The following is a 115,343-nucleotide window of genomic DNA, read 5'->3' as shown; positions in this document are numbered from 1 at the left end:
AACGGCAAGATTCTCGTCCTCACCGCGCTCGAAAGCGAGCTCGACAAATCGCGCGCGCCTGCCGAGATCGAGGTGATTTTCACCGGCGTCGGCAAGATCAACACCACGATCGCGACGCTTCAGGCGGTGCAGGCCATGCAGCCCAAGCTCGTCGTGAACTACGGCACCGCCGGCAAGCTAAACACCAAACTCAACGGCCTCGTCGAGGTCAGCGACGTGATCCAGCGCGACATGAATGCTGAGCCGTTGGCGCCGCGCGGCCGCACGCCCTTTGCGCCCGATCTCGACCGCCTGGTCTCGGGCCAGCGCGGCGTGATCTGCGGCAGTGGTGACAGTTTCGTCACCTCCACCGATCCTTGGCTGGTGACGAACAATGTCGATATCGTCGATATGGAACTGTTTGCCATCGCACAGGTCTGCCTGCGCCACGGCATTCCCTGGCGCGCCTTCAAGTTCATCACCGACGACGCCAATGATTTTGCGCACGAGCATTGGACGGCGAATGTCGCGAATGGACAGGATCTGTTCTGGGACGCGATGAAGGGCGTGAAGGTCTAGTAATCGACCTTTACCAGATACAGCCCATCCGGCGGCGCCACGATGCCGCAGGCGCTGCGGTCCTTCGCGGCAAGCGCCGCAGCCAGGTCGTCCGGCGCCCAGCGGCCGTTGCCGACCCAGACCAGTGAGCCAACCATCGAACGCACCTGGCTGTGCAGGAACGAACGTGCGGAGGTCGTGATGGTGATCGCCTCACCGTTCTGCACCACATCGAGCTGATCGAGCGTGCGGATCGGCGACTTGGCCTGGCATTCGGTATCGCGAAAGGTCGTGAAGTCGTGTCGCCCGAGCAAGTGCTTCGCGGCCTCGCTCATGGCAGCGACATCGAGCGGACGCGGCACGCGCCAGACCCGGCCGGCATCGACGGTGAGGTTCGCGCGGCGATTGGTGATGCGATAGACGTAGTGGCGTTTGACGGCTGAGAACCGCGCCTCGAAATCATCCGGCACGATGTCAGCGGACAGCACGCCGACCGGATGCGGCCGCAGATGGGCATTCATGCCATCGCGAAAACGACCGGGCACCAGCACTTTCGGCACATCGCAATGGGCGACCTGACCGAGCGCATGGACGCCGGCATCGGTACGCCCTGCGCCGTGAACGCGGATCGGCTCGCCGCAAATGGCTTCCGCGGCTGCTTCCAAAGCGCCCTGCACGGTCAGCGTCGCGTTGGCCTGCACCTGCCAGCCGGAGAATGGCGCGCCGTCATACTCGATGATCATCTTGTAGCGCGGCATCAGAGCATGATCCCGAAAAGTGGCCACCGGTTTTCGGACAAGATCATGCTCATGAAAGGCGCAGCGGCGGTTTCAGCGGCGTGCCACGCAGAAATTCACTGGCCTTCATTGGCTGCTTGCCGGCGCGCTGCAGATCGATGATCCGGATCGCGCCCTCGCCGCAGGCGATGGCGAGCTGATCGTCGATAATCTCGCCAGGCGCGCCCGCGCCCTTTGCGAGCTCGCAGCGCAGAACCTTCACGCGCACCGCTTCGCCCTCGATCGGCATCTCGCACCAGGCGCCGGGGAAAGGCGACAGACCGTGGATATGCCGCAGCACGTCGCGCGCCGGCTTCGACCAGTCGATCTTGGCCTCGGCCTTGTCGATCTTGGCAGCGTAGGTGACGCCGTCTGCACTCTGCGGGGTCAGGCTCAGCCGTCCCCTTTCTAGCGCACCCATGGCACGCACCATCAGGTCGGCGCCGAGCGGCGCCAGCGCATCATGGAGGTCCAGCGCCGTCATCGCATCGGTGATTGCCAGACGCTCGGCCATGGCGACATCGCCGGTGTCGAGGCCGACGTCCATCTTCATCACCATGACGCCGCTCTCGGCGTCGCCTTCCATGATGGCGCGATTGATCGGCGCGGCACCGCGCCAGCGCGGCAGCAGCGAGCCGTGCAGGTTGAAGCAGCCTAGGGGCGGCACATTGAGAATGTTCTGCGGCAGGATCATGCCATAGGCGACGACGACCGCAGCCTCAGCCTCATGTGCACGAAATTCGGCTTCGGCTTCCGGCGTGCGCAGCGTCTTCGGCGTGAACACGGGAATGCCGAGTCGCTCGGCCTCGCGGGCCACCGGCGTCGGCTGCAACTTCATGCCACGGCCGGCCGGCTTAGCCTCGCGGGTATAGACGGCGACGATCTCATGGCCATGGGCCACGAGTTCGAGCAACGTCGGCACAGCGAAATCCGGCGTGCCCATGAAGATCAAACGAAGCGACATGTGGAACTTCCAGCAAAGAGCACCAGCCTATCCGTCATGGCCGGGCAGCGCGAAGCGAACTTCGCTAGATGTCCCGGCCATCCACGTCTTTCGGTTGCTCGCTTCAAGACATGGATACCCGGCATTCGCCGGGCATAACGAAGGAAACGTCGGAGAATTTACTCAGCCCGCTTCGCCAACTTGGTGAACTTCTTCAGCACGCGGTCGCGCTTCAGCTTGGAGAGGTAGTCGACGAACAGCACGCCATTGAGATGGTCGATCTCGTGCTGAATGCAGGTCGCGAACAGGCCAGAAGCCTCTTCCTCGATGGTCTTGCCGTCGAGGTCCATGTAACGGATCCGCACTGTCGCCGGGCGTTCCACTTCCTCGTAATATTCCGGAATCGACAGGCAGCCTTCCTCATAGACTGAAAGCTCTTCCGAAGCCGAGATGACCTCCGGATTGATGAAGACGCGCGGCTTCTTGCCGTCCTCCTCATCGTCCTTCTTGGCGATGTCCATGGTGATCAGCCGCAGCGGAACCGCGATCTGGATCGCCGCCAGCCCGATCCCGGGTGCGTCATACATCGTCTCGAACATGTCGTCGGCGAGCTTGCGCACCTCCGACGTCACCTTCTCGACAGGTTTGGAGATCAGCCGCAACTGTTTGTCGGGCAGGATAATGATTTCACGAATGGCCATGGCGGCGATTTAATCTGCGCGCCGGTCCGGGTCAATCCGCTGGAAAAGCTGGACTTTGAAGGACGTTAACTCCTCGCTAACCATGAAAATTAAGGCGAGGTTAACCACGCCGGTTAAGGTCCGCTTGACCACATTTCTTAGGCTTGGAAATTCATCTTTCATTAACCATAAATGTTCCCTCTTCGTTCGCGCGACCGACCGAATCGGCTACAAGGTTGGGATGAACGAGATTCTTTTCATGATCGGCGACATGCCGGTCACCGCCGGCGTGGCATTGATGGGCTTCTGTGCTCTGGCGCTGGGTTTGCTGCTCACCATCGCCATCATCATCGCTCGCTCCGGTAGCCGCGGCGCCGCCATGGCCATGGCCCAGGCGATCCGCGCCGACGAACTGGAAGAACGCCTCAGCGAAGTGCTGAAGGCGCAGAACGAGGCCAACGGCCGCGTCGACGCCATGGGCCAGGCGCTGGCGGGCCGTCAGGCCGACATGGCACGCGCGGTGTCCGAGCGGCTGGACTCGGTGACCCATCGCGTGGGCCAGTCGATGGAACAGACCACTCGCAACACCATGGAAAGCCTGAGCGCGCTGCATGAGCGGCTGGGCATCATCGACAACGCCCACAAGAATCTCACCGACCTCACCTCGCAGGTGACGACCTTGCGTGACGTGCTCGCCAACAAGCAGTCGCGTGGCGCCTTCGGTCAGGCGCGGATGGAAAGCATCGTCAAGGACGGCATGCCGAACGGTGCCTATGCGTTCCAGCACACGCTGTCGTCGGGCAAGCGGCCGGATTGCGTGATCTTCCTGCCGGACCAGCGCCCACTGTGCATCGACGCAAAATTCCCGCTGGAGGCCGTCACAGCGCTGCATGACGCACGCAGCGACGACGAGAAGAAATACGCGGCGCAGCGCCTGCGCGCCGACGTGATGAAGCATGTCACCGATATCGCCGAGAAATATCTGGTCGCCGGCGAGACGCAGGATACGGCGCTGATGTTCGTGCCGTCGGAATCCGTCTATGCTGAAATCCACGACGGTTTCGATGACATCATCCAGAAAGCCTATCGCGCCCGCGTCGTGCTGGTGTCGCCGTCGCTGCTGATGCTGGCGATTCAGGTGATGCAGCAGATCCTGAAGGACGCGCGGATGCGCGACGCCGCCGACCAGATCCGCACCGAGGTACTGAATCTGGGCGACGACCTCACCCGCTTGCGCGATCGCGTGATGAAGCTGCAGACCCATTTTGGGCAGGCCAATGAGGACGTCCGCCAGATCCTGATTTCCGCCGACAAGATCGAGAAGCGCGCCGGCCGCATCGAGGAACTGGATTTCAGCAAGAGTGAACCCGCAACGGAAGTGACCCCGGCGATCGCCAAGACCGCCGCCCCCGACATGTTCGCGCCGCTGCCGCGCAAGATTCAGGCGGGGGAATAGGCCACAGGCCGCTTCCCCCCGAATCTGCTAACCCTTCCCCATGACCAGCGCGCCTGACTCGTCCGAAGCCGCCCTCGCCTTGAAGCCCCGTGCCACCTGGCGCGAGAGCATGGTGGTGTATCTGCAGCCACGGGTGCTGATCGTGCTGCTGCTTGGCCTGTCGTCGGGTCTGCCGCTTGCATTGTCCGGTTCCACGCTGCTGGTGTGGATGCGCGAATCCGGCGTCGATCTCGGCACCATCGGGCTGTTCGCTCTTGTTGGCACGCCCTACACGCTGAAATTCCTCTGGGCGCCTTTGGTCGATGCGCTGCATGTGCCGTTCTTCACGCGACAGTTCGGCCGCCGCCGCGGCTGGCTGGTATTTTCACAGCTGCTGCTGATCGGCGCGATCCTGCTGCTGGCGCTGACCGATCCGGCGCGCTCGCCGCTGTTCGTAGCCCTTGGCGCCCTGCTGGTCGCTGCCATGTCATCGACGCAAGACATTGTCGTCGATGCGTTTCGTGTGGAGAGCCTGCCGGAGAGCGAACAGGCGGCCGGCATGGCGTCCTATGTCGCGGCCTATCGCATCGGCATGCTGATCTCCACCGCCGGCGTGCTGTTTCTGGTCAGCGCCTTCGAGAGCACGGGCATCGCGCGCTCCACCGCATGGATGTGGGGCTATGTGGCGATGGCTGCGATGGTGCTGATCGGCACGGTCACAGCGCTTGCGGCCACCGAGCCCGAGCAATCCGCACAGGCCGAAGCGGCCACGCGCGGCGAAAGCACCTTCACGCGCGTGTTGCAGGCCGCAATCGGCGCGTTCTCCGAATTCCTGGCGCGCAAGGACGCCTGGGCGGCGCTGGCGTTCGTGGTGCTGTTCAAATTTACCGATGCGTTTTCTGGCACCATGACCGCGCCCTTCGTGATCGATCTCGGTTTCACGCGGAATGACTATGCGGCCATCGTCAAAGGCGTCGGCCTTGCCGCGACGCTGATTGGCGGTTTCGCTGGAGGTTTTGTCGCGCGGCGCTATTCGCTTGCGGCGAGTTTGTGGATCGGCGCCGTGTTGCAGGCGGTGTCCAATCTCGCCTTCTCGTGGCTCGCCATCGTCGGCGTCAATCAATGGGCGCTGGCACTGGCCATCTCGGTCGAGAATTTCACCAGCGCCATCGGCACGGTGATCTTCGTCGCCTATCTCTCCGCGCTCTGCAAGAATCCGCTGCACACGGCCACGCAATATGCGCTACTCACAGCGCTCGCTGCGGTCGGGCGGACCTATCTGTCAGCAGGCGCAGGTTACGTTGCGCAAGCGATGGGATGGCCGATGTTCTTCGTCATCAGCGTGGTGGTCGCGGTACCGAGCCTGATCCTGCTGATCCGGCTGCAGCGCCGCGCGCATTTCGAGATGCTGGGGCCGGTGCGGGTTTAACCGAAGCGAACTCAGTTCGGCTTCGTCACCACGCTCCATTTCGTCACGAGCGCTTCACTCATCTGCCCGGCCTGCTCGGCGCAGGTGACTTCAGCAACCTTGAGCGCCACTTCCTTGCCGACAAGTTTCTTCAGCTGCGTGGCTTGCGCGTCATTGGCGACGACGATCTCGAAGGTCTCGGGGCCGGTCTCGAGGTTGCACAGACCGGCGGGGGCCGGCAGCCGGCGGGGCTCACTGACCACTTGATACACATTGGTGCGCTTGCCCTTGGCGTCACGGCTGCGCATGGCATTGAGTTGCCCGGTCAGCACATCGCCGATCTTCATCGTCTTCGGTGCCACCGGTGTCGTTGGCGCAGCCGGCGTTTCCGTCGCGCCGCTGGCAGCCGTCGCAAACAGGCCGGCCGCGCAAATCGCCGCCGCCCAGATCGGCAAAGCCTTCAAGTCATATCGTGTCATCAATGCTCTTCCAGTCTTAAAACAGCGTCCGCTGTCGCATCGCCGCCGACAACGTGCCTTCGTCGAGATAATCGAGTTCACCACCAACCGGCACGCCATGGGCCAGCCGCGTCACCTTCACATTGGCCTCCTGCAGGAGGTCGGTGATGTAATGTGCCGTGGTCTGCCCATCAACCGTCGCATTCAGCGCCAGGACGATTTCACTCACTTCTGAATCATGCGCACGTGATATCAGTGCGTCGATGGTCAGATCCTGCGGGCCGACGCCGTCGAGCGGCGACAGCGTTGCACCCAATACATGATACTTGCCCGTCGTCGCATGGGCGCGTTCGAGCGCCCACAGGTCAGCGACATCTGCGACTACGACGATTGTCGAGGGATCGCGGCGCGGGTCCGTGCAGATCGTGCAGGGATTCTGCGTGTCGATATTGCTGCAGACCTTGCAGACCTGAATACGGTCGATCGCGACCTGCAAGGCACCGGCCAGCGGCGTCATCAGCGCCTCGCGCTTCTTGATCAGATGCAGCGCGGCACGCCGGGCCGAGCGCGGGCCAAGCCCGGGCAGCCGCGCCAGCAGTTGAATCAGGCGCTCGATTTCCGGACCGGCCGTGGACGCCATCTCAGGTAAGGCCCATCCCCGGCGGCAGACCGAGGCCGCCGGTCAGCGCCTGCATCTTCTCTTGCATCGCAGCTTCCGCCTTGCGGCGCGCATCGCCCAGCGCGGTGACCAGCAGGTCTTCCAGTATCTCGACTTCATCGGCTTTCATCAGCGACGGATCGATCTTCACGGCCTTCACTTCGGTCTTCGCGGTCATCCGCACTGACACGAGGCCGCCGCCAGAGATACCTTCGACCTCGACATGGTCGAGCTCGTCCTGCATCGCCTTCATCTTCGATTGCAGCTGCGCTGCCTGTTTCATCATGCCGAGAAAATCAGCCATGAGCTTTCCTTCGCAATTCGATTAATCGTCGTCGTTGAGACCGTCGGACGCATCGTCGCTGATCAGGTCACTGTCACTACCGCTAAATTCCGGCGGCTCGGGGGCGATGACACGCACTTCGACCTTCGCACGAGGAAACCGTGCGAGTACTTCCTTCACTCGCGGATCGGCCTCCGCCGCGCGCTGGCGCTCGTTCTTCTGCTCGAGCTGCTGCTCACGCAACGTCGCCTGGCCCTGTTCGTTGGACACGATCACGGCCCAGCGTCGGCCCGTCCATTGTTCAAGCTTGCGCGACAGATCGTTGATCAATGTGCGCGACGCCGTACGCTCCATCGCCAGCTCAAGCCGTCCGTCCTCGATCCTGATCAGGCGTACATCCGCTTCAAGCGCACCGCGCACCATCAGGTCACGTTTCTCGCCGGCCAGTGCCACGAGCTCAGCGAAAGTCGAAATCTTCAGCACGGCCGCGGGCGGCGCGTCTGCCATGCCGACTTGCGGTCGCGGCGATGGTTCTGCGCTGCCGCGCTGCATGGTCGGACCACGCGACGCACTCGCCGACATCGTCGGCATGGCGGATGGCATCTGCGCTGACGGCAAGGATGCCGACGGAGCGGACGATGGCGCGGCACGGCCTCCACCATTCGTTGGGATCATCGGCGACGTCCCGCCATTCTGATCGAGCATCCGGATCGCTTCATCCGGCGTCGGCAAATCGGCAACGTAAGCGATGCGCACCAGCACCATCTCTGCGGCGGCGGCGGGACGCGTCGCTCCCTGCACTTCCGTGATGCCCTTGAGCAACATCTGCCACATGCGCGACAGCACACGCATGGAGAGCTTCGAGGCGAAATCGCGTGCGCGCAGACGTTCGGTCTCGCCAAACGCGACATTGTCGGCGGTTGCCGGCACGATCTTCACGCGGGTGACGAAATTGACGAATTCGGCAAGATCGCTCAGCACCACGATGGGATCGGCGCCGACATCATATTGTTCACGAAACTCGCGGAAGGCACTGGCGATGTCGCCGCGCGCCAGCGAATCGAACAGGTCGATCACCCGGGTGCGGTCGGCAAGGCCGAGCATCTGCCGGACCGCATCGGCGCGCACGGTGCCTGCGGCATGCGCAATGGCCTGATCGAACAGCGACAGTGAATCGCGCACCGAGCCTTCGGCGGCGCGGGCGATGATGCCCAGCGCTTCCGGCTCGACCTCGACATTCTCTTTGCCCGCAATGTTCGACAGATGCGACATAAGCACGTCGGCATCGACGCGGCGCAGGTCGAAGCGCTGGCAGCGCGACAGTACCGTCACCGGCACCTTGCGGATTTCAGTGGTGGCGAACACGAACTTGGCGTGTTCCGGCGGCTCTTCCAGCGTCTTCAGGAACGCGTTGAAGGCCGCGGTCGACAGCATGTGGACTTCGTCGATGATGTAGACCTTGTAGCGCGCGCTGGAGGGCGCATAGCGCACGCTGTCATTGATCTGGCGGACATCGTCGACGCCGGTATGCGACGCGGCGTCCATTTCGAGAATGTCGATATGCCGGCTTTCCATGATCGCCTGGCAATGGATGCCGGGCGTCGGCATGTGGATGGTCGGGCCTTTGACCGAGCCATCCGCCATTTCATAATTCAATGCGCGCGCGAGAATACGCGCCGTCGTCGTCTTGCCGACCCCGCGAACGCCGGTGAGAATCCAGGCCTGCGGAATGCGGCCGGTCTCGAACGCGTTGGAGACGGTGCGGACCAGTGCTTCCTGGCCGATCAGATCGTCGAAACTGCCGGGGCGGTATTTGCGCGCGAGCACGCGATAGGGCGTGGCGGCAGCAGGCGCCGGGGCAGCGCCCATATCGAAACCGGTCTGGTGATCATCGGGAGGGGACGTGCCAGCGTCGGTCATCGAGGAATCCGCAATGTGTTGTCTCGTAAAGCCGGCTTGCGGAACATCTGGCGCATCATAGGCGGAACGGGACACAGGTTCCGGCCTTCGATGCTGCCTCACTCATCGAACAAGGCGCCCACCGAGCAAACGACCCATGTGCAGGACGCTGAATTTGCTCGATAAAACAAGTAGGAGACTGACGAGCGACCCGATCCGGATCTCGTTAGGGCTGCTTCCTTCCGGACCTGACCCGATTGGCGAGTGGCTCGTCCACCGCCAATCTCCCGGTGCTTATTTGGGGCCAAAATGGTCGGAAAGCAAGCGCGGCGCGTGTCGCAAGTCCGCCGCAAGATTTGCGCAGGAAAGTCGCAAGAAAACGTGGTCCAGACGCGCAAAACCGGCCATGACGGGAGTTGTCTGCGCAGCCGCTTCCTGCGACGCTGTGCGCCTTAATCGAGAGTCAGAATGGCCGCTCCCTCCTCCTGGTCGCTGCACGAGCAGCTGCAACAAGACACCATCGACATCGGCGACCTCCCCCTCAGCCGCGTGCTGGTGGTGAAGGACGCGCACTACCCCTGGCTGATGCTGGTGCCGCGCCGCGCCGACACGACCGAGATCATCGATCTCGACGAGGTCGCGCAGGGCCAGTTGATGACCGAGATCAACCGCGTCGGCCGCGCGCTCAAAGAAACCACCAAATGCGACAAGCTCAATGTCGCCGCCCTCGGCAACATGGTGCCGCAGTTGCACGTCCACATCATCGCCCGCCGCAAGACCGATGCCGCCTGGCCGCGGCCGATCTGGGGCGTGATGCCGCCACTCGCCCATGACGCCGCCGAAGTGCAGCGCTTCATCTCAGAACTCCGCCGCAAGATCTGGCTCGGTTGACCATCATGACAAGCACCATGTTTCCGCTCGGCCATCCGGCCTTCGTCTCCAACACGCTCGATCGCGCCGCGCATCTGCGCTTCAGCGACGAGAAACTGTTCGCACTGGAGGGCAAAAGCTCCTCGCGCGCTTATGTGATCTATCGCGACTCGCTGGTCATGAAGAAGGATGGCGATGCCCAGCGCGCGCTGCTGACCATCGACGAAGCGCTGAAGTTCGGCGCCAATCCCGGCACTGTCTTTCTCGGCCTGCGTGATGGCGATGCCGTATTCGGCATGGGCATCGGCGCACCCGCCGTGGAAAAGCTGCTGACCCGCGACGATGTCGTCGTCAGCGAACTCCGCGGCATGGCCATGCAGGGCGTGGTGCCGCCGGAGCAGCTTTCGGCGGTTGCACAGGCCAAGTCGCTCGTCTCATGGCATCAGCGCCACGGGTTCTGCGCCAATTGCGGCGCCAAGTCGTCGATGGCCGAAGGCGGTTGGAAGCGCGTCTGCCCGAGCTGCAAGACCGAACATTTCCCGCGCACCGATCCTGTCGTCATCATGCTGGTGGAGAAGGGCGACAAGTGCCTGCTCGGCCGCCAGAAGCAGTTCGCGCCGGGCATGTATTCGTGCCTCGCCGGTTTCGTCGAAGCGGCCGAGACCATCGAGGACGCAGTGAAGCGCGAGATCTTCGAGGAAGCCGGCATCCGCTGCACGGACGTCACCTATTACATGACACAGCCCTGGCCCTACCCGTCATCCCTGATGATCGGCTGCTCGGCCCGCGCCATCAGCGACGAGATTACCGTCGACAAAATGGAACTTGAGGACGCCCGGTGGTTTGACCGTGACGAGGCGATGCTGATGTGGAAACGCGAACACCCCGACGGGCTCGCGGGACCACATCCATTCGCCATCGCGCATCATCTGCTCGGTCGCTGGCTGCATCCCGACCAAGCCTGACCTGCAAGTCTGACTTTACGGGGGAGTTTCTCATGAGTGCCAAGCCTGTCCACGTATTGTGCATCGGCCTGCCGGTTCGCGACCTGACCTTTGCCGTCGAATCCGTACCCGGGCGTGGCCAGAAATTCCCTTCCCAACGGTTCGCCCAGATCATCGGCGGCAACGCGCTCAACGCCGCCATCGGCGTCAGCCGGCTGGGCGGCCGGTCGTCAATGACCGGACCGATGGGCGACAAGAGCGAAACCGCCGACCAGTTTCTGTTCGACGATCTTGCCAAGGAAGGCATCGACTCCGCGCATCTGGTGCATATGCCGGGTCTGGTGACACCGATCTCGGCCGTCATGATCGACCCTTCGGGCGAGCGCACCATCGTCACCTTCCGCGATCCCGAACTCTGGAAGGTGAAGTTGCCCGACCACGACGTGCTGCTGAAGGACAGCAGCGCCATCCTGGTCGAGAGCCGCTGCGCGGGCTTTGCCACCGAGCTTTGCATCGAGGCGCGCCATCGCGGCATTCCCGTCGTCGTCGATATCGATAGCACGCTGTCACAGCGCGAGGGCCTGCTGACCGCTTCCTCGCACCTGATCTTCTCGGACGATGCGCTGCAATCGACCGCTGGGATCACCGACAATCTCAAGGCGCTGCAGAAGATGGCAACGCTGACCTCGTCCTTCCTCGCCGTCACCCGCGGCCCCCGCGGTACGCTTTGGCTCGACGAGCAGGGACATCCGAAGGAAACTCCGGCCTTCCCGGTTCACACCGTTGATACCCTCGGCGCCGGCGACATTTTCCATGGCGCCTTCGCGCTGGAATTCGCGGGCGGCAAGTCGGTACCGGAGGCGCTGCGCTTCGCGTCCGCCGCCGCGGCCCTGAAATGCACCCGCTATGGCGGTGCTTTTGCCTGCCCGCAACGTGCTGAAGTCGAACAGCTTTTGAGGGAATCCAGGGTCGGCGCCCTTAGCTGAGGCCGCGCAGGGCTTGCTTTGGAAGAATGTTCTATATATGAGGTTACATTACCCCATAATTAGAACAAAGTTCTTCCCATGACCGATGTCGCCGACCAGCCCCTTGAATCCACCCGCCGCCTCGATGCGATCGATCGCAAGATCCTGACGGTGCTGCAGGAAGACGCCTCGCTATCGGTGGCCGAGATCGGCGACCGCGTGGGGCTTTCGTCGACACCGTGCTGGAAGCGCATCCAGCGCCTCGAGGCCGATGGCGTGATCCTCCGCCGGGTGGCGCTGGTCGATCAGAACAAGATCGGCCTCGGTATCTCGGTGTTTGTCTCGGTGGAGAGCGGCGACCATTCCGACGCCTGGCTGAAGAAATTCGCCGATGCCGTCAGCGCCATGCCGGAAGTCATGGAATTCTACCGGATGGCCGGCGACGTCGACTACATGCTGCGCGTGGTGGTCGCGGACATGCAGAGCTACGACATTTTTTACAAGAAGCTGATCAGTGCCGTGGCGCTGAAGAACGTCACCTCTCGCTTCGCCATGGAGAAGATCAAGTCGGTCACGGCGCTGCCGGTGCCACCGATGCCGGCTGCTTGAGGAATACCGTGCTGTCGTCGCCCAGTCGGACCGGGCGACGGCGCCGAGACAGATCAATCATATATTTCGATTGAATCAACAATAACGATCAATTAGATTTATTGATCGAACGGCATGAGGATGTGGCCAAACCGGAGTTTGGCCCATGACCGTTCTTGCCCAAGATGCGAACCGCACTAGCCCGCTTGCTGCTCGCAACCTCCCGCTTCTTCCCGGATTGGCGCTCACCGCCGCAATCGCCGGCGCCGCATTCGCCTTGCGTGAGATGCCCTATGTCGGCCTGGCCAGTCCGATGATCCTGGCCATCGGCATCGGTATCGCGATCCAGAACACATCCGGCACGCCGGCTGCAGCCAAAGCCGGCATCACCTTCTCCATGCGCAGCATCCTGCGCTTCGCCATCATCCTGCTCGGCCTGCAGATCACCGCGGCGCAATTGCTCGAGGTTGGCGCCGTCGGTTTTGCAGTGATCGCAGCGACGCTCATTGCAACCTTCGTCTTCACCACCTGGCTCGGCCGCACTATGGGCATCGACCGCCAGCTTGTCGAACTGATTGCCGCCGGCACATCGATCTGCGGCGCCTCCGCCGTGATCGCGACCAACACCGTGACCCGCGCGCCCGATGAGGATGTCGCCTATGCGGTCGCCTGCGTCACCATCTTTGGCTCGATTGCCATGTTCGTCTATCCGCTACTCGGTAGCGCGCTGCAGCTCGACCCACATCATTTCGGACTTTGGGCTGGCGCATCGATCCACGAGATCGCGCAGGTGGTCGCGGCCACCTTCCAGCAGAGCCGCGACGCCGGCGAATTCGGCACCGTCGCGAAACTCGCGCGCGTGATGATGCTGGCACCGGTGGTGATCACACTTGGCCTGCTGGCGACACGGCGCACACGTGCCATCGGCGCGGAATCCGGCAGCGCCAAGGTGCCGATGCCATGGTTCGCCTTCGGCTTCGTGGCGATGGTGATCGTCAACAGCCTCGTCAACGTCCCGCATGCGGCCATGACAGTGATCGTGCCGGTCACGACCTTCCTGCTGACTATGGCGCTCGCCGCAATGGGGCTGGAAACCAATATCCAGAAGCTGTGCGCCAAGGGCCTGCGCCCGCTGCTGCTCGGCGCCGCAGCCTTCCTCTTCATTGCCAGCTTCAGCCTTGTACTGGTGAAAATAGCTACATGATGGAGATGCCATGACGCTCGAACAGCTCCGGATCTTCGTCGCCGTCGCAGAACACGAGCACATGACGCGGGCTGCCGAGAGTCTGCATCTCACCCAATCCGCCACCAGCGCCGCCATTGCGGCGCTGGAGACGCGCTATGCGACGCAACTGTTTCACCGTGTCGGCCGCCGCATCGAATTGACCGAGATTGGCCGCGCCTTTCTGATCGAAGCCCGGGCCGTACTGGCACGCGCCGCCGCCGCGACGACCGTGCTCACCGATATGGCCGGCATGACGCGCGGCTCCCTGGCGCTGGCCGCGAGCCAGACCGTCGGCAATTACTTTCTGCCGCCTGTCATGGCGCGCTATCGCCAGCGCTTCCCCGGCATCGACCTCAGCCTGCGCATCGGAAATACCGAACAGGTGGCCGACTGGGTGCGCGATGGCGAAGTCGACCTCGGCATCGTTGAAGGCGCGGTTGACGATCCGGCGCTCGCGACCCAGCCCGTGAGCGACGACGACCTCGTGCTAGTGGTCGGCCGATCGCATCCATGGGCGAAGCAACACACTGTCGTGCCGGGTCAGTTCGCCGAGACAGACTGGGTGCTGCGTGAAGCCGGCTCCGGCACGCGCGCCATCGCACAATCGGTGCTGGAGCAATCAGACATCGCGCCTGACCACATTCGCGTTGCCATGGAGCTGCCGTCGAACGAAGCCGTCTGCGCCGCCGTCGTGGCTGGCGCTGGTGCAAGCATCATTTCACGCTTGGTTGCCGCCGCCTTGATCGGCACCGGCGATCTCATCGCCATCAAGGCCTCGCTGCCGACACGGCGCTTCATCCAGCTGCGCCACAAGGAGCGCTATGTGACGCAGGCGACAAGGGAGATGTCGGAGATGATGGGGGCGCGATGAGTAAATCGTTACACGTCGACTATCAACCTGGAACGCTGTCATGCCCGGGCCTGACCCGGGCATCCATCTTTACGAGCAAGCGCGAACGGAAGATGAATGGCCGGGTCAAGCCCGGCCATGTCGTGGGGAGAGGTCCGCGCGCAACGGGAAGATCGGACGCGCTGTCACGCGAGGAAGAGTGCTAAATCGTCTGGTTATACGCACCGACTTCCGGATGCGTCCGCAGCACCACATTCATGGCCTCGAACATGTCGTGCATCCGCGCTTCGGAGACCGGGCTTTCGACCACGACCACGAGTTCCGGCTTGTTGGACGATGCGCGCACAAGACCCCAGCTGCCGTCCTCGCAGGTGACGCGCACGCCGTTGACGGTCACGAGATCACGGATCGCTTGTCCGGCAACCTTGTCGCCTTTCTTCTGCGCATCCTCGAAATGCTTCACCACCGCAGTGACGACGCCGTATTTGGTCTCGTCGGCACAATGCGGCGACATGGTCGGCGACGACCAGGTCTTCGGCAGCGCGTCCTTGAGATCGGCCATGGTCTTACCCGGCGCGCGGTCCATCATCTCGCAGATCGCAATCGCCGACACGAGGCCGTCGTCATAGCCGCGCCCCACCGGCGCATTGAAGAAGAAGTGACCGGACTTTTCGAAGCCAGCGAGCGCATTCAGCTCATTGGTGCGGCGCTTCATGTAGGAATGGCCGGTCTTCCAATAGGTCGTCTTCGCATTCTGCTTCTGCAGCACCGGATCGGTCACGAATAATCCGGTCGATTTCACGTCGACCACGAAGGTCGCATCCTTGTGAACCGCGGACATATCGCGCGCGAGCATCACGCCGACCTTGTCGGCGAAGATTTCCTCGCCGGTGTTGTCGACGACGCCGCAGCGATCACCGTCACCGTCGAAACCGAGACCGACATCGGCCTTGTGTTCGAGCACTGCATCGCGGATCGCGTGCAGCATTTCCATGTCTTCCGGATTCGGATTGTATTTCGGAAAGGTGTGATCGAGCTCGGTATCCAGCGGGATCACCTCGCAGCCGATCGCTTCCATCACTTGCGGCGCGAAAGCACCGGCGGTACCGTTGCCGCAGGCCACGACGACCTTCAGCTTGCGCTTCAGCTTCGGGCGGTTGGTGAGATCGGCGATATAGCGCGCCGGATAATTCTCGTGGAATTGATAGGAGCCGCCAGCCTTGTTCTTGAACTCGGCATTGAGCACGATTTCCTTGAGCCGGGTCATCTCGTCCGGGCCGAAGGTCAGCGGCTTGCTGGCGCCTATCTTCACACCGGTCCAGCCATTGTCGTTATGCGAGGCCGTCACCATGGCGACACAGGGCACATCGAGATCGAACTGCGCGAAATAGGCCATCGGCGTTACCGCGAGGCCGATATCATGGACCTTGCAGCCGGCGGCCATCAGGCCCGTCATCAGCGCGTATTTGATCGAGGCGGAGTAGCCGCGGAAATCGTGCCCGGTGACGATTTCCTGTTTCTGGCCGAGTTCTGCAATCAACGCACCGAGCCCCATGCCCAGCGCCTGAATGCCCATCAGGTTGATTTCCTTGCCGAACAGCCAGCGCGCGTCATATTCGCGAAAACCCGTGGCCTTTACCATCGGCTCGGATTCGTAAGCGTAGGTATTCGGCACGAGCAAGGGCTTCGGCTTCGGAAACATCGCGGGACCTCGCATCTATTGGGATCAATCTCGAATGCGCAGGCTTAGCCTTTGCGCACGCCTGTGGGAAGACGCATGGGCATTCAAGGATGCGAGTTTGTTTAGAATTGGGCTGCGGCGTGAATGCGTGGGGATATGAGGTACTACTGTTCGAGTACCATCCGGCCATTTGCATATTCGAAGCGTTTCAACTTCGAGAGAAACGACAGGCCGAGCAGATTCTCGGACAGTGCCTCATCGGGCAGCACCATCGCATCGACATCACGCACGGTCAGCTCGCCGACCTGCACGACAGCGATTCGCGCGCGCGCAGCCTTCAGCGTTCCGTTCGCCGTTGTCACCGTGGCGTTATAATCGGCACGCGAGGGACGCAGGCCAAATCGCGCCGCCGACTTTTCATTCAATGCGATGACGGACGCGCCAGTATCGACCATGAAGCCGATGCGCTGGCCCTCGATACTCCCCTCAGTCTGGAAGTGACCGCGCGCATCGCGCGCAATCGACAGGCTGCGGACACCGGCCTTTGCGTTGCCCTCTGTGGTGGGTGCGGGGGATGACGCCTTCGCCATAGCCGGCGTCGTCGCCGTCATCTTGTCGGCCATCTGCGCCATCACGGTGCCCAGACCGATCAGGATCGCCGCGAAGAACATGATACTACGCATACGCAACCTCACTGAACGTAATCAGGGGAACCGCGAGTTCATCACACGGGCTCACCACCGTCCGTTCAGGACGGTCTTACAGACTGCTATTTTCGCGAAAAGGATGAGCGAAGCGTTAATGAGCGGCACTTTGCCTGATGATCACGTCCCGCGCGGCTTTACGCGGCGCGTCGGCAGTGCATTGGCGGGGTCTTCCGGCCAGGGATGGCGCGGATAGCGGCCGCGCAGGTCGGAGCGCACATCGAGGTAGCTGCCCCGCCAGAAGCCCGGCAGGTCGCGCGTCACCTGCACCGGCCGCTGCGCCGGCGACAGCAATTCCAGCACCAGCGGCACCTTGCCCTTGGCGACCGAGGGATGGGTGTTCAGCCCGAACAATTCCTGCAGACGGACGGCAATGGTCGGCCCCTGCTCAGCTTCATAATCGATCGCCAGCACGGTCCCCGTCGGCGCCTCGAAATGCGTCGGCGCTTCCTTGTCGAGCCGCGCGCGCAGATCCCAGGGCAGCAGGCCCATCACGGCATCTGACAGATCGCCGGCCGAAAAATCCTTCAGCGAGGTCTTGTCGAATAGCGCCGGCATCAGCCAGCTCTCGCGCGCCGCGGCGAGCGCAGTGTCGGACAGATCGGGCCAGGCGTCGCCTTCCGACGCGCGCAGGAACATCACGCGCCCCCGCCACTGCTCCAGCGCCTTCGACCATGGCAAGCGGTCGATGCCCGCGGCCACAAGACCGTCGGCGAAAACACGCGCGGTGTCTTCGGACGGCTTCAGTGTGAACGGCGCTTCCGAGAGCGTGATCGCATGCAGCACACGCTTGCGGCGCCCGCGCAGCGACATCGACGCACGATCGAAACTGACATCGTCGGTATTCTCGATCTGATCGGCGAAACGCGTTTCGATATCGGCCTGCGCGATCGGCGCCGCCAGCAGGATACGGCCATTGGCGGCGGTGCCGGTGAGTTCGGCCACCGCGATGTAAGGCGCGCGCGCCAGTGCGGCGCTTTGTTCGATCGACGCCCCGCGTCCATTGGCGAGCACAAAACTGCCATTGCCGCGGTTCCTGGCGACTCGGTCCGGGAAAGCGAAAGCAAGCATGGTGCCGGTGGAAAGCTCCTCGTTCTCTTGGGCTGAAGAAGATTTTTCCACCTGATCAGCCCAGCGCTCCGCGAGCTGCCGAGCGCTACCGACGCGCTGCGAACGGTCGCGGCGGAATTGATCGAGGCGGTGGTCGAGATCGACGCTATCGCCACCAAGACCACGTTCAGTGAGGATGGCAGCGATCTCGGCGGCCTCCTCGCCATAACCGAACCGCGCCGAATCCACGATCATGCGCGCCAGTCGCGGCGGCAGCGCCAGCGCGCGCAGCGCGTGACCTTCCTCGGTGATGCGGCCATCGCCATCCAGCGCGCCGAGTTCGCCGAGCAGGCCGCGCGCTTCCTTCAGCGCCGGCGCGGGCGGCGGATCCAGGAAGGTCAGTTGCGCGGGATCGCTGACGCCCCATTGCGCAAGATCGAGCACCAGCGTCGACAGATCGGCGCTGAGAATTTCCGGCTGCGTGTAGGCCGGCAGCGACGCCGTCTGCGGCTCGTCCCACAGCCGATAACAGATGCCGGGCTCCGTACGTCCTGCACGGCCGCGGCGCTGATCGACGGCGGCGCGCGAGGCCCGCACGGTTTCCAGCCGCGTCAGCCCAATGTCCGGCTCATAGCGCGGCACGCGCGCGACGCCGGAATCCACGACGATGCGCACGCCTTCGATGGTCAGCGAGGTCTCGGCAATCGAGGTCGCCAGCACCACCTTGCGCTGCCCCTTGGGCGCCGGCTGGATCGCACGGTCCTGCACGCCGGCATCAAGTGCACCGAACAACGGCACGATCTCGATGGACGCGTCGTGCACGCGCTCGGCGAGAAAATTCTGCGTGCGGCGGATTTCCGCGGCGCCCGGCAGGAACGCCAGCACCGAGCCGGGATCGGCACGCAAGGCGGTCGCGATGGCGTCGGCCATCTGCCGCTCAAGCTGGATGTCGGGCTTGCGGCCGAGGTAGCGCGTCTCCACAGGATAGGCGCGTCCCTCGCTGGCAATGACCGGCGCTTCGCCAAGCAGTTTCGCGATGCGCGCGCCGTCGATGGTTGCCGACATCACCAGGATGCGCAGATCCTCGCGCAATCCGGTCTGCGCATCTCGCGCCAGCGCGAGGCCCATATCGGCATCGAGCGAGCGCTCGTGAAATTCGTCGAACAGCACCGCCCCGATAGTCTTCAGCTCGGGGTCATCGAGAATCTGCCGCGAGAAGATGCCTTCGGTGACGACCTCAATCCGGGTATTGCGCGAGATCTTGGAGCCGAAGCGCACCCGATAGCCGACAGTCTCGCCGACGCGTTCGCCCAGCGTCTTCGCCATCCGCTCGGCGCTCGCCCGGGCGGCGATGCGCCGCGGCTCCAGCATGATGATCTTCTTGCCCTGCAGCCACGGCGCATCGAGCAGCGCCAGCGGCACGCGCGTGGTCTTGCCGGCGCCCGGCGGGGCCACCAGCACCGCGGCATTGCCGGCCTCCAGCGCGCCCGACAGGTCGTCAAGCACAGCATCGATGGGCAGGGATGTATCGAAGGTTCGGGTCAAATCAGGCTCTGCAATGGTCCCGGCTGTCATACGCGGCAGCGGAGCGGCGGACCATCCCACATTCCTTAACCTGCGTTAACCACCCCACCAAACTCGCACTGCCGCGACCATTTGCGGGGCTTATTCTTCGGCTAGGGAAAGGCAATTGAAACCGATCTCGTCTCATGATCCGGCCAAAAGAAGCGCCGAACAGGGGATACCGATGACCACCAGTGGCACCTTCGCCGTCGCCGATCGCGCGGCGCAGTCGGGGACAGAGCGAATCGACTGGGTCGATTACGCCAAGGGGATCTGCATCATCATGGTGGTGATGATGCATTCGGTGCTGGGCGTGGAACTAGCCGCCGGCCAGACCGGCTACATGCATCTGCTGGTGGCCTTTGCCAAACCGTTCCGGATGCCGGATTTCTTCCTGATCTCGGGGCTCTTTCTGGCCCGTGTCATCGACCGCGACTGGCGGACCTATCTCGACCGCAAGGTCGTCCACTTCCTGTATTTCTACGTGCTGTGGGTGACCATCCAGTTCGGCTTCAAGGCGCCCGGCTTCGCCGCCGAACATGGCTGGGCCTACGTCGCCAACCTCTATCTGACCTCCTATATCGAGCCGTTCGGTACGCTGTGGTTCATCTATATGCTGCCGGTGTTCTTCATCGTCACCAAGCTGGCGCGGCGCGTGCCGCCGCTGCTGATCTGGGGCATCGCCGCCGCGCTGGAGATGGCGCATATCAGCACCGGTTGGACGATGATCGACGAGTTCTGCGCGCGCTTCGTCTATTTCTATTCCGGCTATCTGTTCGCAACGCAGGTGTTCGCGTTGTCCGATCGTGCGCGCGCCAAGCCGGCGATGGCATTGATCGGCCTTGCGGCCTGGGCGCTGGTCAATGCCGCGCTTGTCTATGATGGCTGCAGCGAATGGCCCGTGATCTCGCTGATGCTCGGCTTTGCCGGCGCGGTCGCCATCATCGTGATGGGCACGCTGCTGGCGAAAATGCAGTGGCTCGGCTTCATCCGCTTCTTCGGCGAGCATTCCATTGTCATCTATCTCGCCTTCTTCCTGCCGATGGCGACATCGCGCGCGCTGCTGCTGAAATTCAGCCCGTTCGACATCGGCACGATCTCGCTGCTGGTGACACTCTGCGGGGTCATCGGCGCGCTGGTGATCTGGAGGCTCGCACTGATGGTTCGTGCGAACTTCCTGTTCGAGCGCCCGACAGCGTTCTGGATCGCACCGAAGAAGAAAGGCGCGACCCTGCAGGCGGCGGAGTAAAACTCACACCACCTTGGGCGACGTGCCGTCATTGAGCTTTACGCCGTCCTTCATGCCCTTAATTTTGGCGCGGAAACCTTCCGCATCGCCGAAATCCGCAAAGCCGACATAATGCGGATGTGGGCCGAGCACGCGGCGCGCATGCTTGATCGGGCACCAATAGACCTCAGTGCGCGCGGCGACTTCGCGCACGAAGGCGGCGGCGCCATTGCAATAGGAGCAATAGGCGCAATTCACCTTCTCGATGATGTTGAGATAGGCGAGATGATGCCGGTCGAACACCAGATAGTCGCGCCGCCGCACCTTGGGGATACCATAGATCGGAAAGCAGATTGCCTGATAGGCCATCACCGAGAGATCGATCAGCACGAAGGGGATGATCAGCGAATAGATCACCGGAGCCGACAACACGATCAGCGGATTGGCGCTGAAGAGGTATTTCGACGCGCCCACCTTGATGGCGCGCTGCAGCTTCTCGATATCCTGCTCGAACACGATCTTGCGCCGCTCGAAACGGAAGCGCAGCTCTTCCCGCCGGCGGGTCAGCTCGGCCTCGATCTCGGCCTCCACGCCCTTCATCTTGTCCATCAGTTCGGCGAACTCGGGCATGACTGGTCCTTCGATTGGCAATGACCGGCGCAAGGACACATGGAACAGGGTGCGGCGCAAGCCGGGCGGCATCACAAAAACCGGCGGGATGACTGGCTGACAGACTGTCATTTCCGGCGAAAATCCTTAAGTTGCGGCCATGCCGAAAACCTCAGAAACAGCCGCCGCCAAGCCCGCCACCGTCAAGGCCCTCGCGAAGGGCGACCATGTCTTTCTGGTCGACGGCTCGTCCTATATTTTCCGCGCCTATCACGCGCTGCCACCGCTGAACCGCAAATCCGACGGACTGCAGGTCAATGCGGTGCTGGGCTTCTGCAACATGCTGTGGAAACTGATCCGCGACATGCCGCCGGACAACCGGCCGACGCATCTGGCGATCATCTTCGACAAATCGGAAGTGACTTTTCGCAACAAGCTCTACCCCGAATACAAAGCCCACAGGCCGCCGGCGCCGGACGACCTGATCCCCCAATTTGCACTGATCCGCGACGCCGTCCGCGCCTTCGACCTGCCGAGCATCGAGCAAGGTGGTTTCGAGGCCGATGACCTGATCGCGACCTATGTCCGCGAAGCCGGTGAACGCGGCGCGACCGCTACCATCGTGTCCTCTGACAAGGATCTGATGCAGCTCGTGACCGAGCAGGTCACCATGTACGACACCATGAAGGATCGTCGCCTCGGCATTGCCGAAGTGATCGAGAAATTCGGTGTGCCGCCGAACAAGGTCGTCGAAGTGCAAGCGCTGGCCGGCGACAGCGTCGACAACGTGCCCGGCGTCCCCGGCATTGGCATCAAGACGGCTGCGCAACTGATCACCGAATATGGTGACCTCGAAACGCTGCTGAACCGCGCTGGCGAGATCAAGCAGCCGAAGCGCCGGGAATCGCTGATCGAGCACGCCGAAAAGGCGCGCATCTCGCGGCAGCTTGTGCTGCTCGATGACAAGGTTGCGCTCGACGTGCCGCTCGATGACCTCGCGGTGCACGAGCCCGACGCGCGCAAGCTGATCGCGTTCCTCAAGGCGATGGAATTCTCGACGCTGACGCGGCGCGTTGCCGAATATGCGGAGATCGATCCGGCCGATGTGGAGGCCGACAGCGCGACGAAGAGCAGATCCGCGCCTTCCGCTCATAAGGCTGGCGGCGATCTGTTCGGGAACACCGAATCTACACCCACTGCAGCTACACCCGCTGCGAAAAGCAAAACAGGCGCAACTGGCCCAGTGAGCGGTAGCGCCCATGCGACCGGTCCAGGCAGCAAGGACGTGCTCACCCCGATCTCGCTGGCCAAGGCCCGCGCCGAAGCCGCACGCAAATTGCCGGTCAAGCGCGACGCGTATCAGCCGGTGCGCACGCTCGCCGATCTCGACAAGTGGATCGCGCGTATCCTCGATACCGGCCATGTCGCATTCGAATGCAAGGCGTCGTCGATCGATCCGATGCAGGCCGACATGGTCGGCATCGCGCTGTCGCTCGGTCCGAATGATGCCTGCTATGTGCCGCTGGCCCATCGCCAATCCGGCGACGGCGCTGGCCTGTTCGCCGCCGATCTCGAGCCCGACCAGATCAAGCCCGCCGATGCGCTTGCAGCGCTGAAGCCGGTGCTGGAATCCGCCGGCCTGCTGAAGATCGGCTTCAACATCAAGTTCACCGCGGTGCTGCTCGCACAACACGGCATCACGCTGCGCAACCATGACGATGTGCAGCTGATGTCCTATGCGCTCGATGCCGGGCGCAATGCCCATGGACTCGATGCGCTCGCCGAGATCTGGCTCGGCCATGCCATGCTGACCTTTGGCGAACTGATCGGCTCCGGCAAAGGCAAGCTGACGTTCGAGCAGGTCAAGATCGACCGCGCCACGGCCTATGCCGCCGAAGACGCCGACGTGCTGCTGCGGCTGTGGAATGTGCTGAAGCCGCGGCTTGCGGCCGAGCACATGACCACCGTCTATGAGACACTGGAACGACCGCTGATCTCGGTGCTGGCGCGCATGGAACGTCGCGGCATTTCCATCGACCGTCAGGTGCTGTCAAAACTCTCGGCCGACTTCGCGCAGACCGCTGCGCGCATCGAAGCCGAAATCCGCGAGATCGCCGGCGAAGAGGTCAATATCGGCAGCCCGAAGCAGCTCGGCGACATCCTGTTCGGCAAGATGGGCCTGCCGGGTGGCAGCAAGACCAAGACCGGCGCGTGGTCGACCTCTGCGCAGGTGCTCGATGACCTCGCCGAACAGGGCCACGAATTCCCGCGGAAAATCCTCGACTGGCGCCAGGTGTCGAAACTGCGCTCGACCTATACCGACGCGCTGCCGAATTATGTGCATCCGCAGACCCATCGCGTCCATACGACCTATGCGCTGGCGGCGACCACCACGGGCCGCCTCTCGTCCAACGAACCGAATCTGCAGAACATTCCTGTTCGTACCGAGGACGGCCGCAAGATCAGGCGCGCCTTCATCGCCGCGCCCGGCCACAAACTGGTGTCCGCCGACTACTCGCAGATCGAATTGCGCCTGCTGGCGGAGATCGCCGATATCCCCGTGCTGAAACAGGCCTTCCAGGACGGGCTCGACATTCACGCGATGACGGCGTCGGAAATGTTCGGCGTGCCGGTGAAGGACATGCCCGCGGAAATCCGCCGCCGCGCCAAGGCGATCAATTTCGGCATCATCTACGGCATTTCGGCCTTCGGCCTCGCCAACCAGCTCAGCATCCCCCGCGAGGAAGCCGGCGCCTATATCAAGAAGTACTTCGAACGTTTCCCCGGTATCCGCGCGTATATGGACCAGACGCGCGACTTCTGCAGGGAGCACGGCTATGTGCAGACCCTGTTCGGCCGCAAATGCCACTATCCGGACATCAAGGCGAGCAACGCCTCGATCCGCGCCTTCAACGAACGCGCCGCCATCAATGCGCGCCTGCAGGGCACCGCTGCCGACATCATCCGCCGTGCCATGACGCGAATGGAGGATGCGCTGGCAGAGAAGAAGCTGTCAGCGAAGATGCTGCTGCAGGTGCATGACGAACTGATTTTTGAGGTGCCCGACAACGAAGTCGCGGCGACGCTGCCGATCGTGCAGCACACCATGCAGGACGCGCCATTCCCTGCGGTGCTGCTGTCGGTGCCGCTGCACGTCGACGCCCGCGCGGCGGACAACTGGGAAGAGGCGCATTAGTTTTACCGCCAGAAACAGCATCGCAGATGGATTTCGACTATCTGCGATGCTGAATCCGGAATGGTTCAACGCCATCGCATGGGCTACACAACGATCATCCCCAGCCTGCGATCGGTCCCATGCCCCATCTCACATCCCTGCTCGGTTTCGCCCTCGTCTCGCTCGGCATGGTGCTGACGCCGGGGCCGAACATGATCTATCTGATCTCGCGCTCGATCACGCAGGGGCCGGCGGCCGGGATGGTGTCGCTTGGCGGCGTGGCGCTCGGGTTCATCTTCTACATGCTCTGCGCGGCCTTCGGCATCACCGCGCTGCTGTTCGCAGTGCCCTATGCCTATGACGCGCTGCGTCTTGCCGGTGCGGCCTATCTGCTGTGGCTGGCCTGGCAGGCATTGAAGCCGAACGGCCGCTCGCCGTTCCAGGTCAAGAAGCTGGCGATCGACAGCCCACGCAAATTGTTCGTCATGGGTTTCGTTACCAATCTCCTCAATCCGAAGATCGCCATGCTGTATCTGGCGCTGCTGCCGCAGTTCATCGATCCCACGGCGGGCAGCGTGCTGACGCAGTCGCTGGTGCTCGGATCGACGCAGACCATCATCAGCGTCGGCGTCAACGGGCTGATCGCGCTCGGCGCCGGGTCGATCGCCCTGTTTCTTGGCGAGCGACCGACCTGGCTCAAGCTGCAGCGCTGGCTGATGGGCACGGTGCTGGCCGGCCTCGCCGTGCGGATGGCGCTGGAAACGCGGAAGGCGTGATCTTCCTAACCTCGCCCCGCCCTTTGCGGGGAGAGGTCGCGCGCACCTTTGCGCGCGGGTGAGGGGCAAGGCACCGGGCCTGCCTCACGGTCTATCGGATCGGAAAGTCGAACCACGCGTTGAGTAATCCTCGAGTAGCACGGACGTTGTGACGTCAGCGCCATGCCCCTCACCCCAGCCCTCTCCCCGCAAAGGGCGGGGAGAGGGAGCCGACCTCAATCCAGCTTCGCGTCCATGCCGCGCTTCACGCCGGGCCGCGCCATCAACGCATCGTACCAACGGCCGACATTCGGGAAATCGGCGAACGACACCTTGTGGCGCTCATGGCGCCAGGCCCAGCCGAGGACGGCGAAATCGGCCACTGACAGCGCGCCGGCGACGAATTCGTGGTCGGCCAGGCGACGATCCAGCACGCCGTAGAGCCGGCGCGTTTCGTCGGAATAGCGCTTCAACCCGTAGGCACGCTGGCTTTCGTCCTCCAGCGCGATGAAATGGTGCACCTGGCCCGGCATCGGGCCGAAGCCCCCCATCTGCCACATCAGCCATTCCAGCACCGGGATGCGCTCGCCGAGAGACTTCGGCAGGAATTTGCCGGTCTTTTCGCCGAGATAGAGCAGGATGGCGCCGGATTCGAACACGCTGACCGGCTTGCCATCCGGCCCGTCAGGATCGACGATGGCCGGGATCTTGTTGTTCGGGCTGATTTTCAGGAATTCGGGCTTCATCTGCTCGCCCTTGCCGATATGCACTGGGAAGACCTTGTAAGGCAGGCCCATTTCCTCCAGTGCGACGGAGATCTTGCGGCCATTCGGCGTATTCCAGGTGTGCAACTCGATAGTCATGCGATTCCTCTTCCGGTCTTGCCCGATCTTGTTGCCCGGTCTGTAGCATCGTCCCAACAGGCGGTAAAACGGCCCGAGAGTGTTGACGACGCCCGTCCTGGTCTGGAATGTGCCGGAAAGCGCCGATAGATTGCGCCCGGTTCAACACAGAGACCGTTTCAACAGAGACATGCCATTGACCAAATCAGCCGCCCGCGCCCGCCTGTTCGAGATCATCCGCGACCGTTCGTTCGGTTACGGCGAGATCACGCTGGCTTCGGGCCGCAAGAGCAATTTCTATTTCAACCTGAAACCCACGATGTGCCACCCGGAAGGCGCGGCCCTGCTGGCCGAGCTGACCTATGACGCGCTGCGCGACGACAATCTCGATTATGTTGGCGGGCTTGAGATGGGCGCCGTGCCGCTGGCCGGCGCGCTGGCGCAGCTCTCCTGGCTGAAGAACCATCCGATCGCGGCCTTCTTCGTCCGCAAGAAGCCGAAGGAACACGGCGCGCGCCTCGCTGTGGAAGGTCTCGCCAAGGGCGAGACGCTGGAAGGCAAGCGCATTGTCATCGTCGAGGACGTCACCACCACCGGCGGCTCGGCGGTGAAGGCGCTCGACGCCGTGCGCGAGGCCGGCGGCGAAGTCGTGCTGGTCTTCACTATGGTGGACCGCGACGAAGGCGCCGCCGAGACCTTTGCCAAGGCCGGCGTGGCGTTTCGCTCGCTTTACAAGGCCGGCGAATTTCTGAAGGGTTGACCCTTCATCGGCTCCGTTCGCGCATTCGCGCGCAAGGACGCAGTGAGAGGTCACGTTTTGCTTCGCTTCATCGCCCTCGCCGCTTTGCCCCTTGTTGTCACGCTTGCGCCCGATATGGCACATGCAGCCGAGGGCGGCCTCGATGGCACCAGGCTGTCGCTGCTGTGGGCATTACCATTTGCCGGCATCCTGCTGTGCATCGCCACCGGACCGGTGCTCTATCATCATCTGTGGGAGCATCATTACGGCAAGTTCGCTGCCTTCTGGGCTGCGCTGGTGATCGTGCCGCTGTTCTTCGTGACTGATGCAACGACCGTAGTGCACACGCTCTCCCACACCGTGCTGCTCGAATACATGCCCTTCATTCTGCTGCTGCTGGCGCTGTTCACCGTGGCCGGCGGAATTTATGTTGAAGGCAACCTGCATGACAGCGTCTTCACCAATACGGCGCTGCTGGGATTCGGCACGCTGATCGCCAGCGTGGTCGGTACCACCGGCGCGTCGATGATCCTGATCCGGCCGCTGATCCGCGCCAATGACGATCGTCGCACGAACGTCCACGTCGTGGTGTTCTTCATCTTCCTCGTCTCGAACATCGGCGGCTCGCTGTCCCCGCTCGGCGATCCCCCGTTGTTTCTCGGCTTCCTCCGCGGCGTCGATTTCTTCTGGACCACGGTGCACATTTTTCCGGAAACGCTGTTCGCGGCCGGCATCGTGCTTGCGATCTTCATGGTGCTCGATGTCTATTTGCATCAGCGCGAAGGCAACTTTCCCAGGAAGAAAGATCCGACGCCGGATTCGCCGTTGCATCTGCACGGGAAGATCAACCTGCTGCTGCTGCTCGTGATCATCGGCGCGATCCTGATGAGCGCGAGCTGGAAGCCCGGCATCACGTTCACCGTGCTCGGCACGCCACTCGCATTGCAGGATCTGCTGCGCGACGTGATCTTCGTGCTGGTGACATTTGCGTCGCTGTGGCTGACAAAGATCGAGCACCGCAAGGCCAACGATTTCAAATGGGGCCCGATCCAGGAAGTCGCGCTGCTGTTCGCCGGCATCTTCATCTGCATCGTGCCTGTGATGGCGATGCTGCAGGCGGGCGCGCAGGGGCCGTTTGCACCGCTGGTTGCCCTGGTGAGCCATGCCGACGGTACGCCGAACAACGCGGCCTATTTCTGGCTCACCGGCATCCTGTCGTCGTTCCTCGACAACGCCCCAACCTATCTGGTGTTCTTCGAACTCACCGGCGGCGATGCCAAGACGCTGATGACGACGGGGGCGGCGACGCTGGCGGCGATTTCGGCAGGTGCAGTGTTCATGGGCGCCAACACCTATATCGGCAACGCCCCGAACTTCATGGTCTATGCCATCGCCCGCGACGCGGGCATAAAAATGCCAAGCTTCTTCGGTTACATCCTGTGGTCGGGTGCGGTGCTGATCCCGGTCTTCCTGGTGATGACATGGGTGTTTTTCATCTAGCCCGCTGCGCTGGTTACCATTCATTTACCATGACGCCCTAACATGACACCGCACCGGAGCGTTTTCGCTCGGGCACTGACATGCGGTCGCGGAGCTGGCGTTGCGTCACAATCGAACATCCTCGCGTGTCGTGCGTCCCCTGGTGCTGCTGGCGGCGATGAGCCTCGTCGCACTGACCCCGCAGATGGCATCTGCGCAAAATTTCTTCGACTTCCTGTTCGGCGGCAACCAGCCGCAGAAACAGCAACAGCGTCGTGGCGCGCCACCGGCCGAGAGCAATTTCTTCTCGGATCCGTTCGGCCTCAACACGCCGGCCGAAGCACTGCCACCCCAGCGCAGCGCATCTATCGGCGGCTCCGGTCCCGCCTTCTGCGTGCGCACCTGCGACGGCAAATATTTTCCGCTCGGTCGCGGCATGAGCCCGGCGCAGATGTGCCAGGCATTCTGCCCGGCGGCGACCACCAAGGTCCTGTTCGGCAGCAGCATCGAAAGCGCCTCGTCGAGCACTGGCGAGCGCTACAACGATCTGGAAAACGCCTTCGCCTATCGCAAGGCACTGAAGGCCGACTGCACCTGCAACGGCCGCGATCCCTCCGGCCTCGCGCCGGTCGATGTCACGCTGGACACTTCTTTGCGTCCCGGCGATGTCATCGCCACCACCAACGGCCTCGTCGCTTTCTCCGGCGTCCGCACCGGCAACACCCAGACTGCGGAATTCACGCCGGTTGCGAATTATCCCGGCCTGACCTCGGACGTCCGCGCACGCCTCGGCGAGATGAAGGTCGCACCAGTCTCCGCCGAAATGATCACCGACGAAGCGCCCATGTCGGAAGCCGCGCGTGATGCAGCGCCAGCAACGACCGTCGTACCGAAGAGCGCGCCGGCTGCCCGCGCCAAGCGCGCCGAGCTTCAATAGATCATCGCCCGACGATGACGCCGATCACGTTCGGCGCCGAGAGATACTTCTCCTCGATCTCGGCACGCGCCGCCGCGCGATTCTCCGGCGTCAGCAGTCCGCGCTTCTCGGCGAGGATCATCCAGCAATAGCCCCACCAGTCGGTGAGCATGCCGTGGTCGTCGACAAGGTCGTAGCCCTGTTCCGCGGCGAAAATCCGCGCATGCGCCTCGTCGAGCTGGTCGAGCCAGGCGTGATCTTCCAGCGAGAACAGGTCATCGCTGATGTCGTCCGTCGTATAGCCCCAGACCGAGAGGCAAACGGTGTTGAACTCGCGATCGATCTGATCGTCATCGATGGGATGCCGGCGCGCCATCAAATGCAGCCGCGACAGCGACCGCGCGAAGTCGGCTATGCGGGTGAGAGCAAACTGATCGAAGGCAATGGTGGACATCTAGTCCTCGCGAGCTTGAACAGACCATAGATATTGTAGGCGAAGGCAACGAATCACCTCGGAATATCAATAGCTTACTAATTTGTTCTTAATTTGTTCCAGTTTTTATAGATCCGGTTCTCGCGTGCCTGCCCAAATCCCGGGCAGTTCCATGGCAAAAGCTCGCCACCCTCACGGGTTCCGGGAGCAGCCAAATGCGCGTATGATTTTGGTCAGTGACACAGCTCAGGATGGCCGGTTTGTCAGATCAATCAGTCCCAGCAAAATTCCAGCCGGAGAACATGCCTGTCGATGAACTGGCGCTTGCCGACATCAAGAGCGCCATTCTCGTCAAGCTGCGGCTGGCAATCGGCAAGGAAGCCGCCTTCGCCACCAAGCACGACTGGTACAAGGCTGCCGCACTGACACTGCGCGACCGCATGGTGCATCGCTGGCTGACCTCGGACAAAGAGAGCTACGATGCCGGCCGCAAGCGGGTCTATTACCTCTCGCTGGAATTCCTGATCGGCCGCCTGTTCACCGACGCGCTGAACAATATGGGCCTGCTGCCGCTGTTCGAAGCCGCGCTCGGCGATCTCGGTGTCGGCCTCGACGAACTCAGAAAATGCGAGCCCGATGCAGCGCTCGGCAATGGCGGCCTCGGCCGCCTCGCCGCCTGTTTCATGGAGAGCATGGCAACGCTCGGCATTCCGGCTTTCGGTTACGGCATCCGCTACGACTTCGGCCTGTTCCGTCAGGTCATCTCTCACGGCGTGCAGCAAGAATATCCCGACGAGTGGCTCGGCTTCGGCAATCCGTGGGAGCTTCCGCGGCGGGAAGTCACGTATAACGTCTATTTCGGTGGCAGCATCGAAACCGTCGAGGACGGCAGGGGCCGCAAGCAGCTCATCTGGCATCCCGGCGAGACCGTCGAGGCCGTTGCCTATGACACGCCCATCGTCGGCTGGCGCGGTCAACATGTGAACGCGCTGCGACTGTGGTCGGCGCGCGCGCCGGATCCGCTGCGGCTCGACGTGTTCAACACCGGCGACTATGTCAGCGCCAGCGCCGAGCAATCGCGCGCCGAGGCCATCTGCAAGTTTCTCTATCCTAACGATGAGAGTGCCGCCGGCCGCGAATTGCGTCTGCGCCAGGAATACTTCTTCGTCTCCGCCTCGCTGCAGGATCTGGTGAAGCGTCACCTCCATTCCGACGGCAATCTGCGTGGCCTCGCCAACAAGGCGGCGGTGCAGATGAATGACACGCATCCGAGCCTCGCCATCGCCGAGCTGATGCGCATTCTGGTCGATCAGCACAATATGCGCTGGGATGCCGCCTGGCAGATCACCAACGCGACCTTGTCCTACACCAACCACACGCTGCTGCCCGAAGCGCTGGAGACCTGGCCGGTCGAACTGTTCCAGCGTCTGCTGCCGCGGCATCTCGAAATCATCTACCGCATCAATGAAGCGCATCTCGACCGCGCCGATGCGACGCGTCCCGGCGACACCGCCTATCGCGCTTCGGTCTCGATCATCGACGAGACCTCCGGCCGCCGCGTGCGCATGGGCAATCTCGCTTTCATCGGCTCGCACCGCATCAACGGCGTCTCGGCAATGCATTCGGAGCTGATGAAAGAGACCGTGTTCCACGACCTCAACCAGCTTTATCCTGGCCGTATCACCAACAAGACCAACGGCATTACTTTCCGCCGATGGCTGATGCTGGCCAATCCGAAACTCACCGACCTGTTGCGCGCAACCTGCGGCGAAGCCGTGCTCGACGATCCCACCCGGCTCATCAAGCTCGAGGCCTTTGCCGGCGACGCCGCGTTCCAGCAGGAATTCCGCAAGGTTAAACATCACAACAAGCTCGCACTCGCGCGCGTGATCGGAGAGAAGCTCGGCGTACAGGCCGATCCCTCGGCGCTGTTCGACGTGCAGATCAAGCGCATCCACGAATACAAGCGGCAGCTACTCAACCTGGTCGAGACCGTTGCGCTGTATCAGGCGATCAAGGACGAGCCGGGCAAGGACTGGGTGCCGCGCGTCAAGATTTTCGCCGGCAAGGCGGCGGCGAGCTATCGTTACGCCAAACTGATCATCCGCCTTATCAATGACGTCGCCGAGGTCGTGAACAACGACACCACGATCGGCGGCAAGCTGAAGGTCGCGTTCCTGCCGGACTACAATGTCAGCCTGGCGGAAGTCATCATTCCCGCAGCTGATCTGTCCGAACAGATTTCGACCGCAGGCATGGAAGCCTCCGGCACCGGCAACATGAAGCTCTCGCTGAACGGCGCGCTGACCATCGGCACGCTGGACGGCGCCAATATTGAAATCCGCGACAATGTCGGCCCGGAGAATATCGCGATCTTCGGCATGACTGCTGCCGAAGTGGTCGAGCGCCGCGCCAAGGGCCTGGACGCCTCCGACGTCATCAACAAGTCGCCCAATCTCGGCCGCGCGATCCAGGCGATCGAGACCGGCGCGTTCTCGCCGGATGATCCCGGCCGCTACGCCTCGGTCGGCCACGCGCTGCGCCACCTCGATCACTATGTGGTCTCCGCCGACTTCGACTCCTATTACGAAGCCCAGCGCGGCATCGACACGCGGTGGAGGGCCGGCTCAGCCTGGAGTCGCGCCGCGATTCTCAACACCGCGCGGATGGGCTGGTTCTCGTCGGATCGCACCATCCGCGAATATGCCGACGATATCTGGGGCGTGCCGGTTGCTGGCGATCTGCCAGGCACACCGAGTCTGCAGGCGCGAAAGGCAACGTAAGCGCGACGGTGCTCACGCGCGATACGCAACGAGCACCGCGCCGCAGGCGATCAGGATGACGCCCAGCCAGTTCGGCAGCGACAATTTCTCGCCGAGAAACAACACGGCAAACACTGCCACGAACACGACGCTGAGCTTGTCGATCGGCGCCACCTGTGCGGCATTGCCAAGCTTGAGCGCGCGGAAATAGCAAATCCACGAGGCACCGGTGGCGAAGCCCGACAGCACGAGGAACAACCACGTCTTCGGCGAGACCGCTGACGGCGATTGCCAGTTGCCGGTGACATAAACCATCATGCCGGCGGCAAAGAGAATCACGATGGTACGGATGAACGTCGCGAAGTCCGAATTGACGTTCTCGATGCCGATCTTGGCGAAGATCGCCGTGAGCGCCGCAAAGGCCGCGGACAGCAGCGCCCAGAACGGCCAGGAGAGCATGACGTTTTTCATTTGAAGTGTCCTTGCCTGTCAGCCGTCGTTGCGAGGTCAAGGAAAGCTGGCTAGCCAGCTTTCCTCTTAGCCCTTGCGACGAAGCAATCCAGTCTTCGCGTTCTAGCTGGTCGTACATCGCATTCCGACTAACGGTTTCGTCATGCCGGGCTTGTCCCGGCCATGACGACTGACAGGTTCCGCGTGACATGAAAAAGGCGGCCTTACGGCCGCCCTTTCGCATTCATAATCGCTACAGCGAATTACTCAGCTGCCAGCTTCACATCAGGCGCGGCGGCGCGGACGTCCGCATCGACCTGCGCTTCGAACTTGGCGAAGTTCTTCTGGAACATACCGACGAGCTTGCGCGCAGTGGCATCGAACTCGGCCTTGTCCTTCCAGGTGTTCACTGGATTGAGGATTTCCGACGGCACGCCATCCAGCGCGGTCGGGACCGCGAAGCCGAAATACTTGTCGGTGCGGAATTCCACATTGCGGAGCGAACCGTTCAGTGCGGCGGTCAGCAGCGCGCGGGTCACCTTGATAGGCATGCGCGAACCGACGCCGTACTTGCCACCGGTCCAGCCGGTGTTCACCAGCCAGCAGTCGACATTGTGCTTGGCGATCAGGTCACGCAGCATGTTGCCATAGACCGAGGGATCGAGCGGCAGGAAGGGCGAGCCGAAGCAGGTCGAGAATTCCGGCTCCGGATCGTTGCCGAGGCCACGTTCAGTGCCTGCGACCTTGGCGGTGTAGCCGGACAGGAAGTGATACATCGCCTGCGCCGGCGTCAGCTTGGCGATCGGCGGCAGCACGCCGAAGGCGTCGGCGGCGAGCATCACGACGTTCTTCGGCTGCGGCGCGCGGCCGGTGCGCGAGGCATTCGGGATGAAGTCGAGCGGATAGGCCGAGCGGGTGTTCTCGGTCTTCGAACCATCGTCGAAATCCGGCAGGCGGGTATTGGCGTCGAGCACGACGTTTTCCAGCACCGCGCCGAAGCGCTTCGATGCCGCATAGATCGCGGGCTCGGCTTCTTCGGAGAGTTTGATGGTCTTGGCGTAGCAGCCGCCTTCAAAATTGAAGATGCCGTCCTTGCCCCAGCCGTGCTCGTCATCGCCGATCAGCGTGCGCTTTGGATCTGCCGAGAGCGTGGTCTTGCCGGTGCCGGACAGGCCGAAGAAGATCGCGCTGTCGCCATCAGGGCCGACATTGGCCGAGCAATGCATCGGCAGCACGCCCTTGGCAGGCAGATAGTAGTTCAGCGTGGTGAAGACCGACTTCTTCATCTCGCCGGCATAATAAGACCCGCCGATCAGGACGATCTTGCGGGAAAAATCGATGGCCACGACGTTTTCCGAGCGGCTGCCGTGACGTTTGGGATCGGCCTTGAAGCTCGGCAGGTCGATGATGGTGAGTTCAGGCACGAAGTCCTTCAACGCAGCGGCTTCCGGGCGGATCAGCAGCGTGCGGATGAACAGCGAGTGCCATGCGAGTTCGGTGAACACGCGGGTCTTGATCTGGAAACTCGGATCGGCGCCGCCATAAAGGTCCTGCGCGAACAGGGTCATGCCTTCGGCGTGCTTCTTGAAATCGATATAGAGCGCTTCGAACTGCTCTGGCGTGATCGCCTGATTGCCAGCCCACCACATCTGTTCGGTGGAAGCGTCCTTGACGGTGAACTTGTCCTTCGGGCTGCGGCCAGTGAATTCACCCGTGTCAGCACAGAGCGCGCCATCGGACGACAATTCGGCTTCGCCATTACGCAGCGAATATTCGTAAAGCTGCGGCGCGCCGAGATTCCAGTTCACCGCTTTGAGATTTTTCAGTCCGAATTTGTCGGCGCCATAGGCACCGTTGTGTACGCCCGTCTCTTGCACGGAATATTCCTCCTTGAGTCCGCATATCCGACCTGTGCAACTGTCTTCAATCGCACGTCAGCAGCGGTAGCCGTCATTATAACCACCGAGGCCGTAACCCGGCGATCTAATAGTGACGAAGATGTGAAATGCCAAGCTGCTGTCCGCATATTTGGTTTATTCCAGCACGGCACTTGATACCGCTCAATTACTCAAAGCGCGGGCCTGCTCTGCGAGTTCCTTCAGGATTTGCCGCAATGCACCCGGAGTGACAATCCGCCGCGGAAAGTCCAGCCGGATCACCGTCGCGCCGTTCTGCAGGTCCATGCCATCCGGATCGCATCCGGTGCACCGCCAGTCGCCTGCGTCCGCATGGAGAAGCTTCGTTGCATAGAGATTGAGCGCATCGAGATGATCGGCGTTCATATGAGCAACAGCGCCCTCCTCGGCCTCTAGCATTCCTTCAGCATCGGTAAGATCGGTCAGGAATTGCTCCGGCTTCAGGTCGTTGATACGGCCAAAGCCGGCCACCAGATGGGCACTCTTCGGCTTGATCCGGAAGAACGAAAAATCCTTAAAATCCACAAAGACTTGCGCGGATGGATGGACGCTGAGATAGCGCCGGCGCAGCAGCGATTTTTCACTGTCGCTGGCCTCCTGCGCGATACCTCCGAGCATGACGCGCGAGCCCTCCAGGGGTCCCCCGGCGCCCGCTCATCCAGCATCAGCGAGACGCGGGCATCGGCCAGGATATTGCGGGTATGGAGCGCCAGCCGGGAAATCAGGAGAATCGGCGACCCGTCCGGGTGGCTGGCGACATTGGCCAGCGCACAATAAGGATCGCCGGAACCGACAGCCAGGGTGGCCAACGCCCCCTGCCGACTGCGCCGCAACAGCGACCGGGTGACGCGCGAGGGGTCGAAATCAGGGGTCGGTTGCATCGGTAAATCCCGTATTTCATTGCAAAAAGTAGCTTCTTCTTCTTTGGCGGGAGGTCTATACATCTATGGAACCCACGCGTCATTCAAGCGTTCAGGGAACTCGGCCACACTTCAGCCCAGCTTGCATTGCTCGTTGACTGTGTTCTTAAGGCCACCTCATACGGCGGATTGTCGAATTCTGCCGGATAGCCCATCCCGCTTCGGAAAGTAGGCTCATGCCAACTATCGCCCTGGTCGACGACGACCGTAACATTCTCACATCCGTATCGATCGCGCTGGAAGCCGAGGGCTACCGCATCATGACCTATACGGATGGTGCTTCCGCACTCGATGGCTTCCGCACGAGCCAGCCGGACCTCGCAATCCTCGATATCAAGATGCCCCGCATGGACGGCATGGAGACACTGCGCCGTCTGCGCCAGAAGTCCGATCTGCCGGTGATCTTCCTGACGTCGAAGGACGAGGAGATCGACGAGCTGTTCGGCCTCAAGATGGGTGCCGACGATTTCATCCGCAAACCGTTTTCGCAGCGTCTGCTGGTCGAGCGCGTCAAGGCCGTGCTGCGCCGCGCCGCGCCGAAGGACCCGACTGCCGCTCCGAAGGAGACCGACGCCAAAGCGCTCGATCGCGGTTTGCTGCGGATGGATCCGGAACGTCACACCTGCACCTGGAAGAACGAGCCGGTCACGCTGACCGTCACCGAGTTCCTGATCCTGCAGGCGCTGGCGACGCGCCCCGGCGTCGTGAAGAGCCGCAACGCGCTGATGGATGCCGCCTATGACGATCAGGTCTATGTGGACGATCGCACCATCGACAGCCACATCAAGCGGCTGCGCAAGAAGTTCAAGGTCGTCGACGACGACTTCGAGATGATCGAGACGCTGTATGGCGTCGGTTATCGCTTCAAGGAAACCTGATCCGTAGAGGTTCCCGCGGCACGGTTGGGGCCTGACGGCTCAGCCGTGCTGCGCTAGAATGCGCATACGCACACGCAACAATGAGCGCGGCGTGGCGCATCGCAGATATCGACAACAACCGGGCAGTTTCGCATTGCTGGATCGTACGCAGCCTGATGAAAGCCTGGACGCCGACGGCACGTCGCCGCATGCGACAGGCGGCGATGCCGATCGCACGCGTCGCGGCTGGCAGCGCCCGCTCGACTGGCTGCGCCGCGCCCGGCAGTTCTTCGTTGCGCTGACCTTTTCGAGTCTGACGCGTCGCATCGTTTCGCTGAACCTCGCCGGCCTCTGTGCCCTCGTCGCCAGCATTCTCTATCTCTCGCAATTTCGCGCCGGCCTGATCGACGCGCGTGCGCAGAGCCTGCTGGTGCAGGCCGAAATCATCGCCAGCGCCATCGCCGCTTCGGCCACCGTCGAAACCAATACGATCACGATCGATCCCGATCGCTTGCTCGATCTCAAGCCCGGCGAAACCTATGGCGTGCCGGACGAACTCTCCGGCCTCGATTTCCCGATCAATCCCGAGCGCGTCGCGCCGGTGCTTCGACGGCTGATCTCCCCGACCAAGACTCGCGCGCGCATCTACGACCGCGATGGCGTGCTGATCCTCGACAGCCGCAGCCTTTATGGCCGCGGTGATGTGCTGCGTTTCGAACTGCCGCCGCCGACCACCGAAAAGCCCGGCTTTGCCGAACGCACAATGATCGCAGTCCGAACCTGGCTCAATCGCGGCGACCTTCCGCTGTACCGCGAACTCGGCCCGGAAAACGGCAATGGCTATCAGGAAGTGCAGCAGTCGCTCGACGGTCTGAAGAGCAGCATGGTGCGCATCAACGAACGGGGCGAAGTCATCGTCTCGGTCGCCGTGCCGGTGCAACGTTTCCGCGCCGTGCACGGTTCGCTGATGCTGTCGACCCAGGGCGATGACATCGATCAGATGGTGACTGCCGAACGTCTGGCGATTCTGAAAGTCTTTGCGGTCGCCGCCGTGGTGATGATCGTGCTGTCGCTGCTGCTGGCATCAACCATCGCCGGTCCGGTGCGACGTCTTGCCGACAGCGCCGAGCGCGTTCGCCGCCGTATCCGCACCCGTGTCGAGATCCCGGATTTTACGCGCCGCCGCGACGAAATCGGCCATCTCTCCGGAGCGCTGCGCGACATGACCGACGCGCTTTATAACCGCATCGAGGCGATTGAGATGTTCGCGGCCGATGTCTCGCACGAGCTGAAAAATCCGCTGACCTCGCTGCGCTCTGCGGTGGAAACGCTGCCACTGGCGAAGAACGACAACAGCCGCGGTCGCCTGCTCGCGGTGATCGAACACGACGTGCGGCGGCTTGACCGGTTGATCTCGGATATTTCCGACGCCAGCCGTCTCGACGCCGAACTGCAGCGCAACGACACTGCGCCCGTCGATGTCCGACGGTTGCTGACCACGCTGACCTCGGTCGCCAACGAAACCAAGCTCGGTCATGACGTCGGCGTTGAAGTCCGCTTCGAAGGCGCTGCTGGTGATGCGTTTTCGGTGCCCGGCCACGACTCCCGCCTCGGTCAGGTCATCACCAATCTCGTCACCAATGCGCAGTCGTTCTCGACGCCCGGTGGCAAGGTGCGGATCGTCTGCCGTCGCCTGAAAGGCAAGATCGAGATCGTCGTCGATGACGATGGCCCCGGCATCGGACTGGATGCACTCGAACGGATCTTCGAACGCTTTTACACCGACCGCCCGCATCAGGGCTTTGGCCAGAATTCGGGTCTGGGCCTGTCGATTTCCAAGCAGATCGTCGAAGCCCATAGCGGTACGATCTGGGCCGAGAACCGCATCGGCCCGGCCAACGCCGACGGCGAGATCCCGGTGCTGGGTGCGCGCTTCGTGGTACGGTTACCGGCCACATGAGCGCGGATGGCAAAAGCATCCATGCCTCCGCCGTACTGGTCGATGACCGCGCCGTCCTGATCAGGGGGCCGTCCGGCTCCGGAAAATCGCGGCTGGTCTTCGATCTGATCCTCGCCGCTCAGAGCGGGCAGGTTCCCGAGGCCATGCTGGTCGGCGACGACCGGGTGCATCTGGATGTCAGGGACGGAAAACTGTGGGTACGGCCGACACCCGAACTGGTCGGGCTGCTTGAGATCAGGGGGCTCGGAATCCGGCGTCTGGACTGCGCTACCGGCGCCATTGTCGGGTTGGTGGTCGATCTCGACGCCACCGACGCCGCGCGCCTGCCAGAGCCGGAAGCGCTCAGAATCACACTGGAGGGCGTCGAATTGCCCCGAATCCCGGTGGGGGCGGGCTTTTCGCCACTACCATTGGTCGTAGCTACACTTACGACAATCGATGGTTTAGCCGCAGTGCGACCTTTGGACGATTGCTCGAAGGGAATTGGTAACCATATTAGTCCCACTATCGCCACCGAATAGACCCGCGCTACTTCCCGCCGCATCCGTGCAATTTAAGGGAGATTCGCGAAGAGCCCTCTTGCATAGGGGCTCTGGATGGTCAAAGTGGCCCTTTCGTGCGGTGCACCAAAAGCACCCACGAGGAGTTTCCGATGATTGGTCTAGTACTTGTGACCCATGGGCGCCTTGCCGACGAGTTTAAGGCGGCGCTTGAACACGTAATGGGTCCGCAAAAACAAATTGAAGCCGTGACGATCGGCGCCGAAGACGATTCCGATTTGTGTCGCAGCGACATTATCGAAGCGGTCAATCGCGTCGACAGTGGCGATGGCGTTGCCATCCTCACTGATATGTTCGGCGGCACGCCATCGAATCTGGCGATCTCCTGCATGAGCCGTCCGAAGGTCGAGGTTCTTGCCGGTATCAACCTGCCCATGCTGGTGAAGCTCGCAAAGGTGCGCGAAGAGCGCACACTGCCCGATGCGATCGCCATGGCACAGGAAGCCGGCCGCAAATACGTCACCATCGCCAGCCGCGTTCTCGCCGGCAAATGAGCGAAAGCCCAGACGATACGACGGTGTCCGGCGGCGTCTCCCGCGAGATTCCGATTACCAACAAGCGTGGCCTTCATGCGCGCGCCTCTGCCAAATTCGTGCAGATGGTCGAACGCTTCAATGCCGACGTCACGGTGACACGCAATGGCGAGACCGTTGGCGGTACATCCATCATGGGCCTGATGATGCTGTCCGCCGGTCCCGGAACCAGCATCATGGTCACCGCCAAAGGCGCCGAGGCTCAGGCGGCGCTGGATGCGATCACCGAGCTTGTGACCAACAAGTTCGGCGAAGAGTAGCGGTTCGCCGAAAGCTGCTTCGTCAGCGAACGGCTATTTCATCGCAACAGGCGCCACCACATAGACATTCCACCGCGTGGTCGTGCCGACATTGCCCTTGAAGAAGCGCCGCGTCGACATCACGATGCGTTCGGCATTCGGCAGATTGTCCTTCATCCACGCTTCGCAGCGCTCGAATTTCCAGTCACCCACCAGGCAGATTCCGATGAAGCCGTTGCGCTTCGCTTCCTCCATTGACGTCACGCCTGACGGCCACGGCTCATAAGGCGTCAGCGGCAGCGGATGATCGGGACTGTAGAACGTCATCTGCTCGGCGACATCGACGAAGCCCACCACGTTACTCCAGCGCGTATGGAAGCGCTTGTGCCAAACCTCGGTGAGTTCACGCGCAAGCTGTGAGTAGGAGATATGAGCGAAATTGCCGTTGGCATCGCGCGGCAGTGAGGCGATGGCGATCTGCGGCGCGGCGGCGAGCGTGACCAGCGACAGGACGAGCCAGATCGCGGCGAGCCGTACCAGCGCGACCCGCGGCACCTTCAGCGATGGAATCGCGATCACGGCCAGCGGCACCAGGAAGAACAGCGAGATCCCCCAATCCGTCTTAATGTAGATGTCAAACAACAGCGCGCCGATCGGCGGGCCGACAGCGACGATGGCCTGGATCAGCCAGATATTCAGGGCCCGATCCTTGCGCACACCGGGATTAGTCGTCAGTGACCACGGCCGCTTGACGAATGCGCCGGAATCGCGCGCCAGCGACGCCCACCAGCGTGGGCCCCAGGCCAGCACCGCAGCGGCCAGACCCAGCGGCAACAGCAGCAGCGCGATATTGTGGCCGACATAACCCCATGCCAGCTGCAGACTCTCCCAGCGTGACGAGATCTTGTAGGTATCGCCGGCGTAGCGAAATGGCGCGTATTCCACCTGCCGCACCCAGTCGAAATGCGGGATCATCGCCGCCGCCATCGTCGCGATGGCGATCCATGGTGCCGGCGAGCGCAGGAACAGCATCCGCTGGGGATGGATCAGCGCGGCCAGACCGATGGCGCCAATCATCGTCACCACCCAGTATTTCGTCATCAGCGCCAGCGCAGCGGCGAGGCCAAGCAGGAAGCCCGAGCGAATCGAGCGCTTCTCGAACGCATGCAAATAGGCCAGCACTACCAGCGGCAAAGTTACCAGTTGCAGCAGGTCCGGATTGTACTTGAAGCCCTTGAAATTGAAGATCGGATAGATCGCGACCATCAGCAGCACGAAAAAGGCGCGGCGGCGATCGACCACGCGCAGCGCGATCACCCAGCAAAGGACCATGCCAATGCCGACCGTGACCATGGCGAGCAGATAGGTCGCCCAGTCCACCGGCGGGAAAAATTTGAACCAGACACCCGAAATCCAGCCCGACAGCGGCGGATGCTTGCCGTAGCCCATCAGGAACTTCTGCCCCCAAGCGTAACCCTCGGAAACGTCGAAATGGATGTCCTGCGCCGCCTTCACCTGGGTCAGGATCGCGGTCCACAGCACCACATGGGCGATCGTGAAGCCGAGCACCAGCAGGACGCTCAATTGCGGATCACACGCCCAGGCAACGAGCCGCGCAGCGCCGCGGCGGCCGATCGACAGCAAGCCCCGGCGTTTGGCGGGGGTGGAGGAAGCGATTGTACTCATGGGGCCCTGCCTAGCGTGTTTCGGGCCGGAGTAAAATCAGGATGCCGTGACGGAAACAGGGCCGGGAATCAGGCCGAAACCCGCATTAAGGTTGCCGCATCGGGGCCTGAATGCTATCCCGCGCGCATGACAACCTCCCCGATTTCGAACGTCCGCAACTTCTCCATCGTCGCCCATATCGACCATGGCAAATCGACGCTGGCCGACCGCCTGATCCAGATCACCGGCGGGTTGCAGGCGCGCGAAATGAAGGAGCAGGTGCTCGATTCAATGGATATCGAGCGCGAACGCGGCATCACCATCAAGGCGCAGACCGTTCGCCTGCATTACAAGGCCAAGGACGGCAAGGATTACATCTTCAACCTGATGGACACGCCCGGCCACGTCGACTTCGCCTACGAGGTCTCGCGGTCGCTGGCCGCCTGCGAAGGCGCGCTGCTGGTGGTCGACGCCTCGCAAGGCGTGGAAGCGCAGACGCTCGCCAACGTCTATCACGCACTCGACGCCAATCTCGAAATTGTGCCGATCCTGAACAAGGTCGATCTGCCCGCGGCAGAACCCGAGCAGGTGAAGAAGCAAATCGAGGACGTCATCGGCATCGACGCCTCTGACGCGTTGATGATCTCGGCAAAAACGGGTCTGGGCGTGCCTGACGTTCTGGAAGCCATCGTGCACCGGCTGCCTCCACCGCAGGGCGACCGCGAGGCCACGCTGAAGGCGCTGCTGGTCGATAGCTGGTACGACGTCTATCTCGGCGTCGTCGTCCTCATCCGCGTCGTCGACGGCGTCATGAAGAAGGGCCAGCGCGTCCGCATGATGGGCACCAACGCCGCCTATGATGTCGAGCGCGTCGGCTACTTCACGCCGAAGATGGTCAATGTGGACGAACTCGGTCCCGGCGAGATCGGCTTCATTACGGCCGCCATCAAGGAAGTCGCGGACACCCGCGTCGGAGACACCATCACCGACGATCGCAAGCCGGTCACCGAGATGCTGCCGGGCTTCAAGCCCGCGATCCCTGTGGTGTTCTGCGGCCTGTTCCCGGTCGATGCCGACGACTTCGAAACGTTGCGCGCCGCGATGGGCAAGCTGCGCCTGAACGATGCGAGCTTCTCGTTCGAAATGGAGACCTCGGCCGCGCTCGGCTTCGGCTTCCGTTGCGGCTTTCTCGGTCTGCTGCATCTGGAAATCATCCAGGAGCGCCTGAGCCGCGAGTTCGATCTCAACCTGATCGCGACCGCGCCGAGCGTGATCTACAAGATGCATCTCACCGATGGCGAGGAGATCGAGATCCATAATCCGATCGACATGCCGGATGTGGTGAAGATCGCCGAGATCCAGGAGCCGTGGATCGAAGCCACGATCCTGACGCCCGACGAATATCTCGGCAGCGTGCTGAAGCTCTGCCAGGAACGCCGCGGCAATCAGAAAGAACTGACTTACGTCGGCGCCCGAGCAATGGTGAAATACGAGCTACCGCTCAACGAAGTGGTGTTCGATTTCTACGATCGCCTGAAATCGATCTCGAAGGGCTACGCCTCGTTCGACTATCATCTGACCGACTACAAGGCCGCCGATCTCGTCAAGATGCAGATCCTGGTCAATGCCGAGCCCGTCGACGCGCTGTCGATGCTGGTCCATCGCACCCGCGCCGAAGGCCGCGGCCGCGCCATGGTCGAGAAGATGAAAGAGCTGATTCCGCCGCACATGTTCGTCATTCCGATCCAGGCAGCGATCGGCGGCAAGGTGATTGCCCGCGAAACCGTCCGCGCGCTGCGCAAGGACGTCACCGCGAAGTGCTATGGCGGCGACATCAGCCGCAAACGCAAACTTCTGGAGAAGCAGAAGGAAGGCAAGAAGAAGATGCGGCAGTTCGGCAAGGTCGACATCCCGCAGGAAGCGTTTATCGCGGCGCTGAAGGTGGATAGCTAGAGCCGTCAGCGGATCTCCGCGCTGTTCAACGCGTAGGCCCCACGCAGCCCATCCAGCTGTTTGCCCGTGAGCGCCATCACCTGACGATCCAGCACCATCGCCTCTGGACCACCATTGTAGGCCGTTCCCAGATAGGTCCAGAACGGCGCGCAGGCCGTGTCAGGCGCCAGCCGCTTTTTGCGGCCTTCATAATCGATCACGGTCATCGGCACATCGGGCGCAAGTCCCTCGACCCGACTGGTGTAGTATCCAGTGAGAATAACGCCTGAAATTCGCGTCCCTTCGGCAACAGAGATGCGCCAGATCGCAGGCTCATAGGCGTTTAGCACCAGAACTACTGCACCGGGTTTGCTCACTCGCAGATCGACGGGTTCGGGGTTACGTTTGCTCCCGGCGGAATGCCTGGCGCCCTTGGGCTCGTAGATCGACACGGCCTCCATGGCGGCTTCAGCAGGAACTTCCATCGTCCGGCAAGCCTGGATGGCATCGGCCGCAGGCAGCTTTGCAAGTTCACGAAGCGCGCTCGCAGCGGAACTGCCGAAACAGCTCGACCCGTCATCGGCCATCCTGAATCCATCCATGAAGGCGAGACACCCGTGCCCGATCGCGCCACGCGGCGGCGGTACATTGGCGAGCACGAGGAAGTTCTTCAAATGCGCACCGTGCAGTCCCGCGGGCAGCATCAGATCGCGCGTGATCACATAAGCGAAATTGACGCTTAGGCGAAAGTTGGGGCTGATCTTGCTGCGGTAAGGCTTGCTGAATCCGTCGGCAAACGCATCGACCTCGGCTCGCTTCGCCACGCGGATCGCGCCCTCACGTTCAAGCTGGACCAGCCCGGCCATGTCCGGATAGGTCTCCGGCACCAACACCTCGGCACGCGTCACCAGCGACGCCGGGTCGAGGAGGCGGAACCCGCCGGCATAATAGGTCAGCAGATCCTCTTCCGCTTTTGTCTCGGTCCGGCGCGATGCACCTTCTTTCGGCGCGTTGGTGAAGGAGACTGCTGGAAGCGCGACCGCATTCGCACCGTACTGATAGGCAAAACGCTCCGGCGCACGACCGAAGTAACGCTGCAGGGCGACCGCAACTTTGGGATCGCCGACGTCGCCGGTCGGCATGTCCAGGCCCGGGCAACGCGTGAGCTTGAGAAGATCAACATTGGCTGCCGGCAGACCACGCACGGCGGTGCGGTCGCGCGACGCCGGTATCACGATAGCACGCGCAATGCGGGCCACATCGCCTTCGAAGTCCCAGATCACCGAGTCATTGGCCTGCAGCAAGACGGTAATCGGCTTCGCACCACGGTCGACGAAAACACGGACGATGGTCGCCCGACCGTTCGGATCACCCAGTTGAACATTCGCCAGCGTATCGCCCTGATAGACTCTGACTGCGAGAAACTGGTGCTCGCCATTGACGGGCGCAATTTCGCAATCCGGCCCGAAGGCAGCGAATGGCGGCAGCGGCGGCGGCACGGATTGATGAAACGGGAGTTGCTCCGGACCAAGCTTGTCATATGCAGCTGCTCCTGCTGCCACCAACGCAACGCCGAACACACTGACGATAACGGCCTTCCAGTTCATCGCACCACGCTCCCCACGACCGCCCCTACAGTCGCAAACAAGCTTCAATAGGGAGTGAGAGAGGTGGCTGCATCTCGCCGATCCGGATTAAACCTGCTTTAACCTCGATGAGTCGCGCGAGGCGCAATCGCGACGTCGAAGCTACCCTCATCACGAAGAGCGCAATGGCGACTGCGGCACGCGGCACAAATTGTCCTCTTGCCTCCCCGCTCGCCTCCCCTCATGCTGCGTCCCACGACGCCGAAAACGGCGCGTATGAAAATTTGGGGAGGATTGAATGATCGCGCACCGCACGGTTGCGGCTACGACGTTTGCTGTTTCGCTGCTTTTCGGCGCTTCCGCACTGGCCCAGCAGGCCAACACGCTTCCGCTCAAGATCGGCGTGCTCGCCGACTTCGCCTCGGTCTATGCCGACATCGGCGGCCAGGGCAATGTCGAGGCGGCCAAGATCGCCATCGAGGAATTCGGCGGCAAGATGTTCGACAAGCCGATCGAGCTGGTCACCGCAGATGCGCTGAACAAGGCCGACGTCGCCGCCACGATCTCGCGCAAGTGGTACGAGGCCGAGAATGTCGACATGATCATCGACATGCCGACATCGGCCACCGCGCTGGCCGGCATGGAAATGTCGAAGCAGTTCGAGAAGATCATGATCGTCACCGACGCTGCGTCGTCGGACATCACTGGCAAGTCGTGCTCGCCCTATACCGCGCACTGGACCTACGACACCTATGGCAACGCTCACACAGTCGGCAGCGCCATCGTCAAGCAGGGTGGCGATTCCTGGTATTTCATCACAGCGGACTATCTGTTCGGCCATTCCATCGAACGTGACACCGGCGACGTGGTGCGCGCCGCGGGCGGCAAGGTGGTCGGCAGCTCCAAGCATCCGCTGAACACGGCGGACTTCTCGTCCTTCCTGCTGCAGGCGCAATCGTCCAAGGCCAAGATCATCGGCATGGCCAATGGCGGTGGCGACACCATCAACACCATCAAGCAGGCGTCGGAATTCGGCATCGTCGCGGGCGGCCAGAAGCTCGCGGGCATCGTGATGTTCATCTCCGACATCCACTCGCTCGGCCTGAAGATGGCGCAGGGGTTGATCATCACCGAGGCCTATTACTGGGATCTCAACGATCGCACCCGCGCCTTCGGCAAGAAGTTCTTCGACAAGATGAAGCGGATGCCGACCATGAACCAGGCGGCGACCTACAGCGCCACGCTGCATTATCTCAAATCCGTGCAGGCCGCAGGTACCCGTGCCACCAAGCCGGTGCTGGCGAAGATGCGCGAGATGCCGGTGCGCGACGCCTTCACCGATAACGGCGTCCTGCGCGAGGATGGCCGCATGGTGCACAGCATGTTCCTGCTCGAGGTCAAGAAGCCGGAAGAATCCAAGGCGCCGTGGGATTACTACAAGGTGCTCGCGGAAGTCCCCGGCGATCAGGTGTTCCGTCCGATGAAGGACGGCGGCTGCCAGTATGTGAAGAAGGACTGAGGGTCTTTCGCATCAGCAACAAAGGCCGTCGCCCGGCCTGGCGCGCAATTGCACGTCTGGCCGGGTGGCACGCTAGTTTTCATCGCATTTAGACAATGGCACTCGTTGCCGGCTTCGCAGCCGGGGTCCTTAGCCAAAACAGCGCCAGAAACGCGAGCGACGTCAGCCCGCCTGTGAGCGCCAGCGCGACGCGCGGGCCACCGTGATCCAGCACAAGGCCGAACAGCAGCGGCGCTGCACCCTGCAGGATGCGCGCCGGCGCGGCCAGCCAGCCGGTTCGCATGCCGTATCCGACGGCGCCGAACATGGCCAACGGAAGCGTTCCGCGCGCGATCGTGAACAGGCCATTTCCGGCACCGTGCAGAAGGGCGAATGGAAGCGCCACGGGCGCTCCGAACAGGATCAGCAATCCGGCGCCGACGGGATGCAGGCCCGCGGCCAGGCGCGCGGATATCATCGCCGACGCATGTCGTAGCAGACCGAATTCTCCGATCCGGGCCGCGACTTGCGCAGGCCCCATCAAAGCCCCGGCGAGCACGGCCTGGGCCGGCGTGGCCCCGAGCGCTTCCAGCAGGCGCGGCATATGCGCGGCAAAGGCGGTGGTGACAAACCAGGTCGCACCGAAGACGCCCGCCAGAACGATCATCGCCCATGGAATGCCTGATGTCGGGACGGCAGGCTCATCCAGATGCGCATGCGGCGGCGCCTTCGGAACGAGAAAGCGGTTGAGCGGCAGACCGATGACGATGTGCAACGCGGCCCATGCGAAGCAGGCGCCGCGCCAGCCGAAGGCATCGATCATCGCAGCACTGAGCGGCCAGCCGATGGTGCTCGCAAAACCGGCGAACAGGGTGATGCCGGTGATCGCACTGCGGGCCTGTCGCCCCCACAATCCCGCAACCGTCGCAAACGCAGCCTCATACAGGCCGAAACCCATGCCGGCGCCGATGACCAGCCAGGCCAGGGCCAGCGAGATCGGTCCCGTTGCGACTGCAAGCAAGGCCAGCCCCGCCGCAAACATCAGATTGGTGGCGACAAGGACGTCCCGGCCACCGCTGCGGTCGATCATGCGGCCGGCGAGCGGGCCGAGCAAACCCGACACCAGCAGCGCCACGGAGAACATGGCGAAGAACCACGTCCTGGACAGATGCAGGTCGTCGCAAATGGGATCCGCGAACACCGCCGGGACGTAGTAGCTGGAAGCCCATGCCAGTGTCTGCGTCGTACCGAGCGCGGATACGACTTGCCAACGAACGACTGCCACCTCAGTTCACTGCTCCCCGCTCGTACCAGCCCCGTGTCGCCTTCACGATGTGAACCACGGAGAGCATCACCGGCACCTCGATCAGAACGCCGACGACCGTTGCCAGTGCCGCGCCCGATTGGAAACCGAACAGCGCGATCGCGGCGGCCACCGCGAGCTCGAAGAAATTCGATGCGCCGATCAGGGCGGAAGGGCCGGCCACACACCAGGCGACACCAAGGCGGCGGTTGAGCCAGTAGGCGAGACCGGCATTGAAATAGACCTGGATCAGGATAGGGACGGCGAGCAGTGCAATAACCATCGGCTGCCGTGTGATCTGTTCTCCTTGCAGACCAAACAACAGCACCAGGGTCAGCAGGAGCGCGACCAGCGATACCGGACCGAGTAGCGACAGCGCCTGCGATAGCGCCGCCTCACCTCCCCTCCCCAGCAATGCGCGCCGCCAGAGCTGCGCGATCGCCACGGGTACGATGATGTACAGCAGAACGGACAACAGCAACGTCCCCCAAGGCACGGTGATGGATGACAGTCCGAGCAGAAGGCCGACGATCGGCGCGAAGGCGACCACCATGATGGCGTCGTTGAGCGCGACCTGTCCGAGCGTGAAGTTCGGCTCGCCATCGACCAGATTCGACCAGACAAACACCATCGCCGTACAAGGCGCCGCAGCAAGCAAAATCAGACCAGCCGTATAGCTATCGATCTGGTCCGCGGGCAGATACGGCCTGAACAGATGGCCGATGAACAGCCAGGCGAGCAGCGCCATCGAGAACGGCTTCACCAGCCAGTTGATCCCGACGGTCGCGGCGATGCCGCGCCAGTGCGCGCCAACGTGACCGAGCGCTCCGAGGTCCACCTTGAGCAGCATGGGAATGATCATCAGCCAGACGAGAACAGCCACCGGCAGATTGACCTGTGCAATCTCCGCCGCGCCGAGCGCATGGAAAACGGCCGGCACCCATCGGCCCAGCAGAATGCCGACGACGATGCACAGGCCCACCCAGATCGTGAGATAGCGCTCGAACAAGCCCATGACCGGAACGGAAACCGGCCTGCCGATGGCCTCACTGGTCATGACGTTGTCCTGTGATCCGCTGACCGCTCGCATCCACGACCCGGTCGCCATCCTCTTTCGAGAACGCTCCAAGCTGCGGAGTGGGCATGATGTCCAGAACCGCTTCGGATGGCCGGCAGAGTCTTACGCCCAGCGCGGAGACCACGATCGGGCGGTTCATCAGAACCGGATGGGCTTCGATGGCGTCGAGCAGTTGCGCGTCGGTCAGACTGGTGCCGGAGAGGCCCAGCTCGGCATAGGGCGTTCCCTTCTCGCGCAGGACGTCGCGCACCGACATGCCGGCGCGCGCGAGCAATTGAACGATCATGACCCGCGACGGAGGGGTTTTCAGATACTCGATGACGTGCGGCTCGATGCCGGCATTACGAATCATCGCCAGCGTGTTGCGCGAGGTGCCGCAATCCGGGTTGTGATAGATGATGACGTCGACGCTATCAGGCACGTGACAGCTCCTTGCCATCCGACGTGCATGCGGACGCCGTGGCCGGCATACAGATGTCGGGATGACCCGCGCAGCAATCCCGCATCAGGAACTGGATGAGGCCCGACAGCGCGTCGTAATCGGCGGTGTAGACAATCGAGCGGGCCTCCCGCTTCGCGCTGGCAAGGCCGGCCTGGGTCAGCTCCTTCAGATGGAAGGACACATTCGAGGCCGACACGCCTGCAGCCTCCGCGACAGCGCCGGCCGGCATCCCGACAGGACCGGCCTGCACGAGCAGGCGCACGATGCGAAGCCGTGTCTCCTGGGACAGAGCTGCGAAAGCCGACAGGGCTTGACGTTCTTCCATATTTCAATAATCCTAAAAATATCGAATCATGGAGTAACATCGATGCTGGACCTTGCCAAGCCGGAAATTCCGCCTTCGCCACAGATCACCACCGACGACATCAGCATCGGAGCGCTCCTCACCGCCTGCGACGCGGCACCGGCATTGCCTTTGGTGTTCACCTATGGCGGACACAGCATTCGGCCGGGCTACCACGTCACCGAAGTCAAGGCGGGCGCCTTTTCCGCGCTTGATTGCGGCGGCAATCCCGAAGCGTGGTCGGAGATCTTCGTGCAGTTGTGGGATATCGTCGAAAGCGACCGGACCCATATGACCGCCGGAAAGTTCGCGGCCATCATCCGGAAAGTCTCCGACCATGTCGCTCTCGATGCCAATGCGCGACTGACCTTCGAAGTGAGCGATGGCGTCGCGCCGATGCAACTACACTGCGCGGATACACCGCGCTTGGAGGGCGACAATCTCACGGTGGCGCTTGCCCCGCGTCCGGCGAGTTGCAAGCCGCGCGACCGCTGGCTGGAGGCGCAGAACAAAGCCAGCGCATGCTGCGCGCCGGTATCGTCCAAAAACACGTGCTGCCCGTAGACGCCGCCGTTCAGACCGGAGGCCTGCGACCGGGCTCTCAACGATCGCGCACGGTAGAGCCCGCGATCATCATCCTTTGCCGCCTTCGGTCGTTGTGCTGCGTCGATCCGCGAGGCGACCAGTCTCTTTTGGCAAAGCTCCTGGCGAGGAACCGGAATGCGCTGACGCCTGGGCTTGCGACAGCAACCATGCCCGGAATGCTTGCAGGATTCCCGGCTTTCTCCTCCGGACAGGCGAAATAGTACGAACCGACGCTTTTCAGCGTCAGGCTCGACAACACCTTCAGCTTGCCCGATCTGAGTTGATCGGAGATCAGGAATTCGGGAAGCAGAGCGACGCCAAGACCGGAGCTTGCCGCACTGATCAGCGTGGACTGGATATCGAAACGCGGCCCGCGGATCACATTCGTGCCGCCAAGCTCCGCGGCATCGAACCACCGACGCCATGCATCGGCGCGTGTGACCAGATGCAGAAGCCGCAGTTCGGCGACCTCGCCCGGCGGCAATTCGCCGCGCCTGCCGATTAGCGCCGGAGATCCGACCGGCAGCAGAATTTCGTCGAACAGATAGTCCGCCTGCGTGCCGGGCCAGTCCGACTCGCCGAAGTACAGCGCGCCATCGAGCGCGGTTTCGCTGAAGAAGAAGCGCGTGTTGCGCGCACTGATATTGACGGCGACGCCCGGATGGCGCGCATAGAAGTCCGGCAGGCGCGGAATGAGCCATTGGGCGCCGACGGTGGGCAGCGCCGCGACGTCCAGAACCATGCCGTCGGCCTCATAGCCCATGATCTCGAGCGCATCGCGCTCGATCCGCTCGATCGTCTGCGCCACGCGGGTGCTGTAGGCCGCCCCTGCCCGCGTTAACGTGATCCGCTTCTTGATGCGATGAAAGAGCTTCACGCCGAGCTGCGTCTCCAGCTGCGCAATCTGGCGCGACACCGCGCTTTCGGTCAGCGCGAGTTCGCTGGCGGCGCGCGTGACGCTGAGGTGCTTGGCAGCCGCGCTGAACGCCATCAGCGCGCCGAGGCTCGGTATTCTGCGGCGCATAGTTCATTCCAAAAACGCAAGATGTCCGCAGATTAAATTGTTTGCACGCCTAAGCACAAGGCAACAATCTCCCCGCAGATGACAAAAGTCGTGGTGGGCAGCACCTCAAGACATGCAGACTGCAGCGCGGTGCCCCGTGCAGGCGCTTCGGTCAACAACTTCAAGGAGCACATCAGTGGCCGTCAACAAATTGCACGATGAATTCCATACGCTCGACATGGAGAGCGGCTGGCAATTGCCCGAGGGCTACGATCCCGCCTCGGGCGCGCTGGAGAAGATCCTGTCCGGATCGCTCGATACCGCGAACAAGCGCGGCAGCCGGACGCGCCTGCTGAAGTTCCCTCCGGGTCTCTTCACCAAACAGCAGATCGTTCACGACCACTGGGAAGAAGTCTTTCTCGTCTCCGGCGACCTGATCGTTGGCAACGACGAGAACGGGCAAGGCGGCACGCCGTTCGCTGGCTACACCTACGCCGTCAGACCGCCAGGTGCCTGGCATGGTCCGTTCAAATCCGAGGGCGGCTGCCTGCTTCTCGAAATGCACTACTACGATCCCGCCTGAGAGCGAGAGACGATGACGGCAGCCCCTTTCGGGGGCAGCCGATCAGCGCCGATGCTCCCTGAAATCCCCGCAAGAGGTCTTGATAGAATGAGTAATGCGAAGCTTCCCGTCATCATCGCTGGTGCAGGGCCGGTCGGCATGGTGGCTGCCGCAGATCTGGTGCGACAGAACATTCCGGTTCTGGTGCTCGAGAAGAACGACGCGCTGAGCAGCGAGTCGCGCGCATCGACATTCCATCCGCCCACACTGGACATGCTCGACGATCTCGGTTTCGCCAGCACGTTGATTGCACAGGGACTGAAAGCGCCGACGGTGCAGTACAGCTCGTCCGAGGACGGTGTGCTCGGCACATTCGATTTCGCGGCGATTTCCGATCTGGTGCGGCATCCGTTCCGCCTGCAGGCCGAACAGTTCAAGCTCACGCGCATCATTCTGGACGCCCTGTCCGGCAATCCATTGTTCTCGATCGCCTTCGGCAGCGAGGTCAAATCGGTCGAGCAGACCAGCGATGCCGTCAAGGTGGTGGTCACGGCCAACGGCCACGACACGACACATGAATGCGCCTGGCTGATCGGCGCCGATGGCGCGAACAGCATCGTTCGCCGCAGCCAGGACATGGAATTCGAGGGTTTCACCTGGCCCGAGCGCTTCCTCGTGATGACGACACCGGTCGATTTCACCGCGCTTCGCCCGGGCGTCTCGTCGGTCAGCTATGTCGCCGATCCCGAACGCTGGTACTTCCTTCTGCGTATCCTCGGCGCATGGCGCGTAATGATGCCGGTGGCCGCGGAAACATCCGATGAGGAAGCACTGTCCGAAGCCTATGTGACGGAGTCGATCCGGCGGATCGTTCCCGCAGAGCTGGACGCCCCCATCCTCCATACGACGCTCTATCGTGTGCACCAGCGCGTCGCCGCGAATTTCCAGAAAGGCCGCACGTTTCTGGCCGGTGACGCCGCTCATATCAACAATCCCCTCGGCGGCATGGGCATGAATGGCGGCATTCATGATGCCTTGAACCTGACCGCGAAGCTGGGTCCGGTCATCAATGGTACGGCCGATGAGCGCATTCTCGCCGATTACGATCTGCAGCGCCGCACGGTCACGATGCAGGCTATTCAGGGCGACACCATCCGCAACAAGAAAAACCTCGAAGCGAAAGACGAAGCCGATCGCGCGCGTTTCCGCGACGACATTCGCGCAGCAGCCGCCGATCCGGAAAAGGCACGAGCGCTATTGCGCCGGATCGCGATGCTCGACTCGCTTGAGCGGGCCGGTGCGTTGCATGTGGCTGAGCACCGCCCGGGGTGATCAGCAACTCTCTCTGAGACGATGTCGACGGCAACCGGTCACTCGGCTGGATAAGAACCGCGGCAGTGGAAGCGCCAGTAAGCCTGGAGGAGCCAACACCATGGTTCCCAAGATGTCATGCAGGAGTTTCAGAATGCCAAGCAAGGATTTACGGATGAAGTGGACGACGTTTCTTTTGGCGGCGCTGGTAGCGCCTGTCGCCTTGGGCGTGCCCGGCGCGGCAGCGGCCGGCTTTCCGGAAAAAATGATCACAATCGTGGTCCCTTATCCGGCTGGAAGCACGGCGGACGCGATTCCACGACTGGTGGCTCCGCTGATGTCGAAGTCGCTCGGCGTCACCGTGATCATCGAGAACCGCGGCGGCGCCAACGGCTCGATCGGGGCGGCTCGCGTCGCCGCTTCGCCAGCGGATGGCTATACGATTCTGCTCGCGACAACCGGCATGATGGCGATCAATCCGTGGATCTATGAAAAGCCCGCCTATAATTCCGAAAAGGATTTCGCGCCCATCACCAATGGCGCCTCGACGCCGAACATCCTGGTCGTCAATCCGTCGGTCAAGGCGAACTCGCTGAAGGAACTGGTGGCGCTGGCCAAGGCCGAGCCGGGCAAGCTGACATTTGCGTCAGCAGGTATCGGCAGCACGAGCCATCTGTGCGGCGAGACACTGAAGGTGCTCGAAGGCATCGATGCCGTCCACATCCCGTATCAGGGCGCGGCTCCGGCACTTCAGGACGTCATCGGTGGTCAGGTATCCATGATGTGCGACAACCTGTCGAATACGGTCCAGCAGGTGCAAAGCGGAGCATTGAAGCCCATCGTCGTGACCGCCGCTGAACCAAGCAAGCAGTTGCCCAATGTGCCGACGTCACCGCAGGCAGGCTATCCCGATCTCCTCGCAGGCAACTGGTACGGTTTTGTCGCTCCATCGGCGACCCCCAAGGACGTGATCGAGAAGCTCAACACATCGATCGTGGAGGCTTTGCGAGATTCAACCGTTTCGGCTCGCCTGGAAGGCCTTGGTTTGACCGTGATCGCGGACAAGCCCGATCAGTTCGGAGCGGCTATCGCCAAGGATTCTGCGCGGATGGAAAACATCGTGAAGCGCTCGAAAGCGAAGATTTCCAACTAGGGAATCTTCCGCGTGCAGAGGGGCACAGACGAGGCAATATCAGCGTGCCGGCGCGGAACCTTCTCTTGATTATCTCGCTGTCGCACCTCGGCCGGAATATCGCTCCGCCATGTACCTGCCCGGTGAGGTGCCGAGCGTCTTGCGGAACATCGTCACGAAGCTCGGTACGCTCTCATAGCCGAGGTCGGCAGCCACCTGTTGAATCGAAGCGCCGCCGGCCAGCCATTGTACAGCCAACATGACGCCAAGTTGCTGGCGCCAACGTCCGAAGCTCATTCCCGTCTCGCGGCCGATCAGCCGCACAAGCGTCCGCTCGCTCAGGCCCGCTCGCCTCGCCCAGCCCTCGAGCGAGCTGCGCTCCGCCGGAGCGGCCATCATCAGGTCAACCAAGGCGCGCAGCCGCGGGTCGGCCGGCATCGGCAGATGCAAGTCTTCGACCGTGGCAGCCGCGAGCTCGTCGAGCAGCACCGCCATCAACCGTGAATTCGCACCGTCCTCGTCGTAGAACAGCGGCAGGCTGGCGGCACGGAACAGCAATTCGCGCAGCAGCGGCGTCACGGAAACCGAGCAGCAGCGTTGCGGCAGGCGCGAGTCGATGTCGGCCGCGACGAACGCGCTGTAGCCTTCGAGCGAGCCCGTCGCCTTGATGGCGTGGAGCGCGCCACTTGGTATCCAGACCGCGCTGCGCGGAGGTACGATCCACAATCCGCCTTCGACCCGGCAGCTCAGTGCACCGCGCTGCACGAGCATGATCTGACCCTTGGCATGGCAGTGCATGTCGAGCTCGATCGTGCCGACCTTGTTCGACGCCACGCCATAGGTGACCACCGGGCGCGCAACGTCGTCGGGCTCGATCCAGTCGGACGCAACGGAGCTGTCTGTGAGAATGGGCATGGTTCGACCTAGCATGCGTTTGGCGCGAATGGATAAGAACTTGTCCAGACTTGGTAATGACGCCAGAGCCGCCGCGCTCTATCCCGCACGGACCGGTCGAGGCCGACCCGGCCGCGACGACCACCGAAAGAGGCACTCATGACTTCACTGGACAGCGTGCGGGTTTCAGAAACCCTCGACCAACTCCATGCCGACGCCGATGCGACGGATTGCGACTTCATGGCCAGGATGATGGCGCGGTTCGAGGCATCGGGCGAGACGGTGGAAGATGCGGTCGGCAAGCTGATTGCTGAGGAACGGGCGGACTACCGAACGACGTATCGCGGTCACGCCGATCATTTCCTGGCCATTTCATCTGCCTATGGCCGCTTCCTCTACGCCATCGCTCGCGCCCGGCGGGCGACCCGGATCGTCGAGTTCGGTACGTCGATGGGGATCTCGACGATCTACCTCGCGGCTGCACTTCGCGACAACGGCGGCGGAAAGCTGATCGGCTCCGAGCTTGAGCCCACGAAGGTGGCAAGGGCGCGGGCCAACCTTGACGCGGCGGGCCTCGCCGATCTGGCGGAGATCCGCGAAGGCGATGCGCTGGAGACGCTCAAAGAGGTCGGCGGCGAGGTGGATGTCCTGCTGATCGACGGCGCATTCTCGCTTTACCTGCCGGTGCTCAAGCTGATCGAGCCGCGCTTGGCGTCCGGAGCCGCGATCCTCGGGGAGAATGCGTTCGCGCAGGATTATCTCGACTACGTCCGCAATTCCGCCAACGGCTATCTGTCCCAGCCGCTTGCCGTCGACGAAGGTCGCGGCAACGAATTCACCGTGCGGGTCGCCTGATGCCGGCGGAGAGCGTTAAGGGACGTCTCGATGGTGTGCTGCGCCGTATGCTCATGCGACGCGCGACCATCTCCGCATGCAGACCGATCGCCGAACGGTTTCACCTGATCACACTTGAAGGTCCAGCGCTTCAAGGCGTGTCCTGGGCGCCTGGCCAGAAGGTGCAGATCGCGATGGCCGCCCCATTCGTCACACGGACCTATACGCCGATCGAATGGGACGCGTTGACCGGACGGACCCGCATTCTTTGTTACGTACACGGCGAAGGTCCCGGGAGCGCCTGGGCTCGGGACGTCAAGCCCGGCCACGAATGCGACGTCTTTGGCCCGCGGAGTTCGATCGACCCGCATCCTGCATCGGGACCGCTCGCTGTGTTTGGCGACGAAACATCGATCGGCCTCGGCTATGCGCTATCCGGTCGGTATCCCACCCGATCCGCCGCGCTTCATTTCGAACTCGACGACACAGAAGCCGGCAAGCACGTGCTGAAGCATCTTGATCTTTCGGGCGTCGCTCTGTTCGAGAAACGTACGGACGATGCGCATGTCGAGCAGATGGCGGCAGCCCTTCCATCGCTCGTGGCTGCCGGGGCATCGTTCGTGTTCGCCGGAAAGGCCGCGACCGTGCAACGGCTGCGACAGAGCCTCAAACAGCTGGATGTCACAACTCCACGCATCACGACCAAGGCCTATTGGGCACCCGGCAGGGTGGGCCTCGACTGAGTGTCGCCATCGCACGCGGACGTCGCCGATATTTGCCTCTGGGCGGAGAGCCGACGTTTGGTGGCCGAATGAGCCCGTTGCCTGGATCGCTCCCTGCAGAGCTTCAAACTATCCATTGACTTTAATCCTATATTGGATTACTGTCGCTGAAGCCTGATCGATTGCTGCGTGCTCATGACACACAGCATCGATCAGACTGCAGCGGCGGCCCCGGTCATCCGGGCAGTTGCTGGTGGAGCGCCGGGAGGCGCAGCGTTCGCTCGGCGGGCTTCGCACCCCCACCGATGTCGTAACGCGTGCGTCTCTCCTGCGGGATTCGCAATCCCGCCGGTGCTGACGTGCGGGCCGGCCCTCGCAAGGCCAGCCTCAAGGGGTCTCGCAAACCCCTGGCGCCTCCCGGCGCTCCATTCTCGCAATGGGAAACGGGATGAAGGGTTGTCCGCACCCTCGCCGAAGCGGAGACCGGCGCGTGCCTTATGCGACCTGCGCGCGGACGGACAGTTCCGCGTCCGGCGCAGCAATGGCCTGAGCGCGCAGCAGCTCGATGATCTCCTCGTTCGGTCGCGCGCGGCTGAAGAGGAAGCCCTGCCCTTCATGGCAGCCTTCGCTGCGCAGGCAGGCGAGTTCGGATTCGGTCTCGACGCCTTCCGCCGTGATGGTGACACCGAGGCCCATGCCGAGGCTGATGATCGAGCGCACAATCGCCTGCGCATCACGATTGGAGCCGAGATCGCGCACGAAGGACTGGTCGATCTTGATCTTGTCGAACGGAAAGCTTCTGAGATAGCTCAGCGACGAATAGCCGGTGCCGAAATCATCCATGGATATGCGAACGCCGAGCGCGCGCAACGCGTGCAGGGTCGCCAGTACCTGATTGCTCTTTTCCAGCAGCAGCGTCTCGGTGATCTCCAGTTCAAGCCGCCGTGGCGGCAATCCGGAATGCTTCAGCGCATCCATCACCACCGAGAGCAGATTGCCGACGCGGAACTGCAGCGGCGACAGATTGACTGCGACGCGCACTTCATCGGGCCAGCGCGCAGCCTCGTTGCAGGCACGGCGCAGTATCTGCGTGCCGAGCGCATTGATCAGGCCGGTATCTTCTGCGACCGGGATGAAATCCGCCGGCGAAATCATGCCGCGCTCCGCATGCGGCCAGCGCACCAGCGCCTCGCAGCCGGTGATGCGGCCGGTCTTAAGATCGATCAGCGGCTGGTAGAATGGCCGCAATTGATCGTCCTGAATCGCAGCACGCAGATCGATTTCGATCTTGCGCCGCGCTTGCGCGCGAGCGTCCATGCCGGACTCGAAGAAGCTGAAGGTGCCGCGCGAGTCGTTCTTGGCGCGCGACAACGCCATGTCGGCGTTCTTGAGCAACCGCTCGGATTCGTCGCCGTCGCTCGGCGCCATCGCGATGCCGATGCTGGCGCCGATGACCACCGAATGACCGTCGAGCAGATAGGTTTCACCGACGGCGTCGAGCAGCCGCCGCGCCAGCAGCACCACATCCTCGGGACGATTGATGCCGGTCTGGATAATGGCGAATTCGTCGGAGTTCAGCCGCGCCAGCGCATCTTCCTCACGCAACGACGACCGCAGCCGCCGCGCCACGCCGCGCAACAGCTTGTCGCCGATACCATGGCCGAGCGTGTCGTTGACGCCCTTGAAGTTGTCGAGGCCGAGAAACAGCACCGCGACCTTCTCGCCGGTGCGCCGCGTATGTGCGAGGACCTCGTCGAGACGCTGACGCAGCAGGTTGCGATTTGGCAGGCCGGTGAGGCCATCATGATGCGACATGAAAGCCAGCCGCATCTCGGCACGCTTGCGCTCCGTGATATCCATCAGCGCCAGCATCACGGCTGGCTCCTCGTTGTAGACGAGGTGCCGCGAATAGATCGCCAGATCAATCAGCGAGCCGTCGGCCTTGACGTGTTTCCAGGTCCGCGCGGCCTGCTCGTCATTGGCATGATCGCCGACCCATGGCGGGGCGGCCTCGAAGGCCTGCAACTGGCGGATGGTGAGCTTCTCGAACTCCGGACGCGTGTAACCGTAATGCTCGATCGCGGCGTCGTTGACGCTGAGGATGCGTTCGTCATCGAGTGCGCACACGATCATCGGCACCGGATTGCTCTCGAACAGCAGGCGGAACGACGCCTCGCGCTGTTTCAGCTCGGTGATGTCGACGCGCAGACCAACGACACCGCCGTCTTCGGTGAGCCGCTCTTCGATCAGAACGACGCGGCCGTCGGCCAGAACCTGTTCGTGACGTTCACCTGGATGGAACAGTTTGGCGACGCGTTCCGCGATCCATTCGTCCTCGCGACCGATGGCTTCAGGATAGTCGCCGCGCTCGACACCGACGCGGATCGTGTCCTGCAAACGCGCGCCGGGCACGAACTGATCCGAGCTGCGGTTGTAGATTTCCGCGTACTTCTTGTTCCAGAGGATGTAGCGCCCATCGGAATCGAGAAACACGATGCCTTGCGGCAGGATGTCGATCGCCTCGCGCAGACGCTCATGAGATTTGCGGGCTTCCGCGATCGCCGCCTCGGCCTGGGCACGCTGGCGCACGATCTCGCGGATGGGACCGCTGACAAGACCCTTTTTGGGCGCCAATTTCGGCTCAGCCGCCATCGCCCGGCTCGGCCGGGTGATCCGAGACGCCAGTCCGGCTTTCGCTTTCTTTTTCGCTTCGGGCCGGAACTTCGGCATCAATGATCCACTCGCAACGCGCGTGTGACAATCTGTGCAAGAAGTGTCTGAAAAAACGGTATCAATGCCCGTTCATAGCAACCGATTACCGTCAGAATTGCGCGCCTGTACACATCCCGTGCCTTCACAACAGGCAAAAGCCGTGGACCTATGGTTACTCATGTCTGGACAGCAGCGGGTCACGCGCGATCATCCCCGCCAAGTGAGAGCCGCAAGCGGCTCGAAATGCTGATAAAACGACTGAACTGGTGGCAACAGTAGGACTGGCAAACCCAGACGCAAAAAAAAGCGCCAGCGTCAGACATGGTTATCCGCGCGTTAAAATCACGCGTCCCGCAGGTCACTCACCTCATCGACAGCTTCAGCTATAGTCGCAAGATGAGCCTTCGTCTGATTCTCAGCCTCATATCCCTGCCGGCCGTCATTGCTTCAACGTCGCTGGCGTTGGCGCAAACCATAGGCAGCGTCGATCCAAAACCGCTGCCGCCGCTAACCAATCCGAACGACCCGACCATCGGCGCCAAGGAATTGTTTGGCCGCAAGGTACTGCCAACGAAATCGCCGGTGCGCGTGGTCGGCTTCTACGCCAAGGGCTGCATCGCAGGCGCCGAAGCCCTGCCGATCAACGGACCGACCTGGCAGGTGATGCGGCTGTCGCGCAATCGCAACTGGGCGCATCCCCAACTGGTCGAGCTGCTGGAGCGGCTGTCGGCTAAGGCCAACAAGAATGCTGGCTGGCCAGGCATCCTCGTCGGCGACATGTCTCAGCCCCGCGGCGGGCCGATGATCACAGGTCATGCCAGTCATCAGGTCGGGCTTGATGCCGATATCTGGCTGACGCCGATGCCGAACCGCCAACTCTCACGTAACGAGCGCGAGGAGATGTCGGCGGTGATGATGGTGCGGCACGACCGGCTCGACATCGATCCGACCACCTGGACACCGACCCATCTGCCGGTGATCCGCGCCGCGGCGATGGAGCCCAGCGTGGAGCGCATCTTCGTCAACGCCGCCATCAAGAAGGCGCTGTGCCGTGAAGCCAAGGGCGACCGCAGCTGGCTGTCGAAGGTGCGGCCGATGTACGGCCACGATTATCATTTCCATGTCCGCATCAAATGCCCGGTGGGCAGTACCGAATGCGAAGCCCAGCCACCGCCAAACGAAAGCGAAGGCTGCAGCGCCGGTGACCTCGCTTACTGGTTCAGCGATGCCGTGCTGCACCCCAAACCGCCGCCGGTTCCGCCCAAGCCGAAGCCGCCCATGACGCTGGCAGAAATGCCGGCCGCGTGCCGACAGGTTCTGACGGCACCGTGATCGGCCGACTGGCTATCGCATTGTCGTGAAACCGGGTTAGAACACGCCATCGTTGTGCCGTAAGCCGACGATCAACAATGGGCGCCCCTCCCGAACTCCCTGTCGTATCAGCCGTGGCTGTAGCTGCCCGGCACAATCCTGCGAGATCCAACATGCGCATCAGTGCACGCAACCAGATCAAAGGTACTGTCCTCGAAGTCACCAAGGGCGCGACCACATCCCATGTCCGCGTCGACATTGGCGGCGGCCAGGTCGTGACCTCGTCGATCACCAACGAAGCCGTTGACGATCTGGCGCTCAAGGCCGGCGGCAAATGCATCGTCGTGGTGAAAGCCTCCGACGTCATGATCGCGGTGGATTGATCATGCGTGCGCGTCTGATTGTCGCGCTCACCCTGCTGGGTTCGGCGCCCGCATGGGCTGCCGAGCCAAGCGGCTGTGACAAATTCAAGTGGCCGATCGACAAGGAGCGCGCTGCACTGACGGCACAGGATCGCCCCAAGATTGTCTCAGGTGCCGAACTCGCAATTCCCGCTGCAGCGACACTCGATCTGAAGACACCCGCCGAGGCGAAGCTGCCGTCGTCACCGGAGCGAAAGCCGAAAGACGGCACATTTGCAGGCTTTGCGCGCTTTCAGAAGGCGCCGAAGGCCGGCACATACACCGTCAGCCTGTCGTCGGCGGCGTGGGTCGACGTGGTCCAGGATGGCGAGATCCTGAAGCCGATGGAATTCAGCGGCGCAACCGACTGCGCCGGCATCCGGAAGACCATCAAGTACGATCTCGCGGCAGGTTCGTTCGTGATCCAGGTCAGCGGCGTGACCGAGAACAGCATCAGTCTGGCCGTGCTGCCGTCCGAGTGACGATGGTTCTGCTTTTCGCGACCTGAGCCCTTGGAGGTCTTCGTGTCGAGGGGCCTTTACCCTCTTGGCCAGCCTGATATTATTCCCCAGCGATATCCCTGCGGACCGTAAGTCCGCGGGATTGCCGGAACGGCGCTTCCGCCTGTCGCATGTCCCACCCAACCAACGCCTGAGTTGCGCGCACTTTGCGATGCGCTCACGCATGGAGCGCCACATGAACCATTTTACCGGACTTTTCGCTGCGTTCTCGATCCTGCTCGGATCGACCTTCACGCCTGCCCATGCGCAGGACAAAGCCCTGACCGTGTTCGCCGCAGCGTCGATGAAGAACGCCCTCGACGAGCTCGATGCCGCCTACACCGCCAAGACCGGCGTGAAGATCACCGCCAGCTATGCGGCTAGCTCGGCGCTCGCTAAGCAGATCGAACAGGGCGCACCGGCCGATGTCTTCGTGTCCGCCGACACCGACTGGATGGACTACGCCATCGGCAAGAAGAACATCAACGTCGCCACGCGCACCGACCTGCTCGGCAACAGCATCGTGCTGATCGCCGCAAAGGACGCCAAGCTCGACAACGTGACCATCGGTCAAGGCTTCGATCTCGCCAAGCTCGCCGGCGACGGTAAGATCGCTACCGGCGATGTGAAGTCCGTGCCCGTCGGCAAATATGCCAAGGCGGCGCTGGAGAAGCTTGGCAGCTGGAGCGCGGCCGAGTCCAAATTCGCCATGGCCGAGAGCGTACGCGCTGCGCTGACGCTGGTCTCACGCGGCGAAGCCCCGCTCGGCATCGTCTATGCGACAGATGCCAAGATCGATCCGGGTGTGAAGATCATCGGCACCTTCCCGTCGGACTCGCATCCGGCGATCATTTATCCGGTCGCGGCGACCACCACCGCGAAGACCGAAGCTGCCAACTATCTGGCCTTCCTGAGGTCATCGGCCGCAAAGACGGTTCTTGAGAAGTACGGCTTCACGTTCCTGGTCAAGCCGACGTCCTGACACGTGTCCGACATCTCCCCTGAAGAATGGACGGCGATCCTGCTTTCAGTCAGGGTCGCCGTGATCGCGACATTGATCTCGACGCCGATTGGAATCGGCGTCGCCTGGCTACTCGCGCGGCGTGACTTCTGGGGCAAGCAGATCATCGACGCCATAATCTATCTGCCGCTGGTGCTGCCGCCCGTCGTCACCGGCTATCTGCTGCTGTTGCTGCTCGGTAAACGCGGCATTCTCGGCGCGTGGCTCGCCGAACATCTCGGCATCGTCTTCGCCTTTCGCTGGACGGGTGCCGCGCTCGCATGCGGCGTGATGTCATTTCCTCTGCTTGTGCGGCCGATCCGGCTCTCGATAGAAGCGGTTGACCGGCGGCTCGAGCAGGCGTCGAGCACGCTTGGCGCATCGCCGTGGAAAGTATTTGCAACGGTGACCTTGCCGCTGGCGCTGCCCGGCGTCCTGGCCGGCATGGTGCTCGGCTTCGCCAAGGCCATCGGCGAATTCGGCGCCACCATTACTTTCGTCTCAAACATTCCCGGCGAGACCCAGACGATTTCCTCCGCGATCTACTCGTTGATCCAGACGCCCGACGGTGACGCGGCAGCCTCACGTCTGGTGATGATCTCCATCGGCATCGCCGTACTGGCGCTTATCGCTTCGGAATGGTTCGCGCGCCGCGCGACGCAACGACTGCACGGAAACTGATCGTGCTGCGCGTTGATGTGTTCAAACAACTCGGCGAATTTTCAGTCGACGTCGCCTTCACCAGCGAAGGCCGTGTGACGGGCCTGTTCGGCTCCTCGGGTGCGGGCAAGACCTCGCTGGTCAGCATGATTGCCGGCCTCGTGCAGCCGGATCGCGGCATCATCGCCGTGGATAGCGACGTGCTCTATGACAGCAGCGCGCGCGTCCACGTCCCGCCGCATCGGCGCCGCATCGGCTATGTGTTTCAGGATGCGCGACTGTTTCCGCATCTGAGCGTCGCGCAGAATCTCGATTACGGTCGCCGGATGAACCGTCTGACACGCGATCCCGCTGAGGAAACACGCATTACGGAGATGCTTGATATCGGACATCTGCTCGATCGTCGTCCTGGCGGCCTCTCGGGCGGTGAACGCCAGCGCGTGGCACTGGGACGTGCGCTGCTATCGCAACCGCGGCTGCTACTGCTCGACGAACCGATGGGTGCGCTCGACGATGAGCGGAAGGCGGAGATCCTGCCCTATCTCAAGCGGCTGCGCGATGCAGGCGATGTGCCGATGATCTTCGTCAGTCACGATGCCGACGAGATGCGGCAACTGGCGACGCAGGTAGTGATGCTGAAGCGTGGCCGTGTCGCGGCCTTCGGTGGCACCGAGATCCTGCCGCGTATCATCCCGGCAGCCTGAGCCAATCAGGCGCCGGACAGCGTGGTCCAGCCTCGCTTCAGTTTCGCCTTGAGGGCTTGCCTGCGTGTCAGCTTGGGCGGCGCGGGATCTTCATCTTCGGGCAGACGCAGGCCAACCACATTGACGCGTCCGCCACCAAGACTGCGCGCTACAAGATCAATACTGTCGATCGGCAAGGCGGCGCCAACGGTCGGCGCATGATCGAGATGGATATCGAAATAATCGGCCAGCGTCAGCGATGCCTGGGCTGGATCGACGGCGATGCCATAGATCGCCGCAAGATCGCCAAGAGTGATTTCGCCAGACACCATGAAATCACCAAGCAGATGCGGGTCCGGCGCTGTACTCGGCGGCATGTCGACAAAGAAGCGATCCAGCGCCTCGGCCTTTTCCGGCGGCGCCAGCAGATAGATGTAATCGCCGGCCGTAACAGGCTCAGCCTCCGCCGGAGTCAGGATGCGCTCATCGCGAATGACCAGCGTTGGCTTCGACCACGACGGAATGAGGTTGCGCTTCAGGTAAAGGCTCTTCGGGCGCACGGCATAGCCGACCAGTTGCTGTTCGAGCTGACCTGGCAAATCGAGTTCGATACGGCGCGGCCCCCTGTCGGTGCGCGGCAGAGCGACATGCAGCTTCCGGGCGGCAAAAGCCAGCGTCCATCCCTGGAACAGCAGCGAGATGATCACGACCACGAAAGCGACGTCGAAATACAGCGACGCCTTGGGCAGACCAACCAGCATCGGGATCGAGGCGAGGAAGATTGCGACGGCACCGCGCAGGCCGACCCATGACACGAATACCTTTTCGCGCCAGTTAAAGCGGAAGGGCTGCAAACACAGGAATACGGCAACCGGACGCGCCACAAACATCAGAGCCAATGCAACGCCAACCGCCGGAATGATGCTCCCCACCAGCCGCTCCGGCGACACCAGAAGACCGAGCATGACAAACATCACGATCTGCGCCAGCCACGTTGCTGCGTCGAGGAACGTCACCACCGAATTGTGCGCCCGTGTCGGACGGTTGCCGATGATAATGCCGGCAAGATAGACCGCCAGAAAGCCCGAGGCGTGAGCGATCTGGGCCAGCCCGAAGATCACCAAAGCCGCTGTGCAAACGAAAGGCGCATGCAACCCTTGGGGCAGCGCCACGCGATTCATCGCCAGGACGACCAGCCGCCCGCCGACGACGCCGATCAGGGTGCCCAGCACGGCTTCCTGAACAAACTCCATTGCCACATGACCGGCAGAGGCGTCCCCCACCGACAGAAGCTTGACCAGTGTCAGGGTCAAAAAGACGGCGAACGGATCGTTCGTTCCGGACTCAACTTCGAGCGTCGCGCCAACCCTTGGCCTAAGGCGCAGGCCTTGCGCGTGGACCAGCAGAAAGACAGCCGCCGCGTCGGTGGAAGCCACCACTGCGCCGGTCAGCAGCGCCTGGGTCCAATTCAGGTCGAGGGCATATTTGGCGACCGGCGCAGTGATCAACGCCGTCAACAACACGCCAGTCGTGGCCAGCACCATCGACGGGGCCAGCACCGCACGAATGGCCTGAAATCGTGTCTTCAACCCACCGTCGAAGAGGATCAGCGCGAGTGCAACCGAGCCGACCACATAGGTCGTATGGACGTCGTCAAACCGCAGTCCACCGGGGCCCGCTTCGCCGGCCACCATGCCGATAAACAGGAAGAACAGCAGCAAGGGCGCGCCGAAGCGAAGCGCAAGCAAGCTGGACAGGATCCCGGCCATGACCAGAACTGCGCCGAGAAGGATGGCAATGCTGACGGAATCAAGTGACGCCATGAGGCTCCGAGGCCGGAAATACTTGTAAATCCATGCTTATCGTCGTCATCCCGAGACGCCAAACGTTTTCTGCGTGATACCTATTTACAGGTATATTTCTCGGGAATTGCTCAAAGCAGAAGCTCCGCTCGATGGCGCCGACGTGGTGCTTGTGTGAATCTCTGCCCGTCCGAATCAAATACGCCGTCCAGCAATGATTCCACACCACACGATACGTTCACGACAACGAGAGCTGCGCGATGCTTGACCTGACCGACACCCACGAATTCGTGCTGGCAACCGCACGATCGTTCGGCGCCGAGGTGACCTCGCCGTGGTTCTACCTGCAGCTCGGACTGATGATGGCCGGCGGTGGCATTGCCTTCGCCATCGGGGCCGCAATCCGCTCGCGGGTCGATATGACCTCGCTGGCGATGGGCTGGCCGGCGCCGCTACGCATGTTCATGCGTATTCTCGTCGGCAGCGCGGCCACCGCGGCCTTTGCGATCCTGATGACCCTTGACCGCGTGATCATGCTGAGCGTGACATGGCCGAGCCGCAGCTATTTGCTGTCGGTGGCCGCAAAGCTTGCACTCGCGTGGCTCGTGATCCGGCTTGTCACCAGCGTGATCCGTAACGAATTCCTGGTTCGGCTGGTGTCGATCTCGGCCTGGTTCGTGGCGGCCCTTAGCATTGTCGGCCAGTTGCAGCCGACCATCACCATGCTGGACGCGAACGGGATCGATCTCGGCGGCCTCCGGCTGACCCCGCTACTCTTGATCAAGCTCGGCGTCTTGCTCGCAGTGGCGCTGTGGCTCTCGAACATTGCCAGCAATTTTCTGGAAGGCCGGATCAGGCAGTCCCATGACCTCACGCCCTCGATCCAGGTCCTGCTGATCAAGCTGGTGCGCCTGCTCTTGATGGTGTTCGCCGTCGCTCTCGTCATGGGTGCGGTCGGCATCAACCTCTCGGCCCTCGCCGTATTCTCCGGCGCGGTCGGTGTCGGTATCGGTTTCGGCCTGCAGAAGATCGTCGCCAATTTCATCAGCGGCGTGATCCTGCTCGCGGACAAATCGGTGAAGCCCGGCGACCTCGTCACCATTGGCGACAGTTCCGGCCGTATCAGTGCGATGAATACGCGCTACATCTCGGTCGCCGCGGGCGACGGCCGCGAGTTCCTGATCCCCAACGAGGACCTCATCACCCAGAAGGTGGTGAACTGGACCTATACGGACAAGGACACGCTGGTGAAGGTCAATTTCAGCGCCAATTACGATGCGGATCCGCGCGTCGTCTGCAAGCTGGCTATCGACGTCGCAACGGCATCGCCACGGGCCAATACGGCCAAGACGCCAAACTGCATCCTCACCGAATTCGCCGAAGCCGGTATGAAATTCTCGCTGACCTTCTGGATCGATTCGCCCGACGGCATGGATGCCGTGAAGAGCGAGGTGATGCTGGGACTGTGGGATGCCTTCAAGCGTGAGGGCATCCGCGTGCCCTATCCGGTCCGCGAGCTGAAGATCCGTGGCGGTGCACTGCCGGTCGAAACCATTGTCGAAGTCGCATCCGGTCCGGAATAGTTCCGATGAAGCTACAGGCCGATCTGGTTCCGGCGACGCTGCTGCGGCGCTACAAGCGCTTCCTTGCCGATGTCGAGCTCGCCGATGGCAGCGTGATCACCGCCCATGTCGCCAATCCCGGCGCGATGCTCGGCCTGCAGGCGCCGGGCGCGCTGGTCTGGCTGTCGAAGTCGCCGAGCAAGACCCGCAAGTTGCCCTTTTCGTGGGAGCTGATCGAAGCCGATTTCGGCAACGGGCCCGAGCTGGTCGGCGTCAATACGATGCACCCCAATGCCATTGTCGCCGAGGCGCTGGCCGCCAATGCGATCCCCGAACTTACCGGCTACGACATCATCCGCCGTGAGGTGAAATATGGCGCGGCATCGCGGGTGGATTTCCTGCTGGAACACCCGTCACGGCCGCCCTGCTATGTCGAGGTCAAGAACGTCCACATGATGCGCCAGCCAAGTTTGGCCGAATTCCCGGATTCCGTCACCGCACGCGGCGCCCGCCATCTCGACGAATTGGCTGCCATGGTCGCCACAGGCGCCCGGGCCGTAATGCTGTTCGTGGTCCAGATCGGCTCGTCCACGGCTCTTGCACTGGCGCGCGATATCGACCCGGCCTATGGCCGCGCCTTCGACAAGGCCCGCGCCGCAGGCGTCGAAGCCATCGCCTATACCTGCCGGATCGACCACGGCAGCATCGTTCTGGCCGGCCGAGTGCCGATTCAGCCATGAATATGGTTGGCGTGGGGACCGAGCAATGAGGTCCTGGAGGGGCTGCTTTGGCTTGCGCTGACCGCCCCAGCCATTAAATTGGGCCCTCAAATCACGCATTCCCGTCGCATCCTGCCTGGCAAGATCACCTGATGAGCTACGTCGAAGCCTCCGAAACCTCCCAGCGCAAAACCGGTCAGATCAAGCTGCATGGTCCCGCCGCTTTTGCTGGCATGCGCAAGGCCGGCGCGCTGGTGTCGCAGTGTCTCGACGAGCTGACCGATCTGGTGAAGCCGGGCGTGCTGACCTCGGCGATCGACGACTTCGTCCGCGAATTCGCCTTCAGCCATGGCGCCTTTCCGGCCACGCTAATGTATCGCGGCTATCGCTATTCGACCTGCACGTCGATCAATCACGTGGTCTGCCACGGCATGCCCGGCGACCGCGCGCTGAAGGAAGGCGACATCGTCAATGTCGACGTCACCTTCATCGTCGAGGGCTGGTATGGCGATTCCAGCCGCATGTATGGCGTCGGCGAACTCGCCCGTAAGGCGGAGCGTCTGGTCGAGGTCACCTATGAATCGCTGATGCGTGGCATCGCAGTGGTCAAGCCCGGCAATACCACCGGCGACATCGGCCATGCGATCCAGAGCTTCGTCGAACCGCAGCAGATGAGCGTGGTGCGCGACTTCTGCGGCCATGGCCTCGGCCGCATGTTCCATGACGAACCGAATATCATCCATGTCGGCCGCCCCGGCGAGGGCGTGACTTTGCGCCCGGGCATGTTCTTCACGATCGAGCCGATGATCAATCTCGGCAAGCCGCATGTGAAGGTTCTGTCCGACGGCTGGACCGCCGTGACCCGCGACCGGTCGCTGTCGGCGCAATTCGAGCACACCGTCGGCGTGACGGCGACCGGCGTCGAGATTTTCACGCTGTCCAAGCGGCATAACGAACAGCCGCCGACGCCCGTCCCCTAAACTTCAAATCGCCGCAGCGTTACAGACACTTTCTGGTTGCAAATGTAGCCGGGCACGGCATGCTCGCGGATAATGTCCATGCGAGCGTTGGCGCCACATGCCCGTCAGCCCCATCGATCCGACTGCGCCGGGTCTTGCCGAAGCGCCGCATTATCATGGCCATCGGGAGCGACTGCGGGAGCGCTTTCGCAGTGTCGGCGCCGATGCGCTGAGCGACTACGAACTGCTGGAAATGGTGCTGTTTCGCGCGCTGCCGCGCCGTGACGTGAAGCCGCTGGCGAAATCGCTGATCACGAAATTCGGCTCCTTCGCTGAGACGGTGCATGCCCCGGACACGCGGCTCCGCGAAATCGGCGGGCTCGGTGAAGCCGCCATCACCGAGATCAAACTGATCGCCGCTGCCACCAGCCGCGTCGCCAAGGGGCAATTGAAACAGCGCACCGCATTGTCGTCATGGGCCACGGTGATCGACTATTGCCGCACGGCCATGGCCTTCGCCGACAAGGAGCAGTTCCGCATCCTGTTCCTCGACAAACGCAACCAATTGATCTCGGACGAGGTGCAGCAGGTCGGCACCGTCGACCACACACCGGTCTATCCGCGCGAGGTGGTGAAGCGTGCCCTCGAACTGTCCGCGACGGCCATCATCATGGTCCACAACCATCCATCCGGAGATCCCACACCCTCGCAGGCCGATGTGCAGATGACCAAGGCGGTGATCGATATCGCCGCGCCGCTCGGCATCGCGGTACATGATCACATCATCGTCGGCAAACACGGCCATGCCAGCCTTAAGGGGCTGAAGCTGATCTAAGGTCAATCAGAACACTCAGTTCCTGATGGTTTTGACGTATTCTTCTGCAGCTCGAATACCGCTCTTTGCCTTGAGTGTTAAAGCAGTTGTCCGCGGCTTCCATTCGGACACCAGTTTTTCTGCGTTCTTGAGTTCTTGTTCGGACAACAAGGCAGCCATCTCATTCACATTTTTCGCGGGCGCCAGCTTCGAGAGTTTGAAATACGCATACGACAAAGACAGATCCTTTGGCGTTCCTTTTCCGGCAGAATACAAACGGGATAAACCAAAGAGGGCACCGGGATATCCTTGATCGCCCGCCCTCTTCCACCACTTTAGCGCTTCTTCCGAATTTCCTCGCTTGTCATACAGATTGCCGACATCGTGCTGGGCAAGCGAATAGCCGGCTTCGGCCGCAACAAGTTTGTACTTCAAAGCTTGATCGGCGTTGGATTCTACGACGCCCGCGCCTTGCCCGTCATAATAACACCCAAGCTTATAGGCGCCCAGCGGGTCGTTGGACGCGGCTGATTTTTGAAACCACTCAAAGGCCTGCCTACGATCCTGTTGTGTGCCGATGCCATTATTGTACATCATGCCCACATGATATTGCGCCTCTGCATCTCCCTTGTTCGCCAATGCGACCATTGCACTAAAGGTGTCTGCGTCGTTTGCGTTGGCAGGCATTGAGAAAAATAAAAGGCACGAAAAAGCCAAGGCGAAAAATTTCATCTCACCCTCCAATCGGGTTTGAACCATTTCATCTTGGTCACGTGCAGCGGAAATAGGTTCGAAGAAGCTGGTTTGAACCGGACGGATTGATGCGTAGGGCGCAATCCGGGCACCCCGTCTTCGCAGGGGCGACCAAAGCGAGTGCGAGCCAGCTCCTACTGCCGCAGCAGGATCAGCGGATCGGCACTATCGGGCACACGGCGCCACTGCGCATTATCATCGGCCTCGAAATGCCAAGTCTCGCCTGATGCCGACATCATCAGCAATTCGCCGCGTTCGAGACGCCACTGCTTGGGATTGAAATTCGCCACCAAGGGGTCGCAGCGCGGCTTCAGGAACACGGCGAAATTATCCTGGGTCGTCTCGGTATTGGTCAGCGTCAGACCGCAGACCACGCGGCCGCTGCCGCGCACCATCGACCAGTCGCCAATCATCTGGTCCATCGACTTGGTCAGCGAGCGGGCGGCCGCCAAGTTCTGCAGGATATAGACGCCCTCGCCAGTGCGAATGCCCTCGAAGATGCCGCTCTCCACCTCGGTGAAATCGATCACCGCTTCGCCCGTCGGATTCTGCAGCCGGACGATATCGAGCCCCTTGATGTTCCAGGCCGCGATATCCTTGGTGAAAGGCAGCGCCTTCGCGCAATCCGGTTCGAGTTCGAGCTTCAGCCCCTGCGGCGACGTGTCGTTCTTCAGCGTCACCACGCAGGTCTTGCTGCGTTCGGTGGTGGAGAGCTCCCACTGCCCGATCATGTTTTTTCGAAGGGTGGCAGCATCCTGAGCTCGTGCCGGTGCGCCGACGAGCATCACGCCGGCAACTGCCAGCGCAAAATATCGACAGAGCACCGACGCGTGTCCCACGATCAGCGTCCCTTTATCGGTGTTTCCGCAATCGGCGTCGTCGGCGCCTTGCCGGCAAACCAGAGCTTGAGGTTGTCGACCACCAGCTGATCCATCGCGTTGCGCGTCACCACCGACGCCGAGCCGACATGCGGCAGCAGCACGACGTTCTGCATCGACTTCAGCTCGTCCGGCACTTTCGGTTCCTGCGCGAACACGTCGAGGCCAGCAGCCAGAATGGTGCCCGATTTGAGCGCCGCAATCAGTGCAGGTTCATCGATCACCGAACCGCGCGCGATATTGATGATGATGCCGCGCGGACCGAGCGCCTGCATGACTTCCGCATTGACGAGATTAGCCGTCGACGGCCCGCCCGGCGTAATGACGATCAGTGTATCCACCGCCTTCGCCATCTCGATCAGGTTCGGATAGTGCTTGTGCGAGACGCCAGCCGCGGGGTTCCGCGAGTGATAGACCACCGGCACCAGCGAGGCGTCGAGACGGCGCGCGATGGCCTGACCGATGCGGCCCATGCCCACCATGCCGACCTTGCGGTCGCGCAGCGAGCCGACCGTGAGCGGATAAGGCTGTGTCAGCCACAGGCCCGAACGGACATATTTATCCGCCTTGATGAATTCGCGGGCAGTGGCGATGAACAGGCCGAGCGCCGTATCGGCGACTTCCTCGGTCAGCACATCCGGCGTGTTGGTGACGAGGATATTGTTCTCGGCGGCATATTTGGCGTCGATGTGATCATAGCCGACGCCGAACGAGGAGATGATCTCGACCTTGGGATATTTCGCCAGCACGGCGCTGTTGGTCGGCACCAGGCCAGTCACGGCGATACCGCGGATTTTCTCGGCAACGCCCGCCGGCAGCCGTTCGAGATCGTGCTGGGTTTCATATTTATGCAATACGAACTGATCCGAGAAACCGTTATTGATCAGCGGCTTCGTTGGCCCGTAGATCAGCAGGTCGATTTTGTCCGAAGAGATTCCCGTCCCCATTATTTTTCCTTTCGCAGTGCACTCTCATGCCAGCGCCTCAACACAACGTGGGATACCAGCGCGAGCAGCATATAAATCACAATCCCCGCAACGGACAGCAACAATAACGCGGCGAACATTCGGGGAATATTGAGGCGATAGCTGGATTCCGAAATGCGATAGGCGAGGCCCGAACCCGCGCCGGCCGCCCCCGCCGCGATTTCCGCCGCCACCGCGCCGATCAGCGACAATCCGCCGGCAATGCGCAATCCGCCAAGTATGAATGGCAGCGCCGCCGGAAGCTTCAGATAGCACAGCACCTGCCAACGTGATGCGCGATAGAGCTGAAACAGCCCCGCCAGATTGCGATCCACCGAATTGAGGCCCAGCGTCGTATTGGCCAGCACCGGGAAGAACGCCACGATCCAGGCGCAGACAACGACGGCCGTCTGCTGCGGCAGATAGATCAGCATCAACGGCGCGATGGCGATGACGGGTGTCACCTGCAGCACGATGGCATAAGGCAGCAGGGAATATTCCAGCCATTTGGACTGGTTGAACATTAGCGCCAGCGCGATACCGCCGACGGCCGCGGCGATGAAGCCCTCCAGCGCTGTCAGCAATGTCACGCCGAGCGATTCAGACAGGATCGACCAGTCGGCGATCAGTGTCTGAAAGACAAGCAAGGGGCCGGGCAGCAGATAGGGCGGGATGTCGCCGATCCGGACGACGAGATCCCACAACACGATTCCGGCGACGAACACGACCACCGGCCAGACGATGCGCTGCCATTGCATATCGCTGCCCGGCGCGACCGAACCGCGATCGACTGCGGGCAATGGCTCCAGTCCTTTCATGCCCGCGCCTTTGTCTCATTGAATGCCGGGTCACTGGCCGCCATCAGTGCTTGCGAAACATCGCGGCAATAGCCGGCATAGGCCATCGAGGTGCGAAACGCGTCGTCGCGCGGTTCGGCGGATTCGATACGGCATTCGGCGCTGACACGACCAGGCCGTGAGGTCATCACCACAACGCGCTGCGACAGATAAACCGACTCGAACACCGAATGGGTGACGAAGATGACCGTCTTGCCGAGTTCGCGCCACAACATCAGCAAGTCGTTGTTGAGCCGGAAGCGCGTGATCTCGTCGAGCGCTGCAAAGGGCTCGTCCATCAGCAGGATATCCGGCTCAGTCACCAGCGCGCGGGCCAGCGACGCGCGCATCTTCATGCCGCCCGACAATTCGCGTGGATAGGCTCCGGCGAAGTCCGCGAGACCGACCTGTGCGAGCACCTCGTTCACGCGCACACTCGATTGAGCATCCGGCATATGCGCCAGCTTCAAGGGCAGCCGTACATTCTCCCGGATTGTGCTCCACGGCATCAGCGTCGGCTCCTGGAACACGAAACCGATGGCGTGACCGCGGCTCTGCGCAGCGACATCTAAAGTGCCCGCTGACGGCGCGATCAGGCCGGCGATCAGACGTAATGCAGTAGATTTGCCGCAGCCGGACGAGCCCAACAGCGAGACGAACTCGCCCTTGCGGATATCGAGATCAAGCGGCCCTAGCGCCACGGTGCCGTTGTCATAGACCTTCGTGACACCGCGCAGACGCACGGCGGTGGGGGGATCGCTCGACGACAACGCAGGTTCGACCATCTGCCGGGCTACTTCTTCGGCCGGAGATCGAGACCGACACCCTTGTTGATGAACTGCAGCGTATAGGCCTTGCGATAGTCGATGTCGCGCTTGACCACACCTGCGCGTGACATCTTGTCGAAGAAGCTGGCGACACGCGCCTCACTCATGGCGCCGATACCGTCTTTCAGCGTGTCACCTGAGTCGACGATGCCGTATTCCTTCATCTTGGCGATGGAATAGGCCAGCAGGTCATCGGTCATTTCGGGGTTGAGCTTCTTGATAACCTCATTGGCGGCTTTGTTGTCGCCATAGAGATAGTTGTACCAGCCAATCATCGAGGCATCGACGAAACGCTGGACAAGGTCCGGCTTCTTGTCGACCCATTCGCGGCGCGTTTCGATCAAGGTCGAATAGCCATCGAAACCGTAATCCGCGAGCAGCATCACGGTTGGCTTGAAATTGGCCTGCTTCTCGACCACGAACGGCTCGGACGTGACATAGCCCTGCATCGCGCTGTTCTTGTCGACGATGAAAGGCTGAGCATTATAGGTGTAAGGCTTGACCTTGGACGCGCTGAAGCCAAGCTCGGATCGCATCCATTGGAAATAGCCGGCGACGCCCTCCTTCGAGATCAGCAGCGTCATCGGCTTGAGGTCTTCGAGCTTGGTCACCTTGGGATTGGGATGCGCCAGAAAGACCTGCGGGTCCTTCTGGAAGATCGCGGCGACAGCGACCACCGGCACATTATTGGCGACGGCATCGAAGGATTGCAGCGTGTTTGCGCTCATGAAGAAGTCGAGCTTGCCCGAGATCAACAGGATGCGATTGTTCACGTTCGGCCCACCCGGCACGATGGTGACGTCGAGCCCGTAATTCTTGTAGGTGCCGTCCGCGACCGCCTGGAAGAAGCCGCCATGTTCAGCCTCGGCCACCCAATTGGTTCCGAAACTGACCTTGTCGAGCCTGGTTTCCGCTGTAGCGGGCGACCACGCAGCCATCACGGCCAGTGCGCCAATGGTTAACGCGCGCAGCAGGGATATCGGGCTCATATTGGACTCCGTCGACCGTTATGGCCCATGATAGGAAGCAATCTGCTGCCAGACTACCCTGCAAAATTGACCAAAGAAACGCATCCGCGATGACTGCCAACATGCCGCCCCGCGACTGGACTGACATTCACTGGCCCGACATCGCCCAGAGCGATCCGGCCTCCTGGATTGCAGTGCTGCCGCTCGCCGCGACCGAGCAGCACGGGCCGCACCTGCCTCTCGGCACTGACGTCATGATCGCGGAGGCCTATCTTGCAGAGGTCCAGCACCTGCTGCCTGCCGATATTCCGGCGACGTTTCTGCCGCTTCAACCTGTGGGCATTTCAACCGAGCACCTCGCCTTTCCCGGTACGCTGACCCTGCCGACCGAGATCGCATTGCAGACCTGGACCGCGATCGGCGAAAGCGTCGCGCGCGCCGGCGTTCAGAAACTCGTGATCGTCACTAGCCACGGCGGCAACAGTGCAGCAATGACGCTCGCGGCGCAGGACCTGCGCGCCGAATACGGCATGCTGGTCGCCACCACCGGATGGAATCGGTTTGGCGCGCCGGATGGCCTGTTCACCGACGAAGAATTGCGTCACGGGATTCATGGCGGCGCCGTGGAAACATCGATCATGCTGGCGCGCTATCCGCGTCACGTGCGCAACGACAAGATCGCAAATTTCGCATCGTCAGCGATTACGATGGAGAAAAACTATCGCTGGCTCTCCGCAAGCCGGCCCGCGCCATTCGCGTGGCAGGCCGAAGACCTCAATCCCAGCGGCGCGATTGGCGACGCCACGCAGGCATCAGCCGACAAGGGCGAGAAACTGCTGGCACACGGCGCAAACGCGTTCTGCGAATTGCTCGCGGACATGCATCGCTTCGACGTGACAGCGTTTGATCGCGAACCGGATGCCGGCGTGTGAGATGTGGTTAACCGCGGATTGCGCGATTCACGCGACGACATATTCTGCGCGGATGACGACACAATCCTGAAACCAAATAGTTCGACCGGGCCTCGAACCCGATCCGTTTGGGCTCCGACTGATTGGCATGCAGGCCACGATGGCTGCACTTCAACAGGATGGAGTTATCCCATGTCGATCAAGTCCAAGATTGCTGCTTTCGCTCTCGTTGCTCTCACCGCTGCCGGCACCATGGCATCGTCCCAGCAGGCTCAGGCCAAGGGCCCGGGCATCGGCTTCGGCATCGCTGCCGGTGTAGTCGGCGCCGCAGTCGTCGGCAGCGCCATCGCCGCCAACAACGGCTACTACGGTTACGGATATCGCTGCGGCTGGGTCCGCCAGTATGACGGCTACGGCAACTATGTCGGCCGCGTCCGGACCTGCAACTACTAATCTCTTGATCGACTGACGTGGATTTGCGTCCGACACGGGCGCCTCATCCACCCCGTGTCGCACCAGACCCGCTCGGTTGTCCCCCCGAGCGGGTCATTTTTTTGCGCTCGTCGAATGCCTTTCGAGGCCTGCCGGACGGCTACCGTTATCCAACCGTCATGATCCGCTGCCACTGAAACATGCTTCTCCAGTTGCTTCTTGCTATTGCGAATTAGTTGCAATTATAGTGAGGGAATCGACGGGTTGCTCATTTTGTTTCGTTTTGTCTCATGACGACCTTCGATACCCCCAAGGTTATGGGCGAATCGACTATTTTTGTGGAATATCAAACGGTTCGTCGCATGATCGGTGGCGACCTAAAGCGAGAAACAACGGCCGCATGAAGTACCCCGATCGATCACGAGCATTGTCGTGAAGCGCGTTCTGGCCGGTTTTGCGCTGGGTGCACTGGCATTCGATGGCTCTGCGATCGCGGCCGATATTTCGCCCGACATGGCGCTGAAAGCGCCCCGCCTGGTTTACGACTGGACCGGGTTTTATCTCGGCGGTCACATCGGCTATGGCGGCGGCAGCTTTGGTCCCGGCAGCAATGCGCTGCCCGCGCAGGGCGTTCTCCTGCCGCCTTCGCCGACCGGCCTGATCGGCGGCTACCAGATCGGCTACAACAGGCAGCTCAGCAACAACGTCGTGCTGGGCTTCGAGGCCGACGCCACGTTCAGCAGTCCGCAGGACGCAGCGCGGTTGATGCCAGCGCCTTTCCATACGACCTTCGACTATTTTGCGACCGCACGTGGCCGCATCGGCTACGCCTTCGGCGCGTTGATGCCTTATGTCACCGGTGGCGCGGCGTGGGGGCGTACCAAGCTCAATCTCAATGATGCCGACGGCGACCTCATATCATCGGCGACCCGCACCCATTTCGGCTGGACCGCAGGCGCGGGCGTCGAATTTGCCGTTGGCGGCAACTGGACTGCGAAGGCCGAATACGCCTATCTCGATTTGATGCGGCAGACCTATGACCTCGGCAATGCCGGGCTGCCGAATGTGAGCGTTGATCCGAATATTCACACCGTCAAAGTCGGCTTGAACTATCGGCTGTGGGACACGCCGCCATGGTTGCCGTCGGCCCCCATCGCCGGCAAGACTGTGCTGCCGGAATCGACAGACTGGAACATTCACGCCCAGACCACCTTCATCGCGTCCGCCTATCCGCGAATTCGCTCGCCCTATGAAGGCACCAACAGCCTTCCCGGCGGCGGCCAGGGGCGCGAGACCTTTACGACGACGGCGTTCCTCGGCTGGCGACTGTGGCAGGGCGGTGAGCTCTATCTCAATCCCGAGCTGGCGCAGGGCTTCGGCCTCAACTCCACGCTCGGCCTCGCCGGCTTCCCCAATGGCGAGGCACAAAAGGGCGGCGCGCCGTTTCCGCGCTTTCGCATGCAGCGCTATTACTTCCGCCAGACGCTTGGCCTCGGCGGCGAACAGGAAGACGTCCCCGACGCCGCCAATCAATTGGCAGGCAAGCGCGACATCGACCGCATCACGCTCACGGTCGGGCGGTTCGCCGTGGGTGATTTCTTCGATGGCAATTCCTACGCCAAGGATCCGCGCGCCGACTTCATGAACTGGGCGATGTGGTCATCGGCCGCTTACGACTTTCCAGCCGACCTGCCGGGCTTCACCCGCGGCGCCATCGTTGAACTGAATCGCAAGGACTGGGCGATCCGAGCCGGCCTGTTTCAGGTGCCGGCGCAGCCTAACAATGACGTCCTGACGTTCAAGACCGGCGGCGCGGTCGTCGAATTCGAGGAGCGTCATCAGATATTCGACCAGCCCGGCAAGCTGCGCGTCGGTGCCTTCATCAATCGCGGCAATACCGGCAGCTATCGCGGCGCACTGGCGATCGAGGCCAATGATCCCACGCTGGATATCAACGACGTGATGTCCTCGATCCGCCGCGCCAGCGACAAATACGGTTTCTACGTGAATGGCGAGCAGCAGGTTGCCACTGACGTCGGCATCTTCGGGCGCGTCAGCTGGAACGATGGCCAGAACGAGATTCTGTCCTTCACCGATATCGACCGCAGCGTCTCTGCCGGCGTCTCGATCAAGGGTAGCCATTGGGGCCGCACCAATGACACGATCGGCCTTGGCGGCGCGATCAACGGCCTGTCCGCTGCGCATCGCGACTTCCTCGCCGCCGGCGGCAACGGACTGCTGATCGGCGACGGACGGCTGAATTACGGCACCGAGCGCATTCTCGAAACCTATTATGCCTATGCCATCGACAAGAACTTCACCCTCACGGCCGACTACCAGCTGATTGCGAACCCTGCCTACAATAAGGATCGCGGGCCGGTCTCGATCTTCTCGGGCCGATTGCACGGCGAGTTCTGACAACATCCTGCGCCGTTTGTAGCCCGGATGAGCGCAGCGATATCCGGGCTACAATAATCTAGGCCGAACGTTCCAGAGCTGCTGGCAGGAACGAGCCCGCTTGCGCCATCTCCCATGCATCGCGAAAGCGCTTATCACCGGTGCCATCGACCAGTTCGTTGTGGCGCAATGCCGGATACATCCGCGTGAAGGACAGGACGTCGGTGCCGGAGGCGCGGTGCGAGAAATGGATCGGGCGAATATCCTGCGGATGATCGAGCCCGGCTGCCGCAATCAGCTCGGCCAGCGCATGCAACGTCGCCTCGTGATAGTTGTAAACGCGATCGGTCTTCTGCGGCACGGCCAGGGCGCGATTGCGCGTCGGGTCCTGCGTCGTGACGCCGGTCGGGCAACGATCGGTGTGGCAGCTCAGTGACTGGATGCAGCCCAGTGCGAACATGAAGCCGCGCGCCGAATTGCACCAGTCGGCGCCAAGCGCCATCGCGCGGGCGATATCGAAAGCCGTCGCGATCTTGCCGGAGGCGCCGATCTTGATGCGGTCACGCGCGCCGATGCCGATCAGCGCATTGTGCACGAAGTTGACGCCCTCGCGCATCGGCATGCCCAGATGGTCCATAAATTCCAGCGGCGCCGCGCCCGTGCCGCCTTCATTGCCATCAACCACAATGAAATCCGGATAGATGCCGGTCTGCAGCATCGCCTTGCAGATCGCGAGGAACTCCCAGGGATGGCCGATGCACAGCTTGAAGCCGGCCGGCTTGCCGCCGGACAGCCGGCGCATCTTGTCGATGAACTCCATCATCTCGATCGGCGTTGAAAACGCCTTGTGATAGGCTGGCGAGATACAATCCTCGCCCATGGCGACGCCGCGGATGCGCGATATCTCTTCCGATACCTTCGCCGCCGGCAATACGCCGCCATGGCCGGGCTTTGCGCCCTGGCTGATCTTGAGCTCGACCATCTTGATCTGCTCGTTGACGGCAAGCTTCGCGAAGGCGTCGGGGTCGAAGTTGCCATCACGCGTGCGGCAACCAAAATAGCCGGAGCCGATCTCCCAGATCAGGTCACCGCCCATTTCCTGGTGATACGGGCTGACGCCACCTTCGCCTGTGTCATGGGCGAAGTTGCCACGCTTGGCGCCGGCATTCAGCGCCCGGATCGCATTTGGGCTGAGTGCACCAAAGCTCATAGCCGAGACGTTCAGTACCGAGGCCGAATAGGGCTTGAGGCAATCCGGACCGCCGATGGTGATGCGAAATTGCTCAGTCGCATGCGGCCGCGGCGCGACCGAATGGTGCATCCACTCATAGCCCTCTTCGTAGACGTTCTTCTGGGTGCCGAAGGGACGCTTGTCGAGCACCATCTTGGCGCGCTGATAGACCACCGCGCGCGTGTCGCGGCTGAACGGCATGCCATCCTTTTCGCTCTCGAAGAAATACTGCCGCATCTCCGGACGGATTTCTTCGAGCAGGAAGCGGATATGCGCCGAGATCGGATAGTTGCGCAGAACCGCATGGTCCTTCTGCAGCACGTCGTGAATGCCGAGCATGGTCAGGCCGCCGAAGACGATGACCGGAATGACAACGAGAGGGATGACCTTGGGGTCGTGAATGCCAATGCCGACCAGCAGCAAGGTGGCGACGCCGCAGATCGTCAAAACGATGAAGCGCGGCGAGAGGGGAAGCATCAACGTTTCCATAAAATCCTGCCTGACATGAATGGCGCTAGCGTTACACAGACCCGATGACGCAAACATCACAAGCGCGTTGCCGCAGAGCATCGCACCCGAGCGCCCAATCTAGCGCGCCACGCTCAATGAATTGTTGCCAAAAGCGAGAGCCTGAAACGACAAAACCCGCGCCGAAGCGCGGGTTTTGCAGTGCAGTGCATTTCGATGGTGTCGGGCTGCCTTAGCGCTCGACGAAAGCCTTCTCGATCACGAAATGACCGGGCCTGTTGCCGCTGCCTTCGGTGAAATCGCGCTTCTCAAACATGACCTTCAGGTCTTCGAGCATCGCCGGACTGCCGCACAGCATGACGCGGTCGGTGGCGATGTCGAGCAGGCCCTGGCCGATATCCTTGAAGATCTGGCCGGACTCGATCAGGTCGGTGATGCGGCCGCGATTGCGGAAGGGCTCGCGGGTGACCGTTGGATAATAGGTGAACTTGTCCTTCATCAGCTCCCCGAACAGCTCGTCCTTCTGGAGTCGTTCGACCAGACGCTCGCCATAGGCCAGCTCCGAGACCTGCCGGCAGCCATGCACCAGCACGACCTGCTCGTACTGCTCATAGACTTCGGGATCCTTGATCAGGCTGGCAAAGGGCGCGAGACCGGTGCCGGTCGACAGCATGAGAAGGCGTTTGCCCGGCAGCAGACTGTCGGTGACCAGCGTGCCCACCGCCTTACGCGCGACCAGGATGGTGTCGCCTTCCTTGATCTTCTGCAGGCGCGAGGTCAGCGGGCCATCCGGCACCTTGATGCTGAAGAATTCCAGCTCTTCCTCGTGGTTCGCGCTGGCCATCGAATAGGCGCGCAGCAGCGGCTTGCCATCGACTTCGAGGCCGATCATGGCGAACTGGCCGTTCTGGAAGCGGAACGAGGTATCGCGGGTGGCTTTGAAGCTGAAAAGTGTATCGGTCCAATGCTGGACAGAAAGAACTTTCTCTCTGTGAAAGGCGCTCATGAGATTTGATTTTCCAGTGCGGGCTTTTTTAGAACAAGTCCATTGTTTGCCGCGTCACGATGCCGAGAAACCATTGCGGCTATTGGCTAATTTTGGTTCTCGCAGCTGCGAATGACAATTAGTCAAAGTAGCCATGAAGTGCAATTGCGGACTGAGGGAGGCGGTCGATTAATTTCCAAAGCAGGTTACCCATGCAGCAGCAGCCCATCTGGCCGCGACATTAAATTACCCGATATGGGAGGTTTCGTTCAATTTCTTGCCGGACACCGTTAATGGTATCCGGCTGGATCGCCCGATCCCGATCCGGTAGTTTCCGGTCACCTCGTTAAAGTCGTCGCAGGCGGCTTTTCGTTCAATCGTCGGCCTGGTCCTTGATGACATCCCTTCGCGACATCCGGGCCGGAAAGGCCACATTCTATCCCGACCAGTCGATCTATGCCGAATACGCTTGCCGCCAGTTCGGGCTGGATTTCGCCGACGTCGATGGCGGAACGGGCCTGATCTTTACTGTCGGCCGCGACGGCAGGAGCGCTTCCTTCGGTGCCGGACGCGGCTCGTTCTTTCCGCAGAACAACGCCACGGCTGCGACGCTGGCGAATGACAAGTATTTCGCCAATGTGCTGATGGAGCGCGCCGGCGTCCCGACTTTGGGCGGGAAATACTTCTTCCTGCATGAGCGTTATCGCGCCCATCGCCCGCCCGGCCACGAACACGCCGACGCCGTCTGGCATTTCGCCGAACTCGGTGACCGGGCCTTCATCAAACCGCTGATGGGATCGCGCGGCGACTTTGCGGAGATTGTCGTGGGCGGCGATGCGCTGATGGCCTATCTCAGGCAGGTTGCACAGTATTATGACGCGATCCTGATGCAGCGCATCTATACCGGCCAGGAATATCGCGTGTTCATCCTCGACGACGAGGTCGTGTATTGCGCGCAGAAGACGTCGCCCTTCGTGACGGGCGACGGCAAGGCGACGCTCAGGCAATTGATCGCCGCGGAAACGTCCGCGCTGGACCGCCACGGCATTTCGTCGGTCACGTCAGGTCTCGATGACGCCTCCCTCGATCGCGTGCTGCCATATGGCGAGCGGCGCGCGATTCCCGGCCGGATGAATCGCAGCGCAGGCGGCAGCATGAGCTTTACGGCGCCGGGCAACGAAACTGTTGCCTTTGCGATGGCGCTGCAGGCCGCCAAGGCGCTCGGCCTGCGCGCTGGCGCGGTCGACCTGTTTACGGATATCGACGGAGATGCTGCGGCCTTGCGCGTGATCGAGGTCAATGCCAATCCGTCGATCCGCTTTCTCGAAGACAGCGGCCGCGAGGATCTGATCCTGCGCATCTGGCGGCATACATTCACGGCGATCGGCCTGCTCGATGTTTAACCTGCCCAAATATGGCGACGGCCTCTGCCTCGCCCGGCTGGCGATGCTGCTCGATGCGCTGTCCATCGACCGCATCAGGCTGCGCAGACATTCCGTGGTCGTCACCGGCTCCAACGGCAAGGGCTCGACCGCGGCATTCTGCGCCAGCATCGGACGTGCTTTCGGCCTGCGAACGGGCCTGTTCACGTCACCGCATCTCTATCGCTTCAACGAGCGCTTCCAGATTGACGGCGTGCCTGTCGATGACGAATTGCTGGAAGCCCTCGTACTGCGTGTCGCCACCGCCATCGCCGATCTCAAGCAGCACACGCTGCATGAGACCTTCGGCGCCTTCGAGGCTCAGTTCGCGCTGGCCTGCCTGTATTTCCAGGAGACCGAATGCGAATTCGCCGTGTTCGAGGCGGGCATTGGCGGACGCTACGATCCGGTTCGGCTGGTCGGCGCCGACATCACCTGCGTCACCTCGGTCGATCTCGAACACGTCAACCTGCTCGGCAACTCGCTGGAGCTGATCGCCTGCGACAAGAGCGATGCGTGTATCTCGGGCGGCACCGTCGTCTATGGCGAGAACTGCCTGCCCATGCGCGGCAATCTCGCCGAGTACAACCGCAACCGCAACGTCACCGGCCTGCATATCGGCGACGAGATCACGATCAGCAACGTCTTTGCGTCAGCCAAGGCCCAGGCCTTCAACTGCCGGCTGGGCGCATTCGATCTGCGCGCGCTCGAACTCATGCTGGCCGGCGAGTTCCAACTCAACAACGCCGCCATCGCGGCTGCGCTGTTCATTCTCTGGATGCAGCGCATGCATCCGGATGCGACCACCAGCGCCATCGATCTCGCGGTTCGGACCGGGCTGCGCGATACCAGATGGCCGGGACGGCTCGAGATCGTTCAGCGCGATCCCCTGACCGTCATCGATGTCGGCCATACGCCTGATGGCGTCGCACAAGCCCTGAAGAGCCTTCGCGCCATCCATGGCGACGACAACTGGTTGCTCGTGCTCGGTGTCTCCGGCGACAAGAATGTCGATGATATCGCCAAGCATCTCGCGCCCGTCTTCGATACGATCGTCTGTACCCGCGCCTATCACAAGGGCGCAGACGCGCGCGTGGTCGGCGCTGCCGCGCGCAAGGCTCATCCGGCGGCGCGCATTCATGTGGCCAATGCCATGGAAGACGCGGTGCGCCTCAGCCAGCAACTGGCGCGCGCCGTGCCGCGCAAGATCTATGTGGCGGGTGGACTGTTCGCGGCGATCGAATATGCGACGGTGCTGCGCGGCGGCAAGGCGCAGGATCTGGTGTTTTTTTGAGAGATTAAGCGGCCTCTCGGCTGTCGTCCCCGCGAAGGCGGGGACCCATACACGCCGATTAAAAGATTTAGCACCGTGGCTACGGCAGTTTCTAACCTCAGGCTCGGAGGTTATGGGTCCCCGCCTTCGCGGGGACGACATTTGATAGTACCGCGGACCTAATGCAGAACGCTAAGCCTCAATTCGTCCCGCCCGCTGAGTCGTCCAGGACCTTGAAGCTCTCTTCCAGCTGCGGCGAGATCGAGACGCCCATGCGCTCGCCGGTCGGCAGGCGGGCGACGAACCATTTGTTGTAGAGCGGGATCAGATCGCGGTTGGAGCCGAGCCGCCGAAAGGTACGCTCGACGACGTCACTCAATTGCTTCTCGCCCTTGCGGAACATGATGCCGTAGGGATCGTAGGACAGGTAATCGCCGACAACACGATACTTATCCTGTGACTTGTGCCGCGCGATCAGGCCCGACAGCAGGATATCGTCCGTCGCAAACGCATCGGCCTTGCCGTCGACCAGCATCTGGTAGCTCTGTTCGTGGTCGGGCGAGACCACGATGTTGAGGCCGAGATTGAACTTCTTGTCGACCGCATGCATCGCCTGTTCGTTGGTGGTGCCTTTGGTGACGACGATGGTCTTGCCCTTGAAGTCGGTCGGCGCGGTGCCCGTCGTGGTTTTCGGCACCATCAGCTTGGTGCCGGCGACGAACATCAGCGGCGAGAACGCGACCTGCCTGCGCCGTTCGGCATTGGCCGTGGTCGAGCCGCATTCGAGATCGATCTTGCCGTCGACCACCGCGGGAATGCGATCGTCCGACGTCACTTTTACATATTCGATCTTGAGCTGGGGATCGTCGACCTCGATGCCGATATCCTCAACGATGGCCTCGCAGAGTTCGAGACTGTAGCCGATCGGCCGGCCCGCCTGGTCGAGGAACGAGAATGGCGGCGAGCTCTCGCGGTAGCCGAGTTTGACCACATGTGCCTTCTTGATCGCCGCCAGCGTCGGGCTAAGCCCTTCCGCAGGCGCTTGCGCCTGCGCAGCCGTCGCCAGCAGCAGAGTTGCCAGCAGCCCGGTGATCGAACCGGTCAGATAGTAGCGCATCACGCACCTCAACCATGTCCGAGGGCGGGGATTTCTCCGGGAATCATGTCGCCAGGCACCACATCGTCGGGACCCAGCTCATGTTCGGGCGCGAGTTCGCCCTCCCATTTCGCGACCACGGCCGTGGCCAGCGAATTGCCGATCACATTGGTGGCGCTGCGGCCCATATCGAGGAAGGTGTCGATGCCCATGATCATCAACAATCCGGCTTCCGGAATGTTGAACTGGCTGAGCGTCGACGCGATCACCACCAGGGACGCACGCGGCACACCGGCCACGCCCTTCGAGGTGATCATCAGCGTCGCCAGCATCGCGAGCTGCGTGCCGAGCGACATCTCGATGTGATAGGTCTGCGCGATGAAGATGCTCGCGAAGGTGCAGTACATCATCGTGCCGTCGAGATTGAACGAATAGCCCAGCGGCAGCACGAAACTTGAGATGCGCGACGAGGCGCCAAAGCGGTTGAGGCCTTCCAGCGTCTTCGGATAGGCGGCTTCCGAACTTGCCGTGGAGAAGGCGATCATCAGCGGCTCGCGGATCAGCCGCAGCAGATGGCTGTAGCGCGGGCCGATGACGACAAAGCCGACGACGATGAGGATCGCCCACAGGATCGCCAGCGACAGATAGAAGCCGCCCATGAAGACGATCAGCTTCCAGAGTACGCCGAGACCGTTCTTCGATACGGTCGCCATGATCGCCGCCCACACCGCCAGCGGCGCGAACAGCATCACATAGCCTGTCACTTTCAGCATGATGTGACCGAGGTCATCGATCAGCGCCAACATCGGCTTGGAGCGTTCCGGCATCGCGCCCATGGCAACGGCGAAGAAGATGGCGAAGATGACGATCTGCAGGATCTCGTTCTGCGCCATCGCATCCGCGATAGAGGTCGGGATCAGATGGGTCAGGAATTTCTCGATGGAGAAAGCCGACACCGGCAGGCCCGTCGATTGCCCCGCAGCCGGCAGCGTTCCCGGGAAATTCGCGCCGGGCTGCAACAGGTTGACCATCACGAGGCCGAGCAGCAGCGAGATGAAGGAGGCGCTGACGAACCAGCCCATGGTCTTGGCGAAGATGCGGCCGAGCTTGGAGCCCGAGCCCATATGAGCGATGCCGCCGACCAGCGTGGCGAAGACCAGGGGCGCGATGATCATCTTGATCAGGCGCAGAAACAACATGGCGATCAGATTGACGTCGGCCGCGATCTCGACACGGCTATCGGGCAAATAGTTGAAAACCAACGAGCCCATCACGATGCCCAGCGCCATCGCGATCAGAATGTATTGCGTAAACCTGTTCGACATACCGACCCCCGTTACACATTCCCAACTGCGACAGTCTGTCATATTGATCAGGGCACGCAACCAGCTTCGTCAGCCGCGTACCGTTTCGGTATCATCAGGCGGTAAATAGCCGTTGTGGATTGCCGCGCTGCCGCATAGCGTCATCGCCAACTACAAAAACTGTGCAGCCTGATTGTTTTGTACGCGGCGACTGCAACAAGTTTCGACAAAGGAAGAAACAGGGAGACAACGGCCATGACCGACACCGTCAATCATCAGGTGCTGCTCGTCGAAAAGCCCACAGGAAAATTGGGGCCCGAGCATTTCAAACTATCAAAGGGCCCGATTCCCGAGCCGAAGGATGGCGAAGCGCTGCTGCGCGTGCGTTACATCTCGCTCGATGCCGCCAATCGCGCATGGATGCATGGCGCGACCTATCGCGCGGCTGTCGAGGCCAATACGGTGATGGCGGGCGGCGGCATTGCCGAAGTCGTGTCCTCGAAGTCGCCTGCGCTGAAGCCGGGTGACATCGTGTTCGGCGACACCGGCTGGCAGAATTACGCGGCGGTGCCAGCCAAGCATCTCAACAAAATGCCGAAGATGGAGCCGATGACGCATCTGCTCAGCGTCTATGGCATTGCCGGCCTCACCGCCTATTTCGGGCTGCTCGATGTCGGCAAGCCCAAGGCAGGCGAGACCGTCGTCGTCTCGGCGGCGGCAGGCTCGGTCGGCTCCATCGTCGGCCAGATCGCCAAGATCAAGGGCTGCCGTGTGATCGGCATCGCCGGCGGCAAGGACAAGTGCGACTGGCTGACCAAAGAACTCGGCTTCGATGCTGCGGTGGACTACAAGGACGGCGCGGTGTTCAAGGCGCTGAAGGCGGCTGCTCCCAGTGGCATCGACGTCTATTTCGACAATGTCGGCGGCGACATTCTCGAGGCGTGTCTCGCACAAATGAATCTCAACGGCCGCATCGCCTGCTGCGGCGCCATCTCGCAATATGACGGCGCGCCCTCTGCGACCGGCCCGCGCGGCGTGCCCGGTCTCATCGTGGTGAAACGCCTGATCATGCAGGGCTTCATCGTGATGGACTATATGAACCAGCGCGAAAAGGCCCTGACGGATCTGCAGTCCTGGGTCGCCGCGGGCAAGCTCAAGGTGCAGGAAGACGTCATCGATGGGCTGGAGAACACGCCGCAGGCACTGATCGGTTTGCTGGCCGGTGAGAACCGCGGCAAGCGGATGGTGAAGGTGTAGGGAGTATTCGTCATTCCGGGGCGGGATCGACGCCGCAGGCGCCGAGGCCGAGCCCGGAATCTCGACATGGGAGTGTCTCGACAACGCCAAGCCACCTCAAGATTCCGGGCTCATTCCGGCCCGCTTCGCGGCCCGGCCTGCCCCGGAATGACGAGCGGGGACGCTTTCTCTTTTCAAATTTCAAACAGCCACTGCTCTTCAGACATGCGTCATCGCCCCCATTGTTTGCGGCGCGGGGGCGCCGTCGTCGCTTGCATTCCCACCCTCCTGTGAGAGGGCGTGCGGAACGCCGGGTGCCCGTTGCACCCTTGGGCCTGATGCGAATGCGGTCTTCCGCAATTGAGAGTGCATCAGGACTTTCGGAGGCGCCGAGCAAGTGCCCGACGTTCCGCCTGCGGTGTTTTTTCAGCCTGCTTGCACTTTGCCTTGGCGAACGGTCCGATCACCAAAATGATGGTCCCACGGCGGAGGGACAGGGAGCCTCAAGCGAGTAAGCCGGACGCGTTTCGATTTGGTCGTCCGTCACACTGTCCAGAGGGTCTTTCCATCCGAAGGCCGGCCGTCTCCTTGCCAGTGGCAGTGCTGGCGCAGATCCGTCCTGCCCGAAGACAGACGTCACCCGTGAACCGCGTAACGCCGCATCTCCGGCGTCCACCGCATCCAGCCCCGCGAACGTGACGATCGCGATCGCCCCTCTCGGTGGGGCAGGACAAAGGGGAATATAAACCTGATGGAGATGCTGTCAACGGGAGATAGGAAAAAATGTTTAAGCACTGTCCTGCCGTTCCATACCCGTCATTCCGGGGCGCGAGGAGGCGCCGAAGGCGGCGTATCGCGACCCCGGAATCTCAGCATGGGAATCTCCAGACAGCGCAAAACACTCGGGGATTCCGGGTTCAGTCCGGCCCGCTGTGCGGTCCGTCCTGCCCCGGAATGACGTGTGTAAATCGGGCTTCCCCGCCACTCCAAATGGAGTGGCGGGGTTCACGCTCTGCCAGCTTCGCCGACGACGAGCCATGCAGATTGCGACGCGCCCCCTCGCCGCGACGTCCTATCCACCCGTCCCGCGCTTTTGTATGACCTAGCATCACTCCCTCCAGCCCATCGATATCTCGCAAGAAGGAAAATCCATGACTGATGCGGCGACTGACGCGGCCTATGCTGACCTCGAAGCCGCCGGCTGGCGCATCATGGACGATGACGGGTTCATCCATTTCGTCGGCCCGATGTGGCACCGGATCGTCGATGGCATCAATGAATTCGCCATTCTCGGCCAGGACAAGCACCGCAACCGCCGCGGCGTGGTTCAGGGCGGGGCGGTGATGACGCTGGCCGACCGGAGCTGCGGCATGGCGGCGCGCGAGGCTGCAGGGGTCGAGGCGCTCGCCACGGTCCAGATGGATACTTATTTCGTCGATGCCGCGCGGATCGGCGACCTGATGATCTCCCGGCCGAAGGTCGTGCGCGCCACCAAGAGCCTGATCTTCATGAGCACCGAGGTCAGTGTGAACGATCACGTGGTCGCCACGGCGCATGGTGTGTTCAAGACAGTCCGCGACCGCACCGATGCCGGGCGCAAGAACGACTGACCCGGCGGCCGCCGCGGATTTCCGTCATCTTCACGATTTTTTTTCGCAGGCGGCGGAACGAAAGCACGAGCAGCTCGCTTAGCAAAGACATGCGAACCAAAACAGTTTTTACGCGACCTATATTCGTATTGGATTGATCACGTTTAGACTGACCGACGCTTTCGACCCGAACCATCCCGGCCCTGCGGCCCATGGAACCGGCGATCAAGGTTCAAATCCCATGGCCCAAGACGCTGCCGTAAACAACGCCACCCTCCCCGCCACCGTCCTGGTCGTCGAGGACGACGTGCTGCTGCGCATGTTTGCGGTCGAGATGATCGAGGACGCCGGTTTCCGGGTGATCGAGGCGCCGGACGCTGACGCCGCGATCCGCGTGCTCGAAGCGCGCAACGATATCCGCATCATCTTTACCGATATCGACATGCCCGGCTCGATGAACGGGCTCAAGCTCGCCCATGCGGTCGCCAATCGCTGGCCGCCCATTCGCATCATCGCGACATCAGGCCACTTCAGGATAGGCGAACGCGACCTGCCGGATGGCGGCCGCTTCATTGCCAAACCCTATCGCCAGCACCAGATCATCGGCGCCCTCACCGAACTCGCAAATCCCCGCAGCGCATTCGGCGGGAGATAAGCCCCGTTCGCAATTGCGCTCACGCTTGACGCCTCCACACCGCCCAGTCACGCTGGTTCCACGATACCAGCTATCGGCAGGGGCAGGCGATGTGGGCATCACTCAAGAACTTTCTCGATAGTTCCATGTTTGCCCCGCACGGCATTTGCCTGCTGTGGGATCCCGGCCTGATCTGGCTTCACGTCGGCTCGGACGCACTGATCGCCGCGGCCTATTTCTCGATCCCCATCGTCCTCACAATCTTCGTCTGGAAGCGCCGCGATGTGGAGTTCGGCTGGATCTTCTGGGCCTTCGCGCTCTTCATCATGGCCTGCGGCCTGACTCATGTGATGTCGATCTACACGCTGTGGGTTCCGGCCTATGGCGCCGAAGGAATCCTCAAGGCGATCACCGCCATCGCCTCGGTCGTCACCGCAGCGATTCTCTGGCCACTGCTGCCACGACTACTGGCGATCCCCTCGCCTGCGCAATTGCGCGAAACCGAACTGGCGCTGATCGAGGAAGGCCGGCACCGGCGCGAAGCCGAGGACATGCTGCGCCATACGCACAAGATGGAAGCGATCGGCCACCTCACCGGCGGTGTCGCTCATGACTTCAACAATCTGCTGACCATCATCATCGGCAATCTCGAAATCGCCGAGCACAGCATCTCGACCTGGACGGAATCGTCGCGCGATCGCCTCAGGCGCGTCATTGCCAGCGCGGCCGGCGGCGCGCAGCGCGCCGTGGTGCTGACGCAGCGCCTGCTCGCCTTCGCACGCAAGCAGCCGCTCGACCCGAAGACCATCAATGTCAATGGATCGCTCCACGGCATGTCGGACTTCTTCCAGCGCACATTGAGCGAGAACATCGATCTCGAAATCGTCGGCGGCGCCGGGCTGTGGCAGGTCGAGGTCGATCCGAGCCAGATGGAAGCCGCCATCCTCAATCTCGTGGTCAATGCACGCGACGCTATGGCCGGCTCGGGCAAATTGACGATCGAAACCAGCAACGCTTTTATCGACGAGATCTACGCCCTGCAGAATTCCGATGTCGTCATCGGGCAGTATGTCCTGATCTCGGTGACGGATACCGGCCCGGGCATGCCAAAGGACGTGCAGGAGCGCGCCTTCGATCCGTTCTTCACCACCAAGGAGCCCGGACAGGGCACCGGTCTCGGCCTGAGTCAGGTCTACGGTTTCGTCAAGCAATCCGGCGGCCATGTGAAGATCTATAGCGAGGTCGGCGAAGGCACGACCATCAAGGTCTATCTGCCGCGCAGCAGACAGCATACGGAGCAATCGACCGAGATCGAGAGGCGCATCGTCGGCAGCAACGGCAACGAGACTGTGATGATCGTGGAGGACGATCCGGATGTGCGGTCCTACCTGGTCGAGACGCTGGAAGGTCTCAACTATCAGGTCCGCGAGGCCGGCAATGCCGACGCAGCGCTGGCGGATTTTGCCGCTGACCCCGAACCGTTCGACCTGCTGCTGACCGATATCGTGATGCCCGGCATGAACGGGCGACTGCTGGCCGACGAGATGCAGAAGCGGCAGCCGAAACTGAAAGTGTTGTTCATGACAGGCTATTCGCGCAACGCCATCGTGCATCAGGGCCGGCTCGATCCCGGCGTGTCGCTGCTGCAAAAGCCGATCACGCAAGCAGCGCTCGGCGGCAAGGTGCGCGAGATGCTCGACAAGCGGTGAGGATTAAGGGATTCGCCTGACGGGCAAGGCGCCGCGCGTCCGCTCCGCCTGACGCCGCATATCGCTCAGGGTCGTGGCGGCACGCGACGCTTCGTGACTCGCGAGCCAGAGCTCGAAATCCGGCACCGGCAGCGCAGGCGAATAGACGAAGCCCTGGATAACGTCACAGCCGAGCTCGGTGAGAATCCGACGCTGCCCATCGGTCTCCACGCCCTCGGCGACCACGATCATGTCGAGGCTCTGGCCGACGCGGATGATGGCGCGCGTAATCGCCAGCGCGCTCGCCTCGCTTTCAAGGCCACGCATAAAGCTGCGATCGATCTTCAACTCACGAATCGGCAGATGCGCGAGACGGCTGAGGCTGGAATAGCCGGTACCGAAATCATCCATCGATAGCTGCACGCCGGACTTGCGAATTTTCTCCATGGTCTCGACGGCGGTCGAATGCTCGCTCATCACCACGCCTTCGGTGACCTCCAGCATCAGCATGTCCGGCGACAGGCCATTTTCGGCGATCACCTCGCCGACCAGCGTGGCGAGATCGCCATTCTGGAAGTTGATCGGCGACAGATTGACCGAGACGCTGGGTACATCGACGCCATTTTTGCGCCAGGCCGCGACCTGCCGGCATGCTTCGCGCAGCGACCAGGTGCCGATCAGCTCGATCAGCCCGTATTCTTCCGCGAGCGGGATGAATTTCGACGGCGGCACTTCGCCGAGCACCGGATCGGACCAGCGGGCCAGCGCCTCGACACCGTAAAGGCGACCGTCAGCGCGCACCTGCGGCTGATAGTGAAGCCGCAGCGCATCCTGCACGATGGCATTGCGCAGCGCCGTACTGAAGGCGAGTCGCTCCTCGCTGAGGCGGTTCATCTCCGCACTGAAGAAGCGATAGGTCGAGCGACCGGCCTGCTTGGCCTGATACATCGCCGCATCGGCATGTTTGAGCAGACCGTCGATATCGCCGGCATTGTCGGGATAGATGCTGACGCCGATACTGGCGGATACCGGCACCAGCTTGGCGCCGAGTTGCATGGGCGGCAGCAGCGTCTCGAGCAGGCGGCTAGCGATCAAGGCGGCGCCTTCAACATCGCAATTCGGCAGCACAATAACGAATTCGTCGCCGCCCTGCCGGCTCAGCGTATCGGCCGGCCGGATCTGCCTGCACAGTCGTTGCGTGACCGTGACCAGCAACTCATCGCCGATGGAATGACCGAGCGTGTCGTTGACGTCCTTGAAGTGATCGATATCGAGGAACATCACGGCAATGCGGTCCCGTGGTTTGCTCTTGTCGATCAGCCCCGTCAGGATCTGGCGCAGTTGCGCGCGGTTCGGCAGGCCGGTCAGCGCATCGAAATAGGCCAGACGCGCGATTTCGCTGCGGGCCTCGTGCCGTTCAATGGCCAGTGCGCACAGATGCACACAGGCGTCGACGATAGTCTGGTGCCAGCGCGTCGGGCCGCGCATTTCATGGAAATAGAAGGCAAAGGCACCGATGACGCGACCATCCCGCGCCTTGATCGGCGTCGACCAGCAGGCGCGCAAGCCGGCTTCCAGTGGCAGCGTATTATAGGGCAGCCACCGCGGATCGGTGGCGATATCGGTGGCCAGCACCGCGTGGCCGAGAAAGGCCGCAGCGCCGCAGGACCCGACATCGGGACCGATGGCAATACCGTCAATAATGGGCGCGAAGGCCGGCGGAAGACTGGGGCCGCCGAGTGGATGGAGCCGACCGTCCGCGTCCACATGCAGCACCGACGAGACGATATCAGGCGCGATGGCTTCGACGCGGTGGCAGAGATCGCCGATCACATCCACGACCGGCATGTCATTGGCGAGATTCTCCAGCACATGATGCTGCAGCGAATTGATCTGTTTGCTCTCGGTGATGTCGGCGAGCACCGCGACGAGGTGCTCGACCTCACCGGCTTCATTGCGGCCTGCGTTGACCGTGCTTGAGATCCAGATCTCGTGACCGTCCTTGTCGTAGACAAGGATATCCTCTTGCCCGTGTCCTTCGGCATCGATCTGCGCGTGAAACCGCTCCAGCGTTTCGTTGTCGGTATATTCTCCGGTCAGCAGATCCCGGGGGTGTTTGCCCATCGCTTCCGCGAGGGTGTATCCGAACAGCTCCGTAAAAGCGTCGTTGACATAGACGATGGTCATGTCGCGCTTGGAGACCATCACGACACGGTCGGTCTTTTCGGCAACGAGTGCCATCAGCGTATTTTGCTCGCGGTCGCGGACATCGTCCGTCACGTCGCGGATGAAGTTGATGTAGAGCGTCTTGCCGGCATAATCGACGCGGGAGATCGAGAACGCGCCCCAGGCCTCGCTCCCGTCCTTGCGGCTGAGCCTGAACTCGCGGCGGCCCTTGACCGCAGTCCGGGGATCCATGGCAGACTTTGCCGCGATCGCTCCATCGAGATGTTCGCGCACGTCGGGCGGCACGAGGACGCTGATCTGCCGGCCGACCACTTCGTCGCGGTGATATCCCCACATGCGCTCGGCCGCGGCATTGAAGTGCCGGATCTGATTGTCGACGCCCGTGATAACGACAGGATCGACTGCCTGTTCGAACGCCGAGAACAGCGCCTTTGCAGCTTCACTGGGCTGGCCGACAGGGCTTGTAGGCATGAAACAACCTTCGATCACGGGAGCCGCGTGAGCACGATGGCGGCTGTCTTCGTTACAACGGCAATGTCATTCGCAGGTACGACTGTATTTGAACTCCAGTAGCTAAGAAGTTCGTTCGACCTCATCTCGAGGGGCCGGAAAACCGGATGTCGTTAACAACGCGTTAACGACGGTCGTCAACTTATCGAGATTACATGACCGCAAGCGCACCCGGCCGTATGTCCTCTTGCGAAGCATCGGCCCGGCGCTCGTCGACCAGCGCCGCCCAGCGTTCGGCATGGCGGGCCACCAGCCAGGCTTCGAAATCGAATGCGGACAATGCGGGCGAATACAGGAAACCCTGAATGACGTCACAGCCCAGCCCGGCGAGAATCCTGCGCTGCTCTTCGGTCTCGACGCCTTCGGCCACGACCGTCATGTTGAGACTCTGCCCGACGCACACGATGGCGGTGGTGATCGCCAGAGCACAGACCTCGGTCTCGATACCGCGCATGAAGCTGCGATCGATCTTCAGCTCGCGCACCGGCAAATGCGCCAGACGGCTCAAGCTCGAATAACCCGTGCCGAAATCATCCATCGACAAGCCGATGCCGGCCGCGCGGATCTGCTTCATGATCTCGATCGCGGTCGTATGTTCGCTCATCACCGCGCCCTCGGTGACTTCGAGCATCAGCCTGTTCGGCGCCAGCCCGTTTTCCGCGATGATGTCGGAAATCAACGCCGGCAATCCCGGATTCAGAAAATTGATCGGCGACAGGTTGACCGAGACGCAAGGCACATCGAGCCCTGCCTTTTGCCACGCCGCAATCTGCCTGCACGCCTCGCGCAGCGACCAGACACCGATCTGCTCGATGAGCCCGCATTCCTCCGCGAGCGGAATGAACTTCGCCGGTGACACATCGCCCAATACGGGATCATGCCAGCGCGCCAATGCTTCGACGCCGTAGAGATCCCCGTTGCTCGCGCGAATCTGCGGCTGGTAGTGCAACCGCAGACCGCCTTGTGCAAGCGCGTGGCGCAAAGCGGTGCTGAGACGAAGGCGCTCCTCGTTCACGCGGTCCATGTCATTGCTGAAAAACCGATGCGTGGAGCGGCCGGCCTGCTTGGCCTTGTACATTGCCGCATCGGCATATTTCAGCAGACTATCGAGATCGCGGGCATTGTCCGGAAACATGCTAATGCCGGCGCTGGCGGAAATCGGCACCTGATTGTTGCCTAGCTGCAGCGGAACCGACAGTGCCTCGGTGAGCCGGCCGGCGATGCGGGATGCATCTGCCGCGACGCAGTTCGGCATCAGGATGATGAATTCATCGCCGCCCTGACGACTCAGGATATCGCCGGGTCGGATATGCTGATGAAGCCGCTGTGTGACGGCGACCAGCAAGTCATCGCCGACAGCATGCCCCAGCGTATCGTTGACGTCCTTGAAGTGATCCAGGTCAAGAAATATCAGCGCCATCTGCGCATCTGCGGTGCATTCCGCGACGGCGCGCTCCATCAACTGGCGCATATGGGTCCGGTTCGGCAGACCGGTGAGCGCATCGAAATAAGCAAGCCGCGAGATTTCGTTACGCGCTTCCTCACGCTCGATGGCGACCGCGGCGAGATGAACACAGGCATCGACGATACCGTGATGCAAGCGGCTGGGTCTGCGACATTCCCTGAAGTAGAATGCGAACGTGCCGATGACGCGCCCATCCTTGGTCTTGATCGGCATCGACCAACAGGCCTTCAGACCGGAAGCCAGCGGCGCGCTGTTGTATGGCAGCCATAGAGGATCGTTTTCGATATCGGTGACCAGAACAGGCTCACCGCGAAAGGCCGCGGTCCCGCAGGAGCCTACATCCGGTCCGATGGCAATGCCGTCCAGCGCCTGCGCATAACCTGCCGGAAGGCTTGGTCCTCCCAAAGGATGCAGCAATCCCACGGAATCGACATGTAGCACCGAACAGACGACATCGGGCGCGATCTGCTCCACCTTCCGGCAAAGATTGTCCATCACGTCGAGCAGCGGCTGCTCACCGGCCAGCGCTTCGAGAATGTGATGCTGCAGCGACTGAAGCTGCTTGCTCTCGGTGATATCGGTCATCAATGCGACGAGGTGCTGGAGTTTTCCATCCGCGTCGTGAATCGCGTTCAAGGCAACCGAGACCCAGACCTCGTTGCCCGCTTTGTCGTAAAGGAGAATTTCGTCTTCAGCAGAACCTTCCGTTCTGATCTGCTGGTCCAGATAGGCGAGCGTCGCCTGGCTGGTATATGCGCCGACGAGGAATTCCTCCGGGATCAGTCCCCTCGCCTCATCCAGCGAGTAGCCGAACATGCCGGTGAAGGCGCCGTTGACATAGCTGATCCGTGCATCGCGACCCGCAATGTAGATAGCGCGTTTCGTCTTGCCGACCACGAGAGCCAGCGGGATAACTTCTTCCCTGCGCTTCACCTCCTCCGTCACATCGCGGACGAAGCCCATATAGGTGATCTCGCCATTCACCTCGACCCGCGACATCGACAACGATCCCCAGATCTCGCTGCCGTCCTTGCGTTCGATTTTCACCTCACGGCTGTGCCCGACGATGCGATTGACGCCGGTCGCGCGGTTCGCGGCGATGTATCCGTCATGCTGCGACCTGATCGCCATCGGCACCAAAAAGCTGATATTTCGCCCGAGCACTTCATCGCGCTCATAGCCCCACAGCCGTTCGGCGGCGGCGTTGAAATGGGTCACGCTATTCTTGCTGTCGATCATCACGACAGCATCGATGGCCTGCTCCAGCCCGGCGAGGAGCGTCCTCGCGGCATCACTCTGGTCGACATGCACCAACGTCATAAACGCAACTCGCAATTACTTTGCTCAAACCATCGGACCGTCGTTGAAATGACCCGATCACCGGCTTTCAGCCGAGGTGGTGCAATCGTATGTGCGAGATGTCGCCAAACTGTTTTGCGCGGCGCCCGAGTTCCCGGCGGCCGCGAACGTACTTAAGGTCCGGATAAAACCACGCAGCCAGAGCAGGGCACGCAAGCAACGACGCAACCTTCGATAGTTGGCGCGTCGCTAAAGCGGTATCCTGACGCCGCTGATGCTACGCGAGAATCCTAGTGGGCTTCAGCCGCGAGCACGGCCTCGACACGGATTTCTTCCGTGAGCCGCGCTTTGAGGTCGGAAAAAGCCGGGCTGGTCTTGATGGTGTAGTGCCGCGGATGTGGCAGATCGACCGGGATATCGGCCTTGATGCGACCGGGACGCGCCGACATCACCACGGTGCGCGACGCCAGGAACACCGCTTCCTCGATATCGTGGGTGACGAAGATCACCGTCTTGCGCTCGCGCTCCCAGATGCCGAGCAGCAATTCCTGCATCAGGGCGCGGGTCTGGTTGTCGAGCGCGCCGAACGGCTCGTCGAGCAGCAGGATCTTCGGATCGTTGGCAAGCGCACGAGCAATCGCGGTGCGCTGCTGCATGCCGCCGGAGAGCTGCTTCGGAAAATGATTGGCGAAGCTGGTGAGGCCCACCTTCTCCAGCCACTGTTTGGCGATGTCGTTGCGTTCACGTTGCGAGACGCCGCGCTCGCGCAGACCGAAGGAAATATTCTCCGACACCGTGAGCCAGGGAAACAGCGTGTAGGACTGGAACACCATGCCGCGATCCGCGCCGGGACCGGTGATCGCCTTGCCATCGAGCAGGATGCGGCCGGTGGTCGGCGTATCCAGCCCGGCGACCATGCGCAGCAGCGTGGACTTGCCGCAACCGCTTGGTCCGAGGATGGTGACGAAGTCGTTGTCCGCGACGGAAAGATTGGTCGGCTCCAGCGCACGCGTCGGCGTGCCGCCGCGCACGGCAGGGAAAATCCGCGAGACGTTGTCGATGACGAGCTTGCTCAAATGATGCTCCACGGAAACAAGCGCCGGTTCGCAGCCTTGAACGCATAGTCCGAAATCAAACCGATGATGCCGATGACGATAATGCCGAAGATGATCTGGCCGGTGGCGAGCAGCGCCTGGCTGTCGATGATCATGTGGCCGATGCCCGAGGACGAGCCGATCAGTTCGGCGACGATGACATAGGTCCAGGCCCAGCCGAGCACGAGGCGCAGGATTTCCGCGATCTCAGGCGCAGCGGACGGGATGAGAACGCGCTTGAGCACACCGGCGTCGCGCGCGCCGAGCGTCAGCGACGCCTCAACGAGATCGCGGCGCACGCTGCCGACGGAGACAGCGACCATCAAAATGAGCTGGAACACCGAGCCGATGAAGATCACCAGCAGCTTCTGCAATTCGCCGATACCGGCCCACAGGATCAGCAAGGGGATAAAGGCCGAGGCCGGCAGATAGCGCGCGAAGGAGACGAAGGGCTCGAGAAAGGCTTCGATCGGTTTGTAGGCGCCCATCAGGATGCCGATCGGCACCGCGAACAATGCGGCCAGCACAAAGCCGCCGATCACGCGCCAGATGGTCATGCCGATGTCGTGCAGGAAGCCCTGCTTCACCAGCAGAAACCAGCCGTCCTGCAGCATGGTCCACGGATTGGCGAGAAAGGTCTTGGAGACGAAGCCGCCAAAGGTCGCATAGGACCACGCGGCAACGAACAGCACGAAGAAGGAGATGCCGAGCACGACGCGCGCGGTGGATGAAATGGGGGCGAGTGGTTTCATAATGAGCCTGAAGAAGCACTGACCAACTCAGTCGTCATGCCCGGCGAATGCCGGGTATCCACGTCTTGGCCGCAAGAGCAGACGTGGATGGCCGGGACAGGCCCGGCCATGACGTCGTTGATGGAGTCGTGCACGAGTATCTCGGGTTTACTGAATGAAACGCGGATCGGCGAGCTTCGTCAGATCCGGGATTTCCTTGATCACGCCGATTTCGAGCAGCAGCTCTGCAGCTTCCTTCGAGAACGCCTGGTGCTCGCCGGCGAAGAACTTCTTGTTCGCTTCCTGATCCTGCCAACGCAGATACTGCGCGGAGGCGCCGAACTTCTCGCCGGTCTGCTTCACGTCGGCGCCCATGATCTCATAGGACTTGTCCTTCTCGGCACCGATCATCGCAACGGCCTCGAAATAGCTCTTGGCCAGCGCCTTCACGGCACCTTCGTTATCCGCGATGAACTTCGGCGTGCAGCCGAACGTGTCCATGATCATCGGATAGTCGAGCGTGGTAGCAATGATCTTGCCGGCTTCCGGCTTCTCGCGCACGGCCGAGAGATAAGGCTCATAGGTCATGGCCGCATCGTTCTGGCCGGCAATGAACGCCTGCGCTGCGGGACCCGGCTCCATGTTGACGACGGAGACGTCCTTCACCGAGAGGCCGTTCTTCTTCAGGAACCAGGCGAGCGTGAAATAGGGCGCGGTGCCCGGAGCGGAAGCCGCAACGGTCTTGCCCTTCAGATCCTTGATCGATGCGGTGCCGGCGCGCACGGCCATGCCGTCGGCGCCATAGGACTTGTCGAGCTGGAACAGCTGCGTGGTGGCGACGCCATTGGCATTCCACACCACCCAGGTCTCAACCGTGGTGGCGGCGCACTGCACGTCGCCCGATGCGATGGCGAGATGGCGGCTGGCCTGCGGCACCTTCTTGATGGTGACGTCGAGTCCATTTTTGGCGAAGATGCCGGCTTCCTTCGCCAGCGTCAGCGGCGCAAAACCCGTCCAGCCGGAAATGGCGATGGTCACCTTGGTCTGCGCCGCAGCCGGGGTCGCAACGAGAGCCGCGAGCATGGCGGCGACGGAAACTCCAATCAACTTCATAACGCACTCTCCTCAGCCAGATTTAGAATGATACTGCATGGCAACATGGCGGATTGCCAGAGTCAATTTCCGCAGACGCCCTGCGGCAGATGATTCATGTCGTCCTCATGATCGCAGCCCCGTCGGCGTGAAGCGTGCAGTGAGCTGATACAGATCGTTCGGATAGGTGACGCGCACCGATGTGATGATCTTTTTCTTGCGCCAGGTGCGGCGCTCGACCACGAGGCAGGCGGCTGGTTTCTTCAGCGTCAATGCTTTCAAGGCGACATCGTCGGCGAGAGATGCCGTAATCCGATGCTCCGCCTCATTCCACGGTACGTGACCGAGCAGCCAGGTACCTGGTGGCACGCGCGTGAAGTCGACCTCGCATGCAGGTGGCACCACGTCGAGATTGATCAGACGCTCTTCCAGCGCGAAAGGCTTGCCCTTGGCGATGTGCCGACAGCTCAACACCAGCACATCGCAGATCTTGTCGATACCGAGACGTTCGAGATCGTCCTTGGTTGCCTTGCGCCGTTTGCGCGACAGTAGTTCGTAAGCATAAGCCTCGCCGCGCTTGGCAATCTCGGCCTGGATATCCGGAATATGCAGCACCGCAGACTGCACCAGCGGCTTGGCGACGAAGCTTCCGACGCGGCGCTTGCGCTCGATGACGCCGGCCGCTGCGAGACCTGACAGCACCTTGTTCACAGTCATCCGCGAGCAATTATAGCTCTCGACCAGTTCATGCTCGAACGGAATGCGATAGCCAGGCGGCCAGCGGCCGGAGAGGATCTTCTCTTCGAGATCGGCACGGATGCGCTGATACAGCGCCTGCGGCGCGGCGTGCGCTTTTCCATTTGCCAGTTTTGATACGCGCGCTGTCGCCATCAGAGTGTCGCCAGCCGCTGCACGACGCGCCGATAGCGTTCGGTGATGGATGCGCGCTTGATGTGGCGACCACTGTCGACGACCTGCTTGCCGCCAACGAAGACGTCGGAGATCGCCGATTTTCCGGCGATGAAGGTTGCGGCATCGAGCCAGCGGTCGCCGGTGACGGCACAGAGATCGGGATGTGCGGTGTCCAGCACGACGATATCAGCGCGCTTGCCGACCGCCAGCGCGCCGATATTGCGGCCCGAGGCCTGCGTGCCGCCGACCAGCGCATGTTCATAGAGCGCACGGCCGGTGGACTCGCCCTCATGGCGCGCCACGGCATTGCGGACGCGATAGGCCAGACGCTGGCTGTATTCGAGCTGCTTGAGTTCGCCGGGCGCCGTAATCTCGATGTTGGAATCGCTGCCGACGCCGAAGACGCCGCCGGCATCGATGAAGCGCGGGCCTTCGAAAATGCCGTCGCCGAGACTGGCTTCGGTGAGCGGACAGAGGCCGACGACGGCGCCTGTCTTCGCGACACCGGCGGTTTCTTCGGGCGTCATATGGGTCGCGTGGATCAGCACCCAGCGCCTGTCGACCGGCATATGATCCAGCAGCCACGCCACCGGGCGCTGGCCGGACCAGGCGATGCAGTCCTCGACTTCTTTGGTCTGCTCCGCCACGTGGATATGAATCGGGCCATGAGGCACTGCCTTGAGGACGTCATTTAGTGTGTCTGGCGTGATCGCGCGCAACGAATGCGGCGCAATGCCGATGGCGGCGTCATCGACCGACTTGATCGCTTCGCGCGACTTCTCCAGCAGCGCCAGAAAGCGCGCGGGATCATTGGCGAAACGACGCTGGCCGTGGATCGACGCGGCACCACCAAAGCCGCTGAAATTGTAGAAGGACGGCAATAGCGTCAGACCGATGCCGGTCTCGCCGGCCGCTGCCGCGATGCGCGTAGCCATCTCCGCGAGATCGCCATAGGGCGCGCCGCTCTCGTCGTGATGCAGATAGTGAAACTCGGCGACCGAGGTGAAGCCAGCTTCCAGCATGTCGGCATAGGCGAAGCCCGCGATGGCCTCGACGTCATCCGGCGTCAATGTATCGATGAAGCGATACATCAACTGCCGCCATGTCCAGAAACTATCTTGGGTCGCGCCGCGAATTTCGGTGAGGCCGGCCATGCCGCGCTGGAACGCATGGCTGTGCAGATTGGGCAATCCGGGCAGCGCCACGCCGCTGATGATTTCAGCGTCAGCGCTGCTCGAATTCGCAGCAATGGCCGTGATGACGCCATTCTCGATTGCGACAACGACGTCGCGCGCCCAGCCTGACGGCAGCAGCGCGTGCGCGAAGAATAGCCTTTTTGCAGCACGTTGCGTGCCCATAGCGATTGCCTGTTGCATTCAAAAGACGCTCGACAATAAGCGAGGCCGCTGATTATGTATAGACATACGACGTCCCGAATTTACGGCAGTCCGTCATGACCTTCGATACCATCTGGACCAATGCACGCCTTGCGACCATGGCGACCGACACGCCCGGCCTCGGCATCGTGGAGGACGGGTGCATCGCAGCAAAGGACGGCCGGATTGCTTACGCTGGTCCTGCGTCAGACCTGCCGCCGGATGCCGACGCCAAGACACGGATCGATTGCGACGGCCGCTGGATCACGCCGGGGCTGGTCGATTGCCACACCCATCTGATCTATGGCGGCAACCGCGCGAGTGAATTCGCGATGCGGCTCGAGGGCGCGAGCTATGAGGATATTTCGCGCGCCGGCGGCGGCATCGCATCGAGCATGAAGGCCACGCGTGCGGCCAGCGAGGCGCAGCTCGTCGCCAGCGGCTTGAAGCGGCTCGACCATCTGCTCGCCGAAGGCGTCACCACCATCGAGATCAAATCGGGTTACGGCCTCGACAGGGATACTGAAATCCGCTGCCTCACAGCTGCGCGCCAGCTCGGCCGCGCGCGCGATGTCTCCGTCGTGACATCGTTTCTCGGCGCGCATGCGATGCCGCCGGAAGCGAATGGCGACAAGGGCGCCTATATCGACACGGTCATCGCCGAAATGCTGCCGGCGATTGCCGAACTAAAGCTCGCCGACGCCGTCGACGCGTTCTGCGAAGGCATCGCATTTTCGCCGGAGCAGACGGCACGGGTCTTCGCCGCCGCCAAGGCCCACGGCCTGCCGGTCAAGCTGCATGCGGACCAGCTGTCCAACCTGCACGGTGCTAAACTTGCCGCCGACCACGGCGCGCTCTCTGCGGATCATCTCGAACATACGGACGAGGACGGCGTCATCGCGCTGACCAAGGCCGGCACCGTCGCCGTAGTATTGCCGGGTGCTTACTACACCCTGCGCGAAACCCAGGCTCCGCCGATCGCGCTGTTCCGCAAGCATGGCACGCATCTGGCGCTGGCCACCGACAGCAATCCCGGCACCTCGCCGCTGACCTCGCTGCTGCTCACCATGAATATGGGCGCGACACTGTTTCGCATGACCGTGGGCGAATGCCTGCTCGGCGTCACGCGCGAAGGTGCGCGGGCGCTGGGCAAGCTGAGCGAAGTCGGCACGCTGGAGGCCGGCAAGGCCTGCGATCTCGCCATCTGGGACATCGAACACCCCGCCGAGCTGGTCTACCGCGTCGGCTTCAATCCGCTCCACGCGCGCGTCTGGCACGGCCGAACGCACGCGACCGTTTCCAAGTAAGGATCGACATCATGGATCGCAGCAAGAACAGCCGCATCGTCCGCAGCCCGCGCGGCACCGAACTCTCCGCCAAGGACTGGCTCACCGAAGCGCCGCTGCGCATGCTGATGAACAATCTCGATCCGGAAGTGGCCGAGAATCCCAACGAGCTCGTGGTCTATGGCGGCATCGGCCGCGCGGCACGCAATTGGGAAGCCTTCGACCAGATCGCCAAGTCGCTCCGTGAGCTCAACACCGACGAGACGCTGCTGGTGCAGTCCGGCAAGCCGGTCGGCGTGTTCAAGACGCACACTGACGCGCCGCGCGTGCTGATCGCCAATTCCAATCTGGTGCCGCGCTGGGCCACCTGGGAGCACTTCAACGAGCTCGATCGCAAGGGGCTGATGATGTACGGCCAGATGACGGCCGGCTCGTGGATCTATATCGGCTCGCAGGGCATCGTGCAGGGCACCTACGAGACCTTCGTGGAGGCCGGACGGCAGCACTATAATGGCGACCTGTCCGGCCGCTGGATCCTCACCGCAGGTCTCGGCGGCATGGGCGGCGCGCAGACGCTGGCTGCCACCATGGCTGGCGCTTCGTGCCTCGCGGTCGAATGCCAGCCGAGCCGCATCGAGATGCGCTTGAAGAGCCGTTACCTCGATGTGCAGGCGAAGAACCTCGACGACGCCCTCGCGATCATCGAGAAGGCCAACAAGGAGAAGAAGCCGATCTCCGTCGGCGTGCTTGGCAATGCCGCCGACATTTTCCCGGAACTGGTCCGCCGCGGCGTCAGGCCGGACATCGTCACCGACCAGACCTCGGCGCATGACCCGGTCAACGGCTACCTGCCGAAGGGCTGGACACTGTCCGAGTGGGAAGCCAAGCGCGCCACCGATCCGCAAGCCGTCGAGAAGGCCTCGCGGAAATCGATGAGCGAGCACGTGCGCGCGATGCTCGACTTCCACAAGATGGGCGTGCCCACCGTCGACTACGGCAACAACATCCGCCAGATGGCCAAGGAAGAAGGCGTCGACAACGCATTCGACTTCCCGGGCTTCGTGCCAGCCTATATCCGCCCGCTGTTCTGCCGCGGCATTGGCCCGTTCCGTTGGGCTGCTCTCTCAGGCGATCCCGAGGATATCTACAAGACCGACGCCAAGGTGAAGGAGATCCTCGGACACAACAAGGCGCTGGTGAACTGGCTCGACATGGCGCGCGAGCGCATCCAGTTTCAGGGCCTGCCGGCGCGGATCTGCTGGGTCGGCCTCGGCGATCGCCATCGCCTCGGCCTCGCCTTCAACGAAATGGTCGCATCGGGCGAGTTAAAGGCACCGATCGTCATTGGCCGCGATCATCTCGATTCCGGCTCCGTGGCAAGCCCGAACCGCGAGACCGAAGCGATGAAGGACGGCTCCGACGCCGTCTCCGACTGGCCGCTGCTCAATGCGCTGCTCAACTGCGCATCTGGCGCAACCTGGGTATCGCTGCATCATGGCGGCGGCGTCGGCATGGGCTTCTCGCAGCATTCCGGCATGGTCATCGTCGCCGACGGCACGCCGGAAGCGGCCAAGCGCCTCGAACGCGTGTTGTGGAACGATCCGGCGACCGGTGTGATGCGCCACGCCGATGCGGGCTATGAGGAAGCCATCGACTGCGCCGAGGAACATCACCTCAATCTGCCATCGCTGCACGCCAGGGGCTGAGTGCAGCGCATGCAGATCCTGCGCGCCGCGAACTACAAAGTAATGCCCTGGAAGAACGGGCTGGGATCAACCACGGAGATCGCGATCTTCCCGGCGAATGCAAAGCTGGACGATTTCGACTGGCGCGTCAGTATGGCGCAGGTGACGAGCGACGGACCGTTCTCGTCATTTCCCGGGATTGATCGTACACTTCTGGTCATCGATGGCGCCGGCATCGACCTCAATGTCCACGGCCGTGTATCTGTGCGCATTGATCGCAACACGATCCATTCCTTCCCGGGCGATCAGCAAACCGCGGCGACACTGATCGACGGCCCCATTACAGATTTGAATGTGATGAGCCGGCGCGGGATCGTCTCACAGCATGTGAGACGCATCAACGTCATGAAACGTCAGGATTTTATAGTTTCTGCACAAGCGTTTCTGTTCGTTGAGCATGGCACTGCGACCGTACGGTCGGCATCGACCGTCGACAGCCTGTCGGCGCATGATGCGCTGCTTGTGGAACAAGGATCAGCACCTGTCGCAATTGAGTCCGATGCGACGGCGCGTGTGGTCATCATCGAATTCGGCAGGCAGTCCTGACCGCACCAACGATTTTGATGACGTCATAAGTTCCCGAAATGCCATCCAAATCAAATATATAACCAAGAGTGATTACGCCTATATGATTGGGAGAGAATCGCGACACCACTTGGTCCGACTCATGGCGCAATTGCGAGGCTGGATATTCAAATGCACAAGCGGCATCTCAATATTCCGATTGAAATTGTTCGTACCGTCGTTGCCATTTCAGAAACGGGTAGCTTGACCAAGGCTGCGGAGCAATTGGGGTTGAGTCAGCCCGCAGTGAGTTCGCAGATCAAGCGCCTCGAACAACTTGTTGGCGGTTCGCTGTTCAGCAAGACGCCGAACGGAAGTTGTGCGACCGATCTCGGCAAGCTGGTGCTTGCGCAGGCGCGCAAGATCATCGAGGCCAACGATCAGGTGCTTGCGCTCGGCGGAGCCGATAATCATGTCGACCGGCTTCGTTTGGGCCTGAGCGTTGTCCTAGCGCAGCGCTTCGTCGCCGAGCAGAGCCTGAGCAACCTCAATGACATCCATATCCATGCCGGAATGTCCACCGAGATTGCGACAGCGTTGATCGACGGCCATGTCGACGTCGGGTGTTTTTTCCAGCGGGGAGAAATCAGTGCCGATCTGGCTCCGCTCATTGTCGATGAATCCGAGGATCGGCTGGCATGGGTTCGCTCGAAATCATTCGTGCTCAGCCCCGGCGCACCGATCCCAATCGTCACCTGGACCAATGACGACTGGATGATTCATACGCTCACGCGGCATGGCCTTTCCTATCGGATTGCCTTCAGCAGTCAGGACTACAGCGCGAAGAAAGCCGCCGTCGAAGCCGGCATTGGACTGACGGCTGTTCCCAGCCGGATCATTCCGCCGGGACTGGTCTGGGCCAGGGACTATTACTTGCCGGAGCTTCCGACCATCAAAGCGCTGCTCTGCATTCGCCCGGGTATGACATCGCCGCGTGTCCTGGAAATCAAGGATCAGCTCTCGGCGATGTTCCTGCACCCCGCACTGCCCATGGAAAACGACAAAGTTGCCTAGCGAAGCCGCATATTTCAGAGAGCAGGCCGAGCGCTGCGAAAAGCTGGCGCGGGAGATTGATGACCCCGTGGTTCGCGAACGGTTGCTGAACCTGGCCACGGAATATGCTCGCCGCGCGGAAAGGAAACCTGTGCAGCCCCGAGCCCGGCAATCGCCGCGGCCGGATCGGCGCTGAGGGACAACGCGCTACTGCCGGATGCCGTGTTTTTCCAGATCCGCCTGAACCGCCTCGTCGGAGAGGTCGAGCTTGCGCGAATGTTTCCAGTCGTGATGTGAGGTCTCGACTAGACGCTTCACAACATGGTGCGCATCGGTCTCAATGGCCAGTTCGCGGCGATCGTCAAAACTGCCCGGCGTGAGATTGATCGAACCGACTATAGCGCGTTCCTCGTCGGCCAACAGCATCTTGCCGTGCAGCTTCATATCATTGAGCCGGTGCACCTTGGCGCCGACGTCATGCATGATGCGCAGCCCCCCGATACCCTCGATCAGCTTGTTCTTCTTCAGCTTATGCGGCTGCCGCGCCATGATATGGACCTGAACGCCGCGCAGCACCGCGCGAACCAGCCGCTCGATGATGTCCGTGTCCTGATAACGCTCGTTCTGGATCCAGAGCGTGCCCCGCGCGGAATCGATGAAAGCACCGATCCGCTCGCGGCCATTATTCGGACACCAGATCAGTTGCGAGTCCGGGTTCGGTACGAAATCCTGCTTCGCCCAGTCGGCCTCGAAGCAATCCACCATCTCGGAAATCTCAAGCTTCTTGGTCGTGGTCACCGCGTAGTCGCGCGTCTCGGTGAGATCGCGGGTCTCCCAGTTCAGCGACTCGACGAAGCCCCACTCATGATCGATCACCATCGACTTCTGATGGGTCAGCGCGAAGGCCGGATTGCTGTCACGGACCTCGACTCCGGCCGCAGCCAGCGCCGCGGCGGTTTCGCTATTCTCGCTCTCGCCATTGCGCCGGGCCGGATTGAGCATGACGCGCACTTTGACGCCGCGCCGCTTCGCCGCGATCACCTCATGCAGCAGCGTCGGATCGGTGAACAGGAACATCCGGATGTTCAGGCTGCGCTTTGCGGCCCTGATCGGATCGATGATGCACTGCGCGGTGTCATCCGGAAACACGAGCAGGTTATGCGTCATGATTGACCTCTCGCGAGAAATAAAGGTGCCCGCAAACGGCTGGTGGTTCTGCAAAACAGCGTCATGGCCTGGAACTACGTCTCCGACTCTATACTTGAATGCGGCGCGGCAGAAAATGGGGCCCGCGCCAGCGCCGAACGGCGATGATGGATGAGATTGTCGAGACGCTGTGCCGAAGAGACCAGCGTCGCCATTTCAAGTGCATCTTCGTCATTGCGCATGGTCTTCGCCAATTGCGCGCTGAGAAGATCGTCGACCTCCTGCTCGATCGCGCACAGTTCCGCATCGTCCGCCGCCGCCCGGATCCGTCGCGGCAATGCATAAAGTGCATTAAGTGTCGCCTCACGGTGGTCGGGCGGCCGGATGCCGAGGAATTTCCAGGCGGCAGCCAGCACGGAGGCGAGGGCGCCAAGGAGCATGGGGGCGAGATAGATGTCGTCGCCGTATTTGTCCATGAAGCTCTGCTCGGTACCGTTGTAGTAGGCAGCAGCGCCGGGATGGATGGGGATAAAGGCATCGGGATCGGTGTCGGCAGCGGCGATACCGGCCAGTTGCGGTTGCCCGGCGATCAGATCGCGGCGCGCCGCGATCACCATTTCGGTCAGACGCGCGATCAGGCTGGAATGGAGCTTCTTGTTCGCGACCAGATAGTAACTGACCCGAAGCGTTGTCACGTCATCATCCGGGACGGGCGGCGCGCCGCGGAGCGACCCTTTCGGAATGTCGAAGCTTTCATAAGCGCCATTGGCATCGGCAATGGCGCCGGCGGCGTCGATCGGGATCAACACCGGCGCGCCGGTTTTGAACAGACCGCGCACCTGAGACAGATACTTCTCGGTCAGCGGGATCACCACCAGCAGGGCGCCGACTTCCTTGGCTTCCACCGCGCGCCGGGTATCGCTGACCTCAAGATTCTTGAATGTGACCCTGGCGCTCGTCAGGTCGTATTGCTTGGTGAGCGCATCGACCAGCTTGCGATTGACCTCACCGCCCACCACACCGACGGTGCGGCCGCGCAGGCCCTCCACACTGGTGATTTTCGAGCCAGGAGGCGCGATCAGCATGACCACCGCCTTGGCCATGACGGCAACGGCGCGCGCCTCGGAGAGATCGCCGACATCGGCCCGGACCACAGCGAGATCGACCTTGCCGGAGGAGAATGCCTTGCCCGCATCGACCGCGTTGCCGAAGGTCTCGAAATCCAGCCGAATCGGCGATTTCCTGGTGGCGAAATGGCTGGCGATGATCGAGGCCGTCTTGCCGGCTTCGCCATCGATCGACCCGACCGCCAGCTTGAGCACGGTCGGACGCTCGATATAGCGCCAGGTCAGAAGGCCGCCGCCCACCACCAGACCGAGGATGCCGGCCAGCAGAAGCACCCTGCCCCAGAACGGGAAAGCAACGGATCGCACGTTCATGTTCGGTCCTGCGCAGCCCTGCCAAATTAACTGACGCTCCTGCCCGCATGCCACAATGCGCGGGCTGTCAGCAAAAATCCATCTGTACCCGACTACAGTTAAGACCCGCTAACCGACGGCGGCTATATACTGCGGCCGCCCGGACCGCTCATGATTCCCGGTCTGGCCGTGTTGCTGGAGACAATGTTCGATGACTCGTCTGGTACTCGAGATGCTCCGGCCCTATCGCGGCTGGCTGATCATCGTCTTCCTCGCCATGCTGGTCGAGATCGCCATGAGCCTGGCCGCGCCCTGGCCGCTGAAACTGGTGCTCGATGACGCGCTGGGCAGCCATCACCTGCCCGCCTGGCTGGACTGGGCCCATGACTACGGCATCGGCCGCCACACGCTCGGCGTCGCAGTGTTCGCCGGCATCGCCACGCTGGTCATCGCCGTGATCGGTGCGATCGCCACTTACATCGACAATTACTATTCGACATCGGTCGGCCAGTGGGTGGCCAACGACCTGCGCATCCGCATCTATGCGCATCTGCATCGGCTGTCGCTGCGCTATTACGACAAGGCCAAGACCGGCGCCCTGATGTCCACGATCACCACAGACGTGACGACACTGCAGAACTTCGCCTCATCGTCGACGCTGGATATCCTGCTCGACTTGATCACCATCGTCTTCATGATCGGGCTGATGTTCTGGCTCGACTGGGATTTTACGCTGATCGCGCTCGGCATCACGCCGTTCCTGATCGCCTTCGTGTTCCATTTCAAGCGCGCCGTGAAGGAAGTGACGCGCACGGTACGGCAACGGCAGAGCGAGATCGTTGCCGTAGTCCAGCAGGGTCTCGGCCAGGTGCGCGCAGTCACGGCGTTCGGCAGGCAGGATCTCGAACTGGCACGGCTGGAAGCCGCCAGCCATGCAACGGTCGAGGCCGCCATGAAGGCGCGTCAGGTGAAGTCGTTGCTCTCGCCCGTGGTCAGCATCGTGGTGGCGTTCTGCACGGCCATCGTGCTGTGGAAAGGCACGTCGCTGATCGTTGCCGGTACGATGACCGCAGGCGCGCTCACCGTGTACCTCGCTTATCTCGCGCAGTTCTTCAAACCGGTGAAGGACCTCGCCAGCATGACCAGCGCGATCGCGCAAACCACCGTGGCACTGGAGCGGATCCAGAACATCCTGGCCGCCGATGATGTGATCATGGAGAAACCGGGTGCCGTCGATCCAGGCCGCGCCAAGGGCGCCATCACCTTCGAGAAGGTCGCCTTCGCTTATAGCGAGGAGTCCAGCGTGCTCCGCGATGTTTCGCTCCATATCGAACCCGGACAGATTGTCGGCGTGGTCGGGCCGACCGGCTCCGGCAAATCCACGGTGCTCAGCCTGATCCCGCGCTTCTACGACGCGACATCGGGGCGCGTGCTGATCGATGGCGTCGATGTCGCCGACTACAAACTGTCCGCCCTCCGCGCCCAGGTCGGCTTTGTGCTGCAGGAGACAGTGCTGTTCCGCGGCACCATCCGCGAGAACATCGCCTATGGCCGGCCCGGCGCCACCGATGACGAGATCGTCGCCGCCGCGAAGATCGCCAATGCCGACGAGTTCATCAGCCGTATGCCACACGGTTACGACTCCATGGTCGGCGAGCGCGGCGACACGCTGTCCGGCGGCCAGCGCCAGCGCATCGGCATCGCGCGTGCGGTGGTGCGCAACAGCCCGATCATGATCCTGGACGAGCCGACCGCGGCGCTCGATCCGGAATCCGAGGCGCTGGTGATCGAGGCGCTGCGCCGGTTGATGCAAGGCCGCACCGTCATCATGATCGCGCATCGGCTTTCAACCATTCGTGACGCCGACAAGATCATCGTGCTGAAAGACGGCGTCGTGGCCGAGCAGGGCTCCAATGACGAATTGATCGCGCAAGGCGGCATCTATGCAGAACTGGTGAAGATTCAGCAGCGGGTGGTGAACGAGCAGTCCGCGGGCGCATCGTAAGCGGTGCCGGAGCGCCTCTTTATAATCATTCTAATAACATACGTGCGTTTGTCTTGACCTTGTCAGGACGCTGCTCGACAAGGTCGGCATGACCGTCCACCAGACTGCATCCGAAACATCCACACACGAATTGCGCCTCGGCAATGCGCCGCGCGGATTCATCGGGACCATCGTGGCGTTGCAGCCCGATATCGCAGGCGCTGCCGAGAGCGGCCACGAGCTTGAACGGCATCTGCTGGAAATGGGCTTCACCGAAGGCGCGCGCGTCGAGATCCTGCATCAGGGCGCTATCCAGCGCGATCCGATCGCGGTGCGCGTCGACGATATTACGATCGCCGTCCGCCGGCGCGAAGCCATGGCAGTTGTTGTGAAATGACCGACACAGACGTGACCACCGAGCGCTTTCATCTCGCGCTGGTGGGAGCCCCCAATAGCGGCAAGACATCGCTGTTCAACGCACTCACCGGCAGCCGCCAGAAGGTGGCCAACTATGCGGGCGTCACCGTCGAGCGCAAGGCGGGCGCCTTCGTGACGCCGGCCGGCCGTCAGGTGACGCTGCTCGACCTGCCCGGCACCTATTCGCTGCGCGGCCGCAGCCCGGATGAAGAGATCACCCGCGACGTCGTGCTCGGCAAGCGCCCCGGCGAAGCTGCGCCCGATCTGGTCCTGTGCATCGCCGACGCCACCAATCTGCGCCTCACGCTGCGGCTGATCCTGGAACTCAAACGCACTGGTCGCCCGCTGCTGGTAGTGCTCAACATGTTCGACATCGCGCAGCGCCGCGGCGTCAGCATCGACGTCGACGCGATGTCCGCAGCACTCGGCGTGCCTGTGATCACTTCCATCGCGGTAAAGAAGGCCGGCGTCGAGCAACTGCGTCACCGCACCGATGAATTCGCCGCCAACATGCCGGCGGTCGCCGCCGGCGATGGCTGGACGCCGCTCAGCCTGTCCGAGATGAAGGCGCTGCAGCGCGAGGCTGACCGCATCATCCGCGACACCGTCAAGATGCCGACCAAGCCAGACACGCTGACCACGCGCGTCGATGCCGTGGTGCTGCATCCGGTCGCCGGTCTCGCGATCCTCACGCTCATTCTGTTCGTGATGTTCCAGGCGGTGTTCTCCTGGGCGCAGCCGCTGATGGAGCTGCTGTCGGATTCATTCGGCGCGCTGGGCACGCTGGTGGCACAGGTGCTGCCTGAAGGCATCTTGCAGAGCTTCCTGCAGAACGGGTTGATCGCCGGCGTCGGCAGCGTGCTCGTGTTCCTGCCGCAGATCATCATCATCTTCCTGTTCATCCTGCTGCTGGAAGATTTCGGCTACATGGCACGCGCCGCGTTCCTGATGGACCGCATCATGGGCGGCGCCGGTCTGCATGGCCGCGCCTTCATCCCGCTGCTGTCGAGCTTCGCCTGCGCCATTCCCGGCATCATGGCGACGCGCGTGATCGACAACCGCCGCGACCGCCTCACCACCATCCTGATCGCGCCGCTGATGACCTGCTCGGCGCGCATCCCCGTCTATACGCTGATCATCTCGGCCTTCATTCCCGCCGAAAACGTCTGGGGCTGGATCAACCTGCAGGGCCTGGTGATGTTCGGGCTCTATGTCGCCGGCATCGGCAGCGCACTCGCCGCATCCTTCGTCATCAAGTTCTTCATGTGGCGCGACTACCAGCCGGCACCGTTCATGCTGGAATTGCCGGACTACAAGCTGCCGCGCCTCAAGAGCATCGCCATCGGCGTCTATACCCGCGCCAAAATGTTCCTGCAGCGCGCCGGCACCACCATCCTGTCGATGATGATCCTGATCTGGTTCCTGGCCTCGTTCCCGCAGGCACCGGCCGGCGCCGAAGGGCCGGCGATCAATTACAGCCTCGCTGCGATGATCGGAAAATTCCTGGAGCCGTTCTTCGCGCCGCTCGGCTTCAACTGGCAGATCGCGGTAGCGCTGATCCCCGGCATGGCGGCGCGTGAAGTCGCAGTCGGCGCGCTCGGCACCGTCTATGCGATCGAAGGCGGCAAGGAAGCGGCGGATGCGATCGGCCAGGCGCTGGCCAGCAAATGGAGCCTCGCCACCGCGCTGTCGTTCCTGGCCTGGTTCATCTTCGCCCCACAATGCGCCTCGACGCTGGCCGTGATCCGCCGCGAGACCGGCAGCACCAAGTGGATGGTGGTGACGTTCCTCTACATGTTCGCACTGGCCTATGTGGCGAGCCTGATCACCTACACCTTCGCGAAGGCGGCCGGGCTGGGTTGAGGCAGAGGAAGCTCGTCATTGCGAGCGCAGCGAAGCAATCCAGAAAGCCAAGAACTGGATTGCTTCGTCGCTTCGCTCCTCGCAATGACGGATCAATAGAGAATCCTCAATACCCCGCAGCCAGGCCATCCTTGCGCGGGTCCGAGCCGGCAACATAGCCGCCATCGATTTTACGCACGAGCTGCGCGCCGCCGAAGCCGAAGGCGGAATCCGGCGGCTCGCGCTCGATGACATGGCCGCGGCTGGCGAGGTCGGCCGCGACATTGTCCGGCACAGCCGTCTCGATCGCCACTTTCAACCCGGCGACATAGCGCCAGCGCGGCGCGTCCGCCGCCGTCTGCGGATCCTGTCCCCAGAGCTGCATGCGCAGCATGATCTGCAGATGGCCCTGTGCCTGCATCGGCCCACCCATCAGGCCGAAGGCCATCAGCGGCTCTTTGCCCTGCATAACGAAGCCGGGAATAATGGTCTGGAACGGCCGCTTGCGCGGACCGACCTGATTGGGATGACCCTCCATCAGGACGAAACCGAAGCCGCGATTCTGCAGGCTGATGCCGGTGCCCGGTACGACGACGCCGGAGCCAAAGCCCGAATAGTTCGACTGGATATAGGACACCATCATGCCACTGGCATCGCCGGTGGACAGGCACACGGTGCCGCCGGTCTTGGGCGCGCCGGCGCCAAAATCCTGCGCGCGGCTCATGTCGATGAGCTTGGCGCGCGAGGCGAGATAAGCCGGATTGAGCAGATGCGCGACGGTGATCTCGCGCATGTAATCGAGATCGGCCGCGTAGGCGTAGACATCGGCGAAAGCCAGTTTCGTGGCTTCGATCTGCAGATGGAACGCATCGCCACTGTCGAGCACAAGACCGTCGGTGCCGAAGGCGCGCATGATGCCCAACGCCATCAGCGCGGCGATGCCCTGCCCGTTCGGCGGGATTTCATGCAGCGAAGCGTCGCCGAAATCCTGATGGATGGTGCCGCACCAGTCGTTGCGATGTTCGGCCATATCCGCGGCAGTGAGAACGGCGCCATGTTCGCGCGCGAAGGCTGCGATGCGCTCGGCGAGTTCGCCGCGATAGAATGCCTCGCCTTTGGTCGCTGCGATCAGCTTGAGCGAATGGGCATGGCCCGGAGCCTTGAAGAGTTCACCCGCCGCAGGCGCACGACCATTCGGCATGAAGGCCTCGGCAAAGCCGGGCTGGTTCTTCAACTCCTCCGCGCCGCGGCGCCAGAGTTCGGCGATCACGGGCGAGACGTGGAAGCCATTCTCCGCATAGGAGATCGCAGGCTCGAACAAGTCAGCGAATGGCAGCTTGCCGAAGCGTTCGGACAGATCGACCCAGGCCGAAACGGCGCCGGGCACGGTGACGCTCTCCCACCCGCGATGCGGGAATGTCTTGTGATTTGCAAATCGTTCAGGCGTCCATCCCGCCGGCGACCGGCCGGAGGCGTTGAGGCCATGC

Annotated in this window: 101 protein-coding genes, 1 other RNA gene and 1 pseudogene (3 of these 103 running past the window's edge); 56 read left to right on the top strand and 47 right to left on the bottom strand. The window is 62.1% G+C overall.

What is annotated here, in order from left to right; genetic code table 11:
• Position 1, top strand: partial view of a succinyl-diaminopimelate desuccinylase gene (dapE, locus tag RSO67_RS21070; protein ID WP_315840434.1) — a 1-nt sliver only. It extends 1,166 nt beyond the left edge of the window; a 1-nt sliver of its 1,167-nt coding sequence is all that appears in the window; its start codon lies beyond the left edge, outside the window; only part of the stop codon is in view: it crosses the left edge, with 1 base visible at position 1.
• Positions 1-558, top strand: the 3' portion of a protein-coding gene (locus tag RSO67_RS21065; protein ID WP_315840433.1) for a 5'-methylthioadenosine nucleosidase. Its footprint begins 3 nt before the window's first position; only the last 558 of its 561 coding nucleotides appear in the window; its start codon lies beyond the left edge, outside the window; it ends in the stop codon at positions 556-558. The genes dapE and RSO67_RS21065 overlap by 4 nt, the downstream gene beginning before the upstream one ends.
• Here RSO67_RS21065 and truA read toward each other — a convergent pair.
• From truA to def, 3 genes are all read right to left on the bottom strand, one after another.
• A complete protein-coding gene (gene truA, locus RSO67_RS21060; protein ID WP_315840432.1) occupies positions 555-1,295 on the bottom strand; it encodes a tRNA pseudouridine(38-40) synthase TruA in 741 nt (246 codons plus the stop codon). The genes RSO67_RS21065 and truA overlap by 4 nt on opposite strands.
• A gap of 49 nt (positions 1,296-1,344) precedes the next feature.
• Positions 1,345-2,277, bottom strand: coding sequence for a methionyl-tRNA formyltransferase (gene fmt / locus RSO67_RS21055; RefSeq protein WP_315840431.1), 933 nt, complete (start codon positions 2,275-2,277; stop codon positions 1,345-1,347).
• 158 nt (positions 2,278-2,435) lie between these two features.
• Positions 2,436-2,957 carry a peptide deformylase gene (gene def / locus RSO67_RS21050; RefSeq protein ID WP_175368577.1) on the bottom strand — a complete coding sequence of 174 codons (522 nt, stop codon included), beginning with the start codon at positions 2,955-2,957 and terminating at the stop codon, positions 2,436-2,438.
• Between the two features lie 220 nt (positions 2,958-3,177).
• Between def and RSO67_RS21045 the strand changes: the two genes are divergently transcribed.
• Both RSO67_RS21045 and RSO67_RS21040 read left to right on the top strand, forming a co-directional pair.
• Positions 3,178-4,392, top strand: coding sequence for a DNA recombination protein RmuC (locus RSO67_RS21045; RefSeq protein ID WP_315840430.1), 1,215 nt, complete (start codon positions 3,178-3,180; stop codon positions 4,390-4,392).
• A 40-nt stretch (positions 4,393-4,432) separates the two neighbouring features.
• Positions 4,433-5,800, top strand: a complete 1,368-nt coding sequence (locus RSO67_RS21040; RefSeq protein ID WP_315840429.1) for an AmpG family muropeptide MFS transporter — start codon at positions 4,433-4,435, stop codon at positions 5,798-5,800.
• An 11-nt stretch (positions 5,801-5,811) separates the two neighbouring features.
• On the opposite strand, the gene RSO67_RS21035 is transcribed toward RSO67_RS21040, so the two are convergent.
• The 5 genes from RSO67_RS21035 to ffs form a co-directional block, all read right to left on the bottom strand.
• Positions 5,812-6,258 carry a hypothetical protein gene (locus tag RSO67_RS21035; protein ID WP_315840428.1) on the bottom strand — a complete coding sequence of 149 codons (447 nt, stop codon included), beginning with the start codon at positions 6,256-6,258 and terminating at the stop codon, positions 5,812-5,814.
• Between the two features lie 16 nt (positions 6,259-6,274).
• Complete coding sequence (gene recR / locus RSO67_RS21030; protein ID WP_315840427.1) at positions 6,275-6,877, bottom strand: recombination mediator RecR; 603 nt, start codon at positions 6,875-6,877, stop codon at positions 6,275-6,277.
• 1 nt (position 6,878) lies between these two features.
• Complete coding sequence (locus RSO67_RS21025) at positions 6,879-7,199, bottom strand: YbaB/EbfC family nucleoid-associated protein (protein WP_315840426.1); 321 nt, start codon at positions 7,197-7,199, stop codon at positions 6,879-6,881.
• Between the two features lie 21 nt (positions 7,200-7,220).
• On the bottom strand, positions 7,221-9,098 hold the full coding sequence (locus tag RSO67_RS21020; RefSeq protein WP_410001766.1) for a DNA polymerase III subunit gamma/tau: 1,878 nt from the start codon (positions 9,096-9,098) through the stop codon (positions 7,221-7,223).
• A 170-nt stretch (positions 9,099-9,268) separates the two neighbouring features.
• An RNA gene (ffs, locus tag RSO67_RS21015) (signal recognition particle sRNA small type) lies at positions 9,269-9,365 on the bottom strand.
• Positions 9,366-9,545: 180 nt separating this feature from the next.
• Between ffs and RSO67_RS21010 the strand changes: the two genes are divergently transcribed.
• From RSO67_RS21010 to RSO67_RS20985, 6 genes are all read left to right on the top strand, one after another.
• Entirely contained in the window at positions 9,546-9,968 is a 423-nt protein-coding gene (locus RSO67_RS21010; RefSeq protein ID WP_175368573.1) for an HIT domain-containing protein, read from the top strand.
• A 5-nt stretch (positions 9,969-9,973) separates the two neighbouring features.
• On the top strand, positions 9,974-10,912 hold the full coding sequence (gene nudC / locus RSO67_RS21005; protein WP_315840425.1) for an NAD(+) diphosphatase: 939 nt from the start codon (positions 9,974-9,976) through the stop codon (positions 10,910-10,912).
• 32 nt (positions 10,913-10,944) lie between these two features.
• Entirely contained in the window at positions 10,945-11,877 is a 933-nt protein-coding gene (locus RSO67_RS21000; RefSeq protein ID WP_315840424.1) for a sugar kinase, read from the top strand.
• 78 nt (positions 11,878-11,955) lie between these two features.
• Entirely contained in the window at positions 11,956-12,465 is a 510-nt protein-coding gene (locus RSO67_RS20995; protein ID WP_089262825.1) for an Lrp/AsnC family transcriptional regulator, read from the top strand.
• 145 nt (positions 12,466-12,610) lie between these two features.
• Positions 12,611-13,648 (top strand): YeiH family protein, encoded by a 1,038-nt coding sequence (locus tag RSO67_RS20990; protein ID WP_315840423.1) that lies wholly within the window; start codon positions 12,611-12,613, stop codon positions 13,646-13,648.
• Between the two features lie 10 nt (positions 13,649-13,658).
• On the top strand, positions 13,659-14,540 hold the full coding sequence (locus RSO67_RS20985; protein ID WP_315840422.1) for a LysR substrate-binding domain-containing protein: 882 nt from the start codon (positions 13,659-13,661) through the stop codon (positions 14,538-14,540).
• A 181-nt stretch (positions 14,541-14,721) separates the two neighbouring features.
• Here the strand turns inward: RSO67_RS20985 and RSO67_RS20980 are convergent, their stop codons facing one another.
• The 3 genes from RSO67_RS20980 to hrpB form a co-directional block, all read right to left on the bottom strand.
• Entirely contained in the window at positions 14,722-16,221 is a 1,500-nt protein-coding gene (locus tag RSO67_RS20980) for a phosphomannomutase/phosphoglucomutase (protein WP_315840421.1), read from the bottom strand.
• 143 nt (positions 16,222-16,364) lie between these two features.
• Positions 16,365-16,883, bottom strand: coding sequence for a TIGR02281 family clan AA aspartic protease (locus tag RSO67_RS20975; protein WP_315840420.1), 519 nt, complete (start codon positions 16,881-16,883; stop codon positions 16,365-16,367).
• 141 nt (positions 16,884-17,024) lie between these two features.
• Positions 17,025-19,499: an ATP-dependent helicase HrpB gene (hrpB, locus tag RSO67_RS20970; RefSeq protein WP_315840419.1), complete on the bottom strand. Its 2,475-nt coding sequence runs from the start codon at positions 19,497-19,499 to the stop codon at positions 17,025-17,027.
• Between the two features lie 202 nt (positions 19,500-19,701).
• Between hrpB and RSO67_RS20965 the strand changes: the two genes are divergently transcribed.
• Positions 19,702-20,766 (top strand): acyltransferase family protein, encoded by a 1,065-nt coding sequence (locus tag RSO67_RS20965; RefSeq protein WP_315840418.1) that lies wholly within the window; start codon positions 19,702-19,704, stop codon positions 20,764-20,766.
• A gap of 3 nt (positions 20,767-20,769) precedes the next feature.
• Here RSO67_RS20965 and RSO67_RS20960 read toward each other — a convergent pair whose 3' ends face one another.
• The gene (locus RSO67_RS20960; RefSeq protein ID WP_315840417.1) at positions 20,770-21,375 is read right to left on the bottom strand and encodes a hypothetical protein; all 606 of its coding nucleotides are present in this window, start codon (positions 21,373-21,375) and stop codon (positions 20,770-20,772) included.
• Between the two features lie 139 nt (positions 21,376-21,514).
• Here RSO67_RS20960 and polA point away from each other — a divergent pair, with 139 nt between their 5' ends.
• Positions 21,515-24,550: a DNA polymerase I gene (gene polA / locus RSO67_RS20955; RefSeq protein WP_315840416.1), complete on the top strand. Its 3,036-nt coding sequence runs from the start codon at positions 21,515-21,517 to the stop codon at positions 24,548-24,550.
• A 119-nt stretch (positions 24,551-24,669) separates the two neighbouring features.
• Positions 24,670-25,305: a LysE family translocator gene (locus RSO67_RS20950; protein WP_089262849.1), complete on the top strand. Its 636-nt coding sequence runs from the start codon at positions 24,670-24,672 to the stop codon at positions 25,303-25,305.
• Between the two features lie 215 nt (positions 25,306-25,520).
• Here RSO67_RS20950 and RSO67_RS20945 read toward each other — a convergent pair whose 3' ends face one another.
• Entirely contained in the window at positions 25,521-26,147 is a 627-nt protein-coding gene (locus RSO67_RS20945; protein ID WP_315840415.1) for a glutathione S-transferase family protein, read from the bottom strand.
• A 175-nt stretch (positions 26,148-26,322) separates the two neighbouring features.
• On the opposite strand from RSO67_RS20945, the gene pyrE reads away from it, so the two are divergent.
• The 3 genes from pyrE to RSO67_RS20930 all read left to right on the top strand — a co-directional run bounded on the left by pyrE (position 26,323) and on the right by RSO67_RS20930 (position 29,281).
• Complete coding sequence (gene pyrE, locus RSO67_RS20940; RefSeq protein WP_089263651.1) at positions 26,323-26,886, top strand: orotate phosphoribosyltransferase; 564 nt, start codon at positions 26,323-26,325, stop codon at positions 26,884-26,886.
• Positions 26,887-27,000: 114 nt separating this feature from the next.
• Entirely contained in the window at positions 27,001-28,365 is a 1,365-nt protein-coding gene (locus RSO67_RS20935) for a sodium:proton antiporter (protein WP_315840414.1), read from the top strand.
• Between the two features lie 100 nt (positions 28,366-28,465).
• Positions 28,466-29,281: a DUF2865 domain-containing protein gene (locus RSO67_RS20930; protein WP_410001765.1), complete on the top strand. Its 816-nt coding sequence runs from the start codon at positions 28,466-28,468 to the stop codon at positions 29,279-29,281.
• A 1-nt stretch (position 29,282) separates the two neighbouring features.
• On the opposite strand, the gene RSO67_RS20925 is transcribed toward RSO67_RS20930, so the two are convergent.
• The gene (locus RSO67_RS20925) at positions 29,283-29,714 is read right to left on the bottom strand and encodes a hypothetical protein (RefSeq protein ID WP_089262853.1); all 432 of its coding nucleotides are present in this window, start codon (positions 29,712-29,714) and stop codon (positions 29,283-29,285) included.
• Positions 29,715-29,944: 230 nt separating this feature from the next.
• Between RSO67_RS20925 and RSO67_RS20920 the strand changes: the two genes are divergently transcribed.
• Positions 29,945-32,476, top strand: a complete 2,532-nt coding sequence (locus RSO67_RS20920; protein WP_410001764.1) for a glycogen/starch/alpha-glucan phosphorylase — start codon at positions 29,945-29,947, stop codon at positions 32,474-32,476.
• 12 nt (positions 32,477-32,488) lie between these two features.
• Here RSO67_RS20920 and RSO67_RS20915 read toward each other — a convergent pair whose 3' ends face one another.
• The 3 genes and pseudogenes from RSO67_RS20915 to RSO67_RS20905 form a co-directional block, all read right to left on the bottom strand.
• A complete protein-coding gene (locus tag RSO67_RS20915) occupies positions 32,489-32,926 on the bottom strand; it encodes an EamA family transporter (protein ID WP_315840412.1) in 438 nt (145 codons plus the stop codon).
• A gap of 242 nt (positions 32,927-33,168) precedes the next feature.
• Entirely contained in the window at positions 33,169-34,782 is a 1,614-nt protein-coding gene (locus RSO67_RS20910; protein WP_315840411.1) for a phosphoenolpyruvate carboxykinase, read from the bottom strand.
• Positions 34,783-34,965: 183 nt separating this feature from the next.
• Positions 34,966-35,702 (bottom strand): annotated as a pseudogene (locus RSO67_RS20905) (HugZ family protein).
• A gap of 215 nt (positions 35,703-35,917) precedes the next feature.
• On the opposite strand from RSO67_RS20905, the gene RSO67_RS20900 reads away from it, so the two are divergent.
• The 5 genes from RSO67_RS20900 (at position 35,918) to RSO67_RS20880 (ending at position 39,911) form a co-directional block, all read left to right on the top strand.
• Positions 35,918-36,619 carry a response regulator transcription factor gene (locus tag RSO67_RS20900; RefSeq protein ID WP_068733897.1) on the top strand — a complete coding sequence of 234 codons (702 nt, stop codon included), beginning with the start codon at positions 35,918-35,920 and terminating at the stop codon, positions 36,617-36,619.
• Between the two features lie 133 nt (positions 36,620-36,752).
• A complete protein-coding gene (locus tag RSO67_RS20895) occupies positions 36,753-38,558 on the top strand; it encodes a sensor histidine kinase (protein WP_315844319.1) in 1,806 nt (601 codons plus the stop codon).
• 17 nt (positions 38,559-38,575) lie between these two features.
• Positions 38,576-39,079: an HPr kinase/phosphorylase gene (locus RSO67_RS20890; protein WP_410001905.1), complete on the top strand. Its 504-nt coding sequence runs from the start codon at positions 38,576-38,578 to the stop codon at positions 39,077-39,079.
• Positions 39,080-39,210: 131 nt separating this feature from the next.
• Positions 39,211-39,612 (top strand): PTS sugar transporter subunit IIA, encoded by a 402-nt coding sequence (locus RSO67_RS20885; RefSeq protein WP_068733893.1) that lies wholly within the window; start codon positions 39,211-39,213, stop codon positions 39,610-39,612.
• Entirely contained in the window at positions 39,609-39,911 is a 303-nt protein-coding gene (locus RSO67_RS20880) for an HPr family phosphocarrier protein (RefSeq protein WP_315840409.1), read from the top strand. The genes RSO67_RS20885 and RSO67_RS20880 overlap by 4 nt, the downstream gene beginning before the upstream one ends.
• A 33-nt stretch (positions 39,912-39,944) precedes the next feature.
• Here the strand turns inward: RSO67_RS20880 and RSO67_RS20875 are convergent, their stop codons facing one another.
• Complete coding sequence (locus RSO67_RS20875) at positions 39,945-41,576, bottom strand: glycosyltransferase family 39 protein (RefSeq protein ID WP_315840408.1); 1,632 nt, start codon at positions 41,574-41,576, stop codon at positions 39,945-39,947.
• 126 nt (positions 41,577-41,702) lie between these two features.
• Here RSO67_RS20875 and lepA point away from each other — a divergent pair, with 126 nt between their 5' ends.
• Positions 41,703-43,508 carry a translation elongation factor 4 gene (gene lepA, locus RSO67_RS20870; protein WP_315840407.1) on the top strand — a complete coding sequence of 602 codons (1,806 nt, stop codon included), beginning with the start codon at positions 41,703-41,705 and terminating at the stop codon, positions 43,506-43,508.
• A 5-nt stretch (positions 43,509-43,513) separates the two neighbouring features.
• On the opposite strand, the gene RSO67_RS20865 is transcribed toward lepA, so the two are convergent.
• Positions 43,514-45,094: a hypothetical protein gene (locus tag RSO67_RS20865; RefSeq protein ID WP_315840406.1), complete on the bottom strand. Its 1,581-nt coding sequence runs from the start codon at positions 45,092-45,094 to the stop codon at positions 43,514-43,516.
• A gap of 277 nt (positions 45,095-45,371) precedes the next feature.
• Between RSO67_RS20865 and RSO67_RS20860 the strand changes: the two genes are divergently transcribed.
• Complete coding sequence (locus RSO67_RS20860; protein ID WP_315840405.1) at positions 45,372-46,592, top strand: ABC transporter substrate-binding protein; 1,221 nt, start codon at positions 45,372-45,374, stop codon at positions 46,590-46,592.
• A gap of 88 nt (positions 46,593-46,680) precedes the next feature.
• On the opposite strand, the gene RSO67_RS20855 is transcribed toward RSO67_RS20860, so the two are convergent.
• From RSO67_RS20855 to RSO67_RS20840, 4 genes are all read right to left on the bottom strand, one after another.
• Complete coding sequence (locus RSO67_RS20855; protein ID WP_315840404.1) at positions 46,681-47,856, bottom strand: MFS transporter; 1,176 nt, start codon at positions 47,854-47,856, stop codon at positions 46,681-46,683.
• A 1-nt stretch (position 47,857) separates the two neighbouring features.
• Positions 47,858-48,889 (bottom strand): ACR3 family arsenite efflux transporter, encoded by a 1,032-nt coding sequence (gene arsB / locus RSO67_RS20850; protein ID WP_315844318.1) that lies wholly within the window; start codon positions 48,887-48,889, stop codon positions 47,858-47,860.
• A gap of 31 nt (positions 48,890-48,920) precedes the next feature.
• Entirely contained in the window at positions 48,921-49,304 is a 384-nt protein-coding gene (locus RSO67_RS20845) for an ArsC/Spx/MgsR family protein (RefSeq protein ID WP_410001904.1), read from the bottom strand.
• A 61-nt stretch (positions 49,305-49,365) separates the two neighbouring features.
• Positions 49,366-49,719 carry a metalloregulator ArsR/SmtB family transcription factor gene (locus RSO67_RS20840; RefSeq protein ID WP_315840402.1) on the bottom strand — a complete coding sequence of 118 codons (354 nt, stop codon included), beginning with the start codon at positions 49,717-49,719 and terminating at the stop codon, positions 49,366-49,368.
• A gap of 42 nt (positions 49,720-49,761) precedes the next feature.
• Here RSO67_RS20840 and RSO67_RS20835 point away from each other — a divergent pair, with 42 nt between their 5' ends.
• Positions 49,762-50,301, top strand: coding sequence for a DUF6428 family protein (locus RSO67_RS20835; protein ID WP_315844317.1), 540 nt, complete (start codon positions 49,762-49,764; stop codon positions 50,299-50,301).
• Between the two features lie 37 nt (positions 50,302-50,338).
• Here RSO67_RS20835 and RSO67_RS20830 read toward each other — a convergent pair whose 3' ends face one another.
• Positions 50,339-51,346: a LysR substrate-binding domain-containing protein gene (locus RSO67_RS20830; protein WP_315840401.1), complete on the bottom strand. Its 1,008-nt coding sequence runs from the start codon at positions 51,344-51,346 to the stop codon at positions 50,339-50,341.
• Between the two features lie 175 nt (positions 51,347-51,521).
• Between RSO67_RS20830 and RSO67_RS20825 the strand changes: the two genes are divergently transcribed.
• From RSO67_RS20825 to RSO67_RS20815, 3 genes are all read left to right on the top strand, one after another.
• Positions 51,522-51,908, top strand: a complete 387-nt coding sequence (locus tag RSO67_RS20825; RefSeq protein WP_115031494.1) for a cupin — start codon at positions 51,522-51,524, stop codon at positions 51,906-51,908.
• An 87-nt stretch (positions 51,909-51,995) separates the two neighbouring features.
• Positions 51,996-53,219, top strand: coding sequence for an FAD-dependent oxidoreductase (locus RSO67_RS20820; protein WP_315840400.1), 1,224 nt, complete (start codon positions 51,996-51,998; stop codon positions 53,217-53,219).
• Positions 53,220-53,352: 133 nt separating this feature from the next.
• Positions 53,353-54,351 carry a tripartite tricarboxylate transporter substrate binding protein gene (locus tag RSO67_RS20815; RefSeq protein ID WP_315840399.1) on the top strand — a complete coding sequence of 333 codons (999 nt, stop codon included), beginning with the start codon at positions 53,353-53,355 and terminating at the stop codon, positions 54,349-54,351.
• Between the two features lie 69 nt (positions 54,352-54,420).
• Here the strand turns inward: RSO67_RS20815 and RSO67_RS20810 are convergent, their stop codons facing one another.
• Positions 54,421-55,245 (bottom strand): helix-turn-helix transcriptional regulator, encoded by an 825-nt coding sequence (locus RSO67_RS20810; RefSeq protein ID WP_315840398.1) that lies wholly within the window; start codon positions 55,243-55,245, stop codon positions 54,421-54,423.
• Between the two features lie 138 nt (positions 55,246-55,383).
• Here RSO67_RS20810 and RSO67_RS20805 point away from each other — a divergent pair, with 138 nt between their 5' ends.
• Positions 55,384-56,079 (top strand): O-methyltransferase, encoded by a 696-nt coding sequence (locus tag RSO67_RS20805; RefSeq protein ID WP_315840397.1) that lies wholly within the window; start codon positions 55,384-55,386, stop codon positions 56,077-56,079.
• A gap of 173 nt (positions 56,080-56,252) precedes the next feature.
• Positions 56,253-56,801, top strand: a complete 549-nt coding sequence (locus tag RSO67_RS20800) for a siderophore-interacting protein (RefSeq protein WP_315840396.1) — start codon at positions 56,253-56,255, stop codon at positions 56,799-56,801.
• Between the two features lie 474 nt (positions 56,802-57,275).
• Here RSO67_RS20800 and RSO67_RS20795 read toward each other — a convergent pair whose 3' ends face one another.
• Positions 57,276-59,510: a putative bifunctional diguanylate cyclase/phosphodiesterase gene (locus RSO67_RS20795; RefSeq protein WP_315840395.1), complete on the bottom strand. Its 2,235-nt coding sequence runs from the start codon at positions 59,508-59,510 to the stop codon at positions 57,276-57,278.
• Positions 59,511-59,888: 378 nt separating this feature from the next.
• Between RSO67_RS20795 and mepA the strand changes: the two genes are divergently transcribed.
• From mepA to modC, 6 genes are all read left to right on the top strand, one after another.
• Positions 59,889-60,824, top strand: a complete 936-nt coding sequence (mepA, locus tag RSO67_RS20790; RefSeq protein ID WP_315840394.1) for a penicillin-insensitive murein endopeptidase — start codon at positions 59,889-59,891, stop codon at positions 60,822-60,824.
• Between the two features lie 152 nt (positions 60,825-60,976).
• Positions 60,977-61,186: a molybdopterin-binding protein gene (locus RSO67_RS20785; RefSeq protein WP_089262895.1), complete on the top strand. Its 210-nt coding sequence runs from the start codon at positions 60,977-60,979 to the stop codon at positions 61,184-61,186.
• A gap of 2 nt (positions 61,187-61,188) precedes the next feature.
• Positions 61,189-61,686 (top strand): hypothetical protein, encoded by a 498-nt coding sequence (locus RSO67_RS20780; protein ID WP_315840393.1) that lies wholly within the window; start codon positions 61,189-61,191, stop codon positions 61,684-61,686.
• Positions 61,687-61,900: 214 nt separating this feature from the next.
• Complete coding sequence (modA, locus tag RSO67_RS20775) at positions 61,901-62,686, top strand: molybdate ABC transporter substrate-binding protein (protein ID WP_315840392.1); 786 nt, start codon at positions 61,901-61,903, stop codon at positions 62,684-62,686.
• A gap of 3 nt (positions 62,687-62,689) precedes the next feature.
• Complete coding sequence (gene modB / locus RSO67_RS20770; RefSeq protein WP_315840391.1) at positions 62,690-63,385, top strand: molybdate ABC transporter permease subunit; 696 nt, start codon at positions 62,690-62,692, stop codon at positions 63,383-63,385.
• A gap of 2 nt (positions 63,386-63,387) precedes the next feature.
• A complete protein-coding gene (modC, locus tag RSO67_RS20765) occupies positions 63,388-64,068 on the top strand; it encodes a molybdenum ABC transporter ATP-binding protein (RefSeq protein WP_315840390.1) in 681 nt (226 codons plus the stop codon).
• 5 nt (positions 64,069-64,073) lie between these two features.
• On the opposite strand, the gene RSO67_RS20760 is transcribed toward modC, so the two are convergent.
• Positions 64,074-65,870, bottom strand: a complete 1,797-nt coding sequence (locus tag RSO67_RS20760; RefSeq protein WP_315840389.1) for a potassium/proton antiporter — start codon at positions 65,868-65,870, stop codon at positions 64,074-64,076.
• A 239-nt stretch (positions 65,871-66,109) separates the two neighbouring features.
• Between RSO67_RS20760 and RSO67_RS20755 the strand changes: the two genes are divergently transcribed.
• The 4 genes from RSO67_RS20755 to radC all read left to right on the top strand — a co-directional run bounded on the left by RSO67_RS20755 (position 66,110) and on the right by radC (position 69,924).
• Positions 66,110-67,432, top strand: coding sequence for a mechanosensitive ion channel family protein (locus tag RSO67_RS20755; RefSeq protein WP_175368541.1), 1,323 nt, complete (start codon positions 66,110-66,112; stop codon positions 67,430-67,432).
• A gap of 5 nt (positions 67,433-67,437) precedes the next feature.
• On the top strand, positions 67,438-68,151 hold the full coding sequence (gene sfsA / locus RSO67_RS20750) for a DNA/RNA nuclease SfsA (protein WP_315840388.1): 714 nt from the start codon (positions 67,438-67,440) through the stop codon (positions 68,149-68,151).
• Positions 68,152-68,282: 131 nt separating this feature from the next.
• On the top strand, positions 68,283-69,110 hold the full coding sequence (gene map / locus RSO67_RS20745) for a type I methionyl aminopeptidase (RefSeq protein ID WP_315840387.1): 828 nt from the start codon (positions 68,283-68,285) through the stop codon (positions 69,108-69,110).
• 97 nt (positions 69,111-69,207) lie between these two features.
• On the top strand, positions 69,208-69,924 hold the full coding sequence (gene radC, locus RSO67_RS20740; protein WP_315840386.1) for a RadC family protein: 717 nt from the start codon (positions 69,208-69,210) through the stop codon (positions 69,922-69,924).
• Between the two features lie 15 nt (positions 69,925-69,939).
• Here the strand turns inward: radC and RSO67_RS20735 are convergent, their stop codons facing one another.
• The 6 genes from RSO67_RS20735 to RSO67_RS20710 form a co-directional block, all read right to left on the bottom strand.
• Positions 69,940-70,635 (bottom strand): tetratricopeptide repeat protein, encoded by a 696-nt coding sequence (locus tag RSO67_RS20735; RefSeq protein ID WP_315840385.1) that lies wholly within the window; start codon positions 70,633-70,635, stop codon positions 69,940-69,942.
• 155 nt (positions 70,636-70,790) lie between these two features.
• Complete coding sequence (locus RSO67_RS20730; protein WP_231081229.1) at positions 70,791-71,441, bottom strand: AprI/Inh family metalloprotease inhibitor; 651 nt, start codon at positions 71,439-71,441, stop codon at positions 70,791-70,793.
• Positions 71,442-71,497: 56 nt separating this feature from the next.
• Entirely contained in the window at positions 71,498-72,481 is a 984-nt protein-coding gene (locus RSO67_RS20725) for a 2-hydroxyacid dehydrogenase (RefSeq protein WP_089266316.1), read from the bottom strand.
• Positions 72,481-73,317: an ABC transporter permease gene (locus RSO67_RS20720; RefSeq protein WP_410001763.1), complete on the bottom strand. Its 837-nt coding sequence runs from the start codon at positions 73,315-73,317 to the stop codon at positions 72,481-72,483. Before RSO67_RS20720 ends, RSO67_RS20725 begins: the two co-directional genes overlap by 1 nt.
• A complete protein-coding gene (locus RSO67_RS20715; protein ID WP_315840384.1) occupies positions 73,314-74,120 on the bottom strand; it encodes an ABC transporter ATP-binding protein in 807 nt (268 codons plus the stop codon). Before RSO67_RS20715 ends, RSO67_RS20720 begins: the two co-directional genes overlap by 4 nt.
• 8 nt (positions 74,121-74,128) lie before the next feature.
• The gene (locus RSO67_RS20710) at positions 74,129-75,151 is read right to left on the bottom strand and encodes an ABC transporter substrate-binding protein (protein ID WP_315840383.1); all 1,023 of its coding nucleotides are present in this window, start codon (positions 75,149-75,151) and stop codon (positions 74,129-74,131) included.
• A gap of 89 nt (positions 75,152-75,240) precedes the next feature.
• Between RSO67_RS20710 and RSO67_RS20705 the strand changes: the two genes are divergently transcribed.
• The 3 genes from RSO67_RS20705 to RSO67_RS20695 all read left to right on the top strand — a co-directional run bounded on the left by RSO67_RS20705 (position 75,241) and on the right by RSO67_RS20695 (position 78,891).
• Positions 75,241-76,062: a creatininase family protein gene (locus RSO67_RS20705; RefSeq protein WP_315840382.1), complete on the top strand. Its 822-nt coding sequence runs from the start codon at positions 75,241-75,243 to the stop codon at positions 76,060-76,062.
• A 171-nt stretch (positions 76,063-76,233) separates the two neighbouring features.
• Positions 76,234-76,494, top strand: a complete 261-nt coding sequence (locus RSO67_RS20700; RefSeq protein ID WP_068733822.1) for a hypothetical protein — start codon at positions 76,234-76,236, stop codon at positions 76,492-76,494.
• A gap of 411 nt (positions 76,495-76,905) precedes the next feature.
• On the top strand, positions 76,906-78,891 hold the full coding sequence (locus RSO67_RS20695; protein ID WP_315840381.1) for a carbohydrate porin: 1,986 nt from the start codon (positions 76,906-76,908) through the stop codon (positions 78,889-78,891).
• Positions 78,892-78,949: 58 nt separating this feature from the next.
• Here the strand turns inward: RSO67_RS20695 and RSO67_RS20690 are convergent, their stop codons facing one another.
• Positions 78,950-80,590 carry an FMN-binding glutamate synthase family protein gene (locus RSO67_RS20690; protein ID WP_315840380.1) on the bottom strand — a complete coding sequence of 547 codons (1,641 nt, stop codon included), beginning with the start codon at positions 80,588-80,590 and terminating at the stop codon, positions 78,950-78,952.
• Between the two features lie 211 nt (positions 80,591-80,801).
• A complete protein-coding gene (locus tag RSO67_RS20685) occupies positions 80,802-81,575 on the bottom strand; it encodes a ferredoxin--NADP reductase (RefSeq protein WP_315840379.1) in 774 nt (257 codons plus the stop codon).
• Positions 81,576-81,949: 374 nt separating this feature from the next.
• Between RSO67_RS20685 and RSO67_RS20680 the strand changes: the two genes are divergently transcribed.
• Together RSO67_RS20680 and RSO67_RS20675 are read left to right on the top strand one after the other, a co-directional pair.
• On the top strand, positions 81,950-82,957 hold the full coding sequence (locus RSO67_RS20680; protein ID WP_315840378.1) for a hypothetical protein: 1,008 nt from the start codon (positions 81,950-81,952) through the stop codon (positions 82,955-82,957).
• Positions 82,950-84,269, top strand: a complete 1,320-nt coding sequence (locus tag RSO67_RS20675; RefSeq protein ID WP_315840377.1) for a bifunctional folylpolyglutamate synthase/dihydrofolate synthase — start codon at positions 82,950-82,952, stop codon at positions 84,267-84,269. Before RSO67_RS20680 ends, RSO67_RS20675 begins: the two co-directional genes overlap by 8 nt.
• Before the next feature lie 178 nt (positions 84,270-84,447).
• Here RSO67_RS20675 and RSO67_RS20670 read toward each other — a convergent pair whose 3' ends face one another.
• Both RSO67_RS20670 and RSO67_RS20665 read right to left on the bottom strand, forming a co-directional pair.
• On the bottom strand, positions 84,448-85,365 hold the full coding sequence (locus RSO67_RS20670; RefSeq protein ID WP_315840376.1) for an amino acid ABC transporter substrate-binding protein: 918 nt from the start codon (positions 85,363-85,365) through the stop codon (positions 84,448-84,450).
• 8 nt (positions 85,366-85,373) lie between these two features.
• Positions 85,374-86,669: a dicarboxylate/amino acid:cation symporter gene (locus tag RSO67_RS20665; RefSeq protein WP_315840375.1), complete on the bottom strand. Its 1,296-nt coding sequence runs from the start codon at positions 86,667-86,669 to the stop codon at positions 85,374-85,376.
• Positions 86,670-86,903: 234 nt separating this feature from the next.
• Here RSO67_RS20665 and RSO67_RS20660 point away from each other — a divergent pair, with 234 nt between their 5' ends.
• The 4 genes from RSO67_RS20660 (at position 86,904) to RSO67_RS20645 (ending at position 91,816) form a co-directional block, all read left to right on the top strand.
• Positions 86,904-87,905 (top strand): NADP-dependent oxidoreductase, encoded by a 1,002-nt coding sequence (locus tag RSO67_RS20660; protein ID WP_315840374.1) that lies wholly within the window; start codon positions 86,904-86,906, stop codon positions 87,903-87,905.
• 1,130 nt (positions 87,906-89,035) lie between these two features.
• Positions 89,036-89,494, top strand: a complete 459-nt coding sequence (locus RSO67_RS20655; RefSeq protein ID WP_315840373.1) for a PaaI family thioesterase — start codon at positions 89,036-89,038, stop codon at positions 89,492-89,494.
• 220 nt (positions 89,495-89,714) lie between these two features.
• Positions 89,715-90,128, top strand: a complete 414-nt coding sequence (locus RSO67_RS20650) for a response regulator (protein WP_315840372.1) — start codon at positions 89,715-89,717, stop codon at positions 90,126-90,128.
• Between the two features lie 125 nt (positions 90,129-90,253).
• The gene (locus RSO67_RS20645; RefSeq protein ID WP_315840371.1) at positions 90,254-91,816 is read left to right on the top strand and encodes an ATP-binding protein; all 1,563 of its coding nucleotides are present in this window, start codon (positions 90,254-90,256) and stop codon (positions 91,814-91,816) included.
• A gap of 3 nt (positions 91,817-91,819) precedes the next feature.
• Here the strand turns inward: RSO67_RS20645 and RSO67_RS20640 are convergent, their stop codons facing one another.
• The 7 genes from RSO67_RS20640 to RSO67_RS20610 all read right to left on the bottom strand — a co-directional run bounded on the left by RSO67_RS20640 (position 91,820) and on the right by RSO67_RS20610 (position 102,443).
• Complete coding sequence (locus tag RSO67_RS20640) at positions 91,820-94,453, bottom strand: EAL domain-containing protein (RefSeq protein ID WP_315840370.1); 2,634 nt, start codon at positions 94,451-94,453, stop codon at positions 91,820-91,822.
• 190 nt (positions 94,454-94,643) lie between these two features.
• On the bottom strand, positions 94,644-97,277 hold the full coding sequence (locus RSO67_RS20635; protein ID WP_315840369.1) for an EAL domain-containing protein: 2,634 nt from the start codon (positions 97,275-97,277) through the stop codon (positions 94,644-94,646).
• 269 nt (positions 97,278-97,546) lie between these two features.
• Entirely contained in the window at positions 97,547-98,332 is a 786-nt protein-coding gene (locus tag RSO67_RS20630) for an ABC transporter ATP-binding protein (protein ID WP_116661543.1), read from the bottom strand.
• Positions 98,329-99,102 carry an ABC transporter permease gene (locus RSO67_RS20625; protein WP_093761596.1) on the bottom strand — a complete coding sequence of 258 codons (774 nt, stop codon included), beginning with the start codon at positions 99,100-99,102 and terminating at the stop codon, positions 98,329-98,331. The genes RSO67_RS20630 and RSO67_RS20625 overlap by 4 nt, the downstream gene beginning before the upstream one ends.
• A 147-nt stretch (positions 99,103-99,249) precedes the next feature.
• A complete protein-coding gene (locus RSO67_RS20620; protein ID WP_089266870.1) occupies positions 99,250-100,194 on the bottom strand; it encodes an ABC transporter substrate-binding protein in 945 nt (314 codons plus the stop codon).
• 105 nt (positions 100,195-100,299) lie between these two features.
• Entirely contained in the window at positions 100,300-101,064 is a 765-nt protein-coding gene (gene hutC / locus RSO67_RS20615; RefSeq protein ID WP_315840368.1) for a histidine utilization repressor, read from the bottom strand.
• Positions 101,064-102,443: a formimidoylglutamate deiminase gene (locus tag RSO67_RS20610; RefSeq protein WP_315840367.1), complete on the bottom strand. Its 1,380-nt coding sequence runs from the start codon at positions 102,441-102,443 to the stop codon at positions 101,064-101,066. The genes hutC and RSO67_RS20610 overlap by 1 nt, the downstream gene beginning before the upstream one ends.
• Before the next feature lie 95 nt (positions 102,444-102,538).
• On the opposite strand from RSO67_RS20610, the gene hutI reads away from it, so the two are divergent.
• From hutI to RSO67_RS20590, 4 genes are all read left to right on the top strand, one after another.
• Positions 102,539-103,768 (top strand): imidazolonepropionase, encoded by a 1,230-nt coding sequence (gene hutI, locus RSO67_RS20605; RefSeq protein WP_315840366.1) that lies wholly within the window; start codon positions 102,539-102,541, stop codon positions 103,766-103,768.
• Positions 103,769-103,779: 11 nt separating this feature from the next.
• Complete coding sequence (gene hutU / locus RSO67_RS20600; RefSeq protein ID WP_315840365.1) at positions 103,780-105,453, top strand: urocanate hydratase; 1,674 nt, start codon at positions 103,780-103,782, stop codon at positions 105,451-105,453.
• Positions 105,454-105,462: 9 nt separating this feature from the next.
• Positions 105,463-106,038, top strand: coding sequence for a HutD family protein (locus tag RSO67_RS20595; protein WP_315840364.1), 576 nt, complete (start codon positions 105,463-105,465; stop codon positions 106,036-106,038).
• A gap of 150 nt (positions 106,039-106,188) precedes the next feature.
• Positions 106,189-107,070 (top strand): LysR family transcriptional regulator, encoded by an 882-nt coding sequence (locus tag RSO67_RS20590; RefSeq protein WP_315840363.1) that lies wholly within the window; start codon positions 106,189-106,191, stop codon positions 107,068-107,070.
• A gap of 186 nt (positions 107,071-107,256) precedes the next feature.
• On the opposite strand, the gene RSO67_RS20585 is transcribed toward RSO67_RS20590, so the two are convergent.
• Both RSO67_RS20585 and RSO67_RS20580 read right to left on the bottom strand, forming a co-directional pair.
• A complete protein-coding gene (locus tag RSO67_RS20585; RefSeq protein WP_315840362.1) occupies positions 107,257-108,216 on the bottom strand; it encodes a phospholipase D-like domain-containing protein in 960 nt (319 codons plus the stop codon).
• A gap of 74 nt (positions 108,217-108,290) precedes the next feature.
• Positions 108,291-109,634: a TAXI family TRAP transporter solute-binding subunit gene (locus RSO67_RS20580; protein WP_315840361.1), complete on the bottom strand. Its 1,344-nt coding sequence runs from the start codon at positions 109,632-109,634 to the stop codon at positions 108,291-108,293.
• A gap of 190 nt (positions 109,635-109,824) precedes the next feature.
• On the opposite strand from RSO67_RS20580, the gene RSO67_RS20575 reads away from it, so the two are divergent.
• The 3 genes from RSO67_RS20575 to RSO67_RS20565 all read left to right on the top strand — a co-directional run bounded on the left by RSO67_RS20575 (position 109,825) and on the right by RSO67_RS20565 (position 113,877).
• A complete protein-coding gene (locus RSO67_RS20575; RefSeq protein ID WP_315840360.1) occupies positions 109,825-111,618 on the top strand; it encodes an ABC transporter ATP-binding protein in 1,794 nt (597 codons plus the stop codon).
• An 88-nt stretch (positions 111,619-111,706) separates the two neighbouring features.
• The gene (locus RSO67_RS20570) at positions 111,707-111,994 is read left to right on the top strand and encodes a FeoA family protein (RefSeq protein WP_315840359.1); all 288 of its coding nucleotides are present in this window, start codon (positions 111,707-111,709) and stop codon (positions 111,992-111,994) included.
• The gene (locus RSO67_RS20565) at positions 111,991-113,877 is read left to right on the top strand and encodes a ferrous iron transporter B (RefSeq protein WP_315840358.1); all 1,887 of its coding nucleotides are present in this window, start codon (positions 111,991-111,993) and stop codon (positions 113,875-113,877) included. Before RSO67_RS20570 ends, RSO67_RS20565 begins: the two co-directional genes overlap by 4 nt.
• 106 nt (positions 113,878-113,983) lie before the next feature.
• Here RSO67_RS20565 and RSO67_RS20560 read toward each other — a convergent pair whose 3' ends face one another.
• Positions 113,984-115,343 carry the 3' portion of a gamma-glutamyltransferase family protein gene (locus RSO67_RS20560; protein WP_315840357.1) on the bottom strand. It continues 233 nt past the right edge of the window, so the window shows 1,360 of its 1,593 coding nt (coding positions 234-1,593); the start codon falls outside the window, past its right edge; the stop codon is at positions 113,984-113,986.

The sequence above is a fragment of the Tardiphaga sp. 709 genome (genome assembly GCF_032401055.1).
Classification (GTDB): domain Bacteria; phylum Pseudomonadota; class Alphaproteobacteria; order Rhizobiales; family Xanthobacteraceae; genus Tardiphaga.
This window is presented reverse-complemented; position numbering and strand designations above follow the sequence as displayed.

Coding starts and splice junctions, on each gene's coding strand:
- truA (WP_315840432.1), bottom strand. CDS start 1,295: ATGCCGCGCTACAAGATGATCATCGAGTATGACGGCGCGCCATTCTCC.
- fmt (WP_315840431.1), bottom strand. CDS start 2,277: ATGTCGCTTCGTTTGATCTTCATGGGCACGCCGGATTTCGCTGTGCCG.
- def (WP_175368577.1), bottom strand. CDS start 2,957: ATGGCCATTCGTGAAATCATTATCCTGCCCGACAAACAGTTGCGGCTG.
- RSO67_RS21045 (WP_315840430.1), top strand. CDS start 3,178: ATGAACGAGATTCTTTTCATGATCGGCGACATGCCGGTCACCGCCGGC.
- RSO67_RS21040 (WP_315840429.1), top strand. CDS start 4,433: ATGACCAGCGCGCCTGACTCGTCCGAAGCCGCCCTCGCCTTGAAGCCC.
- RSO67_RS21035 (WP_315840428.1), bottom strand. CDS start 6,258: ATGACACGATATGACTTGAAGGCTTTGCCGATCTGGGCGGCGGCGATT.
- recR (WP_315840427.1), bottom strand. CDS start 6,877: ATGGCGTCCACGGCCGGTCCGGAAATCGAGCGCCTGATTCAACTGCTG.
- RSO67_RS21025 (WP_315840426.1), bottom strand. CDS start 7,199: ATGGCTGATTTTCTCGGCATGATGAAACAGGCAGCGCAGCTGCAATCG.
- RSO67_RS21020 (WP_410001766.1), bottom strand. CDS start 9,098: ATGACCGACGCTGGCACGTCCCCTCCCGATGATCACCAGACCGGTTTC.
- RSO67_RS21010 (WP_175368573.1), top strand. CDS start 9,546: ATGGCCGCTCCCTCCTCCTGGTCGCTGCACGAGCAGCTGCAACAAGAC.
- nudC (WP_315840425.1), top strand. CDS start 9,974: ATGACAAGCACCATGTTTCCGCTCGGCCATCCGGCCTTCGTCTCCAAC.
- RSO67_RS21000 (WP_315840424.1), top strand. CDS start 10,945: ATGAGTGCCAAGCCTGTCCACGTATTGTGCATCGGCCTGCCGGTTCGC.
- RSO67_RS20995 (WP_089262825.1), top strand. CDS start 11,956: ATGACCGATGTCGCCGACCAGCCCCTTGAATCCACCCGCCGCCTCGAT.
- RSO67_RS20990 (WP_315840423.1), top strand. CDS start 12,611: ATGACCGTTCTTGCCCAAGATGCGAACCGCACTAGCCCGCTTGCTGCT.
- RSO67_RS20985 (WP_315840422.1), top strand. CDS start 13,659: ATGACGCTCGAACAGCTCCGGATCTTCGTCGCCGTCGCAGAACACGAG.
- RSO67_RS20980 (WP_315840421.1), bottom strand. CDS start 16,221: ATGTTTCCGAAGCCGAAGCCCTTGCTCGTGCCGAATACCTACGCTTAC.
- RSO67_RS20975 (WP_315840420.1), bottom strand. CDS start 16,883: ATGCGTAGTATCATGTTCTTCGCGGCGATCCTGATCGGTCTGGGCACC.
- RSO67_RS20965 (WP_315840418.1), top strand. CDS start 19,702: ATGACCACCAGTGGCACCTTCGCCGTCGCCGATCGCGCGGCGCAGTCG.
- RSO67_RS20960 (WP_315840417.1), bottom strand. CDS start 21,375: ATGCCCGAGTTCGCCGAACTGATGGACAAGATGAAGGGCGTGGAGGCC.
- polA (WP_315840416.1), top strand. CDS start 21,515: ATGCCGAAAACCTCAGAAACAGCCGCCGCCAAGCCCGCCACCGTCAAG.
- RSO67_RS20950 (WP_089262849.1), top strand. CDS start 24,670: ATGCCCCATCTCACATCCCTGCTCGGTTTCGCCCTCGTCTCGCTCGGC.
- RSO67_RS20945 (WP_315840415.1), bottom strand. CDS start 26,147: ATGACTATCGAGTTGCACACCTGGAATACGCCGAATGGCCGCAAGATC.
- RSO67_RS20935 (WP_315840414.1), top strand. CDS start 27,001: ATGGCACATGCAGCCGAGGGCGGCCTCGATGGCACCAGGCTGTCGCTG.
- RSO67_RS20925 (WP_089262853.1), bottom strand. CDS start 29,714: ATGTCCACCATTGCCTTCGATCAGTTTGCTCTCACCCGCATAGCCGAC.
- RSO67_RS20920 (WP_410001764.1), top strand. CDS start 29,945: ATGGCCGGTTTGTCAGATCAATCAGTCCCAGCAAAATTCCAGCCGGAG.
- RSO67_RS20915 (WP_315840412.1), bottom strand. CDS start 32,926: ATGAAAAACGTCATGCTCTCCTGGCCGTTCTGGGCGCTGCTGTCCGCG.
- RSO67_RS20900 (WP_068733897.1), top strand. CDS start 35,918: ATGCCAACTATCGCCCTGGTCGACGACGACCGTAACATTCTCACATCC.
- RSO67_RS20885 (WP_068733893.1), top strand. CDS start 39,211: ATGATTGGTCTAGTACTTGTGACCCATGGGCGCCTTGCCGACGAGTTT.
- RSO67_RS20880 (WP_315840409.1), top strand. CDS start 39,609: ATGAGCGAAAGCCCAGACGATACGACGGTGTCCGGCGGCGTCTCCCGC.
- RSO67_RS20875 (WP_315840408.1), bottom strand. CDS start 41,576: ATGAGTACAATCGCTTCCTCCACCCCCGCCAAACGCCGGGGCTTGCTG.
- lepA (WP_315840407.1), top strand. CDS start 41,703: ATGACAACCTCCCCGATTTCGAACGTCCGCAACTTCTCCATCGTCGCC.
- RSO67_RS20865 (WP_315840406.1), bottom strand. CDS start 45,094: ATGAACTGGAAGGCCGTTATCGTCAGTGTGTTCGGCGTTGCGTTGGTG.
- RSO67_RS20860 (WP_315840405.1), top strand. CDS start 45,372: ATGATCGCGCACCGCACGGTTGCGGCTACGACGTTTGCTGTTTCGCTG.
- arsB (WP_315844318.1), bottom strand. CDS start 48,889: ATGGGCTTGTTCGAGCGCTATCTCACGATCTGGGTGGGCCTGTGCATC.
- RSO67_RS20845 (WP_410001904.1), bottom strand. CDS start 49,304: ATGATTCGTAATGCCGGCATCGAGCCGCACGTCATCGAGTATCTGAAA.
- RSO67_RS20840 (WP_315840402.1), bottom strand. CDS start 49,719: ATGGAAGAACGTCAAGCCCTGTCGGCTTTCGCAGCTCTGTCCCAGGAG.
- RSO67_RS20835 (WP_315844317.1), top strand. CDS start 49,762: ATGCTGGACCTTGCCAAGCCGGAAATTCCGCCTTCGCCACAGATCACC.
- RSO67_RS20830 (WP_315840401.1), bottom strand. CDS start 51,346: ATGCGCCGCAGAATACCGAGCCTCGGCGCGCTGATGGCGTTCAGCGCG.
- RSO67_RS20820 (WP_315840400.1), top strand. CDS start 51,996: ATGAGTAATGCGAAGCTTCCCGTCATCATCGCTGGTGCAGGGCCGGTC.
- RSO67_RS20815 (WP_315840399.1), top strand. CDS start 53,353: ATGCCAAGCAAGGATTTACGGATGAAGTGGACGACGTTTCTTTTGGCG.
- RSO67_RS20810 (WP_315840398.1), bottom strand. CDS start 55,245: ATGCCCATTCTCACAGACAGCTCCGTTGCGTCCGACTGGATCGAGCCC.
- RSO67_RS20805 (WP_315840397.1), top strand. CDS start 55,384: ATGACTTCACTGGACAGCGTGCGGGTTTCAGAAACCCTCGACCAACTC.
- RSO67_RS20800 (WP_315840396.1), top strand. CDS start 56,253: ATGGCCGCCCCATTCGTCACACGGACCTATACGCCGATCGAATGGGAC.
- RSO67_RS20795 (WP_315840395.1), bottom strand. CDS start 59,510: ATGCCGAAGTTCCGGCCCGAAGCGAAAAAGAAAGCGAAAGCCGGACTG.
- mepA (WP_315840394.1), top strand. CDS start 59,889: ATGAGCCTTCGTCTGATTCTCAGCCTCATATCCCTGCCGGCCGTCATT.
- RSO67_RS20785 (WP_089262895.1), top strand. CDS start 60,977: ATGCGCATCAGTGCACGCAACCAGATCAAAGGTACTGTCCTCGAAGTC.
- RSO67_RS20780 (WP_315840393.1), top strand. CDS start 61,189: ATGCGTGCGCGTCTGATTGTCGCGCTCACCCTGCTGGGTTCGGCGCCC.
- modA (WP_315840392.1), top strand. CDS start 61,901: ATGAACCATTTTACCGGACTTTTCGCTGCGTTCTCGATCCTGCTCGGA.
- RSO67_RS20760 (WP_315840389.1), bottom strand. CDS start 65,870: ATGGCGTCACTTGATTCCGTCAGCATTGCCATCCTTCTCGGCGCAGTT.
- RSO67_RS20755 (WP_175368541.1), top strand. CDS start 66,110: ATGCTTGACCTGACCGACACCCACGAATTCGTGCTGGCAACCGCACGA.
- sfsA (WP_315840388.1), top strand. CDS start 67,438: ATGAAGCTACAGGCCGATCTGGTTCCGGCGACGCTGCTGCGGCGCTAC.
- map (WP_315840387.1), top strand. CDS start 68,283: ATGAGCTACGTCGAAGCCTCCGAAACCTCCCAGCGCAAAACCGGTCAG.
- radC (WP_315840386.1), top strand. CDS start 69,208: ATGCCCGTCAGCCCCATCGATCCGACTGCGCCGGGTCTTGCCGAAGCG.
- RSO67_RS20735 (WP_315840385.1), bottom strand. CDS start 70,635: ATGAAATTTTTCGCCTTGGCTTTTTCGTGCCTTTTATTTTTCTCAATG.
- RSO67_RS20730 (WP_231081229.1), bottom strand. CDS start 71,441: ATGCTCGTCGGCGCACCGGCACGAGCTCAGGATGCTGCCACCCTTCGA.
- RSO67_RS20725 (WP_089266316.1), bottom strand. CDS start 72,481: ATGGGGACGGGAATCTCTTCGGACAAAATCGACCTGCTGATCTACGGG.
- RSO67_RS20720 (WP_410001763.1), bottom strand. CDS start 73,317: ATGAAAGGACTGGAGCCATTGCCCGCAGTCGATCGCGGTTCGGTCGCG.
- RSO67_RS20715 (WP_315840384.1), bottom strand. CDS start 74,120: ATGGTCGAACCTGCGTTGTCGTCGAGCGATCCCCCCACCGCCGTGCGT.
- RSO67_RS20710 (WP_315840383.1), bottom strand. CDS start 75,151: ATGAGCCCGATATCCCTGCTGCGCGCGTTAACCATTGGCGCACTGGCC.
- RSO67_RS20705 (WP_315840382.1), top strand. CDS start 75,241: ATGACTGCCAACATGCCGCCCCGCGACTGGACTGACATTCACTGGCCC.
- RSO67_RS20700 (WP_068733822.1), top strand. CDS start 76,234: ATGTCGATCAAGTCCAAGATTGCTGCTTTCGCTCTCGTTGCTCTCACC.
- RSO67_RS20690 (WP_315840380.1), bottom strand. CDS start 80,590: ATGGAAACGTTGATGCTTCCCCTCTCGCCGCGCTTCATCGTTTTGACG.
- RSO67_RS20685 (WP_315840379.1), bottom strand. CDS start 81,575: ATGAGCGCCTTTCACAGAGAGAAAGTTCTTTCTGTCCAGCATTGGACC.
- RSO67_RS20680 (WP_315840378.1), top strand. CDS start 81,950: ATGACATCCCTTCGCGACATCCGGGCCGGAAAGGCCACATTCTATCCC.
- RSO67_RS20675 (WP_315840377.1), top strand. CDS start 82,950: ATGTTTAACCTGCCCAAATATGGCGACGGCCTCTGCCTCGCCCGGCTG.
- RSO67_RS20670 (WP_315840376.1), bottom strand. CDS start 85,365: ATGCGCTACTATCTGACCGGTTCGATCACCGGGCTGCTGGCAACTCTG.
- RSO67_RS20665 (WP_315840375.1), bottom strand. CDS start 86,669: ATGTCGAACAGGTTTACGCAATACATTCTGATCGCGATGGCGCTGGGC.
- RSO67_RS20660 (WP_315840374.1), top strand. CDS start 86,904: ATGACCGACACCGTCAATCATCAGGTGCTGCTCGTCGAAAAGCCCACA.
- RSO67_RS20655 (WP_315840373.1), top strand. CDS start 89,036: ATGACTGATGCGGCGACTGACGCGGCCTATGCTGACCTCGAAGCCGCC.
- RSO67_RS20650 (WP_315840372.1), top strand. CDS start 89,715: ATGGCCCAAGACGCTGCCGTAAACAACGCCACCCTCCCCGCCACCGTC.
- RSO67_RS20645 (WP_315840371.1), top strand. CDS start 90,254: ATGTTTGCCCCGCACGGCATTTGCCTGCTGTGGGATCCCGGCCTGATC.
- RSO67_RS20640 (WP_315840370.1), bottom strand. CDS start 94,453: ATGCCTACAAGCCCTGTCGGCCAGCCCAGTGAAGCTGCAAAGGCGCTG.
- RSO67_RS20635 (WP_315840369.1), bottom strand. CDS start 97,277: ATGACGTTGGTGCATGTCGACCAGAGTGATGCCGCGAGGACGCTCCTC.
- RSO67_RS20625 (WP_093761596.1), bottom strand. CDS start 99,102: ATGAAACCACTCGCCCCCATTTCATCCACCGCGCGCGTCGTGCTCGGC.
- RSO67_RS20620 (WP_089266870.1), bottom strand. CDS start 100,194: ATGAAGTTGATTGGAGTTTCCGTCGCCGCCATGCTCGCGGCTCTCGTT.
- hutC (WP_315840368.1), bottom strand. CDS start 101,064: ATGGCGACAGCGCGCGTATCAAAACTGGCAAATGGAAAAGCGCACGCC.
- RSO67_RS20610 (WP_315840367.1), bottom strand. CDS start 102,443: ATGGGCACGCAACGTGCTGCAAAAAGGCTATTCTTCGCGCACGCGCTG.
- hutI (WP_315840366.1), top strand. CDS start 102,539: ATGACCTTCGATACCATCTGGACCAATGCACGCCTTGCGACCATGGCG.
- hutU (WP_315840365.1), top strand. CDS start 103,780: ATGGATCGCAGCAAGAACAGCCGCATCGTCCGCAGCCCGCGCGGCACC.
- RSO67_RS20595 (WP_315840364.1), top strand. CDS start 105,463: ATGCAGATCCTGCGCGCCGCGAACTACAAAGTAATGCCCTGGAAGAAC.
- RSO67_RS20590 (WP_315840363.1), top strand. CDS start 106,189: ATGCACAAGCGGCATCTCAATATTCCGATTGAAATTGTTCGTACCGTC.
- RSO67_RS20585 (WP_315840362.1), bottom strand. CDS start 108,216: ATGACGCATAACCTGCTCGTGTTTCCGGATGACACCGCGCAGTGCATC.
- RSO67_RS20580 (WP_315840361.1), bottom strand. CDS start 109,634: ATGAACGTGCGATCCGTTGCTTTCCCGTTCTGGGGCAGGGTGCTTCTG.
- RSO67_RS20575 (WP_315840360.1), top strand. CDS start 109,825: ATGACTCGTCTGGTACTCGAGATGCTCCGGCCCTATCGCGGCTGGCTG.
- RSO67_RS20570 (WP_315840359.1), top strand. CDS start 111,707: ATGACCGTCCACCAGACTGCATCCGAAACATCCACACACGAATTGCGC.
- RSO67_RS20565 (WP_315840358.1), top strand. CDS start 111,991: ATGACCGACACAGACGTGACCACCGAGCGCTTTCATCTCGCGCTGGTG.